General features: G+C 71.5%; 102 protein-coding genes and 6 pseudogenes (2 of these 108 cut by a window edge). 51 read left to right on the plus strand and 57 right to left on the minus strand.

Features of this window, described 5'->3' with window-relative positions:
• A protein-coding gene (locus tag FHS29_RS16960; protein ID WP_184691640.1) for a DUF885 domain-containing protein crosses the window boundary here: on the minus strand, positions 1-229 show its beginning. Its footprint begins 1436 nt before the window's first position; only the first 229 of its 1665 coding nucleotides appear in the window; it begins with the start codon at positions 227-229; the stop codon falls past the left edge of the window.
• 297 nt (positions 230-526) lie between these two features.
• On the opposite strand from FHS29_RS16960, the gene FHS29_RS16965 reads away from it, so the two are divergent.
• Positions 527-730, plus strand: coding sequence for an antitoxin (locus tag FHS29_RS16965; protein ID WP_184691641.1), 204 nt, complete (start codon positions 527-529; stop codon positions 728-730).
• Positions 731-1021: 291 nt separating this feature from the next.
• Here the strand turns inward: FHS29_RS16965 and FHS29_RS16970 are convergent, their stop codons facing one another.
• Entirely contained in the window at positions 1022-1249 is a 228-nt protein-coding gene (locus tag FHS29_RS16970; protein ID WP_184691642.1) for a hypothetical protein, read from the minus strand.
• Between the two features lie 164 nt (positions 1250-1413).
• Here FHS29_RS16970 and FHS29_RS16975 point away from each other — a divergent pair, with 164 nt between their 5' ends.
• Positions 1414-2910 carry a trypsin-like serine protease gene (locus FHS29_RS16975; RefSeq protein WP_184691643.1) on the plus strand — a complete coding sequence of 499 codons (1497 nt, stop codon included), beginning with the start codon at positions 1414-1416 and terminating at the stop codon, positions 2908-2910.
• 114 nt (positions 2911-3024) lie between these two features.
• Here the strand turns inward: FHS29_RS16975 and FHS29_RS16980 are convergent, their stop codons facing one another.
• Positions 3025-3450 carry an ATP-binding protein gene (locus tag FHS29_RS16980; RefSeq protein ID WP_221456187.1) on the minus strand — a complete coding sequence of 142 codons (426 nt, stop codon included), beginning with the start codon at positions 3448-3450 and terminating at the stop codon, positions 3025-3027.
• A gap of 95 nt (positions 3451-3545) precedes the next feature.
• Here FHS29_RS16980 and FHS29_RS16985 point away from each other — a divergent pair, with 95 nt between their 5' ends.
• Entirely contained in the window at positions 3546-3872 is a 327-nt protein-coding gene (locus FHS29_RS16985) for an STAS domain-containing protein (protein ID WP_184691645.1), read from the plus strand.
• Positions 3873-3880: 8 nt separating this feature from the next.
• Here the strand turns inward: FHS29_RS16985 and FHS29_RS16990 are convergent, their stop codons facing one another.
• The gene (locus tag FHS29_RS16990) at positions 3881-5272 is read right to left on the minus strand and encodes a PP2C family protein-serine/threonine phosphatase (protein WP_184691646.1); all 1392 of its coding nucleotides are present in this window, start codon (positions 5270-5272) and stop codon (positions 3881-3883) included.
• A gap of 96 nt (positions 5273-5368) precedes the next feature.
• Here FHS29_RS16990 and FHS29_RS16995 point away from each other — a divergent pair, with 96 nt between their 5' ends.
• The 3 genes and pseudogenes from FHS29_RS16995 (at position 5369) to FHS29_RS17005 (ending at position 10508) form a co-directional block, all read left to right on the plus strand.
• Positions 5369-9796 (plus strand): hybrid sensor histidine kinase/response regulator, encoded by a 4428-nt coding sequence (locus tag FHS29_RS16995; protein WP_376774439.1) that lies wholly within the window; start codon positions 5369-5371, stop codon positions 9794-9796.
• Between the two features lie 84 nt (positions 9797-9880).
• Positions 9881-10332: pseudogene (locus tag FHS29_RS17000) on the plus strand (DUF5753 domain-containing protein).
• Positions 10329-10508 carry a DUF397 domain-containing protein gene (locus FHS29_RS17005; protein ID WP_184691648.1) on the plus strand — a complete coding sequence of 60 codons (180 nt, stop codon included), beginning with the start codon at positions 10329-10331 and terminating at the stop codon, positions 10506-10508. Before FHS29_RS17000 ends, FHS29_RS17005 begins: the two are co-directional and overlap by 4 nt.
• Here FHS29_RS17005 and FHS29_RS17010 read toward each other — a convergent pair.
• From FHS29_RS17010 to FHS29_RS17040, 7 genes are all read right to left on the minus strand, one after another.
• Positions 10505-10852, minus strand: coding sequence for an STAS domain-containing protein (locus FHS29_RS17010; RefSeq protein ID WP_184691649.1), 348 nt, complete (start codon positions 10850-10852; stop codon positions 10505-10507). The genes FHS29_RS17005 and FHS29_RS17010 overlap by 4 nt on opposite strands.
• Before the next feature lie 61 nt (positions 10853-10913).
• Entirely contained in the window at positions 10914-11294 is a 381-nt protein-coding gene (locus FHS29_RS17015; protein WP_184691650.1) for a response regulator, read from the minus strand.
• Complete coding sequence (locus FHS29_RS17020) at positions 11291-12361, minus strand: PAS domain-containing sensor histidine kinase (RefSeq protein WP_184691651.1); 1071 nt, start codon at positions 12359-12361, stop codon at positions 11291-11293. Before FHS29_RS17020 ends, FHS29_RS17015 begins: the two co-directional genes overlap by 4 nt.
• Before the next feature lie 35 nt (positions 12362-12396).
• On the minus strand, positions 12397-12816 hold the full coding sequence (locus FHS29_RS17025) for an ATP-binding protein (protein WP_376774448.1): 420 nt from the start codon (positions 12814-12816) through the stop codon (positions 12397-12399).
• Positions 12817-12844: 28 nt separating this feature from the next.
• Positions 12845-13492 (minus strand): response regulator transcription factor, encoded by a 648-nt coding sequence (locus tag FHS29_RS17030; RefSeq protein ID WP_184691653.1) that lies wholly within the window; start codon positions 13490-13492, stop codon positions 12845-12847.
• Positions 13493-13542: 50 nt separating this feature from the next.
• The gene (locus FHS29_RS17035; RefSeq protein WP_184691654.1) at positions 13543-13800 is read right to left on the minus strand and encodes a hypothetical protein; all 258 of its coding nucleotides are present in this window, start codon (positions 13798-13800) and stop codon (positions 13543-13545) included.
• The gene (locus FHS29_RS17040) at positions 13797-13961 is read right to left on the minus strand and encodes a hypothetical protein (protein ID WP_184691655.1); all 165 of its coding nucleotides are present in this window, start codon (positions 13959-13961) and stop codon (positions 13797-13799) included. Before FHS29_RS17040 ends, FHS29_RS17035 begins: the two co-directional genes overlap by 4 nt.
• A 399-nt stretch (positions 13962-14360) precedes the next feature.
• On the opposite strand from FHS29_RS17040, the gene pcaH reads away from it, so the two are divergent.
• The 5 genes and pseudogenes from pcaH to pcaC all read left to right on the plus strand — a co-directional run.
• A complete protein-coding gene (gene pcaH / locus FHS29_RS17045; protein ID WP_184691656.1) occupies positions 14361-15089 on the plus strand; it encodes a protocatechuate 3,4-dioxygenase subunit beta in 729 nt (242 codons plus the stop codon).
• Complete coding sequence (gene pcaG / locus FHS29_RS17050) at positions 15082-15657, plus strand: protocatechuate 3,4-dioxygenase subunit alpha (RefSeq protein ID WP_184691657.1); 576 nt, start codon at positions 15082-15084, stop codon at positions 15655-15657. Before pcaH ends, pcaG begins: the two co-directional genes overlap by 8 nt.
• Positions 15632-16972, plus strand: coding sequence for a 3-carboxy-cis,cis-muconate cycloisomerase (gene pcaB, locus FHS29_RS17055; RefSeq protein WP_184691658.1), 1341 nt, complete (start codon positions 15632-15634; stop codon positions 16970-16972). The genes pcaG and pcaB overlap by 26 nt, the downstream gene beginning before the upstream one ends.
• On the plus strand, positions 16969-17721 hold the full coding sequence (gene pcaD / locus FHS29_RS17060; protein WP_184691659.1) for a 3-oxoadipate enol-lactonase: 753 nt from the start codon (positions 16969-16971) through the stop codon (positions 17719-17721). Before pcaB ends, pcaD begins: the two co-directional genes overlap by 4 nt.
• A pseudogene (pcaC, locus tag FHS29_RS17065) lies at positions 17721-18098 on the plus strand (4-carboxymuconolactone decarboxylase); the annotation flags it as partial. The gene pcaD and the pseudogene pcaC, both read left to right, overlap by 1 nt.
• A 749-nt stretch (positions 18099-18847) precedes the next feature.
• Here the strand turns inward: pcaC and FHS29_RS17070 are convergent.
• Complete coding sequence (locus FHS29_RS17070) at positions 18848-19561, minus strand: SDR family NAD(P)-dependent oxidoreductase (protein WP_184691660.1); 714 nt, start codon at positions 19559-19561, stop codon at positions 18848-18850.
• A gap of 91 nt (positions 19562-19652) precedes the next feature.
• Positions 19653-20174: an MOSC domain-containing protein gene (locus tag FHS29_RS17075; RefSeq protein ID WP_312864959.1), complete on the minus strand. Its 522-nt coding sequence runs from the start codon at positions 20172-20174 to the stop codon at positions 19653-19655.
• A gap of 100 nt (positions 20175-20274) precedes the next feature.
• On the opposite strand from FHS29_RS17075, the gene FHS29_RS17080 reads away from it, so the two are divergent.
• Positions 20275-20511 (plus strand): hypothetical protein, encoded by a 237-nt coding sequence (locus FHS29_RS17080; protein WP_184691662.1) that lies wholly within the window; start codon positions 20275-20277, stop codon positions 20509-20511.
• A 221-nt stretch (positions 20512-20732) separates the two neighbouring features.
• Here the strand turns inward: FHS29_RS17080 and FHS29_RS17085 are convergent, their stop codons facing one another.
• Positions 20733-21365: an MBL fold metallo-hydrolase gene (locus tag FHS29_RS17085; RefSeq protein WP_184691663.1), complete on the minus strand. Its 633-nt coding sequence runs from the start codon at positions 21363-21365 to the stop codon at positions 20733-20735.
• A gap of 551 nt (positions 21366-21916) precedes the next feature.
• Here FHS29_RS17085 and FHS29_RS17090 point away from each other — a divergent pair.
• From FHS29_RS17090 to FHS29_RS17110, 5 genes are all read left to right on the plus strand, one after another.
• Positions 21917-23245: a lysine N(6)-hydroxylase/L-ornithine N(5)-oxygenase family protein gene (locus FHS29_RS17090; RefSeq protein WP_184691664.1), complete on the plus strand. Its 1329-nt coding sequence runs from the start codon at positions 21917-21919 to the stop codon at positions 23243-23245.
• Positions 23246-23515: 270 nt separating this feature from the next.
• Positions 23516-23713, plus strand: coding sequence for an MbtH family protein (locus FHS29_RS17095; protein WP_184691665.1), 198 nt, complete (start codon positions 23516-23518; stop codon positions 23711-23713).
• 598 nt (positions 23714-24311) lie between these two features.
• On the plus strand, positions 24312-24683 hold the full coding sequence (locus FHS29_RS17100; RefSeq protein WP_184691666.1) for a hypothetical protein: 372 nt from the start codon (positions 24312-24314) through the stop codon (positions 24681-24683).
• On the plus strand, positions 24680-25495 hold the full coding sequence (locus tag FHS29_RS17105) for an ABC transporter ATP-binding protein (RefSeq protein ID WP_184691667.1): 816 nt from the start codon (positions 24680-24682) through the stop codon (positions 25493-25495). The genes FHS29_RS17100 and FHS29_RS17105 overlap by 4 nt, the downstream gene beginning before the upstream one ends.
• Before the next feature lie 112 nt (positions 25496-25607).
• Positions 25608-27620: a HelD family protein gene (locus FHS29_RS17110; protein WP_184691668.1), complete on the plus strand. Its 2013-nt coding sequence runs from the start codon at positions 25608-25610 to the stop codon at positions 27618-27620.
• 117 nt (positions 27621-27737) lie between these two features.
• Here FHS29_RS17110 and FHS29_RS17115 read toward each other — a convergent pair whose 3' ends face one another.
• Positions 27738-28724 (minus strand): LLM class flavin-dependent oxidoreductase, encoded by a 987-nt coding sequence (locus FHS29_RS17115; RefSeq protein WP_184691669.1) that lies wholly within the window; start codon positions 28722-28724, stop codon positions 27738-27740.
• A 50-nt stretch (positions 28725-28774) separates the two neighbouring features.
• Here FHS29_RS17115 and FHS29_RS17120 point away from each other — a divergent pair, with 50 nt between their 5' ends.
• Together FHS29_RS17120 and FHS29_RS17125 are read left to right on the plus strand one after the other, a co-directional pair.
• Positions 28775-29110 carry a GNAT family N-acetyltransferase gene (locus FHS29_RS17120; RefSeq protein ID WP_312864960.1) on the plus strand — a complete coding sequence of 112 codons (336 nt, stop codon included), beginning with the start codon at positions 28775-28777 and terminating at the stop codon, positions 29108-29110.
• Between the two features lie 293 nt (positions 29111-29403).
• Positions 29404-30015: a TetR/AcrR family transcriptional regulator gene (locus FHS29_RS17125; protein ID WP_184691670.1), complete on the plus strand. Its 612-nt coding sequence runs from the start codon at positions 29404-29406 to the stop codon at positions 30013-30015.
• A 33-nt stretch (positions 30016-30048) separates the two neighbouring features.
• Here FHS29_RS17125 and FHS29_RS17130 read toward each other — a convergent pair whose 3' ends face one another.
• The 3 genes from FHS29_RS17130 to FHS29_RS17140 are packed head-to-tail and all read right to left on the minus strand — an operon-like array spanning position 30049 to position 33171.
• A complete protein-coding gene (locus tag FHS29_RS17130; RefSeq protein WP_184691671.1) occupies positions 30049-30486 on the minus strand; it encodes a response regulator in 438 nt (145 codons plus the stop codon).
• Positions 30479-31978, minus strand: coding sequence for a sensor histidine kinase (locus FHS29_RS17135; protein WP_184691672.1), 1500 nt, complete (start codon positions 31976-31978; stop codon positions 30479-30481). The genes FHS29_RS17130 and FHS29_RS17135 overlap by 8 nt, the downstream gene beginning before the upstream one ends.
• Entirely contained in the window at positions 31978-33171 is a 1194-nt protein-coding gene (locus FHS29_RS17140; RefSeq protein WP_184691673.1) for a PP2C family protein-serine/threonine phosphatase, read from the minus strand. The genes FHS29_RS17135 and FHS29_RS17140 overlap by 1 nt, the downstream gene beginning before the upstream one ends.
• A gap of 111 nt (positions 33172-33282) precedes the next feature.
• On the opposite strand from FHS29_RS17140, the gene FHS29_RS17145 reads away from it, so the two are divergent.
• Together FHS29_RS17145 and FHS29_RS17150 are read left to right on the plus strand one after the other, a co-directional pair.
• A complete protein-coding gene (locus FHS29_RS17145) occupies positions 33283-33984 on the plus strand; it encodes a lysophospholipid acyltransferase family protein (protein ID WP_184692306.1) in 702 nt (233 codons plus the stop codon).
• Between the two features lie 183 nt (positions 33985-34167).
• Positions 34168-35241, plus strand: coding sequence for a YeiH family protein (locus FHS29_RS17150; RefSeq protein WP_184691674.1), 1074 nt, complete (start codon positions 34168-34170; stop codon positions 35239-35241).
• Here FHS29_RS17150 and FHS29_RS17155 read toward each other — a convergent pair.
• From FHS29_RS17155 to FHS29_RS17185, 7 genes are all read right to left on the minus strand, one after another.
• Positions 35215-35682: a YkvA family protein gene (locus FHS29_RS17155; protein WP_184691675.1), complete on the minus strand. Its 468-nt coding sequence runs from the start codon at positions 35680-35682 to the stop codon at positions 35215-35217. The two genes, FHS29_RS17150 and FHS29_RS17155, sit on opposite strands and share 27 nt — an antisense overlap.
• Before the next feature lie 177 nt (positions 35683-35859).
• Positions 35860-36057, minus strand: coding sequence for a hypothetical protein (locus FHS29_RS17160; RefSeq protein WP_184691676.1), 198 nt, complete (start codon positions 36055-36057; stop codon positions 35860-35862).
• 65 nt (positions 36058-36122) lie between these two features.
• Positions 36123-37343 carry a glycosyltransferase family 2 protein gene (locus FHS29_RS17165; protein ID WP_184691677.1) on the minus strand — a complete coding sequence of 407 codons (1221 nt, stop codon included), beginning with the start codon at positions 37341-37343 and terminating at the stop codon, positions 36123-36125.
• Between the two features lie 54 nt (positions 37344-37397).
• Positions 37398-39002 carry an NAD(P)/FAD-dependent oxidoreductase gene (locus tag FHS29_RS38135; RefSeq protein WP_184691678.1) on the minus strand — a complete coding sequence of 535 codons (1605 nt, stop codon included), beginning with the start codon at positions 39000-39002 and terminating at the stop codon, positions 37398-37400.
• A gap of 49 nt (positions 39003-39051) precedes the next feature.
• A complete protein-coding gene (locus FHS29_RS17175; RefSeq protein WP_184691679.1) occupies positions 39052-39891 on the minus strand; it encodes a ferric reductase-like transmembrane domain-containing protein in 840 nt (279 codons plus the stop codon).
• 171 nt (positions 39892-40062) lie between these two features.
• On the minus strand, positions 40063-40818 hold the full coding sequence (locus FHS29_RS17180) for a DUF4142 domain-containing protein (protein ID WP_184691680.1): 756 nt from the start codon (positions 40816-40818) through the stop codon (positions 40063-40065).
• A gap of 11 nt (positions 40819-40829) precedes the next feature.
• A complete protein-coding gene (locus tag FHS29_RS17185) occupies positions 40830-41402 on the minus strand; it encodes a hypothetical protein (protein WP_184691681.1) in 573 nt (190 codons plus the stop codon).
• Between the two features lie 178 nt (positions 41403-41580).
• Between FHS29_RS17185 and FHS29_RS17190 the strand changes: the two genes are divergently transcribed.
• The 4 genes from FHS29_RS17190 (at position 41581) to FHS29_RS17205 (ending at position 44162) form a co-directional block, all read left to right on the plus strand.
• On the plus strand, positions 41581-42144 hold the full coding sequence (locus FHS29_RS17190; RefSeq protein ID WP_184691682.1) for a sigma-70 family RNA polymerase sigma factor: 564 nt from the start codon (positions 41581-41583) through the stop codon (positions 42142-42144).
• Positions 42145-42148: 4 nt separating this feature from the next.
• Positions 42149-42883, plus strand: a complete 735-nt coding sequence (locus tag FHS29_RS17195) for an anti-sigma factor family protein (protein WP_184691683.1) — start codon at positions 42149-42151, stop codon at positions 42881-42883.
• Between the two features lie 203 nt (positions 42884-43086).
• The gene (locus FHS29_RS17200) at positions 43087-43578 is read left to right on the plus strand and encodes a helix-turn-helix domain-containing protein (protein WP_184691684.1); all 492 of its coding nucleotides are present in this window, start codon (positions 43087-43089) and stop codon (positions 43576-43578) included.
• Between the two features lie 20 nt (positions 43579-43598).
• Positions 43599-44162: a transposase gene (locus tag FHS29_RS17205; RefSeq protein WP_312864993.1), complete on the plus strand. Its 564-nt coding sequence runs from the start codon at positions 43599-43601 to the stop codon at positions 44160-44162.
• A 485-nt stretch (positions 44163-44647) separates the two neighbouring features.
• Here the strand turns inward: FHS29_RS17205 and FHS29_RS37705 are convergent, their stop codons facing one another.
• On the minus strand, positions 44648-45118 hold the full coding sequence (locus FHS29_RS37705) for a DUF742 domain-containing protein (RefSeq protein WP_312864961.1): 471 nt from the start codon (positions 45116-45118) through the stop codon (positions 44648-44650).
• Between the two features lie 376 nt (positions 45119-45494).
• On the opposite strand from FHS29_RS37705, the pseudogene FHS29_RS17215 reads away from it, so the two are divergent.
• Positions 45495-46207, plus strand: a pseudogene (locus FHS29_RS17215) (ABC transporter ATP-binding protein).
• A pseudogene (locus FHS29_RS17220) lies at positions 46207-48261 on the plus strand (ABC transporter permease); the annotation flags it as partial. The pseudogenes FHS29_RS17215 and FHS29_RS17220, both read left to right, overlap by 1 nt.
• Before the next feature lie 132 nt (positions 48262-48393).
• Here FHS29_RS17220 and ispG read toward each other — a convergent pair.
• The 6 genes from ispG to FHS29_RS17250 form a co-directional block, all read right to left on the minus strand.
• The gene (gene ispG, locus FHS29_RS17225; protein WP_184692312.1) at positions 48394-49503 is read right to left on the minus strand and encodes a flavodoxin-dependent (E)-4-hydroxy-3-methylbut-2-enyl-diphosphate synthase; all 1110 of its coding nucleotides are present in this window, start codon (positions 49501-49503) and stop codon (positions 48394-48396) included.
• Complete coding sequence (locus FHS29_RS17230; protein ID WP_184691685.1) at positions 49500-51230, minus strand: 1-deoxy-D-xylulose-5-phosphate synthase; 1731 nt, start codon at positions 51228-51230, stop codon at positions 49500-49502. The genes ispG and FHS29_RS17230 overlap by 4 nt, the downstream gene beginning before the upstream one ends.
• Positions 51227-52153 carry a 4-hydroxy-3-methylbut-2-enyl diphosphate reductase gene (gene ispH, locus FHS29_RS17235; protein WP_184691686.1) on the minus strand — a complete coding sequence of 309 codons (927 nt, stop codon included), beginning with the start codon at positions 52151-52153 and terminating at the stop codon, positions 51227-51229. Before ispH ends, FHS29_RS17230 begins: the two co-directional genes overlap by 4 nt.
• A 31-nt stretch (positions 52154-52184) precedes the next feature.
• Positions 52185-53225: a family 2 encapsulin nanocompartment cargo protein polyprenyl transferase gene (locus tag FHS29_RS17240; protein ID WP_184691687.1), complete on the minus strand. Its 1041-nt coding sequence runs from the start codon at positions 53223-53225 to the stop codon at positions 52185-52187.
• Between the two features lie 98 nt (positions 53226-53323).
• A complete protein-coding gene (locus tag FHS29_RS17245; protein WP_184691688.1) occupies positions 53324-54733 on the minus strand; it encodes a family 2B encapsulin nanocompartment shell protein in 1410 nt (469 codons plus the stop codon).
• 21 nt (positions 54734-54754) lie between these two features.
• Positions 54755-56167, minus strand: coding sequence for a family 2B encapsulin nanocompartment shell protein (locus FHS29_RS17250; RefSeq protein WP_184691689.1), 1413 nt, complete (start codon positions 56165-56167; stop codon positions 54755-54757).
• A 984-nt stretch (positions 56168-57151) separates the two neighbouring features.
• On the opposite strand from FHS29_RS17250, the gene FHS29_RS17255 reads away from it, so the two are divergent.
• From FHS29_RS17255 to FHS29_RS17280, 6 genes are all read left to right on the plus strand, one after another.
• Positions 57152-57373 carry a hypothetical protein gene (locus tag FHS29_RS17255; RefSeq protein WP_184691690.1) on the plus strand — a complete coding sequence of 74 codons (222 nt, stop codon included), beginning with the start codon at positions 57152-57154 and terminating at the stop codon, positions 57371-57373.
• Positions 57374-57557: 184 nt separating this feature from the next.
• On the plus strand, positions 57558-59759 hold the full coding sequence (helR, locus tag FHS29_RS17260) for an RNA polymerase recycling motor ATPase HelR (RefSeq protein WP_184691691.1): 2202 nt from the start codon (positions 57558-57560) through the stop codon (positions 59757-59759).
• 244 nt (positions 59760-60003) lie between these two features.
• Positions 60004-60420, plus strand: coding sequence for an acyl-CoA thioesterase (locus tag FHS29_RS17265; protein ID WP_184691692.1), 417 nt, complete (start codon positions 60004-60006; stop codon positions 60418-60420).
• Entirely contained in the window at positions 60417-61514 is a 1098-nt protein-coding gene (locus FHS29_RS17270; protein ID WP_184691693.1) for a zinc-binding dehydrogenase, read from the plus strand. Before FHS29_RS17265 ends, FHS29_RS17270 begins: the two co-directional genes overlap by 4 nt.
• A 107-nt stretch (positions 61515-61621) precedes the next feature.
• Positions 61622-62377, plus strand: a complete 756-nt coding sequence (locus FHS29_RS17275) for a cyclase family protein (RefSeq protein WP_246440425.1) — start codon at positions 61622-61624, stop codon at positions 62375-62377.
• A complete protein-coding gene (locus tag FHS29_RS17280) occupies positions 62374-63066 on the plus strand; it encodes a SecDF P1 head subdomain-containing protein (protein ID WP_184691694.1) in 693 nt (230 codons plus the stop codon). The genes FHS29_RS17275 and FHS29_RS17280 overlap by 4 nt, the downstream gene beginning before the upstream one ends.
• A gap of 12 nt (positions 63067-63078) precedes the next feature.
• Here FHS29_RS17280 and FHS29_RS17285 read toward each other — a convergent pair whose 3' ends face one another.
• Positions 63079-64584 (minus strand): diguanylate cyclase domain-containing protein, encoded by a 1506-nt coding sequence (locus FHS29_RS17285; RefSeq protein ID WP_312864962.1) that lies wholly within the window; start codon positions 64582-64584, stop codon positions 63079-63081.
• Positions 64585-64643: 59 nt separating this feature from the next.
• On the opposite strand from FHS29_RS17285, the gene FHS29_RS38140 reads away from it, so the two are divergent.
• From FHS29_RS38140 to FHS29_RS17305, 4 genes are all read left to right on the plus strand, one after another.
• Entirely contained in the window at positions 64644-65162 is a 519-nt protein-coding gene (locus FHS29_RS38140) for a MarR family winged helix-turn-helix transcriptional regulator (RefSeq protein ID WP_184691696.1), read from the plus strand.
• Positions 65163-65730: 568 nt separating this feature from the next.
• On the plus strand, positions 65731-66348 hold the full coding sequence (locus FHS29_RS17295) for a DUF4360 domain-containing protein (RefSeq protein WP_184691697.1): 618 nt from the start codon (positions 65731-65733) through the stop codon (positions 66346-66348).
• A 79-nt stretch (positions 66349-66427) separates the two neighbouring features.
• Positions 66428-67063 (plus strand): DUF4360 domain-containing protein, encoded by a 636-nt coding sequence (locus FHS29_RS17300; RefSeq protein ID WP_184691698.1) that lies wholly within the window; start codon positions 66428-66430, stop codon positions 67061-67063.
• Positions 67064-67215: 152 nt separating this feature from the next.
• A complete protein-coding gene (locus FHS29_RS17305) occupies positions 67216-68037 on the plus strand; it encodes a hypothetical protein (RefSeq protein WP_184691699.1) in 822 nt (273 codons plus the stop codon).
• Between the two features lie 112 nt (positions 68038-68149).
• Here the strand turns inward: FHS29_RS17305 and FHS29_RS17310 are convergent, their stop codons facing one another.
• From FHS29_RS17310 to FHS29_RS17335, 6 genes are all read right to left on the minus strand, one after another.
• On the minus strand, positions 68150-69601 hold the full coding sequence (locus FHS29_RS17310; protein WP_184691700.1) for a glutamate synthase subunit beta: 1452 nt from the start codon (positions 69599-69601) through the stop codon (positions 68150-68152).
• A complete protein-coding gene (gene gltB, locus FHS29_RS17315) occupies positions 69594-74075 on the minus strand; it encodes a glutamate synthase large subunit (protein WP_184691701.1) in 4482 nt (1493 codons plus the stop codon). The genes FHS29_RS17310 and gltB overlap by 8 nt, the downstream gene beginning before the upstream one ends.
• A 398-nt stretch (positions 74076-74473) precedes the next feature.
• Positions 74474-74686: a hypothetical protein gene (locus FHS29_RS17320; RefSeq protein ID WP_184691702.1), complete on the minus strand. Its 213-nt coding sequence runs from the start codon at positions 74684-74686 to the stop codon at positions 74474-74476.
• Positions 74687-74903: 217 nt separating this feature from the next.
• The gene (locus tag FHS29_RS17325; RefSeq protein ID WP_184691703.1) at positions 74904-75608 is read right to left on the minus strand and encodes a VIT1/CCC1 transporter family protein; all 705 of its coding nucleotides are present in this window, start codon (positions 75606-75608) and stop codon (positions 74904-74906) included.
• Positions 75609-75802: 194 nt separating this feature from the next.
• Complete coding sequence (locus FHS29_RS17330; protein ID WP_184691704.1) at positions 75803-76345, minus strand: hypothetical protein; 543 nt, start codon at positions 76343-76345, stop codon at positions 75803-75805.
• A 243-nt stretch (positions 76346-76588) separates the two neighbouring features.
• Positions 76589-77896: a cation:proton antiporter gene (locus tag FHS29_RS17335; protein WP_184691705.1), complete on the minus strand. Its 1308-nt coding sequence runs from the start codon at positions 77894-77896 to the stop codon at positions 76589-76591.
• Between the two features lie 202 nt (positions 77897-78098).
• Between FHS29_RS17335 and FHS29_RS17340 the strand changes: the two genes are divergently transcribed.
• The 3 genes from FHS29_RS17340 to FHS29_RS17350 all read left to right on the plus strand — a co-directional run bounded on the left by FHS29_RS17340 (position 78099) and on the right by FHS29_RS17350 (position 80985).
• A complete protein-coding gene (locus FHS29_RS17340; RefSeq protein ID WP_184691706.1) occupies positions 78099-78779 on the plus strand; it encodes a response regulator transcription factor in 681 nt (226 codons plus the stop codon).
• Positions 78776-80062, plus strand: a complete 1287-nt coding sequence (locus tag FHS29_RS17345) for a HAMP domain-containing sensor histidine kinase (RefSeq protein ID WP_184691707.1) — start codon at positions 78776-78778, stop codon at positions 80060-80062. The genes FHS29_RS17340 and FHS29_RS17345 overlap by 4 nt, the downstream gene beginning before the upstream one ends.
• Positions 80063-80316: 254 nt before the next feature.
• Entirely contained in the window at positions 80317-80985 is a 669-nt protein-coding gene (locus tag FHS29_RS17350; protein WP_221456192.1) for a CAP domain-containing protein, read from the plus strand.
• Positions 80986-81013: 28 nt separating this feature from the next.
• Here FHS29_RS17350 and FHS29_RS17355 read toward each other — a convergent pair whose 3' ends face one another.
• Positions 81014-81490, minus strand: a complete 477-nt coding sequence (locus FHS29_RS17355) for an Lrp/AsnC family transcriptional regulator (protein WP_312864963.1) — start codon at positions 81488-81490, stop codon at positions 81014-81016.
• 120 nt (positions 81491-81610) lie between these two features.
• Between FHS29_RS17355 and FHS29_RS17360 the strand changes: the two genes are divergently transcribed.
• The 5 genes from FHS29_RS17360 to FHS29_RS17380 all read left to right on the plus strand — a co-directional run bounded on the left by FHS29_RS17360 (position 81611) and on the right by FHS29_RS17380 (position 86405).
• Positions 81611-82678, plus strand: a complete 1068-nt coding sequence (locus FHS29_RS17360) for a thiamine pyrophosphate-dependent dehydrogenase E1 component subunit alpha (RefSeq protein WP_184691709.1) — start codon at positions 81611-81613, stop codon at positions 82676-82678.
• Positions 82675-83667 (plus strand): alpha-ketoacid dehydrogenase subunit beta, encoded by a 993-nt coding sequence (locus FHS29_RS17365; RefSeq protein WP_184691710.1) that lies wholly within the window; start codon positions 82675-82677, stop codon positions 83665-83667. The genes FHS29_RS17360 and FHS29_RS17365 overlap by 4 nt, the downstream gene beginning before the upstream one ends.
• Complete coding sequence (locus FHS29_RS17370) at positions 83660-85081, plus strand: dihydrolipoamide acetyltransferase family protein (RefSeq protein ID WP_184691711.1); 1422 nt, start codon at positions 83660-83662, stop codon at positions 85079-85081. Before FHS29_RS17365 ends, FHS29_RS17370 begins: the two co-directional genes overlap by 8 nt.
• Positions 85082-85190: 109 nt before the next feature.
• Positions 85191-85745: a GNAT family N-acetyltransferase gene (locus FHS29_RS17375; protein WP_184691712.1), complete on the plus strand. Its 555-nt coding sequence runs from the start codon at positions 85191-85193 to the stop codon at positions 85743-85745.
• A gap of 57 nt (positions 85746-85802) precedes the next feature.
• Complete coding sequence (locus tag FHS29_RS17380) at positions 85803-86405, plus strand: histone deacetylase (protein WP_221456194.1); 603 nt, start codon at positions 85803-85805, stop codon at positions 86403-86405.
• Here the strand turns inward: FHS29_RS17380 and FHS29_RS17385 are convergent.
• The 4 genes from FHS29_RS17385 to FHS29_RS17400 all read right to left on the minus strand — a co-directional run bounded on the left by FHS29_RS17385 (position 86402) and on the right by FHS29_RS17400 (position 91379).
• Entirely contained in the window at positions 86402-87445 is a 1044-nt protein-coding gene (locus tag FHS29_RS17385; protein WP_184691713.1) for a GDSL-type esterase/lipase family protein, read from the minus strand. The genes FHS29_RS17380 and FHS29_RS17385 overlap by 4 nt on opposite strands.
• Positions 87446-87451: 6 nt before the next feature.
• Positions 87452-88108 (minus strand): ABC transporter ATP-binding protein, encoded by a 657-nt coding sequence (locus FHS29_RS17390; RefSeq protein WP_184691714.1) that lies wholly within the window; start codon positions 88106-88108, stop codon positions 87452-87454.
• The gene (locus FHS29_RS17395) at positions 88105-88755 is read right to left on the minus strand and encodes an ABC transporter ATP-binding protein (RefSeq protein ID WP_184692321.1); all 651 of its coding nucleotides are present in this window, start codon (positions 88753-88755) and stop codon (positions 88105-88107) included. Before FHS29_RS17395 ends, FHS29_RS17390 begins: the two co-directional genes overlap by 4 nt.
• 170 nt (positions 88756-88925) lie before the next feature.
• Positions 88926-91379 carry an ABC transporter permease gene (locus FHS29_RS17400; RefSeq protein WP_184691715.1) on the minus strand — a complete coding sequence of 818 codons (2454 nt, stop codon included), beginning with the start codon at positions 91377-91379 and terminating at the stop codon, positions 88926-88928.
• Between the two features lie 213 nt (positions 91380-91592).
• Here FHS29_RS17400 and FHS29_RS17405 point away from each other — a divergent pair, with 213 nt between their 5' ends.
• Positions 91593-93158 (plus strand): chitinase, encoded by a 1566-nt coding sequence (locus tag FHS29_RS17405; protein ID WP_184691716.1) that lies wholly within the window; start codon positions 91593-91595, stop codon positions 93156-93158.
• Positions 93159-93213: 55 nt separating this feature from the next.
• Here FHS29_RS17405 and FHS29_RS17410 read toward each other — a convergent pair whose 3' ends face one another.
• The 5 genes and pseudogenes from FHS29_RS17410 to FHS29_RS17430 form a co-directional block, all read right to left on the minus strand.
• Positions 93214-93660 carry an Imm1 family immunity protein gene (locus tag FHS29_RS17410; RefSeq protein ID WP_184691717.1) on the minus strand — a complete coding sequence of 149 codons (447 nt, stop codon included), beginning with the start codon at positions 93658-93660 and terminating at the stop codon, positions 93214-93216.
• A gap of 72 nt (positions 93661-93732) precedes the next feature.
• On the minus strand, positions 93733-94515 hold the full coding sequence (locus FHS29_RS17415) for a transposase family protein (RefSeq protein WP_184691718.1): 783 nt from the start codon (positions 94513-94515) through the stop codon (positions 93733-93735).
• Between the two features lie 127 nt (positions 94516-94642).
• Complete coding sequence (locus tag FHS29_RS38485) at positions 94643-95251, minus strand: DddA-like double-stranded DNA deaminase toxin (RefSeq protein WP_376774449.1); 609 nt, start codon at positions 95249-95251, stop codon at positions 94643-94645.
• Between the two features lie 804 nt (positions 95252-96055).
• Positions 96056-96964 (minus strand): helix-turn-helix domain-containing protein, encoded by a 909-nt coding sequence (locus tag FHS29_RS17425; RefSeq protein WP_184691720.1) that lies wholly within the window; start codon positions 96962-96964, stop codon positions 96056-96058.
• A gap of 444 nt (positions 96965-97408) precedes the next feature.
• Positions 97409-97800, minus strand: a pseudogene (locus FHS29_RS17430) (transposase family protein); the annotation flags it as partial.
• Between the two features lie 409 nt (positions 97801-98209).
• On the opposite strand from FHS29_RS17430, the pseudogene FHS29_RS17435 reads away from it, so the two are divergent.
• Positions 98210-99170, plus strand: a pseudogene (locus FHS29_RS17435) (eCIS core domain-containing protein).
• 249 nt (positions 99171-99419) lie between these two features.
• On the opposite strand, the gene FHS29_RS17440 reads toward FHS29_RS17435, so the two are convergent.
• On the minus strand, positions 99420-100331 hold the full coding sequence (locus FHS29_RS17440) for an XRE family transcriptional regulator (protein ID WP_184691721.1): 912 nt from the start codon (positions 100329-100331) through the stop codon (positions 99420-99422).
• Positions 100332-100564: 233 nt separating this feature from the next.
• On the opposite strand from FHS29_RS17440, the gene FHS29_RS17445 reads away from it, so the two are divergent.
• Positions 100565-101338: an AfsR/SARP family transcriptional regulator gene (locus tag FHS29_RS17445; RefSeq protein ID WP_184691722.1), complete on the plus strand. Its 774-nt coding sequence runs from the start codon at positions 100565-100567 to the stop codon at positions 101336-101338.
• A 94-nt stretch (positions 101339-101432) separates the two neighbouring features.
• Here FHS29_RS17445 and FHS29_RS17450 read toward each other — a convergent pair whose 3' ends face one another.
• Positions 101433-102497, minus strand: a complete 1065-nt coding sequence (locus FHS29_RS17450; protein WP_184691723.1) for a right-handed parallel beta-helix repeat-containing protein — start codon at positions 102495-102497, stop codon at positions 101433-101435.
• A gap of 834 nt (positions 102498-103331) precedes the next feature.
• Positions 103332-104207, minus strand: coding sequence for an SIS domain-containing protein (locus tag FHS29_RS17455; protein ID WP_184691724.1), 876 nt, complete (start codon positions 104205-104207; stop codon positions 103332-103334).
• 292 nt (positions 104208-104499) lie between these two features.
• On the opposite strand from FHS29_RS17455, the gene FHS29_RS17460 reads away from it, so the two are divergent.
• Positions 104500-105306, plus strand: coding sequence for a hypothetical protein (locus tag FHS29_RS17460; protein WP_184691725.1), 807 nt, complete (start codon positions 104500-104502; stop codon positions 105304-105306).
• Between the two features lie 19 nt (positions 105307-105325).
• On the opposite strand, the gene FHS29_RS17465 is transcribed toward FHS29_RS17460, so the two are convergent.
• The gene (locus tag FHS29_RS17465; protein WP_184691726.1) at positions 105326-105946 is read right to left on the minus strand and encodes an L-threonylcarbamoyladenylate synthase; all 621 of its coding nucleotides are present in this window, start codon (positions 105944-105946) and stop codon (positions 105326-105328) included.
• Positions 105947-106128: 182 nt separating this feature from the next.
• Positions 106129-107115: a helix-turn-helix transcriptional regulator gene (locus FHS29_RS17470; RefSeq protein WP_184691727.1), complete on the minus strand. Its 987-nt coding sequence runs from the start codon at positions 107113-107115 to the stop codon at positions 106129-106131.
• A gap of 290 nt (positions 107116-107405) precedes the next feature.
• On the opposite strand from FHS29_RS17470, the gene FHS29_RS17475 reads away from it, so the two are divergent.
• Positions 107406-109244, plus strand: coding sequence for a S8 family peptidase (locus FHS29_RS17475; protein ID WP_184691728.1), 1839 nt, complete (start codon positions 107406-107408; stop codon positions 109242-109244).
• Positions 109245-109355: 111 nt separating this feature from the next.
• Here the strand turns inward: FHS29_RS17475 and FHS29_RS17480 are convergent, their stop codons facing one another.
• Positions 109356-112019 (minus strand): wHTH domain-containing protein, encoded by a 2664-nt coding sequence (locus FHS29_RS17480; protein ID WP_184691729.1) that lies wholly within the window; start codon positions 112017-112019, stop codon positions 109356-109358.
• 84 nt (positions 112020-112103) lie between these two features.
• Positions 112104-113675 (minus strand): HD domain-containing protein, encoded by a 1572-nt coding sequence (locus FHS29_RS17485; RefSeq protein WP_184691730.1) that lies wholly within the window; start codon positions 113673-113675, stop codon positions 112104-112106.
• A gap of 386 nt (positions 113676-114061) precedes the next feature.
• On the opposite strand from FHS29_RS17485, the gene FHS29_RS17490 reads away from it, so the two are divergent.
• Positions 114062-114280 (plus strand): hypothetical protein, encoded by a 219-nt coding sequence (locus FHS29_RS17490; RefSeq protein WP_184692401.1) that lies wholly within the window; start codon positions 114062-114064, stop codon positions 114278-114280.
• A gap of 152 nt (positions 114281-114432) precedes the next feature.
• On the opposite strand, the gene FHS29_RS17495 is transcribed toward FHS29_RS17490, so the two are convergent.
• On the minus strand, positions 114433-115343 hold the 3' portion of the coding sequence (locus tag FHS29_RS17495) for a glycosyltransferase (RefSeq protein WP_184691731.1). It continues 235 nt past the right edge of the window; the window shows 911 of its 1146 coding nt (coding positions 236-1146); its start codon lies beyond the right edge, outside the window; it ends in the stop codon at positions 114433-114435.

Raw genomic sequence — 115343 nt, forward strand, 5'->3', positions numbered from 1 at the left:
TCGCGTGCGTCACGGTGTCCTGGCCGGTCAGGCCGGTCGGGTCGATCGCGTCGAGCCGGCGCCGGAAGCCCTCCAGCCGGGCGAGCCGGCGCCGGTCGGCGTCGCGGCTCGGGTCGGGCACCTCGCCGTCGTGGCCGGGCACGCCGTACATGGTGGCGGCGAACGGGTCGGTTTCGAGGTGGTCCTGGAAGTACTCCGCCGCCAGTCCCGCGAGCTGCACGTCGGTCACGGTGCTCCTTCCGGGGGTCGGTAGCCCTGTTCGCGAGGGTAGTGGCCACCGTCGTCACCGGAAGCCGCTACAAGTGGTGTCCGCACCGGCCGATGCGGCCCGGCAACGCTCGCTGCCGGCATCGGTGGACACGGACGCGCCGAGAGAGGGTCCGGATGGCCGAGTGGTGGTGCCGCGTCTGCGGCGAGTGAAAAGAACCGTCGCACGTTCGGGTGAGTCCGAGTCGATCGACGCCATACCGGGTACCCCCGGCCCGGAGTGTCCACACGGGAGGCTCCGCGTCAGGAGGGTGTTCAGATGGGCATCGGCGACAAGTTCGACGAGCTGAAGGACAAGGCCAAGGACGCGCTGGGGCAGCACGGCGACAAGGCGGAGCAGGGCGTCGACCGGGCGGGGCAGTTCGTCGACGACAAGACCGGCGGGCAGCACTCCGAGCACATCGGCCAGGGCACCGAGAAGGCCAAGGAAGGCCTGCGCGACCTGGGCGACCAGCAGCGGTGAGCCGGCGGACCGGCGGTGGCCGTCGAGTGCGGCGGTAGGTGAGGGGTGCCAGAGCAGGCCGTCGGGTTCCGCAGCAGGACACCGGGTGCCGCAGCAGGTCGTCGAGACCGCAGCGGGTCATCGGGTGCCGCAGGTCGACAGGTGCCGCGGCAGGGTGTCGACGGCGGGGCGGTAGGGCCGCGCGAATCGCGGTTGCGCCGTCGAGCGCAACGGGGGCCGTCCACCGGACGGCCCCCGTTGTCGCGCGCGTCGGGGGAAGGCCGCCCGGTGAGGGGCGGCCTTCCCGGTCGGCTACTTGAGTCGGGCGGCCAGCAGCTCCTTGCCCTGCTCGGCGCCCTTCCGGCTCTCACCCTGCGCCCGGCGGAAGAAGTCGGCGAGCTGGGTGTCGCCTTCCCGTTCCGCGTCGGCGATGTAGGTCTCCAGGCGCAGCGCGTTGCTCAGGCACGCCTCGACGAACCAGATGATGTTGTAGTCCTTGTCCTTGGTCCCGGTCACCGGACCGGCTTCCGTGCTGGACACGGTTTCCTCCTCGGTCGTGGTCTCCCAGGCAGGGGGATACCCACGAATAAGTGCCGTACCCCTGCGGATCACGTCCCTGATCGTTCCCGTTCCGGTGCCGCCCGACAGTGGGCGTGCCGCTTCACCCCGTGCTGAGGCGGCTGTCCGCCTGGAAGGGAAGCACAGTGAAACGACCACGTCCCAGGGGCCTCGTGGCCCTCGTCGCGGCGGCCGTGCTGCTACCGCTGCTCCCCCTGAGCGGCGCCGCCTCGCCGGGCGACACCCCTGCCGCGAACTTCGAGGGCGACACGGTGCCCACCCGATCGGACGAGGGCGGCCTGTTCCACAACGGCCAGAGCGCGACCGTGGACGAGTTCCCCGCGATCGTCGCGGGCGTCCGCCATGGTGGACGCCGTCCCCGGGGGCAGAGCTGCACCGGTTCGGTCGTCGCGCCCCGCAAGATCCTGATCGCGGCGCACTGCGCCGACGCCCGGGGCGAGAAGGGCTTCGTGTACGGCCTGGACGACCTCAACGCGGGCGGCGGTTTCCGCACCAAGGTGGTCCGGTTCGAGAAGCACCCGAAGTACGTCGACTTCGACCAGGGCTACGACGTCGCGGTGGTCACCGTGGCCGACGACATCCCCGTGCGCGGCGGCCGGTACGCGCAGTTCGCCACCTCCGCCGACTCCGAGCTGGCCGCGCCGGGCGAAGAGGGGCTCGGGTTCGGCTACGGCAAGAAGGACTTCGGCGACGACCAGCGGGACGTGACGCTGGACAAGGCGACCCTGCCGATCGTCGACGGCGACTCGGTGTGCCGGGGCGTCGGCGCGGGCTTCAAGTCCGCCACGATGATCTGCGCCGGGTACGCCGACGGCCGCACCACCATCCTGCCCGGTGACAGCGGCGGGCCGCTGATCGTGGACGGCAAGATCGTCGGCGTCGCTTCCTGGAGCCGCAGCGACTTCAGGTGGTACAGCGTGTACGGCCGGCTGACCAACGACATGGGCGACTGGGTGAAGCAGGAGGTCGGCACGCCGCAGTCCGACTTCACCCTGGGCGCGTCGCCGAGCAGCCTGAAGGTGACGGCGGGCGGGTCCGCGTCGACCACGGTCACGTCGGTGGCCGGCGCCGGTGGTCCCGAGTCGGTGACGTTGTCGGCGTCCGGGCTGCCCAGCGGTGCCAAGGCGGTGTTCCAGCCGACGTCCAACCAGACCGGTTCGAACGCGAAGCTGACCGTGGAGACGGCCGCCACCACACCCGGCGGGACGTACGACGTGACCGTCACGGGCACCGGGGCCGGTGGCAGGACCGCCACCACCACGCTGTCGCTGACCGTGGAGAACGGGACACCGCCCGGCGGCGACGTGTCGGTGAAGGCGGATCCGGGTTCGGCGTCGGTGCAGCAGGGCTTCCTCGCCCGGTTCTCCGTCACGGCCTCGGGCGGCACCGGCAGCCTGACCCTGTCGGCGTCCGGCAACCCGGCGGGCACCCGGGTGCGGTTCGAGCCGCGCACCATCGCCCAGGGCGGCAGCAGCGACGTGTTCCTGAGCACCGGCTTCCAGGCCCCGCCCGGGACGTACCCGATCACCGTCGAGGCGACTTCGGCGGACGGCCGGAGCGGGACCACCACCTTCACCCTCACCGTCACCCGGTGGGGCGCACAAGGGATGGCGGTCTCCTAGCCGGGCACAGGCGGAGTCCCCGGTGAGCGACCCCGACCGGACCCGTCCGGTCGGGGTCCACCTCGTGACAGCCCGACGTGCGACGTCCGGGGGGTCGTCCCGGGCGTGGTGCGGTTACGCCAACTCCGCCCAGACGGTCTTGCCGCGGGTGGTGGGGGTGGTGCCCCAGTCGCGGCTCAGCGCCGCCACGATGATCAAACCGCGCCCGCGCGCCGAGTCGACCTGCACGGGTCTCGGCTGCGGCATGGCGGGGGACTGGTCCGCCACGTCGATGCGGATGCCCTGCACCGTTCTGGACACCGTCAGCTCCAGAGGCCCGGTGGCGTGGTCCACCGCGTTCGACACCAGCTCCGTCACCACCAGCGCCGCGTCCTCGGCCACGTCGGGGGACACCCCCCATGTCGCCACCGCTTCTCCGACAATGCGTCGGGCCTGCGCGGACGCACCGGCGGTTGCGGGCAGCGTCACGGCCACCGGCGTCGCTGGCTCGTTGCGCACAATCCGCTCCCGTTGATCGGCCGTTACCGCATCGTCGCACATCCCGTCCCTTGACCCACCCAGTGGTCGCGTCCTGGAGCGCCTTGCTGCACGATCTGTAGCGGCACGGCACCCGCCGGGCGGAGAGGCGCGACGCGATGGACTTGCAGGTGCGCAGTGAGGTCCGCGGCGGCTGGACGGTCGTCGCGGTGTCGGGCGAGCTGGACGCGGACACCGTGCCCGTGCTGTCCGACCACCTCGAGGAGACGCCGGGCGCCCGGCTGGTGGTCCTGGACCTGAGCGGTGTGCCGTTCATGGACACCACCGGGCTTTCCCTGATGCTGGACTGGCATCGGCGGCTCGACGGCGCGGGCGGCCAGTTCCGGATGGCGTCGTTGCAGCCGTCGGTGCACAAGCTGTTCCGGCTCACCGAGCTGATCGAAGTGATGCACATCCACGATTCGGTGGACGAGGCGACGGCCTGAGGGCCTGGTCACTGCTCCGCCTGCACGACCAGCACCGTCAGGTCGTCGTGCTCGGCGCTGCCCATCCACGAGAAGACCACCCGCCGCAGGTGTTCGGCCACCGCTTCGGCGGGCAGGCCGGCGCACTCCGCCAGCGAAGCCTTGAGCCGGGTGTCGCCGAACAGGTTCTGCCGGTCGCCGTGGGCGCGGGCCTCGGTCACGCCGTCGCTGTAGAGCAGCAGGGTTTCCCCCGGTCCCAGCGCCACGGTGGTCTGCTGGAAGCGGACTTCGGGCAGCACGCCGACGATCCCGCCGTGCACCGCCACCTCGTCCACCCGCCCGTCGGACCGCAGCACGAGTGGCGCGGGGTGGCCGCCGGCGGACAGCGTCACGCGCAGCCCGCCCGCCTGGACGGGGACCAGGTTGCCGACCACCAGCGTGGTGAACAGCCGGCTGCCGGCGGCGCGCAGGGCGGAGTTGAGCAGGCGCAGCAGCTGCGCGGGGCGCTGTTCGACCAGCAGCAGGGTGTGCAGGCTCTGCCGGACGCGGCCGGAGTGCACGGCGGCCTCCAGCCCGTTGCCGGCCACGTCGCCGAGCACGAACGCGGCGCTGCCGTCCTCGCGCGGGTGCACGTCGTAGAAGTCGCCGCCGATCAGGGCACGGCGGTGCGCGGGTTCGTACACCCTGGCCAGCCGTACGCCGGGGACGGTGGGCAGCGGGCTGGGCAGCAGGTTCGCGCGCAGCGCCTCCACGGTGCGCTCGTGCTCGCCGAACCGGGTGCTCACGTCCAGCGCCGCGGCGGCCCGTTCGGCGAACCGGGTGAGCAGTTCGACGTCCCGCGTCCCGCCGAAGCTCACCAGCGCGCCGCCGCCGTTCAGCGCCACCGCCGTGCCCACGCCGGTCGCGCCACCCCACGCTCCATCACCCAGGCGGGTGATCTCGGCGTGTCGGGCGGTGCCGTCCAGGACGTCGGGTAGTCCGGGGGCGGTGTGCGCGGCCTGCCGGGGTGTGCGGGCGGCCGTGACCTCGCCGTCGGCGCCCCGCCGCCACCACTCCAGCCGGCCCCGGCCACCGGGTACGACCAGCACCGGGTGCGGTGCCGGGGCCAGTTCCACCACGGTGCGCAGCGTCTCGGCGCGGTCGGTGAGCGCGGACAGTTGGCGGGAGGCGTTCTCCAGGAAGTCCTCCGCGCCCCGGTACCACGCGGTCCAGCCGCCGCCCAGGTCCTGCGAGCGGCCCTCCACGGTGGCCCGCGAACCCGGTCTGGCCTGGGGGAACAGCACCGCCGCGAGCGGGTTGACCAGACGCACGACACCGCCGGGGTCGAGCACGACCACGGCTTCGTGGAAGCCGTCGACGAGGCGGCGCCACGCATCGAGGTCGAGGCCCGCTTCGGCGCCTTGCCGGTAGCCCTGGGCCATTTCGGCTCCTGTGTGTCGGGTCGTGACCAACCTAGCGGACACGCCTGGTCCAACAGTGGCAGGCTTGGCGCAGATCCGCTGACGTTGGAGGCCCACGTGACGACCGCCCAGGACGACACGGACGTGACCCTGGCCCGGCTGCTGACCGCGATGCGGGAGATGCGGGACGGCAACTTCCGCCGCCGTCTCGTGGTGCCGCAGGGTCCGGCAGGCGAACTCGCCGAGGTGTTCAACGAGATCGCGGAGCGCAACCAGTGGCTGGTCGGCGAGCTGGTGCGGGTGCGCCAGGTGGTGGGCCAGGAGGGCAGGCTCGGCGAACGGCTCGCGCCCGGCGCGGGCCCGCAGGGCTGGGCGATGGCGGCCGAGGCGGTCAACGGCCTGATCGACGACCTGACCCGGCCGACCACCGAGCTGAGCCGGGTGCTCGCGGCGGTGGCCGAGGGCGACCTGTCGCAGGAGATCACCACCACCGGGCGCGGCGAGGTCGCGACGCTGGTGGAGAGCTTCAACTCGATGACCGAGACGCTGCGCACGTTCGCGGGCGAGGTGACCCGGGTGGCGCGCGAGGTGGGCACGGACGGCCGGCTGGGCGGCAAGGCGATCGTGCCGGGCGTGGCGGGCACCTGGAAGGACCTCACCGACTCGGTGAACTTCATGTCCGACAACCTGACCGCGCAGGTCCGCGACATCGCGCAGGTGGCGACGGCGGTGGCGCAGGGCGACCTGTCGCAGAAGATCACCGTCACGGTGGCGGGCGAGATGCTGGAGCTGAAGGACACCGTCAACACGATGGTGGACCAGCTCTCGTCGTTCGCCGACGAGGTGACGCGGGTCGCCCGCGAGGTGGGTACGGACGGTCGGTTGGGTGGTCAGGCGCAGGTGCCCGGCGTCGGCGGCACGTGGCGCGACCTGACCGACAACGTCAACTTCATGGCGAACAACCTGACTTCGCAGGTCCGCAACATCGCCCAGGTGGCGACGGCGGTGGCGCAGGGCGACCTGTCGCAGAAGATCACGGTCGACGCGCGCGGCGAGATCCTGGAGCTCAAGGACACCATCAACACGATGGTGGACCAGCTCTCGTCCTTCGCCGACGAGGTGACCCGGGTCGCCCGCGAGGTGGGCACGGACGGTCGGTTGGGTGGTCAGGCGCAGGTGCCCGGCGTCGCGGGGACGTGGCGCGACCTCACCGACTCGGTGAACTTCATGGCGGGAAACCTGACCTCGCAGGTCCGCAACATCGCCCAGGTCACCACGGCGGTCGCGCAGGGCGACCTGTCCCAGAAGATCGACGTGGACGCGCGCGGCGAGATCCTCCAGCTCAAGACCACGATCAACACGATGGTGGACCAGTTGTCGTCGTTCGCGGCCGAGGTGACGCGCGTGGCCCGTGAGGTCGGCAGCGACGGTCGGCTGGGTGGTCAGGCGCAGGTGCCGGGGGTCGCGGGGACGTGGCGCGACCTGACGGACTCGGTGAACTTCATGGCGGGCAACCTGACTTCGCAGGTCCGCAACATCGCGCAGGTCGCGACGGCGGTCGCGCGGGGCGACCTGTCGCAGAAGATCACGGTGAACGCGCGGGGCGAGATCCTGGAGTTGAAGGACACCGTCAACACGATGGTGGACCAGTTGTCGTCGTTCGCCGACGAGGTGACGCGGGTCGCCCGTGAGGTGGGTACGGACGGCCGGTTGGGTGGTCAGGCGCAGGTGCCGGGCGTCGGCGGCACGTGGCGCGACCTCACCGACTCGGTGAACTTCATGGCCAACAACCTCACCGCCCAGGTGCGCAACATCGCCCAGGTGACCACGGCGGTCGCGGGCGGCGACCTGTCGCAGAAGATCACCGTGGACGCGCGCGGCGAGATCCTGGAGCTGAAGTCGACCATCAACACGATGGTGGACCAGCTGTCCGGCTTCGCCGACGAGGTGACGCGGGTGGCGCGCGAGGTCGGCACGGACGGCCGGCTCGGCGGCCAGGCGCGGGTGCCGGGTGTCGCGGGCACGTGGAAGGACCTCACCGACAACGTCAACGTCATGGCGGACAACCTGTCCACCCAGGTCCGCAGCATCGCGGCGGTGGCGACGGCGGTCGCGGGCGGCGACCTGTCCAAGAAGATCACCGTCGAGGCCAAGGGCGAGATCGCCGCGCTGGCCGACACCATCAACGGGATGGTGGACACGCTGCGGGCGTTCGCCGACGAGGTGACCCGGGTGTCCCGCGAGGTCGGCACCGAGGGCATCCTCGGCGGCCAGGCGCGGGTGCCGAACGTGGCGGGCACCTGGAAGGACCTCACCGAGAACGTCAACTTCATGGCGAACAACCTGACCAACCAGGTGCGCAACATCGCCCAGGTGACCACGGCGGTCGCGCGCGGCGACCTGTCGAAGAAGATCGACGTGGACGCGCGCGGCGAGATCCTGGAGCTCAAGACCACCATCAACACCATGGTCGACCAGCTCTCCTCGTTCGCCGACGAGGTCACCCGGGTCGCGCGCGAGGTCGGCACGGAGGGCAAGCTCGGCGGCCAGGCCGAGGTGGAGGGTGTCTCGGGAACCTGGAAGCGGCTCACCGAGAACGTCAACGAGCTGGCCGGGAACCTCACCCGCCAGGTGCGCGCGATCGCCGTCGTGGCCACCGCGGTCACCGCCGGCGACCTGACCCGGCAGATCACCGTGGACGCGTCCGGCGAGGTCGCCGAGCTCAAGGACAACGTCAACCGGATGATCGGCAACCTGCGCGAGTCGACCCGGGCCAACCAGGAGCAGGACTGGCTCAAGACCAACCTGGCCCGGCTGTCCGGCCTGATGCAGGGCCACCGCGACCTGCACGCCATGGCGTCGCTGGTGATGAGCGAGCTGACCCCGCTGGTGTCCGCGCAGCACGGCGCGTTCTTCCTGGTGGACGGCGACTCGGACGCGCTGGAGCTGACCGCCACCTACGCCTACCAGCCGCGCCGCGGCAGGCCGACCCGGTTCGCCCGCGGCGAGTCGCTGATCGGCCAGGTGGCGGTGGAGAAGAAGACCGCGCTGGTCACCGACGTGCCGCCGGGCTACCTGGAGATCGGGTCCGGGCTGGGGGCCGCGCCGCCGCTGAACCTGGTGATCCTGCCGATCGTGTTCCAGGGCGAGGCGCTGGGCGTGATCGAGCTGGGGTCGTTCAGCGAGTTCACCGAGGTGCACCTGGACCTGCTGGACCAGTTGAAGGAGAACATCGGCGTCAACGTGAACACCATGCTCGCCAACGCCCGCACGGACAGCCTGCTGGTGGAGTCGCAGCGGCTCACCGAGGAGCTGCGGGCCGGTTCGGTGGAGCTGGAGGCGCGGGCGCGGCAGCTCTCGTCGGCGTCGAAGTACAAGTCGGAGTTCATGGCGAACATGTCGCACGAGCTGCGCACGCCGTTGAACTCGCTGCTGATCCTGGCGAAGCTGCTGGCCGACAACCTGGACGGCAACCTCAACCCGAAGCAGGTCGAGTTCGCCAGGACGATCCACTCGTCGGGCACCGACCTGTTGCAGCTCATCGACGACATCCTGGACCTGACCAAGGTCGAGTCCGGCCACATGCAGGTGCAGACCGACCCGGTGCGGGTGTCCGACGTGGTCGGCTACGTGGAGGCGCTGACCCTGCCGCTGGCCGCGGAGAAGGGCCTGGACTTCGACGTCACGGTGGACCCGGACGTGCCGTCCACGCTGCACACCGACGAGCACCGGTTGCAGCAGATCCTGCGCAACCTGCTGTCCAACGCGGTGAAGTTCACCCATGACGGTGAGATCCGGCTGCGCATCCGGCTGGAAGACGGCGCGGTGGCGTTCGACGTGCAGGACACCGGCATCGGCATCCCGGCGGAGAAGCTGTCGGTGATCTTCGAGGCGTTCCAGCAGGCCGACGGCACCACCTCGCGCAAGTACGGCGGCACCGGCCTGGGGCTGTCGATCAGCCGTGAGCTGGCCGCGCTGCTGGACGGGCGGCTGGACGTGCGCAGCGAGCCGGGCGAGGGGTCGACGTTCACGCTGTACCTGCCGTTGAGCGACCAGGGCCTGATGCCGGCCGAAGCCGAGGTGCCGGAGCTGCTGACGCCCGCCGCGGCGCCCGGCCTGCCCGCCGACGCCCCGGCCGAACTGCCACCCGCGCCGATGCGGTTCCACGGCGAGAAGGTGCTGATCGTGGACGACGACCTGCGCAACGTGTTCGCGCTGACCAGCGTGCTGGAGCTGCACGGGCTGGAGGTCATCTACGCGGACAACGGCATCACCGGGGTCCGGGCGCTGGAGCAGTACGACGACGTGTCGCTGGTGCTGATGGACATCATGATGCCGGAGTTGGACGGCAACGCGACCATGGCGGCGATCCGGGCGATGGCGCGCTACGAGGACCTGCCGGTGATCGCGGTGACGGCCAAGGCGATGAAGGGCGACCGGGAGAAGAGCCTGGCCTCGGGGGCCACGGACTACGTGACCAAGCCCGTGGACACCGAGCACCTGCTGCGGCTGATCGCGTTCTACCTGGGGTTGGAGCAGGACTGACGGCCCGCCGGGGGACGCGTGATCGGGCCGGCGGGCCGTCCCGTCCTCAGTGAGCCGCCGGTTCGCGGCTACACGCGGGCGATCATGCGCAGCGGTCGTGTGCCGCACGAGGAGGTCGAGATCCGCGTGGCGACCCGCCTCGGGCGGAGGGATGTCCTCATGCGGGACAACCCGGTGCAGTTCACGGGTTCATCGGCGTGCCCGCCATGCGGAGCAACATCGGCGGGCCGGCCGTGATGGCGGAGCAGTTGAAGCACCTGGGCAAGTTGGCGGAATGGCCGAACATCACGATCCAAGCCATTCCGGAATCGACGGAATGGCATCCGGGCCTGGAAGGTGAATTCCTCGTCATCGACACCGAGGCGATGAGCGTGGTACACGTCGAGAACCGCTTGAGTGGATTGTTCTACCAGGACAAGGCAGACGTCATGGCGTACCGGGAAGCAGTGGAGCAGATGCGGGGCGTCGCGCTGAGCCCGAGCGAGACCATCGGGCTGATCGCTCGTGAGATCGACCGAATCGAGGAGGCCGAATGACCGAATGGCGGAAGTCCAGCCGTAGCACGAACACCGACTCGTGCGTCGAAGTGGCCGGTGGGCTCGCGGCGGTGCGTGATTCGAAGAATCCGGACGGGCCGCGGTTGGCCTTCCGGGGTGCCCGGTCGGTCGCCGCGTTGCTGGCGGCGGTGCGCAGGGGTCGGTTCGACGGTTAGCCGGGGCAGGTCCGGGCAGTCCGCCGGACGTGGTCGAAGGCCGCGTCCGGCGACGGGCACAGCGGCAGGTACCGCGCCAGGTCGGTCACCTCCAGCGCGCGCAGCACCGTACGGCTGGAGGCGACCACGGCGAGGTCGCGGATGTCGTGGTGGGCGTCCAGCAGCAGTTGGATGCCGGTGGAGCCGAAGAACGTCACTTCGCGCAGGTCCAGGACGACGGCGGTGGTGGTTCGCAGGGCGGACCTGACCCGGGGCGCGGTGTCCAGGTCGATCTCCCCGCTGACGGCCACCAGCAGCACGTCGCCGTGCCACGAGGTCCTGACGGTGATCAGCGGCTGCTCCATGCCGGCACTCCCGACGCCGTGGCTGGCTGCGGCACCTGACGCTACGGGACGGTGCGAGCGGTTACAACTTCCCGAACGGTCCTCGCGCCAAGCGGCGGACGGTGGCCACGATGTCGGTGTTCGGCACGCCCTTCACCAGGTACTCGGTGACACCGGCGCGGCGCATCTCGGCGACCGTCGCCGGGTCGGCGTACGCGGAGAACGCCACGACGCGCGTCGTCGGGCAGCGGTCGCGCAGTTCGCGGGCCACCCGGATGCCACCGCCGCCGGGCATCCGGACGTCCAGCACCACGATGTCGGGCAGGTGCCGTTCGGCGAGGTCGATCGCGTCGGACGCGGTGTGCGCGATCGCCACCACCGCCAGGTCGGACTCGGCGGTCAGCACGTCGTGCAGCGCCTCGCCGATCATGATGTCGTCGTCGCAGATGAGCACCCGGGTCATGCGGTGTCCGACGTGGTGGGCAGCCAGAACCGGACCGCCGTGCCCCCTTCGGGCCGGATGCCGAGCGTCCACCAACCGCCGGCGGTCTCGGCGCGTTCGCGCATCTCGATCATGCCGAAGTGCTCCAGCCCCGCCTGGTGGTCGCGGGTCAGGCTGATGCCGATGCCGTCGTCCGCGATCACCACCAGCGTTCCGCGGTCCACCGTGGACAGGGTGATCTCCACCGCGGTCGCCCGCGCGTGCTTGTGCACGTTCGTCAGCGCTTCCTGGCAGATGCGGAAGATGGTGATCGCGGTGTCGACCGGCGGTTCGCGCTCCAGTTCGTCCCGCACGGCGTGCGCCAGGTCCCACATCGGCGCGACGTCGCCGAGGTACTCCTCCAGCGCGGCCACCAGGCCGTTCCGGTCGATCTCCGGCGGGCGCAGCCGGAACACCAGCATCCGCAGGCGTTCGACCGCGCTGCGCACCGCCTGGTCGAGCCTGGTCACGGTGGCCACGTGCTCCTCGGGCACCCGGTCCGCCAGCAGCTGCAGCCGCATCCCCACGGCGACCATCGACTGGATGGAGTCGTCGTGCACGTCCCAGGCGATCCGCCGGCGTTCCAGCTCCTGCGCCTCCACCAGGTGGTGGACCAGCCGGCGCCGTTCCAGCAGGGCCTGCTCGGCCCGCCGCCGCTCGGTCATGTCGCGGGTGACCTTGCCGAAGCCGCGCAGGTCGCCGGTGGCGTCGAACAGGGCGGTGATCACCACGTTGGCCCAGAACCGGCTCCCGTCCTTGCGCAGCCGCCACCCCTCGTCCTCCAGCCGCCCCTCGGCGATGGCGATCTCCAGCTCGCGGTCCGGTTTGCCGGCCGCGATGTCCTCCGGCGGGTAGAACGTGGAGAAGTGCCTGCCGAGGATGTCGTCGGCCCGGTAGCCCTTGATGCGCTCCGCGCCGCTGTTCCAGCTGGCCACGTGGCCGTCCGGGTCGAGCATGAAGATGGCGTAGTCGACCACGCCCTCCACCAGCAGTTGGAAGGCCGATTCCGGCATCCGGTCGACCGGTCGGCGGCGCGGCGGGTTCGGCATGGGGCCACTGTGCACCATCCGCGCACCGGGCGCGGCTAGTCCAGCTCGCACCACACGACCTTGCCGTCACCGCGCGCGGCCACGCCCCAGCGCCGGGCCAGCCGGTCGATGAGCGGCAGCCCCCACCCGCCGTCCGTGCCGCCGGGTCGGATGGAAGGCCACCGCGGACTGCGGTCGGACACCTCTACCCGCACCCGTTCCGCGCAGCCTGCCAACCGGAGCGTCGACGGGCCCAGCGCGTGCCGGTTGGCGTTGGCGACCAGCTCCGAGACGGCCAGCACCACGTCTTCGTGCGTGCCCAGGTAGCCCCACGCCAGCAGCGTTCTGCGGGTGAACTCACGAGCCAGACCGGCACTGCCGGAACCGCCCGGTGAGCTGTGTTCGGCCACCAGAGCAGCCGCCGCGGCATCCACGTCGGCACTGTGCCCCAGCCCACCGGCCACCGCGAGACGCACCCTGGTCAAGCCGGCTGGTGCAGCTGCACTAGTCGACCAGGCCCTCACGACGGGCGATCGACACCGCCTCGAGCTTCGACCGGGCGCCCAGCTTGTCCAGCACCCGCTGCACGTGGTTGCGCACGGTGTTGCGCGCGACGCCCAGCCGGCGGCCGATCTCGTCCGTGCTCGCGCCGTCGGCCAGCAGGGACAGCGTCTGCCGCTCCCGCTCGGTGAGCGACGCGCCGGTGGCCGGCACCCGCCCGGTGAGCCGGTTGAGCACGCCCGCGAGCAGCGACCCGTCGAACACGGCCTCGCCCTCCGCGACCCGCCGCACGGCGTCGACCAGCTGCTCCAGCCCGGACGACTTGAGCACCAGCCCCGCGCCGCCCACGGCCACCACGCGGGCGGCGATGGACGAGGTCGCCTCGCCGGTCAGCACCAGGACCTGCGCGCCCAGCTCGCGCAGCCCGGCGATCGCGGCGATCCCGTCGCCGTCGGGCAGCCGCCGGTCCAGCAGCACCACGTCGGGGCGGTGCCGCCCGGCCGCGTCCATCGCCTGCGCCACCGATCTCGCGGTGGCCACCACCCGCACGTCGCCCGTCCGCTGGAGCGCCAGCCCGATCGCCTCGGCGACCATGTCGTGGTCCTCCACGAGGAGCACGCGGATCGGGGCCGTGCGGGACGGTTCGGACATGCGGTGCGTCCTCTACGGGCGGTGGATGGCCGAGTGGGGGAAATCCCACCCTAGACCGGCAGCGACCGCTGGGTCTGGCTGAGACCGACCACGAGCGCCGGCAGCCCGCTGACCAGGCCCGGCCGGTGCAGCACTGCCGGCACCCGGCAGCGCAGCACCGCCGTCGCCCCGGGCGGCGGCGTCAGGTCCCGGCCGCCCGCGAACGAGGTGGACTCCCCGGTCGCCGCGCTCGGCGGCGACGGGCCGTCGCCGGTCAGGGGAGTGCCGGCGACGGCTTCACCGCTGCCCGGACGGACCCGCAACGTCACCGACCGGACGTCCAGCGGATCCGCGAGCAGGTCCTCCGATACATCCGCAGTTCGCCGCTCACGCTCGCGCCCGGCACGGACGGGTCGACCAGGGCCACGCCGTCGCCGACGGCGGTCATCTCGCGCCACCCGATCCGGTCGTCCCGGTACCCGCCGCGCACTCTTGCACCGCATGACCATCCACTTCGGACGGTCGTTCCTGCGACGTGGGGATTTCCGCCGTGGGTCGGGCCGACCAGCCCGGCGGCAAGTGCGCCGGCACCGATTGCCGCCGGCGCCGCCACCCGAACGGGTGGTGCGGCGACTGGTGAGCGATGTGGACGTGCTCGATCTCTTCACCCCGGTGCGCGAGCGTGCAGACCGAGCGTGCAGACACTGGGCAGTTCGGTCGGGAACCACACCCGGTTCAAGAGGCAGGGGTTTACTTCCGGTCAGTGGAACCGGGCATTGCTCGCCCGAATGGTCCAACCTAGGTTTGCCGGCACCCGGCGGTGGGCTCGTCCCGCCGACCGGCTCTACCGGCTGAACAATTCCCTCGGCGGACGAATCAGGAGGGCGCGGTGCCACTCGACACGACCACGCCGCACTACCGGCGGGACACCGGCTCGCAGCCGCCCGTGCACTGGCCGGACTACGTGTCCAACCGGGCCAGGTCCCCGCACCGGCCGCTGACCCTGCTCCCGCAGCGGCTCGGTGAGATCACCGGCCCGCTGCTCGGCGAGGGCCGGGTCGGCCCGGACGACCACGACCTCACCGTCGGGCACGACGGCGAACCCCAGGGCCAGCGGATCATCGTGTCCGGCCGGGTGCTGGACGGCGACGGCAGGCCCGTCGCGGGCACCCTGCTGGAGGTGTGGCAGGCCAACGCGGCCGGCCGCTACCGGCACGCCGGCGACCGGCACCCCGCGCCGCTGGACCCGAACTTCACCGGCGTCGGCCGCACCCTCACCGACGCCGAAGGGCGCTACTCGTTCACCACGATCCAGCCCGGCGCCTACCCGTGGCGCAACCACGACAACGCGTGGCGTCCCGCGCACATCCACTTCTCGCTGTTCGGCACCGCGTTCACGCAGCGGCTGATCACCCAGATGTACTTCCCCGGCGACCCGCTGTTCTTCCAGGACCCGATCTTCAACTCGGTGCGCGACCCGAAGGCCCGCGAAGCGATGATCGCCCGGTTCGACCTGGACAGCACCGTTCCGGAGTGGGCGCTCGGCTACCAGTGGGACATCGTGCTGCGGGGCAAGAACCCCACGCCGCTGGAAGACGAGGACGACGACGATGACTGAGACGACGAACCAGCTGCAGACCACCCCGTCGCAGACCGTCGGCCCGTTCTTCGCGATCGGTCTGCCCTGGGAGGACGGTTGGCTGGTGGTGCCGGAGAGCACGCCCGGCGCGTTCCGCGTCGAGGGCCGGGTGCTCGACGGCAACGGCGACCCGATCCCGGACGCGATCGTGGAGACCTGGCAGGCCGACCCGGACGGCCGGTTCGACCACCCCGACGACCCGCGCGGCGCGGTGCCCCGGAAGGACTTCCGGGGATTCGGCCGCAGCGCCACCGACGTCGAGGGCCGCTACGGTGTGCTGACCGTGAAGCCCGGTCCGCTGCCGACCGGCGACGGCGGATGGGAGGCGCCCCACCTCAACGTGTCCGTGTTCTGCCGGGGGATGCTCATCCGGCTGGTCACCCGGATCTACTTCCCCGACGAGGAGGCCAACGCGCACGACCCGGTGCTGAACTCGATCGACGACCCGGCCGCGCGCAACACGCTCATCGCCGCGAGCGCCCCGTTCGGCTACCACTTCGACATCTGCCTGCAAGGGGAGCATGAAACCGTCTTCTTCGACGTCTGAGCTGTTCGGAGGGCTGTTCACCGACCCGGCCGTGGAAACCGAGATCTCCGACCGGGCCTGGGTGCGGGCCATGCTGGACTTCGAACGCGCGCTCGCCATCGTCCAGGCCAGGGCGGGCATCGTGTCCGAGGAGGCGGCCAGGATGGTGGTGACCGCGATCGACGTCGGCCGCTACGACCCGGCCGAACTCGGCGAGGGCGCGCTGACCTCCGGCACCCCCGTGGTGCCGCTGGTGCGGGCGATCGGCGCGCACGTGACGGCCGAGGGCCGCACCGCCGTGCACAACGGGGCGACCAGCCAGGACGTGCTGGACACCGCGATGTCCCTGGTGGCGCACCGCGCGCTGGGCCCGATCCTGGACGGGCTGCGCGGCGTGGCGGGCGAGTGCGAACGGCTGGCCCGGCAGCACCGGCAGACGCTGATCGCCGGCCGGACGCTGGCGCAGCACGCGCTGCCCACCACGTTCGGGCTGAAGTGCGCCGGCTGGCTGGTGGCGGTGGACGAGGCGACCGACGCGCTGGAACGGGTGCGCACGCAGCGGCTGGCGGTGCAGTTCGGCGGTGCGGCGGGCACCCTCGCGGCGGTCGACGACCCCGGCCTGACCGACCAGCTGGCCGCGCAGCTCGGCCTGGTCGCACCCCTCATCCCGTGGCACACCGACCGGACCAGGATCGCCGAACTGGCGGGCGCGCTCGGCGTGGCGTCCGGGGTGCTGGCGAAGATCTCCCAGGACGTGGTGCTGCTCGCGCAGACCGAGGTGGCGGAGGTCGCCGAAGCCGAGGGCGGCACGTCGTCGGCCATGCCGCACAAGCACAACCCGGTGCGCGCGGTGCTGGTGACGGCGTGCACGCGACGGGTGCCGGGGCTGGTGTCGACGGCGCTGGCGGCGATGGCGCAGGAGCACGAGCGGGCGGTCGGCGCGTGGCACAGCGAGTGGCCGACGGTGACCGAGCTGCTGCGGCTGGTCGGCGGTGCCGTGCACGGCCTGCGCGAGCTGCTGTCCCGGCTGCGCGTCGACCCGGAGCGGATGCGGCGGAACCTGGAGCTGACCGGCGGGCTGCTGATGGCGGAGAACGTGGCGGTGCGGCTGGCCGCCCGGATCGGCCGCACCGAGGCGCAGGACCTGGTGGCCGAGGTGTGCCGGGTCGCGGTGCTGTCCGGCCGGTCGCTGCGCGACGCGCTGCGGGCGGACCTGCGGATCGACCTGTCGGAACAGGAGATCGACGAGGCGCTGGACCCGGCCGGGTACATCGGCAGCGCGTGCGAGTTCGTGGACCGGGCGCTGGCGGCGCACCGGGGGAAGGCCGACAGATGAAGCTGCACTACGAGTTGAGCGGACCGGAAGACGCGCCGGTCGTCGTGCTCGGCAACTCCCTGGGCACGACCACGGCACTGTGGGAACCGCAATTGCCGGTGCTGCACAAGAGGTTCCGCGTGCTGCGCTACGACCACCGCGGCCACGGCGGCAGTCCGGCGGCGCCGGGTCCTTACCGGATCGACGACCTGGGCGACGACGTGCTGGAGCTGTTGGACAGCCTGGGGTTGACGCGGGTGTCGTACTGCGGGGTGTCGATGGGAGCCATGGTGGGCATGTGGCTCGCGGGACACGCCCCCGAACGCATCGACCGACTCGTTCTTTGTTGCACGGCGGCCACTTACGCCACCGCACAGCCGTGGCTCGACCGCGCGGCAACCGTGCGGCGGTCGGGAACGGCGTCGATCGCCGCGCAGGTCGTGAGCCGATGGTTCACACCGTCGTTCCGTTCCCGGTCGCCCGAGACCGTCGCGGCGTTCGAGGCTGTGCTGTCCTCTGTGGACGATGAAAGTTACGCCGGGTGCTGTGACGCCCTGGCGGCGCTGGACCTGCGGTCGGTCCTGTCCGCGATCGAAGCGCCCACCGCCGTGATCGCCGGCGCGCAGGACGAGGCGACACCGCCGGAGTGCCTGCGGACGATCGCCGAGGCGATCCCCGACTCGGAACTGTTCATCGTCGGGGACGCCGCGCACCTGGCCAACGTCGAAGCGGTCGACGCCGTTTCCGTGATCTTGGACGAGCACCTGTGATGAGCGATTACGACGAGGGGATGAAGGTCCGGCGGGAAGTGCTGGGCGACGAGCACGTGGACCGGGCCGTGGCGCGGACCGACGAGTTCACCGCCGACTTCCAGGAACTGATCACCCGCTACGCGTGGGGCACCATCTGGACCCGTCCGGGGTTGGATCGGCGGACGCGGTCCTGCATCACGCTGGCGATGCTCGCGACGCTCGGGCACGAGGGTGAGCTGGCGATGCACGTGCGCGCCGCGCTGCGCAACGGGCTGAGTCGCGAGGAGATCAAGGAAGTCCTGCTGCAGGTGGCGATCTACGCAGGCGTCCCGGCCGCGAACCGCGCTTTCGCCGTCGCCCAACCGATCCTCGCGGAGGCCAGACCCGAGGCTGGACCGGGTGGTGCGGAGGCCGGACCGGGTGGTGCGGAGGCTGGACCGGGTGGTGCGGAGGCCGGATCAGGGAGCGCGGAGACCGGAACCCAGTAGCATAGATCAGCACCCCGACTTCGCCCGTCGGTCGCAGACCGGCCCACCGTCCTAAGCTGAGCACCGGGCGACGATCGGCCTGGTCGCTCCTCAGCCTTGATCGCTGGATCGGGCGAATGGCAGGGAGTTCGGGCACTATCCAGATACGCATTTCGTTGCCGGAAAAAGGAGCGCGGCACTCCCGGCGAAGCAAATGCGCACGGCCCCCCAGTCGCGGCGCAGCAGGCGCTCGAGCCAAGGGCAAGGCCAAGTTCGACGCCTCGGGTGCCTGGCTGCGGTCCTGGTCGGGCGGGCTGGACGCTAGCGGTGGTCATGGTCACGCGGGCCGGACGCCTGGCGGTGGCCATGGTCGTTCGGGTCGGACGCCTGGCGGTGGTGGTCGCGATGGTGCAGCGCGGCGCTTGGCGGTCAACCGTCGTGCCTACATCACGGTCCGCGGGCAGCACCACCGTCTGGGCGGGCCGCATTACCGTCTGGCGGTGGCGGCACCGTCTGGGGTGGCGCTGTCCCGCAGGCCTGATGGCGCCGCCACCGGGGCGATCCTGCCCGTGGATGGTGACACCCGTGCGTGCTGGCTCAACCGGCCAGTTCAGCTGGCTCCAAACGACCAGTTCCCTGGCCGGCTCGCCGGCTGGCGCGCTGACTGGTTGGCCGGCTCACCAAGTCGGTCGTGCGCCGATGCCGCCGTCCACGACGAGGTCGTGGCCGGTTATCCAGGACGCCATTGGTGACGCCAGGAACACGCACGCGTTGCCGACGTCCTCCGGCGTACCCAGGCGCCCCAGGGGTGCGGCGGCGTGCCAGCGTTCGACGCCCTCCGGCCAGTCCTCGGCCAAGCCGGACCGATCGATGAGCCCCGGCGACACAGTGTTGATGCGGATGCCGAACCGTCCGTACTCCAACGCCGCCGAACGCGCGTGCATGATCAAGGCCGCCTTGGACGCGCTGTAGTGCGCGTGCCCGTGTGCCGGGTGACTGCCCTCGATGGACGCGATGTGCGTGATCGAGCCACCCGTCGACCTCATCACCTCGGCGGCGGCCTGGGTGCACGAGAACGCGCTCAGCACGTTGGTGTCCACGACCTCCCGCCACTCGGCGGCGGTCATCCCGGCCAGGTCCCGCACCGGCTGAACCCCGGCGCAGTTCACCACCGCGTCCAGCCGTCCCCGCCACGCCGCCGCCTCGCGCACCAGCCGGAAGCACTCGTCCTCCGAGGACAGGTCCGCCCGGAGCGACAGCGACCCGGCCGCCTCGCCCCGGAACGAGTGCGCGACCACCGCAGCCCCGGCGTCCGCGAACCGCCGCGCGATGCCTGCCCCGACACCTCCGCTCGCTCCGGTGACGAGTACTACGGTGTCCGTGAGGTTCATGTCCACGGACAGTAGTGCTACGGAGAGTAGCCGTCAGCGGCAGCCCCGCTGACCTCAATCCAGCAGCCGTGCGGCAGCCATTCAGCAGCGGCTACACCGGCTGGAGCGGTGCGTGTGGCTCGGTGGGCAGTTGTACCCGGATCCCGTCGCCCGGCCGCACCACGCCGCCCACGAGCACGACCGACATGATCCCCGCCTTGCGCACGACTCTGCCGTCCTCGTCCCGCCCGACCACCTGCTTGAGCAGCCCTTCCCGGAACGCCTCGATCTGCGGGCACGGGTTGCGCAGCCCGGTCACCTCGACGACCGCCTCCGGCCCGAGGTGCAGCCGGGTGCCGGTGGGCAGGCCGAGCAGGTCGACGCCGCGCGTGGTGATGTTCTCGCCAAGCTGACCTGCGGCGACGGCGAAGCCGAGGGCGTTGAGGTGGTCGTGCAGTTCGGCGTGCATCAAGTGCACTTGGCGCAGGTTCGGTTGCGTAGGGTCACGCCGCACGCGCGATCGGTGCTTCACCAGTTCGCCCGCGTGCACATCGCCCTCGACGCCGAGCCCGGCGAGCAGGCGGATCCCGTCCGCGTTCGGCTTGGTGAACGTGTACTCCGCGCTACGGCTCACAGCCTCGACTGTCCCCATGATTCCGACCCTAACCGGTAAGACTTCGGCCGGTCGCGGCGATGAATGTGGTGTACAACCCTGCGGACAACGGTAGATGATCATGGATGACGAACTGAACCACCGGGCGCGTGCCATGCTGCGGGCGGTCGCGGCCGGCCGCGCCGAAGTGACGCACAGTCAGGAACCCGACCTGCGAGTGGACGGACTGCTGTGCAGTGACCAGATGACCGCACGCCAGTTGGCGCACGCCGGGCTGGTCCGGCCGGCGCAACGTGATTGCGTCGGCCCCTGGGTGCCGGCGGAGATCACTCCGGCCGGTCGCGCGATGCTCGCGTAGCCGACCGCGGCCGACGCAGCCGACCGCGATGCTCGCGTAGCCGACCCCTGACGGCTGCGTGCACCCCTAGCTGTTCGTGCCACATCCGGTCTCAGCGGTAGCGGTCCCGATGTTGTCCTGTTTGGACGGTTCCACGTCCGACACCGGAGTTCGAAGTCGCTGACGGCCGGACGATCGCACGGTCGGGCAACCGAACGGCCGCACGGCCAACGGCCAGAAGGTCAGGCGGAGATCAGCGGATCGCCGTGCCCGACGCAGAGCACCTGCGGGGACAGGTCGGTCAAGCGCTGCACGGAATCCAGCAACCGCGCTCGGTCCAGGTTGAACACGCCGGGGATCGCTTTGCCGTCCACCACGGCGATGGTGTCGCCGGTGAACAGGATCCCTTGCTGTGGCAGGTGGATCGCGATGCTGCCGTCCGTGTGCCCGGGTATGGACAGGACCTTCGCGCCACCGCCGAACGGGAGTTCGGTGCCCTCGTCCACCTCGTGGTCGACCTCGGAACGGGGCGCGAACGGCACGCCAGGTGTGATGCGGTCGAACAGTTCCCGTTCCTCCGGCGGGATCACCGGGGACGGCGGGTCCACGTCACCGCGGATCACCGAGGCGTCCAACGGGTGCGCATACACCGGAGCGCCGGTCAGCTCGCGCAGTTTCGCCAGCGAACCCGTGTGGTCGTGGTGGAAGTGCGTGATCACGATCCGCACCACCTTGCCCAGCGCGGCGATGTTCTGGGCGTACCCGGCCATCCCGGTGTCGATGACGGTCAACTCGTCGCCGTCCTGCCACACGTACGCCTGTCCGATCGGGAACCGCAGCATCCGCAGTCCCGGCACCAGGTCGATGATCTCCACATCCCGACGCTAGGCGCAGGGCCGGCACGAAAACACGGTGTTTCGCCCTGGGCGGACCGAGTCCGACACGCGCCGCACGACGGCGTCGCACCACTACGCGCACGGCCGCACTGCACGGCCACTCGGCCTACGGTGCTACGCAACGACAGTCGGCCGCGGTACTCCGACCCCACTCCGCCGTTCGAGTGGTTTTCCCAGTAGCTAGGCCAAAAAGCGCACGAGCGCTGCGTCCACGGAGACCAGCAGTCAAGTACCACGAAACCGGCGGGAGTACCACGGAAATCTCATGACGCCGCCGAATGCCATGGGCAGTGCCAGGCTGATCGTCCCGATCCGTTCGGCGCCGCTAGCACGGACGCGAGGGTCACGGACCGTTCCGAACGGCCGAGGACGTCCCCGAAGAGCCTTTGTTCAGCGGGTTGCTTCCTCCGACCCGCAGGTGAGGCTAGCCTAAGCAACAGAGAGGTCTGGATCACTCCCATCCGGTAGCGGACTTAGGTTAGGCTCACCGAAGTTCGGTCACGCCCTGTTGTCGCACCGATGGGACAGTCATGCCACAGCCACCTGTCTTCGACGTCCTCGGCGTCGGCTTCGGGCCCTCGAACCTGGCGCTCGCCATCGCGGTCACCGAGTACAACGCCGCCGTCGGCCCCGAAGACGTGGTGACCGCGCACTTCCTCGAACGGCAGGCCGGCTTCGGGTGGCACCGGGGCATGTTGCTGGAGGACGCCACCATGCAGGTGTCGTTCCTCAAGGACCTGGTGACGCTGCGCAACCCCAGCAGTCCGTTCACCTTCCTGAACTACCTGCACGGCCACGGGCGGCTGGTCGACTTCATCAACCACAAGAACCTGTTCCCGCTGCGCGTGGAGTTCCACGACTACTTCGAGTGGGCCGCCGAGAAGGTCGACGACCTGGTGTCCTACGGCCACGACGTGGTGTCGGTGCGCCCGGTGACCGAGGACGGCGTGGTCACCCACTTCGACGTGTCCTCACGGACGTCGGGAGGCGAGGTGGAGGTGCGGCGCGCGCGGAACCTCGTGGTGGCAACGGGCTTACGGGCCAGCCTGCCGGACGGGGTGACGCCGTCCGACCGGGTGTGGCACAACCGGGACTTCCTCCAGCGGGTCGAGGCGCTGGACGACCCCCGGCGGCTGGTCGTCGTGGGTGCGGGGCAGAGCGGCGCGGAGGTGACCGCGTTCCTGCACGAGCGGTTCCGGGACGCCGAGGTCTGCGCGGTGTTCGCGCGCTACGGCTACAGCCCGGCGGACGACAGTTCGTTCGCCAACCGGATCTTCGACCCGGCGGCCGTGGACGACTTCTACGCCGCGCCCGAGCAGGTCAAGCGCCGGCTGATGGACTACCACGCCAACACCAACTACGCGGTGGTCGACAGCGACCTGATCGCCGAGCTGTACCGGCGGGTGTACCGGGAGAAGGTCGTTGGCGCGCAACGTCTTCGGCTGCTCAACCTGTCGCGGGTCGCCGAACTCGCGGAGACCGCGGACGGTGTGCGGGTGACCGTCGAGTCGCTGTCCTCCGGCGCCCGGACGGTGCTGGACGCGGACGCGATCGTGTACGCCACCGGCTACCGCGAGGCCGATCCGACCGGCCTGCTGGGCGACCTGGCCGCGCGGTGCGCGCGTGACGAGCAGGGCCGCCTGCGGGTCGGCCGCGACTACCGGCTGGACACCGACGACGACGTGCTCGGCGGCATCTACCTCCAGGGCGGCACCGAGCACACGCACGGCATCTCGTCGTCGCTGCTGTCCAACACGTCGATCCGGGTGGGGGAGATCCTCCAGTCCGTGCTGGACCGGCGTGCGCCGGCGGTCCCGGTCCAGCCCGCGTACGCGATCAGTGCGTCGCACCCGGGCTAGTCGACCGTCCCGAACGTTCGTCAGGTGCGCGAACCTGACGGGAAAGCCTCCGAAGGAGAACAGCGCGCATGTCCACGAAGTCCGAGGGCCGGCCGGGGAGATGCGGGTGGGGGTGCTCCGGCACCCCCACCCGTGGCACCGGACGCTCGTGGGCGTCTCGCCCGAACCGCAGCGTCACGGCCGTGCTGTCTGTTGTGCGCGGCCGAACTGTTCGATGATGTCACCGCACCGCACCGCACCGCGGCTCGCCGAGCCTGACCGGAGGACCCGATGACCAATCCGTTCGACGACGCCGAAGGCCGTTTCCACGTCCTGGTCAACGACGAGGGGCAGCACTCGCTGTGGCCGTCGTTCGCCGAGATCCCGGCCGGGTGGCGGGCCGTGTTCGGCCCGGATACCCGTGAAGCGGCCACGGCCTACGTGCAGGAGCACTGGACCGACCTGCGTCCGCTGAGCCTGCGCTCCTGATCGGTATGGGCCCGCGCGCGCCGGCGATCGCCTGGGGCGCCGCGTGCCGGAGCCGCGCTCGCGGCTGATCACGGTGACCGGGACGTCGTTCCCGCCGGACTTCCGCGAGTAGATGACGCCGCCCTCGGGCAGCGGGCGGACCTGCTCGACGGTGAGGTCCCGCACGCCCGCGTCCGGGCGGTTCCCCGGGCGGCCAAGGAGGACGTGGTCGCCCGGTAGCAGGCCCAGTTGGCCCTCGGCGTGCATTTCCGCCGATTTGCGGACCGCCGCTCAAGTCGAATCCTCGGCCATTCCGGCCGATGAAGACGCATTCCCACGGGAACGGAATGACGCCGCCCCGAGGGCGACGCAACCGTTGAAGGCGTCCCCTGGGAAATCGTTCAAGGCCCACCGCCTGCGCACCTGAACCGGGTATTGCCGGAATCGTGTCAAGAGGCGTTCAGGTGGCCTGGTCGAGTTCATCCGGCGCTCATCGGCCGACGAATGCCCGGAGCGGACTGTGTGACACGTCACGACTCGGCCTGACGGGCGAACCCGCCCTGCCGCTGACGATCTCCTTCGGTTAGCCTCACCTAAACAGTTGAGCGGGGAGGTGTGAATGGGACGGGGCGGCGCGCGGGCCACCATGCTCGTCGGAACGGTCTGGCTGCCGGGACCGGTCGTCCTGTTCAGCCTCTGGGGCGGCACTGCACTCCTCGCCCGCGTGGCGGCGATCCTGCTTCTCCGCCCGCGCACGTTCGACTCGCTCAGGTCCCGGAACGTCGGGTCGACGGCCGCGCCGTCACCCGCCTGCCGCAACACCGGCAGGCGGTCCGGGCCCGGCGGGCTGACGTCGGTGGCGGGCGATCCCGCGGTGCGACGACTGTTCCCGACGACCCGGGCGCCGGTCGGCATCGCGACCGGGGCGATCGGCGGGCTCTACCCGGTGTGGCCGCCGGCCCCCGGCAGGCGAAGGGGGAGTGGGCGATGAGAACCCGACTGCGTGCGGAGGACCTGACGCTCGCCTACGACGAGCGGCTGGTGGCCGCCGGGCTGGACGTGGAGGTCCCGGACGGGTCGTTCACCGTCATCGTCGGGCCCAACGCGTGCGGCAAGTCCACCGTGCTCAAAGCGCTGGCCCGGATGCTGAAGCCGCGCGCCGGCTCGGTGTACCTGGACGGGGCGCTCATCTCGTCGTACCGGTCGAAGGAGGTCGCGCGCCGGCTCGGGCTGCTGCCGCAGTCGTCCACCGCGCCCGGCGGCATCACGGTGGGGGAGCTGGTCTCGCGCGGTCGCTACCCGCACCAGCGGCTGCTGCGGCAGTGGTCGTTGGACGACGAGGAGATCACCGCGCAGGCCATGCACCTGACCGGCGTGCACGACCTGGCCGACCGGCTGGTGGACGAGCTGTCCGGCGGCCAGCGGCAGCGCGTGTGGCTGGCCATGGTGCTCGCGCAGCAGACGTCGATCCTGCTGCTGGACGAGCCGACCACGTTCCTGGACATCGCGCACCAGATCGAGGTGCTCGACCTGTGCGCGGAACTGCACGAGGACGGCGGGCACACCCTGGTCGCCGTGCTGCACGACCTCAACCAGGCCTGCCGCTACGCCACCCACCTGATCGCGATGAAGCCGGGCGAGGGCATCGTCGCGCAGGGCGACCCGGCCGACATCGTCACCGCCGAACTGGTGGAGCACGTGTTCGGCCTGCCCTGCCGGGTGATCGACGACCCGGAGACCGGCACCCCGCTGATCGTGCCGCTGCGCCGACAGCGCGCGCCGCTCGCCAGCGTGGTCGAATAGTTTCTCACCCGAATGGGATCGCGCGAATAGCGCCGCCCGTGGTATAAATAAGGGTTACTTCACCCTGGAACGGGGTGTGACGTGATAACCCAGTGTATCACAGGGGGCAAGCGTGGCAACAGGGGAATTGTCCACGGAACAGCAGAGGATCTCTTTTCTCTATTCACGGCTCGACCTGGAGCGGGCCGCCGTGAAAGCGGAGCTGGACGCGGCGCTGCTCGACCGGGACGAGCAGCGCTGGCACCGCGAGGTGGCCGTGCGGACGCTGTCCGAGCGGCTCGGCAGGTTGCGGGTGGCGGACGAAGGGCTGTGCTTCGGCCGCACCGACCACGCCGACGGCAGCCGCACCTACATCGGCCGGATCGGGTTGTTCGACCCGGCCGACGACTACCGGCCGTTGCTCACCGACTGGCGGGCGCCGGTGGCCCGGCCGTTCTACACGGCCACCGGGGCACACCCGGAGGGCCTCACCCGCCGGCGCCACTACCGCACTCGCGGCCGTCGCCTGGACGGGTTCTACGACGACGAGCTCCAGCTGGCCGGCACCGGCCTGCTGGAGGCGGTGAACGCGCCGCGCGCCGACACCATGCGCGACATCGTGGCCACCATCCAGGCCGAGCAGGACGAGGTGATCCGGCTCGACCACCGGGGCGTGCTGGTCATCGAAGGCGGCCCCGGCACCGGCAAGACCGCCGTCGCCCTGCACCGCGTCGCGTACCTGCTGTACACGCAGCGGGAACGCCTCTCCCGGCAGGGCGTGCTGGTGGTCGGGCCGAACCCGGGGTTCCTGCGCTACATCGGGCAGGTGCTGCCGTCCCTGGGTGAGACCGACGTGGTGTTCGCGACCCCCGGCGAGCTGTTCCCCGGCGTCCGCGCCACGCGGGAGGACGTGCCGGAGGTGCAGGGCCTCAAAGGCGGCCTGTCCGCCGTCGAGCTGCTCGGCGAGGCCATCGCCGACCGGCAGGAACTGCCGGAGCACCCCATGCCGGTCGAACTGGAGGACGTGACCGTGCACGTGGACGCCTCGGCGGCGCTCGCGGCGCGGGACCGGGCGCGGGCGTGCGGGCTGCGGCACAACGAGGCACGGCAGGTGTTCCACGACGCCCTCGCGGACGCGCTCGTCGCACCCGCGATGGCGCTGATCGGCAAGGACTGGTCGGACCTGGCCGGCGACGTGCGGCGGGAACTGGGCGACAGTCCCGACCTGCGCGAGGCGGTCGACGCGCTGTGGCCCGCGCTGACCGCGCGGCGGCTGCTGGCCGACCTCTACGAGGGCCGGTGCTTCGCGCTGGGCTACCCCGAGCTGTACCGCTCCGACGGCCGCGCGTGGACCGTGTCCGACGTGCCGCTGCTGGACGAGGCGGCCGAACAGCTCGGCACGTCCGGGGAGGCCGAGCGGCTCGCGGAACGGGAACGCGCCGAGGCCGTCGAGTACGCGCGGGGCGTGCTGGAGGTCATCGACACCGACCAGGCCATGCACGAGGACGAGCTGCGGGCCGTCGACCTGGTCCACGCGGAGTGGCTGGCCGACCGCCACGCGTTCCGCGACGACCGGACGGTGGCCGAGCGCGCCGCCGCCGACCGCGAGTGGACCTACGGGCACGTGGTGGTGGACGAGGCGCAGGAGCTGTCCCCGATGGAGTGGCGGGTCCTGATGCGCCGCAGCCCCAACCGCTCCATGACCGTCGTCGGCGACCTGCACCAGCGGCAGGCCGAGGCGGGGGTGAGGTCCTGGGGCGACCTGCTGTCGCCCTACGTCCGCGACCGCTGGGTGTACCGGCGGCTGACCGTGAACTACCGGACCCCGGCGGCGATCATGGAGTACGCCGCGCCGGCGCTGGCCGAGCTCGACCCGGCGGCGGTGCTGCCCGCGTCCGTGCGGCGGGGGGAGCCCCCGGTGGAGATGGTGGTGGAGGACCTGGAGGTGGTCTGGCGGCTGCGCGCGGAGTCGGGGACGTCGGCGGTGATCGGGTTCGTCGAGGGCGCCCTGACTCCCCGGGACGCCAAGGGGCTGGAGTTCGACACCGTCGTGGTGGTCGAGCCTGAGCGGTTCACCGCGGCGGAGCGCTACGTCGCCCTGACGCGCGCCACGCAGCGGTTGGTCGTGGTGCGGCTCAAGTCCTGAGGCCGCGGACCCGGCCGTCCGTCGTGGCGGCCGGGTCCGACCCGGGTCCGATCCGGGGCACACGCGGGTCCGACCCGGGTCCGGCGATCGGGCGCCGGCACCGTTTCCGCTCGCCGGCTACGGCTTGAGGTTCGGCAGCACCTCCGCCCCGAACAACCGGATCGTGTCCAGCACCGCCGAGTGCGGCAGACCCCCGATGTCGACCATCACCAACTGCGCGTCGAGCCCGAGCAGCTCGCCCAGGTGGTTGAGCCGGTCGGTGACCTCCACCGGGTCACCGCACACCGCCGCGCCGTCCATCAGCGCGGCCACGTCCGCGTCGCCGTCACCGCGCCAGGGGTCGGCGAACCGCGCGTACGCCTCCAGGTGCGGCCGCCACGTCCCGCGCGCCTCGGACGCCGTGGGCGCGACGAAGACGTGACTCGGCAACGCGACCCGCCCCCGGCCGTCCATGGCGGTCCGGTACCGCTCCACGACGGCCCGGTGGGTGCTCGGGTCGCGCAGGGTGCTCGGCAGCATGAGGGGCAGCCCCAGCTCGACCGCCAGGTCCGCCGACACGGCCGAACCGCTGCCGATCCACACCGGCGGCCGGGGCCGCTGGAGCGGGCGCGGCGTGGTGGTGACGTCGACCAGCGGACTGCGGAACCGGCCGGTCCAGGTGACGTGCGGGTCCGCCAGCAGGCGCAGCAGCAGCCGGAGGTTCTCGTCGAACCGTTCGCGCAGGTCGTCCCGCACCCCGAACGCCAGGTCGGTGCGCTGCGACACCCCGCGCGCGACGATCATCTCCGCCCGGCCCCCGGACAGCACGTCCAGCATCGCGAGCTCCTCGGCCACCCGCACCGGGTCGTGGTGGGCGAGCAGGGTGACACCGGTGGACAGGCGCAGCGTGGTGGTGCGTTCCGCGATGGTCGCGAGGAGCAGTTCGGGGGCGCTGACGATGTACTTCGTGAAGTGGTGCTCGCCGATCGCCACCCCGGTGAACCCCGCCTCCTCGGCGACCACCGCCTGTTCCACGATGGCGCGCAGGCGTTCGGCCTCGCTGACCACCCGGCCGGAGTTCGGGTCCGGCAGGTGGTCGCCCAGGATCAGCAGGTAGACGTCCATCCGGCAATCTTGCACCGGGCTGTTCCGGCGGGTGCGGTTACGGTGGACGGGTGCGGAGTCCCGGGCCCGCCCGGAGCACACCGCTCCACCACGAGAAGGAGAGCCGCGCCGTGGCCGTGACCGTGTCCGACAACGCCGAGAAGTCGCGCTACGAGGTCCTCCTCGACGGGGAGCCGGCCGGGTTCGCCGAGTACACCCTGGAACCGGGCCGGATCACGTTCACCCACACCGAGGTCGCCGTCGAGGGCAAGGGGTTGGGCAGCGCGCTGGTCGGGCAGGCGCTGGAGGACGCCGGGAGGCGCGGGCTCGCGGTGGTGCCCGAGTGCCCCTTCGTGCGCGGCTACCTGGAGAAGCACCCCGAGCTCGGCGAGGCTACCGAGAAATAGATCCGGGGGTGGAGTGGACGGAGCCCGGGGTCTTCGAGGTCGCGCCCGGTGTGCACCGCATCCCGTTGCCGCTGCCCGACGGTTCGGCACGAAGGTGGCGCTCGGGCTGGGTGAGCCGCCCTCGCTGCGCCAGGTGATCAGCCGCACCACCGACCACCAACTCGCCAACCTCGTCACCCCCCGGATCGTGGTGCCGTCCTGCGATGTCGTGACCGCCATGGCCGCCTCCTCGGCGGGAACCGGACGATGCAGTACCCGGATCGGTGCTGGTCCGTCCAGTACGGTCCCGGGCCATGGAGGAGACGAGATCCGCCCGCAAGCGCCGCGCGATCCTGGACGCCGCCCGCGCGGTCTTCCTTCGCAACGGCTACCAGGGCACCAGCATGGACGAGGTCGCCGCCCTCGCCGAGGTGTCCAAGCAGACCGTCTACAAGCACTTCGCGGACAAGGAACGGCTGTTCACCGAGATCATCACGAACGACATCCGGGAGGGCGGGCAGCGCTCCGACGTCGTCCTGGACCAGCTGCCGGACAGCGCCGACCTCGAACACGACCTGCGGGAGATCGCCCGCCGACTGGTCACCGCGGTCACCCAACCGCACCTGATCCGGATGCGCCGGGTCGTCATCGGCGAGGCCGACCGGTTCCCCGACCTCGCCCGCACCTGGTACTCCTCCGGTCCGGAGCGCGGCTACGAGCGGCTGGCACACCGGTTCGCGCAGCTCACCGACCAGGGACGGCTGAACACGCCGGACCCGCTGCCGGCCGCGCAGCAGTTCGTCTGGCTGGCGCTGTCCGTGCCGCTGAACAAGGCCATGTTCGACCCCGAGCCGTACCCCGTCGACGAACTCCACCGGTTCGCCGACGAGGGCGTGCGCACGTTCCTGGCCGCGTACCGCGGCTGACCGGTCCGGCCGTCCCGCGGTGGGCCGGACGGGCTAGCGGGGCAGCTTCACCACGGTCACGAAGAAGTCGTCGATCTGCCGCACGACCTCGATGAACCGGTCGAAGTCCACCGGCTTGGTGACGTAGGCGTTGGCGTGCAGGTTGTAGCTGCGCAGGATGTCCTCCTCCGCCTCCGACGTGGTGAGCACGACCACCGGGATGCTGCGCAGGCTCTGGTCGGCCTTCACCTCCGCCAGCACCTCCCGCCCGTCCATCTTCGGCAGGTTCAGGTCGAGCAGGATCAGCCCCGGCCGCGGCGCGTCGGCGTGCTCGCCCTCGCGCCGCAGGAACTCCAGGGCCTCCACGCCGTCGCGCACCACGTGCAGCTGGTTGCGGATCTTGTGGTGCTCGAACGCCTCCTGGGTCATCAGGGCGTCGCCGGGGTCGTCCTCCACCAGCAGCACGTCGACCACGCTCATCGAGTCATTCATCGGAGTCCTCGGTGTCCTCTACTGCCGGCAGGGTGAACTTGAAGGTGGTGCCGACGTCCTGACCGGTTTCCAACCAGATCGTGCCGCCGTGGTACTCGATGATCTTCCGGCACATCGCCAGGCCGATACCCGTGCCGGGGTAGTCGTCCTTGTGATGCAGCCGCTGGAAGATCACGAAGATCCGCTCAGCGTACTCGGGCTCGATGCCGATGCCGTTGTCGCTGATGGTGAACGTCCAGGATTCACCGGTCCGCTCCACCCCGACCTTCACCAACGGCGGATCCTCGCCGTGGAACTTCAGCGCGTTGCTGATCAGGTTGCCGAACACCCCGCCCAGCAGCGACGCCTCGCCGCGCACCGTGGGCAGCTCGGCCACCTCGACGGTCGCGCCGGTCCGCTCGATCGCCTCGGAGTAGCTGTCCAGCACCTGCTCGACCGTCTCGTCCAGGTCGACCAGCACGTGCTCGCGGGTGAGCCTGCCGACGCGGGAGAACGCCAGCAGGTCGTTGATCAGCACCTGCATCCGCTTGGCGCCGTCCACCGCGAACCGCAGGTACTGCTCGCCCCGGTCGTCGAGCTGGCCCGAGTAGCGGCGCTCCAGCAGCTGGCAGAAGCTCGCCACCTTGCGCAGCGGCTCCTGGAGGTCGTGCGAGGCGACGTAGGCGAACTGCTCCAGCTCCGAGTTCGAGCGGCGCAGCTCCTCCACGTCGTTCAGGATGCGGGCGCGCATGGCGTCCACGTCCTGCGCCAGCATCACCGTCTCGCGCGGCCCGCTGGTCTCCACGGCGTGCACGAAGTCCCCGGACGACACCCGGCGCACCTGCGCGGCCAGCCCGGTCAGCGGGCGGATCAGGATGCGGTGCAGCACCACGGCCACCCCCGCGATGATCACCACCAGCAGCACGCCCAGCCCGATGACCAGGACCAGCACCTGGCCCGCCACCGCGTCCAACCTGGCGCGGGCCGTGCGGGTCTCCTCCTCCAGCGACTGCTGGAGCCGGCCGACCGCCCGGCGGACGTTGTCGAACAGCTCCTTGCCGCGCTCGGCGTCGGCCCGGTCGGCGCGCGGCGCGTTCGCCGCCCGGACCTCGGCGATGACCACCTCGGCGTAGCCCGCCCGCCAGCCGACCGCGAGGCTGCCGATCGCGTCCAGGTCCTCGGCCAGCTCCGGCCGGATCCGTCCGATCGCCGACCGGGCGGCGTCCAGCGCGGTGCGCTCGGTCCGCTGCCCGTCCTGGTAGGGGCCCAGGAAGTCGTCGCTCGCGGTGAGCGCGAAGCCGCGCACCCCGTTCTCCTGGTCGATCAGCGCGGTGTCCAGCTCCAGCACGTGCTGGCGGGCCGGGGCGGCCTGGTTGAGCAGCAGCGAGCGGGCGTCGGTGAGGTTCACCAGCGCCACCGTGACACCCCCGATCGCGCCGGCGCACACGATGAGCAGGATGGCCACGGAGGCGGTCAGCAGCCGGCTCGCCGGCCAGCGGGTCCGGTAGTCCATCAGCCCTGGTCCGAGATGAGCAGCACGGCCATGTCGTCGTCCAGTTCCCCGCCGTTGAGTTCCTTGACCCGGGAGATCAGCTCGTCCAGCAGCCCGGCTGGGTGGCTCGCCCAGTCCGGCCGCGTCCTGGTGATCCGGCCGATCAGCTCGATCAGCCGCTCCGAGCCCAGCCGTTCGGTGTCGCCCGCGACCCGGCCCTCCACCAGCCCGTCGGTGTAGAGCATCAGCGACCAGCCCGCGGGCAGCGGCACGTCCAGCCCGCTCCACGTGCTGTCCGGCAGCACGCCAAGCGGCAGGCCCGCCCGGTCCCGGGGCAGCTCCACCACCCGGTCGCCCACCAGCAGCATCGGCTCGGGGTGGCCGGCCAGGTAGATCCGCGCCCAGCGGCGGTCCGGCGCCACCGTCACCATGCACGCCGTGGTGAACAGGCCCGGCTGGTGGCGTTCGTGCTCCAGGATCTCGTGCAGCGTGCGCAGCACCCGCGACGGCTCCTGGTCGGCCAGCACCAGCGCCCGCCACGCGATGCGCAGGAACACGCCCAGCGCGGCCTCGTCCGGGCCGTGCCCGCACACGTCGCCGACGATCACCTGGAGCGTGCCGTCCGGCGTGCGCACCGCGTCGTAGAAGTCGCCGCCCAGCAGCATCCGGCTGCCGCCCGGCTGGTAGCGGACCTCCAGCCCCAGCCCCTGGCCGTGCAGGATCGGGGACGGCAGCAGGCCGCGTTCCAGGCGGGTCTTCTCGGCGGCGTGCAGCTGCTCGTCGCGCAGCTGCCGCTGGGTCTCCTCCACGTGCTTGCGGCCGACCGCGTACCTGATGCCGCGCACCAGGGTCTGACCGTCCACCTGACCCTTGACCAGGTAGTCCTCCGCGCCGGCGGCCACCGCGCGCTCGCCCTGGCGCTCGTCGGTGAGTCCGGTGAGGACGATGATCGCGGCGGGCGCGGGCTCGGCGAGCAGCCTGGTCAGCCCGTCCAGCCCGGTGGTGTCGGGCAGTCCGAGGTCGAGCAGCACGCAGTCCACTTTCGGCACCAGCGGCACCGCTTCGCGCAGGGTGCGCACCCGGCGCACGTCGATGTCCGCGCCGACTTCGTCGAGCAGCGCTTCGACCAGCACGGCGTCGCCCTCGTCGTCCTCGACGAGCAGCACGGTGATGCGGTCGACCGTCGCCGCACGCGTTGCGCTGATCCCGGTCACGGGGAAGGACCCTAGCCGAACGGAGATCACCGCCGGCCGACGGCGGTTCGGCGGGTCGGGAGAACCCGCCGCGGGTGGTGGGACGAAGATCCCGGGGTGAGCTTCTCCCGGATGGTGGTGCTGACCGCGCGGTTGCCCAGGCGCGGCAGGGGTTTCTGGTACTCGGTGGCGATCGACCTGCTGTGGCCGTTCGTGGTGCTGTTCGTGCGGATGCGGATGGCGGGCCGGTCGAACATCCCACGCGAAGGTGCGGTGCTGCTGGCGTCGAACCACCTGTCGTTCGTGGACCCGGTGACGCTGACCGCGTTCACCCTCGCCTCCGGCCGGGTGCCCCGGTACCTGGCGAAGGCGAGCCTGTGGAAGGCGCCGGTCATCGGATGGGTGATGTCGTCGGGGCGGCACATCCCGGTGGACCGGGGCAGCGCGCGGGCCGGGCGGGCGCTGGACGCCGCGCGGTCGTCGCTGGACGACGGCCAGTGCGTGATCGTCTACCCCGAGGGCACGTTCAGCAGTGACCCGGACGGGTGGCCGATGCGCGGCAAGAACGGCGTGGCGCGGCTGGCGCTGGCGAGCCGGACGCCGGTCGTGCCGGTGGCGCAGTGGGGTACCCGGGAGCTGCTGCGGCCGGGCCGGTTCGTGCCCCGGCCGTGGACGAAGGTGCACGTGGTGGCGGGCGCGCCGGTCGACCTGTCCGACCTGTACGGTCTGGAACCGACCAGACAGGTGCTCGACGTGGCGACCGAACGGATCATGGCCGCCATCACCACGCTGCTGGTCGGCGTCCGGGAGCTTCCACATCCTGGGAGCCGGTGACGCTGTCCGTTGCCGTCGCTAGCGTTGGGTCCTCGTTGCCGTCCCGCATCGTGGAGCGTGAGCGATGAGCGATCAGCCGCCGCGAGGTTTCCGGCTCACCGAGGACTGGTTGGCGGTCGTCGTCGGCCTGCTGCTGTTCGGGTTGGCCCTGGCCGGTGTGATCACGCCGGGGCTGGTGCCCTGATGGCCACCTCGGAGCAGACCCGGAAACCGTTGCTGTACGCGGCTTCGGGCGTGGTGGCGGTGGTCGCGCTGTCCTGGGTGGCGCGGTACCTGTCGACCACCGTCCCGAAGGCCACCAAGGGCACCTGGCTGGAGGGGATCGGGGCGTCGGTCGAGTTCCCGATCTACGCGATCCTGCTGGGGCTGCTGGGCAACGCGGTGCTCAGCGCCACCGGCCTGCGGGACCGGCTGGCCGGCGGGTTCCGCACCGAGTTCTTCATCAAGACGGGTCTGGTGCTGCTCGGCGCGTCGATCAACCTGACCGTCATCGTGTCCGCCGCCGGGCCCGCGATCATCCAGTCGGTGGTCCTGATCAGCGTGGTGTTCGGGTTCTCCTGGTGGCTGGGCGGGAAGCTGGGCCTGGACGACAAGCTGCGCGCGCTGCTGTCGGCGGCGGTGGCGATCTGCGGGGTCAGCGCGGCCATCGCGGCGGCGGGCGCGGTGCAGGCCAAGCGCGAGCAGTTGGCGTACAGCGCCAGCCTGGTGATCGTCTTCGCGCTGCCGTCGATCTTCATCCTGCCGCTGGCCGCGACGGCGCTGGGCCTGGACCCCCGGGTGACCGGCGCCTGGATCGGCGGGAACATCGACACGACGGCGGCGGTGACCGCCGCGGGCACGTTGGCGGGCGAGGAGTCGTTGCAGATCGCCACCATCGTGAAGGTGACGCAGAACGCGCTGCTGGGCGTGGTGGCGGTGGCGTTGACCGCGTACTTCGCGTTCAAGGTGGAGCGGAAGCCGGCCGGCGTGTCGGCCGGTCGGCAGCTGTGGGACCGGTTCCCCAAGTTCGTGCTGGGGTTCCTGGCCACGTCGGTCCTCGCGACGGTCTACCTGGCGAACGTGCCGTCCGGGAAGGCGGCCATCGGGGTGGTCAACGACCTGCGGACGTGGTTCCTGATCCTGGCGTTCGTCAGCATCGGGCTGGAGTTCCGGGCGGGCGCGCTCAAGCAGGCGGGCTGGCGGCCGGTGGGCGTGTTCGCCGCGTCGACCGGGGTGAACGTGCTGGTCGCGCTAGGGCTCGCGGTGCTGCTGTTCTGAGTTCGACCGCCTGGACCGCTCCCAGTTCAGGTACTGGCCGGCGGCGGTGGACAGGCTGGTGAGCAGCCACACCGCCACGCCCGCGTCGTCGGTGATGCCGATCACCGGCAGCAGTTCGGGCAGGACGTCGATCGGCGACACGAGGTAGACGACCGCGAAGCCCCACTGCGCCAGCCGGGACGTGGGCAGCCCGTACGCCTTGCGCTCGCGCAGCAGCCTGGGCAGCGCCTTGGCCCGGTCGAGGACGGAACCGACCGGTTCGGGCTCGCCCCGTTCCACCCGCTTGCGCTTGCGACGGGCGACGCCGAACACGATCGAGCCCGCGGCCAGCACGAGCAGTGCGATGCCGACCGCGACCGGAGGCAGTCCGACCACGTCGGCATCGCGCCACAGCAGGGTCGACACCCCGATCGCGGCGAGCATGATGCCGAAGAAGATCACCGGCTCATGGTATCGACTTTCCGCTGATCAGATACCGCCCGATCAGCTGTCGCCGGGCGAGGCCGACCGGAACCGGCTGCTCCGGCGGTCGACGTGGGTCTGGTCACCCCACCCGGGCAACCGGGTCCGAGGAGCCGTTGCACCCGTGGTCGCGGGCCTGCCCGCCCGACAGGGGGCCTATCGTCGGCACTCGGTCGCCGCCGCGTAGAGCAGCCCGACCGACACGACCGCGCACCCGGCGGCCGTCGCGCCCCGCCACACCACCTCGTCGGACACGGCCAGCACGCCGTTCCACAGCGCGACCGCCAGGAAGACGGCGGCCAACGCCACCAGCGGTCTCGACCACGTCCGACGCCGGGTGTCGTGCGTTCTCATGCCCTGAACAGCGCTCGCCACCGGCCGGTCGTTACTCGGCAGACACGATCGGGCGCATTGTGGCGCTAAGCGGGCACGCTCACCGCCGGCTCGTCGTTGAACCCGGCCCAGTGCCGCACGTCGAACCTGTCCGGCCCGGTCGCGCCGCCCAGCGCGATCCCCCTGCCCCGGACCGCCCGCACGGTCCGCGCCGCCTGGCGGTCGAGCAACTCGTCGATCTCGCCGTCGCCGAGCCCGTCGATCTCCTCCCAGAACGTCAGCACCCGGTTCACGTACAGCGCCACCAGGTGGTCGCGGGCCGGCTCGAACCGACCCCCGGACACCGCCGCCAGCGCGTCGGCCAGGATGTGCGGCCAGTCGTCCGCGGTCACCCGCAGCCCCCACGGCGCGGGCCCGACCTCCCGCGCCGACGGGAACAGCGCCCGCACGTCCCCCCGGTGCGCGTCCAGGTACCTGGCCACCGACGCCGACACCCGGGAGACCACCGCCGGGTCCTGCCGCACCGCGGCCCCGTCCACCGCCGCCCGCGTCCTCGGCGCGTCCGGTCCGGGTGGACGGACCCCGTCGGTGCGCAGCACGACGTGGAACAGCGAGTCCAGCACCTGCTGCGGCAGCCGCAGGATCTTCGGGAACGGCGAGTTGTGCAGCTTCCGCCCCAGCGGCACCTCCACCACCCGCACGTGCTCGCGCAGGGCGTTCGCGGTCAGCCACACGTCGATGCCGTACAGGTAGGCGCTGTCCGGCCGCGGCCAGGTGCGGGCCCGCCGGAGGAAGGCCCGGTTGAACGCGAACTCGCCGCCGATGGGCTGCTGCACGTGCACCCCGTACACCGCCGCCAGCAGCGGGCTCGCCAGGTGGTTGGTGGTGTTGGCCTCGAACCGGTTGCGCCGGTACGCGGGCACGGCCAGCACCGGCTCGTCGCCGTCCACCGCCTCCGCGAGCCGGCCGATCCACTCCGGCTCGGTGGACCGGACGTCCGCGTCCAGCAGCAGCACCCGGTCGGCGTCCAGCGCCGCCGCCCGGTCCATGACCGCGAACACGTTGGTGCCCTTGCCGGTGCCCGGCCCGGCCGAGCCGACCACCACCTTGCGCGACCTCAGCGGCACCTCGGCGAACCGCTGCACGGTCCCGTCGGTGCTGCCGTTCTCGGCCAGCACGACCACGTTCGAGCCCTGCGGGAAGGCGCGGTGCAGGCCGGCGTCGGCGGCCAGGGCCACCGCGCCGACCGTGCGCGCCTCGTCGCGGGCCGGGATGCCGACGACGGTGACCTGACTCCGGTTCGCCATGGGTCCGAGTGCTCGATGTCGCGGGTTACGGGGACGGAGTCGCCAGGTTACAGCTCACCGGGGCCTGGCCCGAGGTCCGGTGCGGACCAGCGACCGGGGGTGCGCCCTGGTGCGGACCACCGGGGCGTGCGGCGGGACCGGCAGCGGCTGCGACTCCTGCTGCTGGCGCGGCAGCTCGTACCGGGTGGGCTCCGGCCGTTCGACCCGGGTCGGGTCCGGCTCGTACCGGTCGGGTTGCCGGTCCGGTCGCGGCGGGGCCTCGAAGTGCGTCCGAGGTGCCTCGAACCGGTGCGGTGCGGGCTCGGGGGGAGCCGCGGACCGGTGCGGTGCCGGTCCCGGGGAAGCCGGCCCGGCCGGGGCAGCCTCGAACCTGGTCGGGGGAGCCTCGTAGGGCGCCGGCTGCGGCGTCCGCTTCGGCTCGGCGAGCTGGTCGGGCGGTGCGAGGTGCTGCGGTCGGCGCTGCGGGCCGGACGCGGTGACCCGGTTCTGCCGCCACAGCTCGGTCGACAGCTTGATCATCGCGGTCGGCGCGTCCAGCCCGACCATGCCGACCAGCCGGCCGTCGTCGACGAAACCGGTGATCGTGCGGTGGTCCTTCCGCGACCCGGCCAGGGTGGTGGTGTCCTTGCCCAGCGCGGGCAGCCCGGAGCCCTGGATGCGCATCCCGTACTGCTCGGTCCAGAACCGGGGGACCGGGGTGAACGGCCGCGAACTCTCCCTGCCCGCCAACAGGTTCTCCGCGGCCGCCCGCCCCATCTCCACCGCGTTGAGCCAGTGCTCGACCCGCCGCGGTCGCCCTCCGAAGCGGAGGTTGGGCCACTGCGCGACGTCGCCCGCGGCCACGACGTCGGTCCCGCCGACCACGTGGCACGTGGGGTCGCACAGCACCCCGTCCTCCAGCACCAGCCCGGACCCGCGCAGCCAGGCCACCGACGGCGAGGCCCCCACGGCGATCACCACGACCGCCGCGAAGAAGACCTGCCCGTCCGAGAGGTGGATCGCCACCCCGCCCGCCTGCGGCATCCAGTGCCGGATCTTCACACCCATGGCCATCCGCACACCCCGCGCGCGGTGCGCCGCCGTGACGGTGTCCGCGATGTTCTTGCCGACCGCGCTGCCCAGCAGCGTGTTCGACCGGCTGACGATCGCCACGTCCCGCCCCATCGTCTTGACCGAGGCCGCCATCTCGCACCCGATCAGGCCGCCGCCGACCACCACCACCAGGCCCTGGGTGGAGTCGATGGCCCGCTTGATGGCGATCGCGTCGTCCACCGTGCGCAACACGTGGATGCGCTGGTCCTGGCGCGGCGCGCCCTGGAGGTGCCGGGGCTCGACGCCGGTCGCGATGACCAGCCCGTCGTAGGGCAGCTCCTCGCCGCCGGGCAGCCCGACGATCCGCCGGTCCGGCTCCAGGTGGGTGGCCGCGGTGCCCAGCCGCCAGATCGCGTTGAGCTCGCGGCTGATGGTCAGCCGGAGGTCCGCCGCGTGCAGCTCGCCGTTGATGGCCTCCTTGGACAGCGCCGGCCGGTGGTAGGGCAGGTGGCGCTCCGCGCTGACGATGACGATCTCGCCCCGGAAGCCCAGCTCGCGCAGGCGTTCCCCGGCGCGCAGCCCGGCCAGCCCGCCGCCCGCGATGACGACCCGTTCCTCGTTCTTCACCGGACACGCTCCAGCGGCTCGCCGGAACGCGGGTGGTCGGCGGGGGTGCTCATCGGACACGCTCCCGCAGCTCGATGGCGCGCATGGGGCACGCCCGCGCGGCGGCCCGCGCCTTGGCGAACAGCTCGGGCGGCGGTCTGCGCTCGTAGCGCAGGCGTTCGTCGTCGACGAGTTGGAACAGGCCCGGCGCCTCGGCCTGGCAGATGCCGTAGCGGTGGCAGCGCTCGTTGTCCACGCTGACGTCCAGGGCGCTGCCGCCCGCGCCGTCCGGCTCGGGCTCGAATCCCGGTTCCGGCTCCAGCATGCCCAGCCGCACCAGCACGTGCGGCGGTAGGAAGCGGGCCAGGCCGATGGTCACCGTCGGGATCAGGATGGTCAGGCCGGCCAGCCACAGCGTGGCCAGGGTGCCGTTGGCGACCGCGCCGAACCACGAGTGCACCACGGTCGCGCCGACCGCGACGTACGCGAGTTGGTGCAGCCGCAGCCACTTGCGGTAGTAGACCTTCTTGCGCAGGCCCGCGGTGAACGCGATGACCAGCATCAGTTCGAGGCCGACGATGCCCAGCGCGTGCCGGAACAGGCCGCCGTTCACGAGCGGCAGGGTGAGCTGCACGAAGCTGAACGGGCCGAGCCGCAGCAGGGTGAACGCGAACGCGTGCAGGGTGCCGAACGCCAGGGCCAGCGTCGCCAGCACCATGTGGCTGTTGCGCAGGCCCTGTCGGCCGGTGATCTTGTTGGCCCAGCCGGTGGCGATCAGCACGCCCCAGCACAGGGTCGCGCACGTGGACGCGTAGGCCAGGCGCGCCGAGATCTGCGCGACGTGGCGCACACCGGCGTCGTGGTCGCCGCCGGTCGCCTGGGCGATCAGCAGCGGAACCTGGGAGAACACGGTGGGACCTCCGAGATGGCGGGAGAGAACTCGCAGGTGGTGGGAGGGGACGGCCCGCCCGGTGGGGCCGTGCAGGAGTGGTCGCGACCGCACCGGGCGGGTGAGGGGGTGCGCAGTCGCCTCCGTCGTCGGAGTCGCTGCGGTGTCGGGACGTCCGGCCACCACCTCCTTTCACTTGACGTTGGCCTTGGGCCGCAACAGGCGCAGGATTCCGATCGTGACCACCGCGCCTGCCAGGCACATGAGGAGGACGAGCAGGGGACTCGGGCCGGTCGGTCCGACCACCTGCGCGGTGGGCAGCGGGTCGGCGTCCACCGCGCCCCGCACCGGCTGCGCGCCGGCGGCGACGGGTTTGGACAGGCCCTTGTCGTCGACCAGGTTGGTGCTCTCCAACAAGGTCATGTGCTTGAGCACGATCTGGTTGCACACCTGGGCGAACTGCCGGATGGCCTCGTTGCGGGTGTTCGCGCGGACCGTGCCGACGACCGGGAAGATCGAGCCGTGCGCGGCGCGCAGCCGGTTGGCGAACGAGTCGTCGAACGCCGGGCCGGTGCGGGACCGCATCTCCGCCATCCAGGACTGCTGGTCGGCGTTGGCGTCGTCGGGCAGCGCGACGCCCATCTGCCCGGCCAGCCGGACGACCCGTTCGTCCAGGAACATGTGGTCGCTCGCGAGCTGCGCGCCGACGTCCTTCACCCGCTGGCTGGCCGCGCGGGTCTTCGCCTCCTCGCCCATGGGCATCTCCCACAGGCCCGCGAGCCGCACCTTGACCAGCAGTTCCCGGTCCAGCGCGGTGATCGGGCCGAGCGGTGTCTGCTCCACCGGGCCGGCGTCGACCGGGTCGTCGGCCCGGGCGGTGCCCGCGAAGGTGGGGCCGAACAGCACCAGCACGCCGAGCACGAAGGCGGTGAAGCGCTTGGCTGACATGGGGGAGTTCCTCAGTAGCCGTCGCCGGTGGACCCTGGCGCCGCGCCGTCGTCGGCCTGGGCCTTCTTGCCCTCCGGCGTGACGGCGAACCACGTGCCGCCCTTGCCCTGCCCGGTCAGCTCGCCCGCCTTCTTGTCGCCGGTGTACCGGTACAGGGGCCAGCCGGCGAGGGTGACCTGCTTCCTGCCGTCGGCCCGGTCCACCGAACCGACCAGCGTCGGGTCCACACCGGACGTCATGGTGTGCTCGCCGACCAGCACCGGGGGCCAGGTCTTGAGGCACTCGCCGTCGCAAGTGGACTTCGGCGGTTTCGCGGTGTCCTTGTCGTACCGGTACAGCGCGAAACCGCCCGCGTCGGCGACGAACCAGCCGACCTGCCCGGACTCGGTGGCCGACAGCATCTGGTGCGGTTCCTTGCCGATTTCCGGCTGCTGCTGGAGAGTCGTCGTGCCGGAGTCGACGCCACCAGCGCCGTTCTGGCCGCCCGCGGCACCGCCGCCGGTCGCGCCACAGGCGCCGACCAGCGACAACGCCGCAGCGGCAGACACGAGCAGCAACGCCTTTCGGGAACGTCGACCGCGCATCATTGGTCCTTTCTCCTGCTGGCGGGATCCGCCGAAGGGAGTAGCGACCGGGGGATCCCGGTCCGGCCATCGGGGCGGATACCGGGAAGTACGGACACGATGCGGTGACGGTTCACCAACAAATCGGGGACTTTTTCTGCCGCGAAACTCTCGACTTGGCACCCGTTCGCGCGCTTGGATGCACGGCGTGGCGCGGCACAGACGCAGCACTCAACCCCGAAGAGATCACGCTTGGCCGGAACTCAGCCTGGAAGACGAGCTGATCCGCAGGCTCTACCAGGAGTTCGGCAGTGCGCTGCTCGGGCATGCCATGCGATTGACGGGCAGTGACCGGCAGTGGGCAGAGGACATCGTGCAGGAGACGCTGGTGCGGGCGTGGCGCAACGCCGAGAAGCTGGAACGGGATCCCGTCCTGCTCCGCTCCTGGCTGTTCACCGTCGCCCGGCGACTGGTCATCGACGACCGTCGGAAGCGCAGCGTCCGACCGCAGGAGTCGGAGTTGACACCGTCCGACGAGGCCCCCTCGCGGGACGAAGCCGACCGCACCCTCGCGGCGATAGTCGTGGCGGAGGCGATGAACGGACTGACGGAGGAGCACCGGGAGGCTATTCTCGAGACGTACCTGAGAGATCGAACCGTCGGGGAAGCGGCAGCGGTGCTCGGTGTACCGCCGGGCACGGTCAAGTCCAGGGTTTACTACGCTCTTCGCGCCCTGCGGCGGGCACTGCAGGATCGGGGCTGACAGGGTGAACGCGCGGCCGGACCACGTCGACGTGGCGGCGTACGTCCTCGGGATCCTGGACGAGGACGAGGTGGACGCCTTCGAGAACCACCTGGCCCAATGCCGGCGCTGCGCGCTGGACCTCCGCGACTTCGCCGTACTGCCGGACCTGCTGGACGAGGCCGACGCGAACGGCATGCTGCGCGCCAACGCAGGCGAGCGACCCGACGGCCGCTCGGTGCGCGCCATGCTCGATTCCGTTTCACAGGACCGATCCCGACGACGACGCAACACGGTGCTCCTGGCCGCCGCCGCGGCCGTGCTGCTCGTCGTGCTGACCGCGATCGTCTCGGTCGGCTTGTCGTCCTCGCCGGACGACGACGTGGCGACAGCGACTTCCTCGACGGTGCCGGGGCCGACGGCCGTGGCGAAGAACGCCCCCGACGTCTCCGGCACCGTCACCCGCACCGACTCCGCAACCGGTGTGTGGGCGAGGATCAACGCAACCCCCGAACCGTGGGGCACTTCGGTGGCCCTGGAAGTCAAGGGCGCCAAAGGTCCCACGCGCTGCGAACTGGTGGCACGCTCCCAATCCGGCGAGACCGTCGTCGTCGCCTCGTGGCTGGTGGGATCGTCCACTCCGGACAAGGATCCGGTACAACTCAACTCGTCCGTCGGCATGAGATGGCACGAGATCGCCGAGTTCTCGGTCCGAGACACCAAGGAAGGCAACACCTTGGTCCGCCTACCAACCACCTAGCGACCATCCCCGTCCACTACGGACCCACACTCCCTACCCCCGCACGCCTTCACCACTCGCGCGCCGCGCCGCACGATCCGCCGTGCGCGCGCCGCACAGACCCGTCGCCTCGTGTTCTCCCCGTACTGAGGTTGAACTGTTGGGTTTGGTGGTGGGTGGGGCGGGGTTGACGGTGGCCGGTGGGGCGGGTAGGTCCGGTGGTCATGAGGTATGCCGATGGTGGTGGTCTGAGTCCGGCGGAGCGTGTCCGGCGTGAGGAGGTCCGGATGCTGGCGGCGGACTGGTTGGAGCAGGGCCGCAGGCCGCCGGGGATCGCCCGGGAGCTGCGGGTGTCGGAGGTCTCGGTCTACCGGTGGCGGCGGATCCTGCGTACCGAGGGCCGGCGGGGCCTGGTGTCGAGGGGGCCCAGCGGCCCGGATTGCCTGTTGTCGCAGGGCGAGGTGGATCGGTTGGGGCGGGCGTTGGACGCCGGCCCGGAGACGTGGGGCTGGGACGAGGACAGGCGCTGGACCCTGGCGCGGGTGGCGGAGCTGATCCGCCGGTTGTCCGGGCACGAGTACACGTTGCGCGGGGTGTCGAAGCTGTTGCACCGCATGGGTTACAGTCCGCAGGTCCCCGCCCGCCGGGCCGACCGCCGCGACGAGCGGGCGATCGCCGACTGGAGGCAGGAGAGCTGGACCCGGGTAAAAGGGTAGCCGCGGATCTGGGGGCGTGGATCTGTTTCGAGGACGAGACCGGCTACCACACCCGCCCGCACAAGGCCCGCACCTGGGCCCGGCGCGGCCACACCCCCGTGATCCGCTCCTGGTCGGGTACTCCCGGCCGGGTCTCCCTCGCCGGACTGCTCTGCACCCGGCCCGGTGAACGCACCCGCCTGTTCCTGCGGATGCTGGTGCACCACCGGCACCGCCGCCCGCCGGTGCCGCGCAGCCTGTCCGAACCGGACTACATCGCCCTGCTCGACACCGCCCACCGCAGACTCGGCGCACCGATCGTGCTGGTCTGGGACAACCTCGGCGGCCACACCAGCGCCCGCATGCGCGCCCTGGTCGACCAACGCGACTGGCTGCACGTGGTCCAACTCCCCGCCTACGCCCCCGACCTCAACCCCGTCGAAGCGGCCTGGTCCCACCTCAAACGCGGCCTGTCCAACCTCGCCCCGCTCTCGCTGACCGACATGCTGCCCGTCCTACGCCGACGATTACACCGACTCCAACGCCGACCCGACCTCCTGGACAGCTTCCTCGCCCACACCGGACTCACACCCGACACCACCTAAACCCAACAATTCAACCTCAGTATGGCCTGCCCGCAGGGCAACCGCGCTTGTCCGGGTAGTGCAAGCACGCTTCACCGCTTGCACTACCCGGACAAGGGTGGTGGTCTTTGACAGGCCATGCGGGGAGAACACGACCGCCCTTTCTTTGCTTTTCCTCCCCGGAGGTCTGCCAAGCGGCGAGCGTCGCTTTTGGTTTTACTTGGATTTGTGCGGATCATTCGTAGCAAGAGCCTTAAAAAGAGTCCTCGCCGGACGGGCAGACCACCAAGGATGAGGGCAAAGCTCTTCGAGCTTTGCGGGCGTGGTGCTGTGTGTCACCCCCGTACGGCCTGGTCAAAAGACAACCATGCTTCTTTTGGGGGTGCAAGCGGTAAAGCGTGCTTGCACCCCCAAAAGAAGCATGGTCCGCTGCGCGCAGGCCGTACGGGGATGACACACAGCAAGGCAGGGGTGTGCGCTGCGCGCGACTGAAGAAAGGAAAGGCGTCAGATGCGGCGCAGGCCGGTGAGGACGCGTTCCATCAGTTCCATCGTGGGGCGGCCGTCCCCGCTTGTGCCGGCTTGGGCGTGCACGTTGATCAGTGCCATGTCCGACATGTCGGCGAGTAATACGCGTACCACCCCCAGCGGTAGTCGCAGCCTGGCCGCCACTTCCGCCACGGAATGGGGGTGTCGGCAAAGATCGCTGATGATCCGGTGTTCGGCGGTCGAGGTCAGCGCGTCGCGTTCTGCCCGTTCGTTCGTCGTCACGATCGTCTCGATGGCGAGCGTCGTGGTCGAGCGAGTCCGCCCGCCGGTCATGGTGTAGGGGCGCACCCGGAAGGTTGACACCACCAGCTCCTCAAGCGGTCGGATGATCTTCGCGGCCGAGTGGTCATGGTCGCTGACGACGCCAGACCCTACGGTCGGCAGGGCCTCCTGTCTCGGGTTTCCCGGAATTCGGGAAAGATCGTCCACTGCTCGCCACGGTACGTGGTCTGTTGCTTCCGGTGGGTGTCTGAACCGCACGCTAACGGTCGGATGATCCGCCTGGTAACGCTCCCGGATTGGTTCCCGGGCCATTCCGGAACTTCTGTCCCTCCCATTCCCGGAAGCCTCCGATGGTGTTCGGTAGCGATTCACCTACTCCCGTCGCGTTTGGTGGAAAGCCCTCACCTGCGTCGACGCCTTTCGGATTCGCCGACACCGGGGAATTCCCCTGAGGAGGAATCAGGGTGGATACCGGACGTGCTGACGGCTTTCCCCGTGGGCCATTGCCCGGGGGACGGCGACGGCCGGCCACGAGGCACTGGAGGAACTGGTGACGGGCGATACGGAGTCCGCGGCGAGAGCGATGGACGTGAGGAAGTCCTACGGGACCGGCGAGGCCGCGGTCACCGCGCTGGACGGGGTGAGCGTCGACTTCGCGCGCGGCCGGTTCACCGCGATCATGGGGCCGTCCGGCTCGGGCAAGTCGACCCTGATGCCGGGTTGGACACCATCGACTCCGGCGACGTGTGGATCGGCGGCACCAAGGTCAACGGGTTGCGCGACAAGGGGTTGACCGACCTGCGACGGTCCAGGGTCGGGTTCGTCTTCCAGTAGTTCAACCTGCTGCCCACGCTCACCGCCGAGGAGAACATCACGCTGCCGCTCGCCATCGGCGGCCGGAAGGTCGACCGGGCCTGGTTCGACACCGTGGTCGACACCGTGGGCCTGCGCGACCGGCTCAGCCACCGCCCGACCCAGCTCTCCGGCGGCCGGCAGCAGCGCGTCGCGTGCGCCCGCGCCCTGGTGGCACGCCCGGAGGTGGTGTTCGCCGACGAGCCGACCGGCAACCTGGACTCCCGCTCCGGCGCGGAGGTCCTCGGGTTCCTCCAGCGGTCGGCGCGCGAGTTCGGGCAGACGGTCGTGATGGTGACGCACGACCCGAACGCCGCGTCCTACGCGGACCGCGTCATCTTCCTGGCGGACGGCCGGATCGTGCGCGAGCTGCACCAGCCGACGGCGGAAGCGGTGCTGGACACGATGAAGCACCTCGACGGTGACGAACTGGTCGTGGTGTGATGCTGAAGGCGACGCTCAAGAGCGTGCTGTCGCGCAAGCTGCGGCTGGTCCTGTCCGGACTGTCCGTGGTGCTGGGCGTGATGTTCGTGTCCGGCTCCTTCGTGCTGACCGACACGCTGGACCGCTCGTTCAAGAGCCTGTTCACCACGATCTACTCCGACGTGGACGTCCAGGTCGCGCTCAAGCCGAAGGTCCGGGACGACGACCAGGACGGCGGCGCCTCCGGGGGCACGCTCACCGCGGACGACCTCAAGGCCGTGCAGTCGGTGGAGGGCGTCGGGTCCGCGGCGGGCGACGTGGTGGACTCGGCGCGCGCGATCGGCGGGAACGGCAAGGTGATCACCGCCTCCGGCGCGCCGCGGCTGGGCACGGCCTGGCGCGACGGCGGACAGGAGGAGTTCCGCGAAGGCCGCGCACCGCAACGCGACGACGAGGTCGCCATCAGCGCCTACCTGGCCAAGACCGGCGGCTTCCGGGTCGGGGAGCCGATCTCCCTGATCACCCTGGAGCCGAAGAAGACGTTCACCGTCGCCGGAGTCTTCGGCTACCCCGGCAACCGCGACTCGCTGGGCGGCGAGTTCACCACCGCGTTCACCGAACCCGCCGCCCAGCGACTCCTGCTCGGACAACCCGGCGCCTACACCGGCATCACCGTGAAAGCCGCCGACGGCGTGCCCGAAGACGTGCTGCGCCAGCGCATCCAGCAGAAGCTGGGCGACGAGTACCAGGTGAAGACCGGTGCGCAGCTGGCCAAGGAGCAGTCCGACGCGGTCGGCGAAGGCCTGGCGTTCTTCAACTACGTCCTGCTCGGCTTCGCGGGCATCGCGCTGTTCGTCGGCATCTTCATCATCCTCAACACGTGCTCCATCATCGTCGCGCAGCGCACCCGCGAACTGGCGCTGCTGCGCGCCATGGGTGCCAGTCGCAAGCAGATGATCGGCTCGGTGGTGCTGGAGGCCGTGGTCATCGGTCTGGTCGCCTCGGTGGTGGGCCTGGGCGCGGGCATCGGCGTGGGCGCGTCGCCGGCCAACGTCTTCAGCGCGATCGGCGGTGGCGGTGTGCGGCTCGCCGGTATCGCGGTGCCGGCCGGCGCGGTCGTCTCGGCGTTCGCGGTGGGCGTCGTCGTGACCGTGCTCGCGGCCGTGCTGCCCGCCCTGCGCGCCTCGCGCATCGCGCCGGTCGCGGCGATGCGGGAAGCCGCCACCCCGGACCGCCCGCTCACCAGGCCGACCGTCGCGGGCGCCGCGCTGTCCGCCGCCGCCGGCGCCGTGCTCTGGTACGGGTTCTCCGAGGCCTCGCTGTGGTCCGTCATGGCCGGCCTGCTCGTCGGATTCGTCGGGGTGGCCCTGCTGACCCCGCTGATCAGCCGGCCGGCGGTGTCGGTGATCGGCAAGCTGCCGGCCTGGTCTATGCCGGGCACGCTGGGCCGCCGCAACTCCGCGCGCAACCCGCGCCGCACCGCCATCACGGCCGCCGCGCTGATGGTCGGCATCGCGCTGATCACCGGCGTTAGCGTCATCCTGACCTCGGCCACCACCAGCATCACCAAGGTGGCCGAGGGACAGGTCAAGTCCGACCTGATCATCTCCGGCGAGGCGCAGGGGCCGGGCGGCGACGCCACCTTCGCGCCGGACCGGGTGGACCGGCTCGGCGAGCTGCCCGGGGTGGACTCGGCGTTCGGCTGGTACGCCGACCGGATCATGGTCGACGGCAAGCGGCAGTTCGCGGTCGCGGTCACCGACGTGCCGGTGATGCAGCGGCAGTTCGGCCTGGAGAGCAGGAGCGGCACGTTCACCGACCTGCCCGCCGGTCAGCTCGCCCTGGACGACGACATGGCGGCCACGCTGAACCTCGAGCACGGCAGCACGGTCACCGTGCAGACCGCCAAGGGCGAACCCGCCACCTACACGGTCGGCCTGGTGTTCGCGAAGAACAACGTGCTCACCAACGCCGTCGTGCTGCCGGAGAGCGCGGCCGAGAACTTCCGGGTCCGGCAGATGGGCAACGCGTTCGTGCAGGTCGAGCCCGGTGCCGACGTGGCGGAGGTGCAGCGGCGGGTCGAGCCGCTGTTCGCGGACAACCCGGAGATCACCGTCCAGGACCGCAGCGCGTTCGTCCGGCAGCAGGCGGCCCAGCTGGACACCGTGCTGGTGATGATCCAGATCCTGCTGGCGCTGGCGAGTTCCTCAGGCGGGCTCCGACTCGACCGCTTCCGCCAGCTTCATCGCCTCCTCCAGGAGTGCTCCCACGATCCGCGACTCGGGGACGGTGCGCACCACCTCCCCCCGCACGAAGATCTGCCCCTTGCCGTTGCCCGACGAGACGCCCAGGTCCGCTTCCCTGGCCTCACCGGGACCGTTGACCACACACCCCATGACGGCGACCCGCAGCGGCAGGGGGAAGCCCTCGAACGCGGCGGTGACCTGCTCCGCCAGCTTGTAGACGTCGACCTGCGCCCGCCCGCACGACGGGCACGACACGATCTCCAGCTTGCGCGGCCGAAGACCCAGCGACGCCAGGATCTGCGCGCCCACCTTGACCTCCTCCACCGGCGGCGCGGACAGCGACACCCGGATCGTGTCGCCGATGCCCTCCGACAGCAGCACGCCGAACGCGACCGACGACTTCACCGTGCCCTGCACCAGCGGCCCGGCCTCGGTGACGCCGAGGTGCAGCGGGTAGTCGCAGGAACGGGCCAGCTGCCGGTAGGCGGCGACCATCACCACCGGGTCGTGGTGCTTCACCGAGATCTTGAGGTCGGTGAACCCGTGCTCCTCGAACAGCGAGCACTCCCACAGCGCCGACTCGACCAGCGCGTCCGGCGAGGCCTTGCCGTACTTGCGGTACAGCCGCTGGTCCAGCGAGCCGGCGTTCACCCCGATCCGGATCGGCACGCCCGCGCCGCCCGCCGCACGCGCGATCTCGCCCACCTTGTCGTCGAACTTCCTGATGTTGCCCGGGTTCACCCGCACCGCCGCGCACCCGGCGTCGATCGCGGCGAACACGTACCGGGGCTGGAAGTGGATGTCGGCCACCACCGGGATCGGCGACTTGCGCGCGATGGCGGGCAGCGCGTCGGCGTCGTCCTGCGACGGCACGGCGACCCGCACGATCTCGCAGCCGGCGGCGGTCAGCTCGGCGATCTGCCGCAGCGTCGCCTCGACGTCGGCGGTGGGCGTGGTGGTCATGGACTGCACGGTGACCGGCGCGTCGCCGCCGACCTCGACGCCGCCGACGGACAGCTTGCGGGACGGCCGGCGTCGCCGCACCGGCGGTGCCAGTTGCAGTGCGGTCAACTGTGCTCCTTCAGTCGTTTCAGGACGGTCGTGGTGATGCCGGCCGCGTCGAGCCCGTGCGCCCGCAGGATCTCCGCCCGCGTTCCGTGCGGGAGGAAGCTCGGGGGCAGCGCGAACGTGCCCGCCCGGGTCGGCGCGCCGACCACCGCGAGCGCTTGCGCGAGCCGTCCGCCCAGCGCCCCGGTGGACGTGGTGTCCTCCACGGCGAGCACCAGCCGGTGCGACGCGGCGATCTTGACCAGCGCGGGGTCCAGCGGCGCGATCCAGCGCGGGTCGACCACGCTCACCGGCACGCCGTGCCCGGCCAGCTCCTCGGCGGCCTCCAGGCACGCCTGCGCCATCGGCCCGACGGCCACCAGCAGCCCCACCGCGTCCGGCTCGTCGCGCAGCACGTCGCACCGCCCCACCCGGCGCAGCGCCGGGATGTCCGGCCCGGCGGACGACTTCGGGTAGCGGACCGCGGTCGGCCCGTCCGCCACCGCCACCGCCTCCCGCAGCAGCTCGCGCAGCTGTGCCGGGTCGCGCGGCGCGGCCAGCCGCAACCCCGGCACCACCGGCAGCACGGACGCGTCCCACATGCCGTGGTGGCTGGGGCCGTCCGGCCCGGTCACCCCGGCGCGGTCCAGCACGAACGTCACCGGCAGCCGGTGCAGCGCCACGTCCAGCAGAACCTGGTCGAACGCCCGGCTCAGGAACGTCGCGTACACCGCCACCACGGGGTGCAGCCCGGCCAGCGCCAGCCCGGCCGCCGACGTCACGGCGTGCTGCTCCGCGATGCCCACGTCGAACACCCGGTCCGGGAACCTGGCGGCGAACGGGTCCAGGCCGGTCGGCCCGCGCATGGCGGCGGTCAGGCACACCACGTCCGACCGGTCCGCGCCGATCTCCGCGATCTCGGCGCCGAACACGTCGGTCCACGTGCGACCGCCGGCGGACCCGGCCGCCGACACCGAGTGCAGGCGGTCCGCGTCGTCCCGCTCGGCGGGCGGGTGGCCCTCACCCTTGCGGGTCACGCAGTGCACGACCACGGGCCGGCCGAGCGCCGACGCCTCCCGCAGCGCGTCCTCCACGGCCAGCGGGTCGTGCCCGTCCACCGGCCCCAGGTAGGCCAGCCCCAGGTCCTCGAACAGCGTCCGCCGCCGGCCCCCGCGCAGCGCCGCCAGGTGCGCGGCCAGCCCGCCCGCGGTCGGCGCGTACGAGCGACCGTTGTCGTTCAGCACGACCACCACCGGGTGCGCGGTGCCGGCGAGGTTGTTCAACGCCTCCCACGCCATGCCGCCGGTCAGCGCGCCGTCGCCCACGACCGCCACCACCCGGCGGTCCGAACCCCGCAGCCGCAACCCCTTCGCCACCCCGTCCGCGTAGGACAGCGCGGTGGACGCGTGCGAGTTCTCGATCACGTCGTGCGGCGACTCGGCCGCCGACGGGTACCCGGACAGCCCGCCCGCCCGGCGCAGCGTCTCGAACTCCGCCGCCCGCCCGGTGAGCACCTTGTGCACGTACGCCTGGTGCCCGGTGTCCCACAGCAGCACGTCGTGCGGCGAGTCGAACACCCGGTGCAGCGCGATGGTCAGCTCCACGGTGCCCAGGTTCGGCCCGAGGTGCCCGCCCGCGCGGGACACCCGTTCCACCAGGAACCGGCGGATCTCCGCCGCCAGCGCCGGCAGCGCCGACGGGGGCAGCGCCCGCACGTCGCGCGGGCCCGCGATGGCCTCCAGCAGCGTCATCGCCGCCTCACCGCGGCCGGCAGGGTGAACTGGATGGTCTCCCGGGTCGTCTCGCGCACCTGCACGTCCCACGCGCCGAGCGCGGTGATCACCTCGTCCACCAGGCGCGGCGGCGCGGACGCCCCGGCGCTGAGCCCGATCACCCGCACGCCCGCCAGCCACTCGGGCCGGATGTCGGACACGTCGTCGATCAGGTGGGCGGGCGTGCCCTGGCGGCGGGCCAGTTCCACCAGCCGCACCGAGTTGGACGAGTTGGCCGACCCCACCACCAGCACCAGGTCCGCGTCCGCCGCGACCTCGCGCACCGCGTCCTGCCGGTTGGTCGTGGCGTAGCAGATGTCGTCCGACGCGGGGCCCCGCAACGCCGGGAACCTGGCCTTGAGCGCGGCCACCACCTCGGTGGTCTCGTCCACCGCCAGCGTCGTCTGCGTCAGGTAGGAGACCTTCGTCGGATCGGGCACCTCCAGCGCCCGCACGTCCGCGACGGAGTCCACCAGCACGATCCGGTCCGGGGCCTCGCCGAGCGTGCCCTCCACCTCCTCGTGCCCGGCGTGCCCGATCAGCACCACCGTGTCGCCGCGCGCCACGAACCGCCGCGCCTCCGCGTGCACCTTCGTCACCAGCGGACAGGTCGCGTCCACCACGTCCAGCCCGCGCCGCGCCGCCTCCCGGCGCACGGCCGGGGACACCCCGTGGGCGGAGAACACCACGGTCGCGCCGTCGGGCACGGCGTCCAGCTCGTCCACGAACACCGCGCCGCGCTCCTCCAGCTCGGCGACCACGTGCGTGTTGTGCACGATCTGCTTGCGGACGTGGATCGGTCCGCCGCGCTGCTCCAGCAGCTGTTCGACGATCTCCACGGCCCGCTCGACGCCGGCGCAGAACGACCGGGGCGACGCGAGCAGCACAACGGGAAGGACCATGCCGGGCTCCTGACTGGAGGGGACGCGGGACTCAGTGGTCGCGGTGGATGGCGAGGCGGGCGAGGGCGCCCAGTTCCCGCTCGGCGCCTTCGGCCGGCTCGGCGGACCGCAGGTGGACCAGCGCCTGCGCCAGCAGGTCGTCGGCCCGGCCCTGGCTCCACGCGCGGGCGCCGGAGGCCTCGATCAGCTCCGCCGCGCGCACCAGCTCGACCCCGGACAGCCGGCCGTCGGTGTGGTAGAGCGCGTCCAGCTCCCGGCCCGCCGGCGTGCCCGAGGTCAGCGCGGCCACCACGGGCAGCGACTTCTTGCGGTTGTGCAGGTCCGAGTACACCGGCTTGCCGGTCACCTCCGGGTCGCCCCAGATGCCCAGCACGTCGTCGGCGAACTGGAACGCCAGCCCGGTGTGCTCGCCGAACTGCCGCAGCTGCTCGACCTGGTCGGGCCGGCCGTCGCCGAACAGCCCGCCCAGCGCGCACGCCACCCCGATCAGCCCGGCCGTCTTGTTCTCCGCCATCCGCACGCACTCGTCGAGCCGCACGTCCGTGCGCTCCTCGAAGGACAGGTCGGCCGCCTGCCCGTCGTTCAGCCGCTGCGTCGCCTCGGCCAGCAGCCGGATCGAGCGGGCCGCCGCCGGGTGGCCGCTGCCCGCCAGCAGGTCCAGCGCCAGCGTCAGCAGCGCGTCGCCGGCCAGGATCGCCGCGTTCACCCCGAACACGCTCCACGCGGTCGGCCGGTGCCGCCGGGTGGTGTCGCCGTCCATCACGTCGTCGTGCAGCAGCGAGAAGTTGTGCACCAGCTCCACCGCCACGGCCGCCGGCAGCGCGCCCTGCGCGGTGCCGCCCACCGCCTGCGCGCCGAGCAGCACCAGCGCCGGCCGGATGGCCTTGCCGGCGTCCGCGCCGGTCGGGCGGCCGTGCTCGTCCCACCACCCGAAGTGGTAGCCCGCGATCGCCCGCATCGACTCCGGCAGCCGGTCCACCGCCGTGCGCAGCGCCGGGTCCACGCCGGCACGGCTCCAGCTCAGCACCTCGCGCGCGGACCGGTGCGCGGGGGTGACGTCGAGGTCGGTCATCGGCTGACTCCTGTTCGGGGGGTGCGCCCGGAGAGCCGCGCGCAGGAGTGGTCGGACGGCCGGGCGCCCACGCCCGGCCGCCGTTCACCGGTGTGCCGCTAGTAGCGGCCGATCTCCACGTGCTCCAGCACGCCGAGGGCGTCGGGCACCATGACCGCCACCGAGTAGTAGGCGCTGACGAGGTAGGAGATGATCGCCTTCTCGTCGATGCCCATGAACCGCACGTTCAGACCCGGCTGGTACTCGTCGGGGATGCCGGTCTGGTGCAGGCCGATCACGCCGTTGTCCTGCTCGCCGACGCGCATGGCGAGGATCGAGCTGGTGCCGTGGTCGCTGATCGGGATCTTGTTCGACGGCAGGATCGGCACGCCGCGCCAGGTGATCACCTTCGTGCCGTCCACGTCGGCCGTGCCGGGGTACAGGCCGCGCTTGGACGCCTCCCGGCCGAACGCGGCGATCGCCCTCGGGTGGGCCAGCATGAACGCCGTCTTGCGCCGCCTGCTGAGCAGGTCGTCCAGGTCGTCGGGGGTGGGCGGGCCGGTGCGGGTGTGGATGCGCTGCTTGAGGTCGGCGTTGTGCAGCAGCCCGATCTCGCGGTTGTTGATCATCTCGTACTCCTGCCGCTCGCGCAGGGCCTCGACGGTCAACCGCAGCTGCTGCTCGGTCTGGTTCATCGGGTGGTTGTAGAGGTCGGCGACCCGGGAGTGCACCCGCAGCACGGTCTGCGCCACGCTCAGCTCGTACTCGCGCGGCGACAGCTCGTAGTCCACGAACGTGGCCGGCAGGTCCGGCTCGCCGTCGTGGCCCGAGGCGATCTCGATCGCCGCCTCGCCGTGCTTGTTCTGCGGCTTGAGCCGGCTGCGGGTCAGCCGGTCGAGGTGCGCGCGCAGCCCGTCGGCCCGGCCGTCGAGCTGCTGCAGCGAGCGCCGGGACAGCACCAGCACGACGACCGGCGTGACGGCCTTGACGCTGAACTCCCACTCGGCCTCCTGGCCGGTGAGCACCTCGTCGCCGAAGTGGTCGCCGTCGGCGAGCGTGTCCAGCACGGTCTGGTCGCCGTACTCGCCCTGGCCGACCTTGTTCACCTTGCCGTGCGCGACGAGGTGGACCTCCTCGGCGGGCCGGCCCTGCTGCACCAGCACGTCGCCGGGGGCGAACTCGCGCTGCTCGAACCGGTCGGCGAGGGCGGCCAGCACCTCGTCGTCCGGGAAGTCGCGCAGCGCGGGCAGCTCCCGCAGCTCCTGCGGGATGACCCGGATGTCGGCGCCGGTGCTGGTGAAGGTCACCCGGCCGTCGCCCACCGCGTAGGTGAGCCGGCGGTTGACCCGGTAGGTGCCCGCCTGGGTCTGCACCCAGGGCAGCTTGCGCAGCAGCCACCTGGGGGAGATGCCCTGCATCTGCGGGACGGACTTGGTCGTGGTCGCCAGGTTCCGCGCGCTCGCGGTGCTCAGGCTCTGCCGCCGCTGCTCGGCCTCTTCGGCGTCGAGGACGGGGTCGGTCACGGTCACGTCAGGTTCCCAATCTCGTTGTCAGGACTGGTCTTCGCGGCCGAGTTCCACGTTCTCCAGCACGCCGAGCGCGTCGGGCACCAGGATCGCGGCCGAGTAGTAGGCGCTGACGAGGTAGGAGATGATCGCCTTCTCGTCGATGCCCATGAACCGCACGCTCAGGCCCGGCTGGTACTCGTCGGGGATGCCGGTCTGGTGCAGGCCGATCACGCCCTGGTTCTGCTCGCCGGCGCGGAGCAGCATGACGGAGCTGGTGCGGGTCTTGCTGATGCCGATCTTGCTGCACGGCAGGATCGGCACGCCGCGCCAGGCGGGCACCTGGTGGCCGCCGAGGTCCACGCTGCTCGGGTAGATGCCCCGCTTGTTGAACTCGCGCCCGATCGCGGCGATCACCCGCGGGTGGGCCAGGAACGCGGTCGGCTCCTTCCACACCACGCCGAGCAGCTCGTCCAGGTCGTCGGGCGTGGGCGGGCCGTTGCGGGTGTGGATGCGGTGCTTGAGGTCGGCGTTGTGCAGCAGGCCGAACTCCCGGTTGTTCACCATCTCGTGCTCCTGGCGCTCCCGCAGCGCCTCGATGGTCAGCCGCAGCTGCTGCTCGACCTGGTCCATCGGGTGGTTGTAGAGGTCGGCGACCCGGCTGTGCACCCGCAGCACGGTCTGCGCGACGCTGAGCTCCAGCTCGCGCGGGCTGGTCTCGTAGTCCACGAACGTGCCGGGCAGGTCGGGCTCGCCCTCGTGGCCGGACGCGATGTCGATCTCGGCCTCGCCGTGCGCGTTCTGCCGCTGCGCGCCGGGCGCGGACAGCCGCTGGATGTGCGCGCGCAGGCCGCCCGCGTTGCCGTTGAGCTGCTCGAACTCCTCCCAGCCCAGGATGAGCGCGATGACCGGGGTGACCGCCTTGGCGGTGAACTCCCACTCGCCCTGCGGACCGGACAGCACCTTCTCGCCGAGGTACTCGCCGCTGGCCAGCACGCCGAGCACGGTGTGGTCGCCGTACTCGCCCCGGCCGATCTTGTTCACCTTGCCGTGCGCGATGAGCACGACCTGGTCCTGGGGACGGCCGGTCTCCACGATCACGTCGCCGGGCTGGTACTCGCGCTGCCGGAACCGGTCCGCCAGGGCGCCCAGCGCCTGCGCGTCCTCGAAGCCGCGCAGCAGCGGCAGCTCGGTCAGCTCCTGCGGGATGACCCGGACGTCCGCGCCGGTGTTGGTGAAGGTCAACCGCCCGTCGCCGACCGCGTAGCTGAGCCTGCGGTTGACCCGGTAGGCGCCACCGGTGGCCTGCACCCAGGGGAGCACCTTGAGCAGCCACCGGGAGGTGATGCCCTGCATCTGCGGGACGGACTTGGTGGTCGTGGCCAGGTTCCGGGCCGCCGCTGTGCCGAGGCTCAGCCGGGGCCGTTCGATGTCCACGTCCGAATCGGTCACAGTCACCAGTACACCGCCAATCGGATTTCGTTCATTGGGCCGGATTGACGGTAGTGAGGCCGAATGGGCATACGGAAGCGGCCGATACGGGGACGCCCCGTAGAGCTATCCGTCGCCTTTTTGGGCACGCGCCGTGCAGGTCGTGCCTCGTGCAAGCAATTATGGGTGATTTTAGTCGGCGTTAGGGGGGATATTCGATACGACCTGGAATCTGTAACTCTTTCGTACTACCAAAATTCACTCGAAAGGGCCGTTGACTCGTGGGTCGCGTATGGTTGGAGTCCTCATGCCGCAGATGTGCGGTGCAAAGATCAGCCATCGGCATGTACGGGGTCGCGCGACTTGCGGGGTGATCTTCCGCGGAACCACCGTCCGAGTGGTAGCGCGCACTCGGGTGATCGGTGCGGAGGGTGCGGAGCTTGGTCCGTCCGGTCACGCAGCGATACCCCGGCGGGCGGACGCCGTGCCGGCCGCGGAGGGGCCGTGGTGACGGTTGGTGTGGTGGTCTGCCCGGATGCACGAGTCGCGGCCACCCCTCGGGGAGCACGTCTCCGCCACCGAACGGTCCACCGAGGAGGTCGCGCGCACCAGTCGGGAGTGTGAATGTCGACACCAACCGCTGCCGCCGGCGGCCGGTGGGCGGGCCGCTCGACTCTCGGCGGTCAGCCGCGATCCCGGGGACAACGGTGGGCGTGGGTCGCGGCGGTGGCAGCCGACGGGTCGCTCGCCGTTGCCTCCGACCTGCTCGCGGAGGTCGGGCGACTGGATTTTCCACTGCGACGGGGAGCCCGGCCATGAGTGCCGTGACACGGGAAAGGGGAGGACCCACCTCTTTCCACTCTCAATTTATAGCGGACCCCGGGGCTTGCGGCAAGGCCCGGGTGGTGCCGCAGAATCACCGGCCGAAGCTGAAAACCTGCGGAAATAGGGGTCGTGCGGTGCGCGTGTTGTTCGTCGACGTACGGGTCGCGCGGCGACGTCGAACCGCTGGTGGCCGACGTCCGCGTGCCGCTGGTGCCGTTCGGCGCGGCGCAGGACGGTCCGACCACGAGGCTCGACCCGCTGTCCGTCGCGCCGGGAACGGCCCTGACGTCCGAGACCCGAGCGCGAGGGAGGGTGGTGGCCGGCACAATCCGCACCGGCGGGACGGCGATGGCCGCGACGCCGCAGCTCGGCGTGACCAGCCGTGGGAAGTCGCCCCTGTCCGCGTGAACCGCGCAGGATCATCGAGTCGGGCAACCCGCCGCAACCGGACGAGGTCCCTCGTGGGCCGGCGACCTCGATCGGACGCCGGGCCTCGTCCGGCCCCGAGGTGGACGAAAGAAATCGGCGTGCCGTCCATGACCCGATGGAGAACCCGCCGAACGCAACATCGGTCAGCCGCAGTGAGGGGCATGTGTCAACTCAGGGGTACGAAGAGGAAGTGCGGTCCGAGCGCAGCTACGTGGCCGGGCTCTACGCACGGCTCGACGCCGAGCGCGCGCGAGTGAAGGGCGAGTACAACGCGGCGCTGCGCGGAAATGGCGGCACAGCCATGGAACGGGATGACGAGGTGCGCGCGCTGGCCAAAGAGGCGAAGCGGTTGGACGTGGCGGACAACGGGCTGTGCTTCGGTCGGTTGGACACCCTTTCCGGCGAGCACTCGTACATCGGCCGGATCGGTCTTTTCGACGAGGAGGACGAGTACGAACCGGTGCTGCTCGACTGGCGGGCACCGGCGTCGCGCGCGTTCTACGTCGCCACCGCCGCGAACCCGGAGAACATGCGCCGGCGCCGCCAGTTCCACACCCGCGGGCGTCAGGTGGTCGATTTCACCGACGAGGTGCTCGGCCGCCCCCGTGGTGGCGAGCAGGGCGACGCGGCCCTGCTCGCGGCGGTCAACGCGCCGCGCGGTGACGGGATGCGCGACATCGTGGCCACGATCCAGGCCGAGCAGGACGAGATCATCCGGCTCGACCACCCCGGGGTGCTGGTGATCGAGGGTGGTCCGGGCACCGGGAAGACCGTGGTGGCGCTGCACCGCGTCGCGTACCTGCTCTACACCCAGCGGGAGCGGATGGAGCGCCACGGTGTGCTCGTGGTCGGGCCGAACCCGGCGTTCCTGAACCACATCGGCCGTGTCCTGCCGTCGCTGGGCGAGTCCGACGTGGTGTTCATGACCACCGGCGACTTCGTGCCCGGTCTGCGCGTCACCGCCGAGGACACCCCGGAAGCCGCGCGGCTCAAGGGGTCGCTGAAGATCCTGGACGTGCTCGCGGCGGCGATCGCCGACCGGCAGCGGCTGCCGGAGCACCCGCTGTTCCTCGAACTGGCGGGCCTCGCGGTGCGGATCGACGCCGAGACCGCGGAATGGGCGCGAGAGGAGGCGCGCGCGAGCGGGCAGCCGCACAACGAGGCCCGCGCGGTGTTCCGCGAGATCGTCACGTACGTGCTCACCGAACGGGCGATCGCCCGGATCGGCCGGAACTGGCTGACCCGGTCGGACCGGGAGACCTGGGAGCGCCTGCGGGCGGACCTGGTCAAGGAACTCGCGGGCGACGACGGGTTCACCGCCGCGCTGGACGAGCTCTGGCCGGTGCTGACGCCGGAAGACGTGTTGGCAACGCTGTACTCCTCTCCTGAGCGGTTGCGAGCGGCAGGTGCCGACCAGGCGCTGTTCCGCGCCGACGGCGACGCGTGGACGGTGTCGGACGCGCCGCTGCTGGACGAACTGGTCGACCTGCTGGGCCGGGACGAGGCGGTCGACCGGACCGCCGAGCGGCAGCGGAAGGCCGAGGCGGAGTACGCCGCCGGCGTGCTGGACGGCCTCGTCGGACGTCAGGACTCGATGGACGACGAGGACCACCTGTTCGCCACGGACCTGCTCTACGCCGAGGACCTGGCGGACCGCTTCGTCGAGCGGGACACCCGTGAACTCGTGGAACGCGCCGCCGCGGACCGGAACTGGACCTACCGGCACGTCGTGGTGGACGAGGCGCAGGAACTGTCCGAGATGGACTGGCGGGTGCTGATGCGGCGCTGTCCCGGCCGGTCCTTCACGGTGGTCGGCGACCTCGCCCAACGCCGGTCGGCGGCCGGGGCGACGTCGTGGGCCGCGATGCTGGAGCCGTACGTGCCCGGCCGCTGGGTCTACCGGTCGCTGACGGTGAACTACCGCACCCCGGCGGAGGTCATGGCCGTCGCCGCCGCGCTGCTCGCCGAGTTCGCCCCCGAGGTCCAGCCGCCGGAGTCGGTCCGCGCGTGCGGCGTCCGGCCGTGGTCCAGGCGGGTCACCGAGGACGAACTGCCCGCTGCCGTCGACGAGTTCGTCCGGGACGAGGCCGGTCGCGAGGGGACCAGCGTCGTGATCGGGCCGCCGGGCGTGCCGGGCGCGGTGGCGGCCTCGGAGACGAAGGGCCTGGAGTTCGACGCCGTCCTGGTCGTGGAACCGGAGAGGATCCTCGCCGACGGCCCGCGCGGCGCGGCCGAGCTCTACGTCGCCCTCACCCGCGCCACGCAACGCCTGGGCGTCCTGCACCGGGGCCCCTTGCCGCGGGCCCTGACCGGTCTCGTCGAGACCGGGACACCCACCCGGGCCGGGACTCGGCGGTCGGGGTAGCGGCTCGCGCCCGGCCGGCCCTGAGCCGGAGCGCGGCCCGGGCGCGGGATCCGCTCGTCCGACCGGGCGGGCCTGTCGGGAAACCGACAGGCCCGCCCGGACACAACTCGTTGAGGCCACTTGACGTGCGGTGCGCGGGCGGGCCGGAAACCAACACTGGTGGATAGGCTCGCCCGGAGGTCTTCGGCCGACCGACCTCGCCCTGCCGTGCACGGCGGGGGTGCTCGACCGACGAGGAGGTCGCGTGCGCGAGGACTACCGGCACTGGCAGCGGATTCCCACCCGCTGGGCGGACAACGACGTGTACGGGCACGTGAACAACGTCGTCCACTACGCGTTCATGGACACCGTGATCAACACCTGGCTGATCACGGTGGCGGGGTTGGACATCCACGACGGCCTGGCGATCGGGCTGTGCGTGGAGTCGCACTGCGACTACCGCGCCTCCATCGCGTTCCCGGAAGCCGTGGACGCGGGACTGCGCGTCGGGAAGCTCGGCCGGTCCAGCGTGCGCTACGAGGTCGGGTTCTATCCCGAGCACCGGGACGCCGTGGTGGCGGAAGGGCATTTCGTGCACGTCTTCGTGGACCGCGCGACCCGTGAGCCGGTGGAGATCCCGGCCGGGCTGCGGACCGCGATGGAGGGGCTGGTGGTCGCGTGAAGGTCCGGGGCGCCGTGCTGGCGTCCGTCGGCGGTCCGCTGGAGGTGCTGGACCTGGAACTGGACCCGCCGGGACCGGGTGAGCTGCTGGTGCGGGTGGGCGCGACCGGGCTGTGCCACTCCGACCTGTCGGTGATCGACGGCTCCCGGCTCCGGCCGCTGCCGGTGGTGCTCGGCCACGAGGCCGCCGGCGAGGTCGTGGCGACCGGGGCCGGCGCGGAGTTCTCGGTGGGCGACCACGTGGCGCTGTCGTTCGTGCCTGCCTGCGGGTCGTGCCGCGGGTGCGTCGGCGGGCGGCCCGCGCTGTGCGAGCCGGGCGCGGCGGCGAACCGGGACGGCACGCTGCTCGGCGGCGGGCGGCGGTGGCGGCTGCCCGACGGCACCCGGCCCCACCACCACCTCGGGGTGTCCGGGTTCGCCGAGCACACCGTCGTGTCGGCGAAGTCGGCCACCCGGATCCCGGCGGACCTGCCGTTCGACGTGGCCGCGCTGTTCGGCTGCGCGGTGCTCACCGGGGCCGGGGCGGCTTTCTACAGCGCGGCGGTCGTGCCGGGGGACCGGGTCGCGGTGTTCGGGCTCGGGGGAGTGGGCCTGGCCGCGCTGCTCGCCGCGCGGGCCGCCGGGGCGTCGCAGGTCGTCGCGGTGGACGTGGTGGAGCACAAGCGGGCACTGGCGCGGCGGCTGGGCGCCACCCACGACGTGGCGGGTGGGCCGGACGCGGTGGCGGCCGTGCGGGAGCTGACCGGCGGCGGCGCGGACAAGGTCATCGACACCACGGGCGTCGTGGCGGTGCTGGAACAGGCCTACCTGGCCACGGCGGCGGGCGGGACCACCGTGGCGGTCGGCCTGCCGCACCCCGCGCGGACCGTGGCGCTGCCCGCGCTCGGCCTGGTCACCGAGGAGCGGACGCTGAAGGGCAGCTACCTCGGGTCGTGCGTGCCGCGCCGGGACGTGCCCCGGTTCGTCGAGCTGTACCGGGCCGGGCAGCTGCCGGTCCACGAGTTGCTGTCCGGGCGGTTGGGAATCTCGGACGTGAACGACGGCTTCACCCGTCTGGCGGCGGGTGGGGCCGTCCGGCAGGTCGTCGTCTGGTGATCGGCCGGCCGTTATGGTTGCCCGGATCGGGTGACGGCTAGCTGGAGGAGTGGTCGGCGGTGCGCAGACGGTCGATGCTCGCGGGTGTGGTTTCGACAGTGGGTGGGATGGCGGTGACGGGCGCGGGGACCGCAAGCGCTGCGCCGCCGGGGTTGCGGGACTACCGGCTGGTGAACCTGGCGCACGTCAACGACCCGGACCGGACCAACGTCTACCCGGGCGACCCGGAGTTCACCATGACCACCGTGACGACCGTGCCCGAGGACGGCTTCTACCTCCAGTACGTGCGGCAGGGCGAGCACACCGGCACCCACTGGGGCGCTCCCTCGCACTTCAACGAGGGCCAGCCGCACGCCGACGAGCTCGACACCGAGGACCTGTTCCTGCCCGCGGTGAAGATCGACGTGCGGGACCGCGCCCGGCGTGACGCCGACTACGAGGTGAGCGTCGCCGACCTCCAGCGGTGGGAACGCGAGCACGGCCGCATCCCCAAGGAGGCGGCGGTCGTGCTGTGGACCGGGTGGGAGGACCGCTGGGGCACCCCGGCGTTCTACAACTTCGACGCGGCCGGGCAGATGCACCAGCCGGGTTTCTCGCTGGCGGCCGTGCAGTGGCTGGTCCGCACCGGACGCCTCGGCCGGCGCGGCGCGCTGGGCACCGACACCTTCAGCCCGGAGTCCGCGCTGGACACCACCTACGCGGTGTCCAGGCTCCTGTACCGGGAGCACCGGATCAGCCTGGAGGTCCTGGCGAACCTGGCCCGGCTGCCGGAGACCGGCGCGCACATCCTGGTCGGCGGCACGGTCAACCGGCGCGGGTCCGGCTCGCCCGCCAGCATCTACGCGTTCGTGCCCAAGCGATGAGGGCGCTCCTGGTGGTGGCCCTGCTGGCGGTCGCGGCCTCGGGCTGCACCTCGTCGGGCGGCACGACGGGCACGCCGAAGGCCTCCCCGCCGGACGGCCCCTCGGTGCTGCTGATCCGCCCGGTGCTGACCGCGTCGCAGAGCACCGCACCCACCCCGCCCACCGCGTCCACCAGCGAGGCCGGTGGCCCGCCGCGCGCCGTCGAGCCGTCCACGGCCGAGCAGCAGCAGGCGATCGAAGCCGAGCGCAAGGTGCGACAGGACCCGGCACTCGCCGTGCCCGCCAACCAGGCGGCGGCGCTCTCCGCGTTCCGGTGCCCCGAGAACGACCCGCTGGCCGGACAGGACGACCCGGCCGAGCCACTGCTCACCTGCGACCACAAGACCGGCGAACGGCTCGTCCTCGGCCCGGCCGCCCTCGGCAACGACGACATCGAGAGCGCCGCCGCGCGTGCCGACGAGCACAGCGGGGGGTTCGTGGTCGAGGTCCGGTTCACCGAGGACGGCGGGAAGACCTGGGGAAAGCTCACCGCGGAGCTGGTGGGGCAGCGGGTCGCGCTGGTGCTCAACACGTCCGTGCTGTCCGCGCCCACCATCAACGAGGCGATCACCGGTGGTGCCACGGTGATCTCCGGGAAGTTCACCCGGTCCGAGGCGGAGGAACTGGCCGCCCGGCTGGGCTCGCGCTAGCGCACGTCCCGGTCAGGGGTGGATGACCAGCCCCCGGCCACCGCCGCGCTTGGCCTGGTACATGGCTTTGTCGGCGCGTCGCAGCACGGACTGCGCGGTCTCCTCCGGGTCCGGGTCGGCGCACACCACGACGCCCACGCTGGCGCTGATCTCCTCGCCGAGCGAGTCCAGGATCCGGAACGCGACCTTCTCCGGCTCGTCCACGCCCTCCACCAGGACGCCGAACTCGTCGCCGCCGAGCCGGGCCACCACGTCGGTGTCGCGGACGCACTCCCGCAGCCGGCGGGCGACCCGCTCCAGGACCGCGTCGCCGTGCGCGTGCCCGGAGACGTCGTTGACCGCCTTGAAGTCGTCCAGGTCCACGAACAGCAGGCCGAACGGCCTGCCCCCGTGGTGGGAGGCCATCGCCTCGTCCAGGCGCCGTTCGAACAGGGCCCGGTTCGCCAGGCCGGTCAGCGCGTCGTGCTGCGCCTGGTGCACCAGCCAGTGTTCGGACTCCCGCAGCATCGCGGCCAGCTTCGCGTTGTCCACAATGGTCGCGAGCTGGCGCAGGATGACGGCGACGAACACGGTGAAGCCGCAGCCGATCTCCACCGCGTCCAGCGGTGCCAGGTCGCCGATCGCGGTCCGGCGCAGCACTAGGACGGTGCTCACCAGCAGCGGCACGTACGGCATCAGCAGGTACGCCCACTGCCGGGAGCGGGCCGCGCGGGCGCCCGCGGTGTGCGGCGTGGACGGGACGAGCGCGGCCAGGGCGATCAGCACCGGGCCGATCACGAAGCCCGCGTTGGCCAGTGGCGGCACCTCGGGGGCCTGGACGCTCACCAGGTAGGCGAACGCGCTGTCGGACGCGGCCAGCCCCACCAGGCCCAGGCCGAGCAGCCGCAACTGGGGCCGCAGCACGACCTTCCGGTCCGCGCCGAGCACCACCACGATCACCAGCAGCACCAGGTCGGTCAGCGGGTAGGCGATGGCGACCAGGAACGCGGCCGTGCTCGGGTTGCCCGCCTGCACCAGGCTGCCCAGCGACGTCGTCCAGGTGAGCAGGAACAGCGAGCCGACCACGATCAGGCCGTCCAGCAGCAGCACCAGGCGCGCGCTGCGGGAACGGCGGTCCAGCAGGGCGTCCGGGGTGTCCGACCGGCGGTGGCTGCCGATCACCAGCAGGGCCACGAACGCGAACGGCACGATGCTCAGGTACCCGGCGTCGGCGGGCGACGGCGAGGGCACCGCGCGTTGTTCGACCAGCTGGTACCAGGTCCACAGGCTCTGCCCGACCGACCAGCCGAACATGCCCAGGCCCATCACGATCCGCCACACCCGGTCCGGACCCTGCCGTCGGCGCGCCGTCCACCAGCAGGAACCCGTCGCGAACAGACCGGTGGCGAGCTGCGCGAGGTCGTCCAACGCCACCGCGGCGGCACCGGTGACCAGGTCGAAGCCGGCGGCGACCGAGGCGGCGGTGGCGATCGCGAGCGCCAGCGCCGCCGTGATCCCGAACCGCCTCGTCCCGAGCACGCCGGTAAGTGTGCCCCATTCGCGTTCCACGGACCGGCCGGCCCTGGGAGGATGCGCAGGTGGCAGAGCAGGAGGTTCCCGTCGCGGACGACGTGGTGACGGAGCAGGGTTACGAGCGGTTCGCGAGGCACCGCATCGCGGAGTCCGGCGGTGACGCGGAGGCGTTCGGCCTCTCGTACAACGTGCTGCACCTGGCGTACATGATGATCACCGACTACGAGGCGCTGGTGCACCGCGAGCAGGGGTGGACCATGCCGGGGTTCCGGCTGATGTTCAAGCTGTGGATCCTGGGGCCGACCCAGCCGGCGCGGCTGGCCGACCTGTCGGGCACCACCCGGTCGGCGATGTCGAACCTGATCAACACGCTGGAGCGGGCCGGGCTGGTCGAGCGGACCCGCGACGACCAGGACCGGCGGGTGGTGTTCGTGGCGCTGACCGACGAGGGGCGGCAGTCGGTGTCCCGGGTGTTCCCGCGCCAGAACGCGCGCGAGGCGCGGTGGTTCGAGGTGCTGGACCCGGCGGAGTGCACCCAGATGGTGGAGTTGATCCGCCGCGTGGTCGCGGCGCGTCCCGACTGAGCGTCCGTTCGGGGGAGAGCGGGTCCGTCGGCCACGTTCCGCAGCGTGATCGGCGGTCACCGCAGATCTTCGACGGGGGGACACGGGGAGGCGTGTGCTCCCGTGCCGCGGTGCGCCCGGGACGTGGATGCTTCGGGGTGCCGGGTGCGGCGCGGAGCGCGCGGATGGTGTAATCGAGCCGGCGGTGGCGGTGGCCACCCGGGAATGAGCGCCGCGAACCCGGGGTGACGGGTGTTCCGCGTGGGCTACGACGGTCGCGACCGTTCGCACCCGATCTGCTCCGGCGCTCGGTCGTCAGTCGCCCGAACGATTCCGGTGCTTTTTCGTGCGTGCCACGATCCAGTGCGCGCGGACCGGTTCCAACCGGTTGGACAGTATTACCGGAAACTGTGGTTGAAAACCGGAGCACTTTTCCGAGATGTGGTCATCCGACCTTGTCGGAAAATTCCGCCAGACCGGGTGGAACGTTTGAAAAATCCTCGCCACCCAGTTGGCGGAACGGGCCCGAAGTATTCTGCGCTACATTTCCACCGCGCCGCCGCGTCACCACGCAGCAGAAAGGCCTCCCATGCTGACCACTTTGGCAGCGGCCGCCCTCGCCATGTCGTCGTTAGTGCCCACCGGGGGCGTGGCGGAGCTGAGCCCACCGGACTACGTGCGGGTGGACGTGCTCACCGTCAACGGCTCCGGTTGCCCGGCGGGCACGGCCGCCGTCGCCCCCTCGGAGGACCGCACCACGTTCACCGTGACCTACAGCCAGTTCCTCGCCCAGGCGGGCGCGGGATCCGAACCGACCGACTTCCGGAAGAACTGCCAGCTGACCCTCCAGCTCAGCTACCCGCAGGGCTTCACGTTCGGCATCACGCAGGCCGACTACCGGGGGTTCGCGCACCTCCAGGCCGGTGCCACCGGACTGGAGCAGGGCAATTACTACTTCTCCGGCATGTCGCCCACCGCGCGCAAGCCGCACACCTACCACGGCCCGCTCAGCGACAACTGGCAGGCCACCGACAGCACGCAGTGGGACGCCATCGTGTACGCCCCGTGCGGGGAGCGCCGGCTGTTCAACGTGAACACCGAACTGCGCGTCACGGCGGGTAGCTCGCGGGGCAACAGCTTCATGGTGATGGATTCCACCGACAGCAACGTGAGCACCCGCTACCACTTCTCCTGGAAGCGTTGCTGACAATTTTCTGACAGCCGCCGCCGCAGGCTCCGGATTAATTCTGCCGCCGCCGCGCCGAAACTAGTCGGAAGGTGCTTCCATGCTGAACTTCGCGGCCGCGGCCGCATTGGCGACGTCGGTGATCATCTTTCCTCCGGGCGGGGCACCGGGCACAGTGCCACCGCCCGACCACATCACCATCGACGTGGTGACGGTCAACGGTTCGGGCTGCCCGGCGGGCACCGCCGCCGTGGCGGTCTCGCCGGACAACAAGGCGTTCACCGTCACGTACAGCGATTTCCTGGCACAGGTCGGGGTCGGTGCTTCGCCCACCGACTTCCGGAAGAACTGCCAGCTGAACCTGAGAGTCAACGTGCCGCAGGGCTTCACCTACGGCATCGCGCAGGCCGACTACCGCGGGTTCGCCCACCTGGAACGCGGTGCCTCCGGGGTCGAGCGGGCCAACTACTACTTCCAGGGGATGTCGCCGACGGCCTACAAGACCCACACCTTCAACGGTGCGCTCAGCGACGACTGGCAGGCGACCGACACCACCGAGATCGCCGCCATCGTCTACCACCCGTGCGGTGAGCGCCGGAACTTCAACATCAACACCGAGCTCCGGGTGAACGTCGGAACGTCCAACCCGAACACCACGACGAGCTTCATGTCGATGGACTCCACGGACGGCAGCTTCGACACGCTCTACCACTTCGCCTGGAAGGTCTGCCGCTAGTCGCGTCGGGCCGGGCAGGCGCGCGGCTGCCCGGCCCGCCTCCCACGTCCGAGTGATTTCCGGGTGTCCGGTCCGGCCGATTCGATCATCGGACCGCACGCTGGTGGGGGCGCCGTTCACGGGCGCGGTGCCGGACGAGGGGTGGAGCACGGATGGGTACTTCCCCGGACCGGGTCGGCCGGGGGCGTCGCGCGGCGCACCGGGAGCCGCGCCGCGCGCCCGTGCGGCGCACCGGCCCGCCTCCCCGGCGGGGCAGGCGGCTCCTGACGCCGCTGCGGGTCCTGCTGTGCGTGCTGACCGCGCTGGTCGTGACGGCGGTGGTGAAGCTGGTGCAGCCGACCACGACCCCGCCGGCGACGGCGGGCCTGGCGCTCGCGCTGGGCGCGCTGCCGCTGGTCGTGGACCTGCTGCGGGAACTGCCGGAGGTGCGGGCGCGCGGCACCGGGCCGGGTCCGCTGGTGGGTGCGGCGCTCGTGCTGCTCGTGCTCGGTGGCGGGGTGGCGTACGGGATCGCGGCCCTCGTCGACCGGATCACCGCGCACGAGTCCGTGCTCGCCGAACGGCTGGCCACCCTGGCGTCGGGCGAGGTGGGTCCGCTGACCGCGACCGTGGAGCAGGTGGCCGTGACGGAGAACTTCACCAAGGTCACCGTCGCCGCGGTGAACCGGAGTTCGCTGGCGGCGAAGGTCAGCGTGGTGGACTCGTGCCGGCTGATCCGCGCGGACGGCACGGAACTGCGGCTCAACGGCTTGTTCGAGGTCGTGCGGGAGCGGTTCTTCCTGGACGTGCCCGGCGGTGGTGCGGTGGTGCGGGCGACGTTGTCGTTCCCCGGGACGCTGCCCGACGGGGAGACGACCGCGACGCTCGGGTGCGGGTCGGTGTCGTGGAACGGCGACGACCCGGCGTGGCGCGGCCGCGACTTCGTCGGTCGTTCGCTGCGGGTGCCGGACCTGCGGCTGACCGCCGTGCGCTGAGCGTGCGTGGAGAAGCCCCCGGCGGGTGGACGACGCTGTCCGCCCACCGAGGGCCGGTCCGGGGTACCCCGCGGCGGGCGGACAGCCCTGGCCGTCCGCCGCGGGGTCGTCTCTACGCGATCGGCCGGTCCGTCGGCTCGATCGGCCGGGGCAGCACGTCGCGGCCCGTCAGGTAGGCGTCCACGCCGGCCGCCGCCGACCGGCCCTCCGCGATCGCCCACACGATCAGCGACTGGCCGCGGCCCATGTCGCCGGCCACGAACACGCCGTCCACGGAGGTCGCGAAGGACTGGTCGCGGGCCACGTTGCCGCGCGCGTCCAGCTCGACGCCCAGCTCCTGCACCAGCCCGGCCTTCTCCGGCCCGACGAAGCCCATGGCCAGCGTCACCAGCTGCGCCGGGATCTCCCGCTCGGTGCCCGGCACCGGCTCGAACCGGCCGCCCGAAGCCGCCACCTCCACCAGCTTCAGCGCCCGCACCGCGCCGTCGGAGTCGCCGAGGAACTCCACCGTGGACACCGCGTAGAGCCGTTCGCCGCCCTCCTCGTGCGCCGAGGTGACCCGGTACAGCATCGGGTACGTCGGCCACGGGTGGACCTCGGCGCGCCGCTCCGGCGGCCGGGGCATGATCTCCAGCTGGGTCACCGACAGCGCGCCCTGGCGGTGCGCGGTGCCGACGCAGTCGGCGCCGGTGTCACCGCCGCCGATCACCACGACGTGCTTGCCCTCGGCGCTGATCGGGGGCGCGTCCAGTTCGCCGCGCGCCACCCGGTTCGCCCACGGCAGGTACTCCATCGCCTGGTGCACGCCGGACAGCTCGCGGCCGGGCACGGGCAGGTCCCGCCACGCCGTCGCGCCGCCCGCCAGCACGACCGCGTCGTAGGACGCCCGCAGTTCCGCCACCGTGACGTCCACGCCGACGTCCACGCCGGTCCGGAACTCGGTGCCCTCGGCCCGCATCTGGTCCAGCCGGCGGTCCAGCCGCCACTTCTCCATCTTGAACTCGGGGATGCCGTAGCGGAGCAGCCCGCCGATCGCGTCCGCCCGCTCCAGCACCACCACGTCGTGCCCGGCCCGGGTCAGCTGCTGCGCGGCGGCCAGTCCCGCGGGCCCCGAACCCACCACGGCGACGCGCTTGCCGGTGCGGGTGCGGGGCTCCTGGGGCGTGACCCAGCCCTCGTCCCAGGCGCGGTCGATGATCGAGATCTCGACCCGCTTGATGGTGACCGGATCGCCGTTGATCCCCACCACGCAAGCCGCCTCGCACGGTGCTGGGCACAGCGTCCCGGTGAACTCCGGGAAGTTGTTCGTGGCGTGCAGGCGTTCCGACGCGTCGCGCCAGTCCTGCTTCCACACCAGGTTGTTCCACTCCGGGATCAGGTTGCCCAGCGGGCAGCCCTGGTGGCAGAACGGGATGCCGCAGTCCATGCAGCGCCCGGCCTGCTTCTCCAGCCGGGGCCGCTCGAACTCCTCGTACACCTCGCGCCAGTCGCGCAGGCGCAGGAACACCGGACGGCTGCGGGGGGTCTCCCGCCCGGTGGTCAGAAAGCCCCTCGGGTCAGCCATGAGCGGCCTCCATGATCGCCTCGTCGACGTCGCGGCCTTCCAGTTCGGCCCGCGCCTGTGCCGCCAACACCCGCTTGTAGTCCTTGGGCATGACCTTGGTGAACCGGTCGACCGCCAGGTCCCAGTCCGCCAGCAGGCCGTGCGCCACTGCGGAGTCCGTTTCGGTGTAGTGCTTCTCCACCGCCGCGCGGAGGAACTCGCGGTCCGCCTCGTCCAGCGGGTCCAGGTCCACCATCTCCGGGTTGACCCGCTGCGCCGCCGCGTCCAGCAGGTAGGCGACGCCGCCGGACATGCCCGCCGCGAAGTTGCGCCCGGTCGGCCCGAGCACGACCACGCGGCCACCGGTCATGTACTCGCAGCCGTGGTCGCCCACGCCCTCCACCACGGCCAGCGCGCCCGAGTTGCGCACGCAGAACCGCTCGCCGACCTTGCCGCGCAGGAAGATCTCGCCGCCGGTCGCGCCGTAGCCGATCACGTTGCCCGCGATGACGTGCTGCTCGGCCGCGAACTGCGCGTCGGGCACCGGCCGGACGGTGATCCGCCCGCCGGACAGGCCCTTGGCCACGTAGTCGTTGCCGTCGCCGATGAGCCGCAACGTGATGCCGCGCGGCAGGAACGCGCCGAACGACTGCCCGGCGGTGCCGGTGAAGGTGATGTCGATGGTGTCGTCCGGCAGTCCCGCACCGCCCCAGCGCTTGGTCACCTCGGAGCCGAGCATGGTGCCGACGGTCCGGTTCACGTTGCGCACCGGCAGTTCCAGCCGCACCCGATCACCGGACGCGATCGCGCCTTCGGCGAGCTGGATCAGCGTGTTGTCCAACGCCTTCGCCAGCCCGTGGTCCTGGGTCGCGGTGCGGTGCCGCGACGCGCCCTCGGGCAGCTCCGGCACGTGGAAGATCGGCGACAGGTCGAGCCCGGCCGCCTTCCAGTGGTCCACGGCCGCCCGGGTGTCCAGCAGCTCCGCGTGGCCCACGGCCTCGGCCAGCGTCCGGAAACCCAGCCGGGCCAGCAGTTCCCGGACTTCCTGCGCCACGAACTCGAAGAAGTTCACCACGTGCTCGGCCTTGCCCGCGAACTTCGCGCGCAGCACCGGGTTCTGCGTGGCCACGCCCACCGGACAGGTGTCCAGGTGGCAGACCCGCATCATGACGCAGCCCGACACCACCAGGGGAGCGGTGGCGAAGCCGAACTCCTCCGCACCCAGCAGGGCCGCGATCACCACGTCCCGGCCGGTCTTGAGCTGACCGTCGGTCTGCACCACGATCCGGTCGCGCAACCGGTTGGCCAGCAGCGTCTGCTGCGTCTCGGCCAGGCCGAGCTCCCACGGCCCGCCCGCGTGCTTGATGGACGACAGCGGGGACGCGCCGGTGCCGCCGTCGTGGCCGGAGATCAGCACGACGTCCGCGTGCGCCTTGGACACGCCCGCCGCGACCGTGCCGACGCCGACCTCGGAGACGAGCTTCACGTGGATGCGCGCCGCCGGGTTGGCGTTCTTCAGGTCGTGGATGAGCTGCGCCAGGTCCTCGATGGAGTAGATGTCGTGGTGCGGCGGCGGGGAGATCAGGCCCACGCCGGGCGTGGAGTGCCGGGTCTTGGCGATCCACGGGTACACCTTCGCGCCGGGCAGCTGCCCGCCCTCGCCGGGCTTCGCGCCCTGCGCCATCTTGATCTGGATGTCGTCGGCGTTGACCAGGTACTCGCTGGTGACCCCGAACCGGCCGGACGCCACCTGCTTGATCGCGGAGCGGCGCAGGTCGCCGTCGGCGTCCCGGACGAACCGCTCGGCGTCCTCGCCGCCCTCGCCGGTGTTGGACTTCGCGCCCAGCCGGTTCATCGCGATGGCGAGGACCTCGTGCATCTCCTTGGAGATCGAGCCGTAGGAGATCGCCCCGGTGGCGAACCGCTTCACGATCTCCGAGACCGGCTCCACCTCCTCGATGGGGATGGGCGTGGTGTCCTTGAACGCGAACAGCCCGCGCAGCGTCATCAGCCGCCGCGACTGGTCGTCCACCGCCTTGGTGTACTCCTTGAAGACGTCGTAGCGCCCGGCCCGGGTGGAGTGCTGGAGCTTGAACACCGTCTGCGGGTTGAACAGGTGAGCCTCGCCCTCGCGGCGCCACTGGTAGTCGCCGCCGGTCTCCAGCTCGCGGTGGTGCGCCCGCACGCCGTCGGGCGGGAACGCGACCCGGTGCCGCCGCGCGACCTCCTCGGCGATGACGTCGAACCCGACGCCGCCGAGCCGGGAGGTCGTCCCGGTGAAGCAGGAGTCGACGACCTCCGTGCCGAGGCCGATGGCCTCGAAGATCTGCGCGCCGGTGTAGGAGGCGACGGTCGAGACGCCCATCTTGGACATCGTCTTGCGCACGCCCTTGCCGAGCGCCTTGATGAGGTTCCGGGTCGCGGTCCTGGCGTCCACTTCGGACAGCTCCTCGACCGACGCCATGGCCAGGTACGGGTTGACCGCCTTGGCCCCGTAGCCGATGAGCAACGCGACGTGGTGCACCTCGCGGGCGTCGCCCGCCTCCACGATGAGGTCGACCTGGGTCCGGGTCTTCTCCCGCACCAGGTGGTGGTGCACCGCGCCGGTCAGCAGCAGCGACGGGATGGGCGCGTGCCCGGCGTCCACGCCCCGGTCGGACAGCACGATCAGCCGTGCGCCGTCCCGGATGGCCGCCGACACCTCGACCTTGATCTCGGCCAGCCGGCCGACCAGCGCCGCGCCGCCGCCGTGCACGTCGTAGGTGCCGCGCACGCTGTGGGTGCGGAACTCGGGCAGGGTGCCGTCGTCGTCGACGTGCACCAGCTTGGCCAGCTCGTCGTTGTCCAGCACGGGGAACGGCAGCGAGATGCGCCGGCACGAGTCCCCGTCCACGTCCAGCAGGTTGGGCTCGGCGCCGAGCGTGGCGTGCAGGCTGGTCACCAGCTCCTCGCGGATCGCGTCCAGCGGCGGGTTGGTCACCTGGGCGAACAGCTGGGAGAAGTAGTCGAACAGCTGCCGGGGCCGGTCGGACAGCGGCGCGAACGGGGCGTCGTTGCCCATCGAGCCGATCGGCTCCGCGCCGGTCCGGGCCATCGGGTGCAGCAGGAGCGCCAGCTCCTCCTCCGTGTAGCCGAACACCTGCTGGCGGCGCACCAGGGACGCGTGCGTCGGCACCTCGCGCTCCCGCGCGGGCAGGTCGGCCAGGTGCAGGATGCCGTCGGCCACCCACTCCTGGTACGGGTGCTCGGCGGCCAGCTCGCCCTTGATCTCCTCGTCGTCGATGATCCGGCCCTGCGCGGTGTCCACCAGGAACATCCGGCCCGGCTCCAGCCGCCCCTTGCGCACGATGGTCGCCGGGTCCAGCTCCAGCACGCCCGCCTCGGAGCCCAGCACCACCAGGCCGTCCTCGGTGACCCAGTAGCGGGCCGGGCGCAGGCCGTTGCGGTCCAGCACCGCGCCGATCAGCGTGCCGTCGGTGAACGCCACCAGCGCCGGGCCGTCCCACGGCTCCATCAGCGTGGAGTGGAACTCGTAGAACGCGCGCCGCTGCGGGTCCATCTCGGCGTGGTTCTCCCACGCCTCCGGGATCATCATCAGCACGGCGTGCGGCAGCGACCGGCCGCCCAGGTGCAGCAGCTCCAGCACCTCGTCGAAGGTGGCCGAGTCGCTCGCGCCGCGCGTGATGACCGGGAAGATCCGCTCCAGGTCGCCCGGGATCAGGTCGGTGGCCAGCACCGACTCGCGGGCGTCCATCCAGTTCCGGTTGCCGCGCAGGGTGTTGATCTCGCCGTTGTGCGCGACGTACCGGTACGGGTGGGCCAGCGGCCACGACGGGAACGTGTTGGTGGAGAACCGGGAGTGCACCAGGCCGACGGAGCTGGTCACCCGCTCGTCGGTGAGGTCCGGGAAGAACTTCTCCACCTGCGGCTCGGTGAGCATGCCCTTGTAGACGATGGTCCGGCCGGACAGGCTGGGGAAGTACACGTCGGTGGCGTGCTCGACCCGCTTGCGCACCACGAACGCCAGGCGTTCCAGCTCCAGGCCCTCCTCCCCGCCGAGGAAGAGCTGGCTGAACGCGGGCATGGTGGTCCGCGCGGTGGGCCCGACGTGCTCGGCGTCCACCGGCAGGTCGCGCCAGCCCAGGACGGTCGCGCCCTCCTCGCCGGCGATGCGCTCGATCTCGGCCCTGACCTCGGCGTTGTCGTGCGGGAGGAACGCGGTGCCGACCGCGTAGCAGCCCGGTTCGGGCAGCGGGAAGTCGACGACCTCGCGGAAGAACGCGTCGGGCACCTGGATCAGGATGCCCGCGCCGTCGCCGGTCTCCGGCTCGGCGCCGCGGGCACCCCGGTGCTCCAGGTTGCGCAACGCGACCAGCGCTTTCGCCACGATCGCGTGGTTTCGCCGACCGGCCAGGTCGGCGACGAACGCGACACCGCAGGCGTCGTGCTCGAACTGGGGGTCGTAAAGGCCTTGCGGCTTGTGGTGGTGGGTCACGACGGGCCCTCCCGTGGCATCGCCCGAAGAAGCTTCTTCTGGGCAAACGGAGACGGCCGGACGTCCGCGCGCATCTTCGACGCGCGGCAGCACGGCCTGCGTAGCTGGCTGTGGATCCACGCCGGGAGGTCGTCGACGTGGGACCGCACTCCGTTGTGCGGGAAACTGCACTTCCTTGTGCGCGCGGTCCGCGCGGCCGGATGGGGCCGCTCGGTCACGCGGGGCGGTGCACCGGGATTGCCGGGGTCTTGTGACGATAGTGTGAATTCGCGGTTATGGCTCTAGTCCGACAGGGCGTCGTGGGGAATCCCACGCCTGGTTGACATCCTTCGGACCAGCGGGTTACACCCGGTAGAACCAGTACTCGCTCGCTGGTGGGCGCCGGTGCGGTGGCGAAGTCAGTTCCGGATGAGCCGGGCGAACCGGGCGCAGCCCGCGGCGGCCAGGATGAACAGCCCGGCGACAGCCCCCTGCCACCACTGGGCCTCGCTCAGGGCGAGCACGCTGTTGACCCCCGCGACCAGGACGAACAGTGCGGTGAGCACGGTCCAGAGCCGTCGCTCGGCTCTCCCGGTGCGCGGGACGAAGAAGGTGGTGGGGGACTGGATCACGGCTGGCACCTTCCGCTCCGGGCTCGGCGCGCCCTACGGCACCGAGCCCGTCGCGGTTACCCGCTCGGAGCGGACTTCACACCTCGATCGCACGACTTTTTCGGCGCTCGTACGCGGTCCGCGCGCGGTGCGACGGGAGTGACCGACCGGTCACGGAGGGTGGAAATCCTGACGGAACACCGGAGCCACCGGGTCGGGCACCACGTTCCGGCCGCACCTAGCCGAACGTCACCCCGAACAGCAGGCCCACGTAGTAGGTGACGACCATGGTCAGCGACCCGACCACGACGTTGCGCCGCACCGCCCGCCACGCCGGGCTCGACCCGAGCCGCGAGCTGATCACCCCGGTCAGCACCAGCCCCACCAGCGCCGCCAGCGCGCACGCCCACACCCGCCAGCTGGTGGGCGGCAGCACGATCGCCACCAGCGGGATCACCGCGCCCGCCGCGAACGACAGCAGCGAGGCCCACGCCGCCTGCCAGGGACTGGTCAGGTTGTCCGGGTCGATCTGCAACTCGGCCTCGGCGTGCGCCCGCAGCGCGTCCCGCTCGGTCAGCTCGCGGGCCACCAGGACGGCCAGGTCGGGCGACAGACCCTTGTCCCGGTAGATGTCCGCGAGTTCGCGTTCCTCCTGCTCGGGCATCTCCCGCAGCTCGCGCTCCTCCAGCTTCAGCGCGGCCCGCTCGGTGTCCCGCTGCGTGCTCACCGACACGTACTCGCCGCCCGCCATGGACAGCGCGCCGGCCACCAGTCCCGCGACCCCGGCGGCCAGGATGGCGGTGCGGTCGGTGGTCGCCCCGGCCACGCCGACCACCAGGCCGGCGGTGGAGACGATGCCGTCGTTGGCCCCGAGCACGCCGGCGCGCAGCCAGTTGAGGCGTTCGGAGAGGTCTTCGTGGTGCGCTTCGCCGGCGTGAGTCATGGCGATGATGGAACCATCGAATTCCGGGTGACGCGTACCTACGCCAGGCCGGAATTCCGGGGAGCGCGGAGCGACCCGAGCCGGCCCGGCGAGCGGAACGTCCGCCGAGCCGGAGCCGCCGAATCCGGAGCCCGCCGCGCCGGGAGCCCGCCGAGTCGGAGCCGCTGAGGGGAAGCGCGCCGAGTCGGAGCGGCTCAGCTGGATTCGAGGATCCGCCACTGCGGTCCGCCGATCCAGCTCGCTTCGAGCCGGGAGCGGTGGCCGGCGCCGACGAAGTCGACCACGACGGCGTGGGCGGGCTGTTCGATGCTGGCCGCGAAGCCCTGGCGCGGAGTGGCCGAGATCGGTTCCATGTCGCTCTCGGAGAACCGGATCGCGGCGACGCCGCCGTGGAGCCGGAAGCTGCGCAGGTAGACCCGCTCGCCGTTCTGCTCGATCCAGGTGCCCTGTTCGGACGGCAGCGGCGGCGTCGTGGTCGTGACCGGTGCCGTGGTGGCGGCCGGTGGCGGTGTCGTCACGACCACCGGCTGCGTGGTGGTCGTGGTGGTGGTCGTGACGACGGTGGTCGTGGTGGTGGTCGTGGGGATCACCGTCGACTGCTGGACAGGTCCGGCGACCATGCGCGGGCGTTCCGGGACGCCCGCGTCCAGCACGAAGCGGATGCCGAGCCAGGACAGCACCACCGCGACGGCGGTCGACGCCGACCACGCCGCGAAGTACTGGAGTCCCCTGGTCACGCCGCCATCCTGCCGGCGGAGCCGCCGCGGTGGACCCCTGACCGCCCACCGCGCCGCTGACCTGCGCGGAATCACCGTCGCCGAGTCGCCGTCCCGAGTCGCCGTCCCGAGTCGCCGACCCGAGTCGCCGACCCGGGTCGCCGACCCGGGTCGCCGAGTCGCTGTCCCGGGTTGCCGTCGCCGGGTCGCCGGCGCGGAACGGTGTCCGAGCCGGCTACCGCCCGGCCACGCCCCTGCCCGCCCTCATCCCGCGAAGGTCCGCTCGCGCTCGCGTTCCTCGTCGGTGACCTCGATCCGGCGCACCGCGTACCGCAGCATCGGCGGAGCCATCAGCGACGTGACGACCGCGACCAGGACGATGATCGTGTAGCCCGCCGTGGTCAGCACGCCCAGCCGCAGACCCACCATCGCGACGATCACCTCGATCACGCCCCGGGCGTTCAGCCCCGCGCCCAGCGCCAGGCCCTCCCAGTGCGTCAGCCTGCTCAGCCGCGCGCCCAGGTAGGCCCCGACGAACTTGCCGCCGATGGCGATCGCCAGCACGGCCAGCGCCGCCAGCAGCACGGCCGGCTCCGCCAGCAGGGTCAGGTCCATCCGCAGCCCGGCCGTGGCGAAGAAGATCGGCGCCAGCACCGCCATCACGAACGTGCGCAGCGGCGCGAGCTTGGTGCGGTTGAGCAGGCCCGACGTGCCGAGCAGGATGCCGCACAGGAACGTGCCGAGGATCGGCTCCAGGCCCAGCGCGTGGGTGCCGGCCGCCGACGCGAGCAGCAGCAGGACGACCACCGCGACCGTGACGCCGGCGTCCTCCGACTTGTTGGCGACGGTGAGACCCGCCTTCACCAGCGGCCGGCCGACCAGCACCGCGACCAGCAGGACGGCGACCAGGCTGCCGACGGTGAGGGCGACGTGCCCGGCGCGCAGGCCGGTGGTCGCCATCGCGGAGACCACCGAGAGCAGGGACCACCCGACGATGTCGTCCACCGCCGCCGCGCTGATGGTCAGCTGGCCGATGTTGCGGTGCAGCAACTTGAGCTCCAGCAGGGTCTTCGCGATCACCGGGATGGCGCTGACGCACATCGCCACCCCCAGGAACAGCGCGAACACCAGGTGTTCGCCGCGCTCGCCACCGAGCAGGTCGGCCGGCAGCACCAGGCCGACGCCCACGCCCAGCGCCAGCGGGATGAACAGCCCGCCCGCACTCACCCAGGCCGCGGTGCGGCCCTTGCGGCGCACCAGTTTCATGTCGATGTGCATCCCGGTGAAGCCGACCAGCAGCAGCACGCCCAGCTGACCCACGGCGTCGAGCAGGTGGATCTGGTTCGGGTCGGCCGGGAACAGCCAGTCGGACAGCGGCGGGATCGCGTGGGCCAGCAGGGACGGACCCAGCAGGACTCCCGCGGCCAGCTCGCCGACCACGGCGGGCAGGTTGAACCGGGCGGCCAGCTTGCCCAGCGCGAACGCCACGCCCAGCAGCACGGTCAGCTGGAGCAGGAAGATCAGCATCTGGTGGGCGGCTATCGGACTCGGTGGCGCGGCGATGATCGTCATGTCCGAGCGGTCCCCTCGATCGCGTGACGGATGAGTCATGAGAGTTACGCGGTGGGCATCTGCACCGAAAGGCAGAAGAGCTGCGGAGAGCCGTAGTGGCGGTGATGCGTCGACCGCCGGTCATCGGTCGGTCGGAGTGGCGACGGCTGCCGGACACCGGGCCGTTCACCCGTTCGTGGCGGCCGGCGTTACGGTTCGCGACATGGTCTCGGTGCTGCTCGTCGAAGACGATCCGGTGGTCCGGTCGGCGGTGACGCGCGCGTTGACCGGCCTGGGTCACGCCGTGCTGCCGGTGGGCACCGCGTTGGAAGCGCTGCGGGAGATCACCGGCGGCCGGTTCGACCTGGTCGTGCTCGACCTCGGGCTGCCCGACATGGACGGCGCGGACGCCCTGCGGATGATGCGGGGGGTGTGCGACGTGCCGGTCATCGTGGCGACCGCGCGGGACGACGAGGCGGAGATCGTCCGGCTGCTCAACGCCGGGGCGGACGACTACCTGGTCAAGCCGTTCTCCAGCGACCACCTGGCCGCGCGGCTGTCGGCGGTGCTGCGGCGGGCGCGCAAGGAAGACGCGGCGGAGCCGATCCGGATCGGCGGGCTGACCGTGGACCTGGACCGGCGGGAGGCCCGGCTTGAAGGCCGTGAGCTGAGCCTGACCCGCAAGGAGTTCGACCTGCTGGCCTACCTCGCGGCCCGGGAGGGCAAGGTCGTGCCGCGCGCGGAGCTGCTGGCGAACCTGTGGAACCTGCCCGGCCGGCAGGACGACCAGACGCTGGACGTCCACCTGTCCTGGTTGCGGCGCAAGATGGGGGAGCGCGCCGCCCGACCCCGCTACCTGCACACCGTGCGCGGTGTCGGCTTCAAGCTCACGGCGGCCGAGTGAGGAAGTCGCTCGCGCTGGTGTCGCTGGCCGTCACGTCGATGGTGGCCCTGGCGTTCCTGATCCCGCTCGCGCTGGTGGTCCGGCAGCTCGCCGAGAACCGGGCGCTGGCCGACGCCGAGCGGCAGGCCGGTGCGCTCACGCCGGTCCTGGTGATCACGGCCGACCCGGCGACGGTGGAGCAGGCGGTGGCGTCCACCGGCGGGCGGGTCGCCGTTCACCTGGCCGAGGGCGGGGTGGTCGGCTCGGAGGTCAAGTCCACCGCCGCCCAGCTCCGGACGGCGCGGGAGGACGGGCGGGCGTTCAGCGAGGCGGTGCCGGACGGGTGGGTGCACATGCAGCCCGTCGTGCTGGACCGGGGGCGCGTCGCGGTGGTCGAGGCGTTCGTGCCCGAGGACGAGCTGTCGCGCGGGGTGACCGCCGCCTGGCTGGCGCTCAGCGGGGTGGCGCTGTCGCTGGTGCTGGCGTCGGTGCTGGTCGCCGACCGGCTCGGCGCGCGGGTGGTGAAGGCGGCCAAGGCGCTGGCCGACGGCGCCCGGCGGATGGAGCAGGGGGAGCTGGCGTCCCGGGTCACGCCCACCGGCCCGCCGGAATTGCTCGACGCGGCCGGCGCGTTCAACCGGATGGCTGACCGGATCGGGCAGCTGATGGCCGCCGAACGGGAAGTGCTGGCCGATCTCTCGCACCGTTTGCGCACCCCGCTCACCGCATTGCGGCTGGATTCCGAAACCCTCGGCGCGGACAACAACGCCAATCGCGTCCGGCAGGCCGTGCACGCGCTGGAGCGCGAGGTCAACGAGTTGATCCGGGCCGCCCGCCGGGAACTGGACGACCCGGCCGGCGGGCGGTGCGACGCCGCGCAGGTCGTGCACGACCGGCTGGTGTTCTGGTCCGCGCTGGCCGACGACCAGCAGCGGCGGTGGAACATGCGCGGCACCGAGCGCAGCGCGTTCGTCCCGCTGACCCGGACCGACCTGGCCGCCGCGATGGACGTGGTGCTGGGCAACATCTTCCGGCACACCCCGGAGGGCGTCGGCTTCGTCGTGGCGCTGTTCCACCAGCCCGACCGGGTGGTGATCGTGATCGAGGACGCCGGACCCGGCATCGCGGACCTGGAGGCGGCGCTGCGCCGTGGAAGCAGCAGCGCCGGCTCCACCGGCCTCGGACTCGACATCGCCCGCCGCGCGGCCGAGTCCACCGGGGGCTCGCTGGTCGTGGACCGCGGGCCGCTCGGCGGCACCAGGGTCCAACTGCGCCTGACCCGGGTACCGGAGCCGCCAGGTTAGCCGGGCTTTTCTTTGCGCCACCTCATGCGACCTTTAAATGTTCCTTAAATAAATCACGTGTTGACAATGGGCCGGCGGCGGATAGGGTCATTTTCGGAATTGGGGCCGATCGCAGCGCTCTCCCCCTTGCCCGATCCGCCCGGTTCCCCCTTCGGTGCGGCGACCGCAGCGCGCTTTCCCTGCGAAGAAGCGCTCGCGCGGTCGCCGTGCCGGAAAAGCCGTCGAATGCAGATGAGGTCTTCCGCGTGTCGCGCATGAGCAGTGCACTGCCCGTCGTCGTGCTGGCCGGACTCACGCTGGCCGGCTGCGCCGGACAACCGGACATCGGCCTGGTGACCGCCACGGCGACCACCACGGTCCGCACCACGTCGCACTCCAACGTCCCGCCCGCCTCCGCCTCCCCGTCGGGCGAGCCGTCGGAGGCTGCCCCGACCACCACCACGACCACGAGCACGAGCACCCCGCCGGCCGAGCAGCCGCAGCCCGAGCCCGCACCGGAGCCCGTGCCGCGGCCCGAGCCCGTCGCGCCCGCCAGGACCGAGGTCGAGCTCGCCGAGGCCAAGGTGTTCAACCTGACCAACGCCGAGCGCGCGGTCAACGGCTGCCCGGCGCTGGCCGTGGACGAACGGCTGGACAAGGCCGCCCGCGGCCACAGCGCCGACATGGCCGCGCAGAACTACTTCGACCACAAGTCCAAGGACGGCCGCACGTTCGTGGACCGGGTCAAGGCCGCCGGCTACCCCTCGCCCGGCGCGGAGAACATCGCCGCGGGCCAGCGCACCCCCGAAGCCGTGGTCAAGGGCTGGATGGAGTCGCCCGGCCACCGCGCCAACATGCTGAACTGCAAGCTCAAGACCCTGGGCGTCGGCATGGCGCGCGGCGGGGCCTACGGCATCTACTGGACCCAGAACTTCGGCTGGTGACGGGACGCGCGGCGGGTGGTCGCCGGCCTCAGAACTTCGGCTGGTGACCATCCGTCGGCAGTTCGTCCAGGATCAGCACGGTGTGGCTGGACGTCACGTCGGGCATGGTCTGGAGCCTGGACAGCACCAGGTCGCGCAGGCTGTGCGCGTCCGGCGCCCGCACCAGCAGCACCAGGTCGTAGTCGCCGGACACCAGCGCGCCGTGCCACACCTCCGGGATCTCCAGCACCCGCTGCCGCACCGCTTTCCACGAGTGCTGGCTGATCTTGAGGTACACGTAGGCCGAGATGCCGAAGCCGTACCGCTCCGGGTCGACCACCGCCGTGTACCCGGTGATCACGCCGTCCCGGTGCAGCCGTTCCACCCGTGAGTAGGCGCTCGCGCGCGAGATGTGCAGCTTGTCCGCGAGCGCCCGCATGGACAGCCGGCCGTCCGCGCGCAGCTCCTCCACCAACCGCCGGTCGGTCTCGTCGAGAGGAGCCGAATGTCCAGTTCTGGGCGTCACATGGCCGAGGATAACCCCCTTGCGCGGCCATTCGTCCAGAATTCCGCGTCAGAACTGGAAGATTGGTCAGTGTGACCTGGACCATGCCCTCTACTCGCCACATGAGCGTCTGGAGGAGCGATGGTGCACACCAGGGAGCGGTCCTTGCTGCCCACCGAGGAGCCGCTGTCGCTGTTGCGCAAGGACGGCTCGCCGGTCGAGGACTCGCCGCTGACCATGCCGGACGACGACGTGCTGCTCGAACTGCACCGCCGGATGGTCGTCGGCCGGCGCTTCGACACCCAGGCCACCGCGCTGACCAAGCAGGGCCGGCTGGCGGTGTACCCGTCGTCGCGCGGGCAGGAGGCGTGCGAGGTCGGCTCGGTGCTGGCGATGCGCGCGGAAGACTGGCTGTTCCCCACCTACCGCGACTCGGTCGCCCTGGTCACCAGGGGAGTGGACCCGGCGGAGACGCTGACGCTGCTCCAAGGCGGCTGGCACCTGGGTTACGACCCCTATGAGCACCGGGTCGGGCCGCAGTGCACCCCGCTGGCCACCAACACCCTGCACGCCGTCGGGTTCGCGCACGCCGCGCGGCTCAAGGGCGAGGACACCGCGGCGTTGGTGCTGCTGGGCGACGGAGCCACGTCGGAAGGCGACACGCACGAGGCGCTGAACTTCGCCGGCGTGTGGCGCGCTCCCGTCGTGTTCCTCGTGCAGAACAACGGATATGCCATCAGCGTGCCGCTGTCGAAGCAGAACGCCGCGCCCACGTTGGCGCACAAGGGCGTCGGCTACGGCGTGCCGTCCGTCCTGGTGGACGGCAACGACGTCGCGGCCGTGTACGCGGTGGTCCGCGAAGCGCTGGAGTCCGGCGGGCCGACGCTGGTCGAGGCGCTGACCTACCGCATCGAGGCGCACACGAACGCCGACGACGCCACCCGCTACCGGACCTCCGACGAGGTCGCCGCGTGGCTGGACCGCGACCCCGTGGACCGGATCGAGGCCTACCTGACCTCGCGCGGCCTGCTGGACCCCGCCCGCCGGTCGGCCGTCGCGGCGGAGGCCGAGGAGTTCGCCGCCTCCGTGCGGGACAAGATGAACGTCGACCGGACCTACGACCCCGCAGCGCTGTTCGAGCACGTCTACGCGACACCCACCAGGCACCTGCGGGAGCAGGCCGCCGCGCTGGCGGAGGAACTGGCATGACCGTGTCGATGGGCCGCGCGCTGAACCAGGCGCTGGCCGACGCGCTGTCCGAGGACCCCGGCGTGCTGGTGTTCGGCGAGGACGTCGGACCGCTGGGCGGTGTGTTCCGGGTGACGGACGGCCTGACCGCCCGGTTCGGCGAGTCCCGGGTCTTCGACACCCCGCTGGCCGAGTCCGGCATCGTCGGCACGGCGATCGGCATGGCGATGAACGGCCTGCGCCCGGTGGTGGAGATGCAGTTCGACGCGTTCGCCTACCCGGCGTTCGAGCAGATCACCAGCCACCTGGCGAAGATGCGCAACCGCACCCGCGGCCGGGTGTCGCTGCCGGTCGTGATCCGGGTGCCCTACGGCGGCGGGATCGGCGGCGTCGAGCACCACTGCGACTCGTCCGAGGCGTACTACACGCACACGCCGGGGCTGACCGTCGTCACGCCGGGCACGCCGGACGACGCCTACCGGCTGCTGCGGGACTCCATCGCCTCGCCGGACCCGGTGATCTTCCTGGAACCCAAGCGGCGGTACTGGGCCAAGGGCGAGCTGTCGGGCGCGGCCGTGCCGATGGACCGCGCGCTGGTGCGCCGGACCGGGCGGGACGTGACGCTGATCGCCTACGGGCCGATGGTGGCCACCGCACTGGAGACCGCCGAGGCCGCGGTCGAGGAAGGCTGGGACGTCGAGGTCGTGGACCTGCGGTCGCTGTCGCCGTTCGACGACGAGACCGTGTGCGCGTCGGTCCGCAAGACCGGCCGGGCCGTCGTGGTGCACGAGGCCGCCGGTTTCGGCGGGTACGGGGCCGAGGTCGTCGCCCGGGTGACCGAGCGGTGCTTCCACCACCTGCACGCGCCGGTGCTGCGGGTGACCGGGTTCGACATCCCCTACCCGCCGCCGAAGCTGGAGGAACACCACCTGCCGAACGTGGACCGGATCCTGGACGCCGTCGCGCGGCTCCAGTGGGACGACGAGGTCGTGGGGGGCTACCGTGCCTGACTTCCGGCTGCCCGACCTGGGCGAAGGCCTGACCGAGGGCGAGATCGTCAACTGGCTGGTGTCCGTGGGCGACCACGTGTCCGTCGACCAGCCCGTGGTGGAGGTCGAGACGGCGAAAGCCGTGGTCGAGGTGCCCTGCCCGTTCGAGGGCGTGGTGAGCGCGCGGTTCGGCGAGCCGGGGGAGAAGCTGGCGGTCGGTTCCGTGCTGCTGTCCGTGGGTGCGCCGGCCGTCGGTGTGCCGTCGGTGAGCGTGCCGGCCGCACGCGCCGACGAGCCCGTCATGTCCTCGGGGTCGGGCAACGTGCTGATCGGCTACGGCACCTCCGACTCGCCGCGCCGCCGTCGCGCCAACCGCCGCGGACCGGGCCGGGGAGCCGCGTCTCCGGCCACGCCCGCACCGGCTCCGCCCGCTCCTGCCTCCGCCGCGTCTGCTCCGGCCGTGCCGGTACCCGTCGCGTCTGTGCCGGCCCGGGGGAACGCTCCGGCGGTCATCTCACCTCTCGTGCGGCGGATGGCCCGGGACAACGGCCTGGCCCTGGACCGCATCGCCGGCACCGGCCCGGGCGGCGTGATCCGCCGGGCGGACGTCGAGCGCGAACTCGCCGCCGCGACCGCGACCACCAGGACCGCGACCACCAGGACCGCGACCACCAGGACCGCGGCCGGTTCTTCTACGACCGCCCACCCCGTCGAACCCCCATCGGCGGCAGCGGCACCGACCGCACCAGCGGCATCGGCACCGGCGTCCGGCAGGCGCATCCCCCTGCGCGGCCTGCGCGGTGCCGTCGCGCAGAAGCTGGCCACCTCCCGCCGCGAGATCCCCGAGGCGACGGTCTGGGTGGACGTGGACGCGACCGACTTCCTGGCCGCCCGAGCCGCGATGCCGTCCGTGTCGCTGCTCGCGCTGCTGGCCCGCTTCACCGTGCTGGGCCTGAAGAAGTTCCCCGAACTCAACTCCCGGGTCGAAGGCGACGAGATCGCGGTGCTAGACGAGGTCCACCTCGGCTTCGCCGCGCAGACCGACCGCGGCCTGGTGGTCCCGGTGGTCCGCGACGCGCACACCCTCACCACGTCCGCCCTCGCCGCCGCCGTCACCGACCTGGCCGCGGCCGCCCGGGAAGGCCGGATCGCGCCGGCTTCGCTGACCGGCGGCACCTTCACGGTCAACAACTACGGCGTCTTCGGCGTGGACGGCTCGGCCGCGATCATCAACCACCCGGAAGCGGCGATCCTCGGCATCGGCCGCATCATCGACCGGCCGTGGGTGGTCGACGGGCAGCTCGCCGTCCGCAAGGTCACCCAGCTGACCCTGGCCTTCGACCACCGGGTGTGCGACGGCGGCACGGCGGGCGGGTTCCTGCGGTTCGTGGCGGACTGCGTGGAGTCCCCGGTCACGGCCCTCGCGGAACTCTGACCGGACGGTCACCCGGCCCTGGCGCGGGCCGTTGCCGCCCGCCGTATCGCGACTTCGCCCGGTTCGTTGATCCCAACAGCCCACCGGGGACGCTCGTAGATTGGAAGACGTGATCAAGCCCGCCTACCCAGTCCGCACCGAACGCCTGCTCCTGCGCCCGTTCACGCCGGCCGACCACGCCGCGCTGCACTCGTGGCAGTCCAGGCCGGACGTGGTGCGCTACCTGTACGGAGAGCCGAAGACCCCGGAGGAGACCGCCGAGAGCCTGGCGATGAAAGCCGCCGTGACCTGGCCTTCGAAGGAGGGCGAACACCTGTCGCTGGCCGTGGAGCGGGAGGGCGAGGTGATCGGCGAAGCGGTCCTCAAGTGGCTCAACGAACAGCACCGCCAAGGGGAGATCGGCTACATCCTCCACCCCGACCACCACGGCCACGGCTACGCCACCGAAGCCTCCCGGGCCATGCTCGACCTCGGCTTCGACCACCTCGACCTGCACCGCATCGTGGCGTCCTGCGACGCGTCCAACGAAGCGTCGTGGCGGGTCATGGAACGGCTCGGCATGCGCCGCGAGGCCCACTTCCGCCACGGCGAGGTGTTCAAGGGCTCGTGGGGCGAAGAGTTCGTCTACGCGATCCTCGAAGACGAGTGGCGCGCCACCCGGTGACCTCCGGAACCCGTCATCGGCGTGGTTCCGCGCTCCCTCCCGGTGCATGATCGGCCGATGGCGGTGAACCTCGTCTGGTACGTCAGCTACGGGTCGAACATGTATGCCGATCGGTTCGCCTGTTACCTCGCCGGAGGAAGACCCGAAGGCGCGGCGCGGGAGTACCCGGGTTGCCGGGACACCAGCCCGCCGTCGGCCGTGCGGGCGTTCGAGGTCGCGGGCGGGGTGTACTTCGCCACCGAGTCGCCGGTGTGGGGCGGCGGGCGGGCCTTCTACGACCCGGCGCTGCCGGGCAAGGCTGCCGTGCGCGGGTACCTGATCACCGCGGCGCAGTTCGCCGACGTCGCCGAGCAGGAGATGTACCGCGAGCCCGGCACGGACTTCGACTTCGCCGAAGTGCTGGCCAACGGGCGGCACGTGCGGGGGACCGGTCGGTACGAGACCCTGCTGCACCTCGGGGACGTGACCGGACATCCGGCGCTGACCTTCACCGCGCCCTGGTCCTCCGCCGACGTGGAGCACGTCGCACCCTCGGGCGGCTACCTGAGGATGCTGCGCGACGGCCTGCGGGAAGCCCACGGCTGGGACGTCGCGCGAGCCGCCGCCTACCTGGCCCGGTGCACGGAGTTCTGGACGCCGCCCCAGGTCGAAGCGCTCTAGTCCTTGTCCGACACCGGGTCCAGGTTGCCGGATCGGTCGGGCACGCAGGACGCCGTGCGGGCCGTGGTGCTCAGGAACGCGGACATGCACCGGCCGAACTGCTCGTGACCCCGGGCGTTGGGGTGGAACGACTCCTGGAGCGCGTGCCGGGCCCGTGCCTCGTCGCGCAGGCCGTCGAAGTCGACCGTGAGCCGGGTGAACCACTCGCTGTCCGGGTTCCCGCCGCCCGCGCACGCCTCGTGCTTGTCGCCCGCCCGGGACAGGTCCAGGAAGCGCGTCCCGACCGCGGCGGCGGCCTTGCGCAGGCCGGACGACAGCTCGCCCACCGCGTTGTCGCGGACCCAGCGCAGGTCACCGGTCCGGAGCGGGCAACCGGCCAGGTTCTGCAGGTCGAACGGCAGATCCGGGCTCACCGGGGACGCGTAGGACTGCAGCACCAGCGTGTACGAACGGGGCGTGTAGCCCTCGTCGCGCAGCACCTGGCGGATGTCGCGCAGGGCGCTCTCGACCTTCGGCACCATCCGGTCGACGCGACCGCGCCAGTCCTCGGTCAGCGCCTGCGAGCAGTCCGTCCGGCGCTGGAACCACGCCTGGAGGCAGGTGCCGAGCACGTCGGAGAAGCGCGGGTCGTCGTTCGCGCCCACCGCGACCACGATGGTCGTCACGCGGTACTCGCGGGCGATGCGGGCCAGTTGCCGCGCCTGCGACCCCTCGGTGTTGCGGACCTGGTCGGTGAGGCCGACCTGTTCCGCGTTCGCGCCCGAGCACGCCAGGTTGAACACCTTGTCGATGCCGGCGACCCTGGTGTGGTGGATCGACGCGTTCCGCGACCGGTGGCACCAGTTGTCGTTCTCACCGTCCGTGCCGGGCTCGTAGCTGCCGGCGCCTTCGCCCGACATGGTGCTGTCACCCATCGCCACCATCGCGGTCGGGGCGTCCGGCCCCGGTCCGGGCGGATCCGGGAACGGGCTGTCGGCCACCATCAGCAGCAGTGCCACCAAGGGCAGCACGAGGGCGAGAGCGACGAGTCGACGGAACATCGCGCCCTAGTCTACGGAAACCCGGCCGGCGGAGAGCACGACCGTGCGGTCGGCCGCCCGGTGCACCTCGTCGTGGTGCGTGGCGATGAGCACGGCCGCGCCCTCGTCCGCCGCCCGCCGCAGCACCCGCACCGCCGTGGGCGCGCTGACCCGGTCCAGGTGCGCGGTCGGTTCGTCGGCCAGCAGCACCTTGGGCGACCCGACCACGGCCCGGGCCAGCGCGGCGCGCTGCTGCTGCCCGAACGACACCTCGCCGGGGTAGCGGTCGGCCAGCTCGCCGATGCCCAGCTCCGCCAGCAGCTCGGCGACCCGGCTGACGTCGACCGGACCGGACCCGGCGGCCGTGCCGAGCCGCAGCGGCAGCGCCACGTTCTCCGCCAGCGTCAACTCGCCCGCCAGGCTCAGCGCCTGGGGGAGCAGCGCGCACCGCTGCCAGGTGGGCGGCGTGGTCATCACCTCGCCGCACAGCTCGACCGTGCCCTCGTCGGCCCGGTCGAACCCGGACAGCACGGTCAGCAGCGCGCTCTTGCCCGACCCGGACGGCCCGGACAGCGTCACCAGCTCGCCCGCCGCCACCTCCAGGTCGACCCCGCGCAGCACGTGCACCGGTCCGCCGGCGTGCTCGAACGACCGCCGGACACCCACCACCCGCAACGCCGTCATGCCGCCAACGCCCCGTTCCGCAGCTCGTAACTGGTGTCCGCCAACGCGATCAGCCGGGGGTCGTGCGACGCGACGACCACCGGCACGCCCTGCCGCGCGAGGTCGACCAGCGTCTCCAGCACGAGGTCCGCCGACGTCGAGTCCAGCTGGGACGTCGGCTCGTCGGCCAGCACCACGGAAGCGCCACGGGCCAGCGCGCACCCGAACGCCAACCGCTGCTGCTGGCCGCCGGACATCGCCGACACCTTCCACCCGGCCGTGTCCGGCAGCCCCAGCCGGGCCAGCAGTTCGTCCACCCGCACGGCGCGCCCCGCCGCCTGGGCGGCTGCCCGGAGGTTGTCGCCGACGGTCAGGTGGCCGATCAGGTTGTCGGCGGGGTTCTGGAACACCAGCGCGATCTCGGTGCGCCGCAACGCCCGCCGCGCCCTGGACGACAGCTGCGCGGTGCCCGCGCCGCGCAGCTCCACAGCGCCCAGCGTGGGGCGCTCCACCAGGCTCAGCACCCGCAGCAGGGTCGACTTGCCCGACCCGGACGGCCCGGCGAGCACGGTGATCCCGCTCGACGGCACGTCGAGCGACACCTCCGACACCGCGGTCACCGACCCGGCGGGGGTCCGGTACTCGACGCCCACCTCGCGCAGGCGCATCACGTGCTCGGCCACCGGCCGCTCGTCGTGCGCGTCGGCCAGGACCGCACCCCGGTCGAAGTCGTCGGCCACGACCGGCCTCCCGTCGAACCCGTCAGCCACGGATCAGCTCCTCTCGGTCGAGCCGGACGACCACGGCCGCGCCGCGGGCACGTGTCCACCACATCCGGTCAGTCACGGATCAGCTCTCCGATCCGCGCCGAGCGGACCGCGCGCACCGCGATCCACGCCGCCACCAGCACTACCGCCGCACTGCCCGCGACCGTGGTCACCAGCAGCGGGAACACGTCGGGCAGCTCCGGTGTCGGGGTCAGCCTCGGCGCCGGGTCCAGCTTCGGCACGGCGAAGCCGCTGCTCACCATGCTCGCGGTGAGCCCGACCGCGAGCGCCGCGACGGCGAGCGCGCCCAGTTCCAGCAGGTGGCTCGACAGCAGCGCCGCCGGGCGCAGGCCCATCCGGGTGCTGAACGCCCCGGACACCGCGTTCTGCCGCCGCCGCACCTCGATCGCCAGCAGCAGCGCGATCGCCGCGACGACCGCCAGCACCGCGCCGATGGCGGTGACGAAACCGAACGTCCACTGGATGGTCAGGAACGGCAGACCCGACACCGCCTTCTTCTTCTCACCCACGTTCCGGTACTTGATCCCGGCGTCCGCCAGCGCCTCGGTCAGCTCGCCCAGCGGCTTGGCGGACCACACGTACCAGGAGCCCACGTCGTCCGCCGACGTGACCTTGTCGCGCGGCACCACCCACCCGGACGTGCCGAGCTTCGGGAACGACGGCAGGTGCTCCTCGGGGTTGATCGCGGGCAGACCGGGCAGCGTCACCTCGCGGCGCGGCGCGCTGCCGATCCGCAGCGGCCGGGACAGCAGCGCCGGGTCGACGTCGTGGCCGAACGCCCCGTCGTTGAACGTCTTCGGGTCGACGACCAGCACCACCTGCTCGTTCTTCTCGCTGAGCCCCACGATGGTCGAGTTGCCGCGCAGCACGTCGGGCAGCACGGTGTCGTCGGCGACCTGGGCGAAGCTCTCCGCGCCCGTGTAGGTGCCGGACTTGAACTCCAGCGCGGTCTTCTGCGAGCCCGCGATGCTGGAGCCCACCGCGATGGTGCCGATCGCCAGCACACCCACCAGCAGCACGCCGGTCACCGGTCCGGCGGCGGCGGCGAGGCGGCGGATCGCCAGCTGCGCGGGCGGCTTGGACCACAGCGACGCGCGGTGCGAGGCCTTGAGCGCCCACCGCGCCACGCGGGCCGCGAGCAGGGCCGTGGTCAGCACGACCAGCAGCGGGAACGCCAGCGCGGCGGCGTCGATCCGGGGCAGGCCGCCGATCTTGAGCGGGGTGGCCAGACCGCTGTGCTGCACCCGGTTCCACGCCCACACCGCGAGGCCGGCGGTGGCCAGCTCCCAAGGGACGGCGGCCAGCACGCGGCGGACGCGGGTGCCGGTGGTGGCTGCCTGGAACATCCGGTGCGTGCGCACGGCGGCGGTCGCCCAGGTGGTCGCGACGCTGAGCGCGATGACCACCAGGACGGCCGCCGAGGCGGTGGTCGACGTGCCCGGTGGCAGCGCGGTCGACGGCGCGTAGACGGGTACCAGCAGCCGGCCGACGCCGAGCCCGAGCGCGCCGCCCACGACGAGCGGCAGCCCCAGTTCGAGCAGCGCCCGGCCGCCCAGCGCCGCCGGGCCGGAGCCGCGCACCCACAGCAGCCGCAGCTCGGTGTGCCGGCGCTGCGCCCACTGGACGGTCACCGTGGCCACCCCGGCCAGGCCGATGAGGAGGCTGATCAGGGTCAGCGGGAGGATCGCGGAACGGACGTTGCCCACGGTCTGGTGGGCGTTCTCCACCGGCAGGACCAGCTGGGAGACCACCCGGACGCCCTGGTCCGCGATCGGCTTGACGCGTGCGGTGCCGGTGGCCAGCAAGTCCTCGGCCTCGTCCACGGTCCGCGGCACGGCGCTGGGGAACCGGACGGTCACGTCGACGGTGCCGGCCAGCTCGCGCGGGAGGTCGGCGAACGAAGCGGCGCTCGGCATCCACACCACGGACGTCGCGAGGTCGTACTTCGCGTACGTGTTCGGGATGACCCACGACCGTTCGGAGCACCACCACGCGTCGAGCGGGTCGCGCAGGTCGGCGTAGATGGCGGTGACCGGGGGCAGCCTCCCGCCCATGCCGCGCTTGCCCAGTTGCAGATCTGTGGTCATGGCGATGCTCTTGGGCACCCAGAGCCCGTCCTTGGAGCCGCCTTCGAGGACGGTCAGGCGGTCCGTGGCGCCGGGCCGGAAGCCGAACTTGGCGTAGGTCTGCTTGCCGCCGAAGTCGGCGCGCGCTTCACGCGTGTAGGTGGCGGGCAGCATCGGCTGGTCGCCGACGGTCTGGCGCACGGCGTCCAGCAGCGGCGTCACCTGCTCGGGAGGCGAGCGCATCTCCAGCGACGGGTGCAGCGACTCGGTGCAGAGCCGGTCCTGCTGGTAGTCCACGGCGGCACTGCCGGACGCCGCCGAGTGCATCACCGCGGCGGCCACGACGAAACTCAACAGGAGCGCGGTGACCAGGCTGACGATCAGGGTCAGCGGGCTCGACAGCGCGGCGCGCGGTGCGGCTCTCCACGGTATCTGCACCTCGTGAACGGTAATCGGTAAAGGCTGGTCAGCGGTCGGGTTTCGGTACCTTGGCGGGGGCCGTCGCCGCTGGTGGACGCACCGTAGCCGGACGAGCACGCCGATGTGGGGTCGGCAGACGGGGGAACCGCACGCCGCCGCTTGACAGGCCGACTGTGGTCTAGTCCAATTTTCACCACCTGGAGGCCGCCCACCGCTAGGAGGCAACGACCGATGTCACGCAGAGTCCTGTTGGCGAGGGTGGCGGCGGTGGGGGCGCTGGTGCTGGGCGCCGTCGCGGTCGGCTTCGCCCCGGCGCACGCCGCCTCGGCCACCGCGACGTTCACCAAGACCGCGTCCTGGGATTCCGGCTACACCGCCCAGTTCGTCGTGAAGAACGAGACCAGCGCCGCGATCGCCGGGTGGAAGGTGGAGTTCGACCTGCCCTCCGGCACCAGTGTCGCCGCGTACTGGGACGCGCTCCAGACCAACGCGAGCGGCCACTACACGTTCACCAACCGGGACTACAACCGGACCGTCGCGCCCGGTGCCACGGTCACCTTCGGCTTCAACGCGACCGGGCCCGGCGTGCCCGTCAACTGCAAGCTCAACGGAGCGGCGTGCACGGGCGCGCCCACGGTCACCACGACCACGACCACGACGACGTCACCGACCACGACGACCTCGCCGACCACCACGACGACGTCGCCCACGACGACCACCACCACGTCGAGCACCACGACCACCACCAGCACGACGACCACCACCACGACGACCCCGCCCGTCGGGCTGCCCAAGCGGGTCCTGGTCGGGTACCTGCACGCCAGCTTCGCCAACGGTTCCGGCTACATCCGGATGAAGGACGTCTCGCCGGACTGGGACATCATCAACCTGTCCTTCGCCGAGCCCACGTCGGTGACCTCAGGGGATCTGCGCTTCCAGCAGTGCCCGGTGGCCGAGTGCCCGAACGTCGAGTCCGAGGCCGAGTTCATCGCCGGCATCAAGGAGAAGCAGGCGCAGGGCAAGAAGGTGCTGATCTCCATCGGTGGCCAGAACGGGCAGGTCCAGCTGACCACGGCGGGCGCGCGGGACGCGTTCGTGCGCAGCGTGAGCGCCATCATCGACCGTTACGGCCTGGACGGTCTCGACGTCGACTTCGAGGGCCACTCGCTGTCCCTCAACTCCGGCGACACCGACTTCCGCAGCCCGACCACGCCGGTGGTGGTCAACCTGATCTCCGCGCTCAAGTCGCTGAAGGCGCGCTACGGAGCCAAGTTCGTGCTCACCATGGCCCCGGAGACGTTCTTCGTCCAGCTCGGCTACCAGTTCTACGGCGGCGGCAGCGGCCAGGACCCGCGTGCGGGCGCGTACCTGCCGGTCATCCACGCCATGCGGGACGACCTCACCCTGCTGCACGTCCAGCACTACAACTCCGGCCCGATCATGGGTCTGGACAACCAGTACCACTTCATGGGCGGCGCGGACTTCCACGTCGCGATGGCCGACATGGTGCTCGCCGGCTTCCCGGTGCGCGGCGACGCGACGAAGGTCTTCACCGGCCTGCGCCAGGACCAGGTCGCCATCGGCCTGCCCGCAAGCGTCAACGCGGGCAACGGCCACACCTCGGTCGCCGAGACGCACAAGGCGCTGGACTGCCTGATGAAGGGCACGAACTGCGGCCCGTACAAGCCCAAGGCGACCTACCCGAACCTGCGCGGCCTGATGACGTGGTCGATCAACTGGGACAAGTACAACGGCTTCGAATTCTCCAAGTCCCACCGCGCCTACTTGCCCCGGTAGCACCTGGCGAGTACCGGCCGGGCTCCCGACCACTCGGCAGGCCCGGCCGGTGCCGTCATCCGGCCGTGGGGTACCACGCGGGCGGTGTCTGCCAGGTTGCGGCGGTGGGTCGTTGCCCGCCTGTGGTCAGGTATTCGTGGGCGGCTCGGCGTACCACGTCCAGCGGGATTTCCGAGTCTGCCGGGTATTCGGTGTCGGAGTTCATGTAGTAGTACAGGATTCGTCCGTCCGCGTTGGCGTCGCTGCCGGACGTGGCTCTGCTGAACCACCGGCCGTCCGGTGAGGTGTAGACGAGTGCGCCCTGGCCGGTGTTGCCGTGCACGCCTACGTCCAACGTCTTCCGCCGGGTGTTCGTGTCCGCCGGTCGAGCCGGTTTCAGGTGCACGACAATCCGGCCGTCCCATGCGATCACGGCGTCCAACACGGCGTCTAGTTCGGCCGAGGTGCGGACGGTCACGGCTTCGTCCTGTTCCTCGTCGTACCAAGCCTCTAGCTCCACCACGGTTGGGCTCCTCCTGTGTACCGGGTGCGGGTTCGAGCGCCGCCGGCGGTTTGTCCGTGCACTGAACCCTTTTCATCGTGGTTGGCACCCGGTCTCGATGTGGTGCAGGACGAGGATGGCTGCGGTGATCGCGGTGGCTCGGCGTGGGCAGCAGCGCAGCTTGGTCAGGATCTTCCAGCCCTTGAGCAGTGCCACGGCGCGTTCGCCGAGGGCGCGGATGCGGGCGTGTGCCCGGTTGACCGCCTTCTGACCTCGTGACAGCCGAGGCCGCTTGGCGTTGCGCTTGAACGGGGTGCGCACCGTGCCGCCCGCGCCTTGGTACGCCTTGTCGGCGAACGTGGTGACGCTGTGGCCGGTCAGCACGTCGACGAGGCCGTGGGTGCGGGCCGCGGTCAGGTCGTGGACCGCGCCGGGCAGAGCCGGCGAGACCCACACCAGCCGGCCCGCCGGGTCGGCGAGGACTTGGACGTTGACGCCGTGGCGACGGTGTTTGCCCGAGTAGTAGGGCTTCTGGTCGGCGATGCGGTCGATGGGGACCAGGGTGCCGTCCAGGATCGCGTAGGCGAGTCGGGCGGCGCGTTCACCGGCGGCGTGAAGGTCGTCGGCCAGGACGGCGAGCAGGTCCACCGCTTCCCGGACGTAGCGCCAGGCGGTGCTGCGGGAGATGCCGAACCCTGCGGCCAGGCGGGCGTGGGTATCGCCGTTGCGCAGGTGAGCGAGCGCGAGCAGTGCTTGACGACCGGGCTCCAGGCGCCGCCATCGGGACCGGCGCCGCACCCGCTCCGCGCGGATGAGATCGCCCAAGCGGACGAGGGTGTGGTTGGACAGCGGAATCGCGGCAGGGTAAGACAGCACGGCGAGGCTCCCGGTTGGGGCATCGGATCTTGGTCGACTGCTGTCCTACCTGGAGCCTCGCCCATCGCGCTCCCCACTGCTCAACCTGCACCGTGACCTGCACCGTCACGTTGAAAATGCCTCACTGTCAACGTGGACCCTTCGGGAGAAGGATCGGCACAAGGGTGTCACAGGAATCGTCGCGCCCACGACACGGCCGATAACTGATGATCAGTGTCGCGTGCATGATTCCGTTCGCCACCATGTACGCGGCCAACTTCTGTTCCACGTCGCCGGAACGGCCTGAGCCATCCGGAAGACCCATTCGCGCTAGCTGGCTCTGCACCAGTGCGGAGCGCTGATCGAATCCGCTTTGAATCGGCTGAGCAGTGCCGTCCGGGCCGATCCAACGGCCCACCGTCTTCTGCCTGCTGTTGGGCACTACGGGTGGGGTAGTTCGCGCCGTAGTTCTTCGATCCGTTCCGGCGGGGAGTACGGGCGGTTCGGCCGGGTCGGGCCGGAGCCGTTGCTCTGGTTGCGCCGGGGGCTGTGCGGGCGGCTGTTGAGGGGGAGGGGCCGGGGTTGCGGTGGTCTCGGTCGCCAGGCGGTCCGCGTAGCTCTCGGCGTTTTTCGCGGCCTCGTTCAGCAGGGACCACAGGTAGCCCTTACACGCATCCACCACGCCCGTGAATGTGGCCAACACCTGTGCTCCGTCCGCTTCGAGGTGGTGCGCACCTTTCATTGCGCGGGCCAACATGTCATGTGCCTCTTGGGCCAGGTCTTCCGCCTGTTCCAACGCCGTGCGAGACTGCGCGGCCTTCCCGCACGCGGCCTGGACCCCTGCGACCACGTCCCCGAGTGACGCCACCGCGGCCTCCCCTCCCCGCGTCAGCGTGGCACAGGGGTACAACAGTTACCGGGCGACACGGCCAGTGGCGGACTTGCCTACTTGTCCACTTGCCTCGGCAGCACCCTCCCGCGCCTCGGCGCAGACCTGTGTCTGCGTGTTCTCCCCGTATGGCCTGCGCGCAGCGAACCGCGCTTGTCCTTGGGGCGCAAGCACGCTTTTCGCTTGTGCCCCAAGGACAAGGGTGGTTGTCTTGACCAGGCCATGCGGGGAGAACACGACCGCTCTTGCTTGTTCTTCCTCCCCGGAGGCCTGCCCAGCGGCGAGCGTCGCTTTTCTCTTTGACCGGCAGCGATCGAGATCCAGGTCGCCGACCGCTCCGGGCCCGGAAGATCGAACCAGTCGGTGGCCGCTCTGCGGCCCGGAAGATCGAACCAGTCGGTGACCGCTGTGGGTCGAAGGACTTGAAAGAGTCCTCGCCGGACAGGCAGGCCCCCAAGGAGTGGGGAAGTGCTTCGTGCCCTCCCTGTACGGCCTGCCGGAGGCAACCACCCTTGGGTTGGTGGTGCAAGCGGTGAAGCGTGCTTGCACCACCAACCCAAGCGCGGTCGGGCTTCGCCCAGGCCGTACGGGGAGAACACGAAGCACACGTGTGCGCCGAAGCGCAGCGGAGTGGCTGGGAGCGCCGCCGCATGACGACCGCGCCCATAGCGGTCAGCGCCAGCTCCACTGGATGCCGTACTGGCCGGGCGCCGGGTCCAGGGTGATGAACTGGAACGTGCTCGCCGCCTGGTTGAACGTCACCTCGCCGCGCTTCTCCACCGGCGATGCGTTGCGCTGCTGGAAGTAGCCGTTGCAGCTGCGCGGCAAGTGGTCCGGGTCGAACGCGATCTGGAGCACGAGGTCCCGTGCCGGCCGGTAGATGGCCAGTTGCGCGTGCTGGTCGGTCTGCCCCGGAGGGAACCGCACGCCGAACTCCACGGCGGCCAGCTCCCCGGAGTCCAGCGGCCGGTCGAGCACGAACTCGAACGCGCACGTGGAGGACGGCACGTCCGCCCGGAACCGGGCCGGGCGGCAGCCCTCCGTGTGCGTCACGACCGGGGGCTGGTTGAGGCTGGAGCAGCGGGTGACGAAGATGAACCGGGACGTGCCGTCGTGGTCGGCCCGGAGCAGTCGGCGCACCCTCATCGACTCCTCGTGGCCGCGCCCGTCGACCCGGTAGGACACGTGCTGCGACAGCCGGTGCGGGGAGTCCAGCTGGTCCGGCGTCGCGTCCACCTTGGCCAGCGCGCGGGCCACCGACTCCGGTCGGTCCCACACCTGGTCGTAGGCGACGGCCCGGCCGGTGCGGTTGGTCCACCGGCCGCGCGGTCTGCGCGGGCCGAGCAGGGCGGTCAGCGCCTGCGGGGGCTGACCGAGGATCACCTCCAGCGCCGTGACGGCCGCCAGCGAACTGGCCCGCTCCGGTCGGTTCTCGCCGTTCTGCCAGTAGCTCAACGCGCTGACGCTGACCGGGGTCGACCGCTCGCGCAGCCGCCGGCTGATCTCGTTGAGGCTGAGCCCGCTGCGCTGGATCGCGGCGCGCAGCGCGGTGCTGAAGTCGGCGGGGATCGTGGTGGTCATGACGGCCCCTTCGTCAACGCTGCAGGGTGCGTTCAGGGATTGGCTGCCGGCGGCAGCGTACCTCTCCGTCCGGTCCGAAGGAATTCGCAGAACGATTCCGGCCATTTGTCGACGTGGTCGGTGCACGTACTTGGTATGCCCGTTCACGGCCGCAGCGTTCGGCAGGCGTCCGGAGCGGTTCGCGGGGAGAGCGCTGACGACAGCGCCGCCATCGGTCCGGAGACCTGTGACGGCCGACGTGGCCACCACCAGGCAGTTCGGGGCACGTCCAGAGTTATCCAGCCAGACGGCGAGCTTTTCGTTGACGGGCGTTCACTTCGCATTAGGGTTGACTCGTCCCCCTCGCCGGAGGTCCACCCGACGGGTCTTTTCCACCCTGCCCGCGTTATCGGAAAAGACCGCGAGCTTATTTCGACGAATCGCAACCCTGAGCCGTTTCCAACCTCATCCGGCGTTGAGTTGAAGTACGAGGACGGCTCGGGTCAGGTCGGTGATGCGGGTGGTGGAGCAGCGGAGTCTGCGCAGTAGTCGCCAGGTCTTGAGGGTGGAGGCGGCGCGTTCGCCCGGTGCGCGGATGCGGGCGTGGGAGCGGTTGACCGCCTGCTGTCCGGGCGAGAGGTTGTGCCGCTTGCCGCGGTAGGGGACGCGGACCGGGCCGCCGGCACCCCGGTAGGCCTTGTCCGCCCAGCACGGGATGTCCGCTCCGGTCAGGGCGTCGACGATGCCGTGGGTGCGGGCCGCGGTCAGGTCGTGGGTCGAGCCGGGCAACGCGGGCGAGTCCACGGCAGGCGTCCGGCCGGGTCGGCGAGGACTTGGACCTTCATGCCGTGGCGAGGAGCTTCGCCGTTTCTCCACCACGAACCGCAGCTCACGCCACCAGGCTGGACAGGGCTCAATGCACTTTTGGACACCTGCGTTGCCCTGCGTCCAGTACCGAGGAACATCCCGGGGCCGACGGTCAACAGGGACCATGTCCGTGAGCGCCACGAGGAGGATCAATGCGAGATCGCGCGACGAATCCCAAGGACCCGGAGCGGCGTGGCACCCCGGCTGGTCCGGCACCGTCAACATCCGGCGCCAATGCCGCACTGTCGAGGAGCGGCAGCCTCACAGATCCTGGCCTTGCAACGCCTTATCGGAAACACCGCCGTGACGCAGCGGCTCCAGGGCGACGTACAACGCGACGCGGTCCACAAGGGGCTGCGTTCACCCGGGCAGCCGCTTGGTGACAGTACTCGTGCCGAGATGGAAGATCGACTGGGCGCGGATTTTTCCGATGTACGGGTGCACACCGATGATGCGGCGCATGTCGCCGCCGAGTCAGTGCAGGCGCACGCTTACCTCTGGCTCGCACATCGCGTTCCAACGAGGCCAGTTCGATACGGGATCCCTGGAGGGAAAACGGACTTTGGCGCACGAGTTGACCCACGTGCTCCAGCAACGGTCCGGCCCGGTGGCGGGCAATGAAACCGGAAACGGGTTGAGTATTTCCGATCCATCGGACGCGTTCGAACGCGCCGTCGAGGCCAACGCGGAACGGGCCATGACGAAGCCCGTCCAGGCATCGAGCGAGGTGGCGCCCGCGGGGTCCAATGCCCCGGCGCAACCCGTCAATGGTTCGGTGCAACGTGTTATAAATGCCACCGGACTCGCGGGAACCGCTTATCAGGCGGAATTGACTGCCATACGAGATCACAGCTCGACCGCGCGAATAAGGCAGTTCTTGGCCGAGTGCGCGGCCAGTAACAACACATTCCTCAGATTCACGGCCGTACCCATGACAGGCCACGGGCTCACTGAGGGGTTCATCTACGACGGTGCAAACCGATACGATCTCGATGACCCGGACAATATCGATTGGTCTGTCGTCAAGCCCAGGACGTCGAATATTGACATTGTGGTATCTTTGAACGCTGCGCAGACCAACCCGGTGGTCAGAATCGAAACACTCCTTCATGAGCTGGCGATCCATGCGGTACACATGTGGGATGTCGTTAAAAGGCTCCGCGAAAGCAGTGCCGGCGCAGCGGCCAATTCAATCCTTCATAGCCACCTCGACGGATCGAACTCCTGCGAGTGGCAACACAACAGACTCGGCATGGGGAGAAACCGGGTGATCTCGGCAGAAGTGGCAAACCTTGGGAGGGTCCTCGGTATCAATCTGCAATCAGAGTACGATGTCGATGTGCTCGACCACGAGCCCTGATTCTCGGGTGATCGTCGACGAGAACGGCTCGATCAGGACCGCGCACCCGACCAGTGGTGACGGCGTGGTGCCGAAGAACCTGGTGGAGCCGTTGGCCGATCGCCTGCCGGACGCGGACCCGGATCGAGTGCCGCCGGATGAGGTTGGGAAGGGCTCCCTGTCCGCCCGATTCGAACCTGGGGACGGCCGGTGCCTTCTCCCGCCCGGCCGTCCCCGTCCTGCCCACGGAGGATCGCCGGCGGTGAATGCCTACCTCGGGGCCGGGTCGACCAGGAACTCCTGGTCGGCCTTGCCCGAGCAGGTGGTCTGCATGATCTCCGCGCCCACCTCCACGTCGGCCGGACCACCGAGCACGCCGACGCACTTGCCGCTGTGCACCGGCCGCAGCACGAAACCCCGTGGCTCGGGCGCGGACACCGGCTCCAGCAGGAACCGCTGGTGTGCCGCGCTGGTGCACTGGTCCGGCGCGATCAGCGCCTCGTCGTCCAGGAACGCGCCGTCCACGGACAGGCACCCCCAGCCCTCCTTGGGATGCCGCCACTTGATCAGGTACACGCCCTCGCCCACGGCCTCCAGGTACGTGTCGGGAACCAGCCCCTCGCACGGCCGCTGCACGGCCAGCACCCGATCGGTGCGCTGGTTCCGCTCCTTGCCCTCGCCGATGCACAGGTCCTTGTCCGCCACGTGCGCCGGCCGCAGCAGGTACCGGCCGTCGGCGGGCAGCTTCTCCAGCGAACCCGGCCGGATGACCAGCGCGGTGACGGTGGCCGCGACGGCGGCGAGCGCGGCGACCCCCGCCACCAGCGGCCACCAGTTGCGTCGGGGCTTGGCCGACGGCTCCTCGGCGGGCTCCCCGGCCGGGTTGGTCTCCGGGTCCATGGCCAGCCTGCGCCGCGCCGCGACCCACCGTTCGGCGTCCTCGTCACCGAGCCCGCACGCCCGCGCGTAGGCGGTCACCAGCTGCTCGCGCGGCAGCGTGGTCCGTCCCAGCATGGTCGCGGTGGTGCTGGACGGCAGCACGTACCCGGCCGCCTGCGCTTTCCCCTCCAGTTGTCGGTAGGTCAACCCGGACCACAGCCGCAGTTGCCGCATCGCGGTGACGAACTCGGCGGCGGTGGTCGCGTCCTCGGGCCCCGGCGGCCCCGCCCGGTGATCTTCCACGCCCCCAGCTTGCTCTAGCCGGCTGCCGCCCTCCATCGGCGGTTCGGTCCACGGCACTGGTGCGAGTGTCGGCAGGGCGATGCCGATTTCGGGTGTCCCGCCGGCCGGCCCGGAACCGGAGCGGTCCCCGGCGGCGTTTCGGACAGACCGGTGACCAGTACGTACAGGCTCGTACAAGGTCGAACGTCGGCGAACGCCCGGAGCACCGCTATACCGGGATCGGGAGGTGCGGCATGGCGGTGGAGATCCGGTTGCTGGGCACGGTCGACGCGGTGGTGGACGGACGACGGACGGACCTGGGGCACGCGAGACAGCGGTGCGTCCTGGTGGCGCTCGCGGCGGAGGCGAACCAGCCGGTGAGCTTCGACCAGCTCGTCACGCGGGTGTGGGCGGACCGGCCGCCACGCCGGCCGCGTGCCGCGCTGTACGGCTACCTGTACCGGCTGCGGCAGCTGCTCGCGGACGCCCACGACGTGGCCCTGGTCCGCCGGACCGGCTGCTACGAACTGGTGGTGGACCCGGACGCGGTGGACCTGCGCCGGTTCGAACGCCTGCTGGCCGCCGCGCGCCGAGCCGGCACGGACGGGGAGCGGCTGGCGCTGTTCGACACCGCGTTGGGGCTGTGGCGGGGCGAGCCGTTCGCCGGACTGGACACGCCGTGGCTGGGTGCGCTGCGGGTGATGGCCGAGCAGCAGCGGTTCCTCGCCGAGACCGACCGCACGGACGTGGTGCTGCGGTCGGGCCGGTGCGACGAGGAACTGGCCAGGCTCGCCGCCCGCGCGGCGGTGCACCCGCTGGACGAACGGGTGGCGGCCCAACTCGTGCTGGCCCTGCACCGGACCGGGCGGACGGCCGAGGCGCTGGGCCACTACCAGCGGGTGCGCCGACTGCTGGCGGACGAGCTGGGCACCGATCCGGGCACCGCCCTGCGCGCGGTCCACCGCGAAGTGCTCCGGACCTCGACGGACGACCGGCTCGCCGGCCACCGACGGGTGCTGCACGCTTAGCGGTTCGTCGGCGGGTGGTGCGCCGTCAGGGCTGGGCGGGCGAGCCGTCCACCGGCGTCACCCTCGGCTCACTCCCTGGCCTCATACCCCGGCCTCACACCCCGGCCGACACCGACACGCCCGCGCCGATCCGGCGCGGCACGGTGACCCCGGTGACCAGGTTGCCGGTGGAGGCGACCACCAAGTTCGGCCCCTGGAGGTCCAGGCCGACACCGGCGCCGTTGCCCCGGATCGTGTTGCCGGTGACGACGAGGTTGCCCACGCCGTAGTTGACGCGGGTCTCCAGGAACGTGCCGGCGCCCCCGTTCGCCTTGAACACCCGGTTACCGCTGATCGTGGACGCCGCCTCACCCTGCACCGACACCCGGATGCCGGCAGCGGTGAAGTCCTCCAGGTAGTTGTCCGTGATCGACGACCCGAACAGCCGTTCCGCCCACAGCGCCACCCCGCCGACGCCGTACACGTGGTTGCCGCGGATCAGCCAGCCGGCCGCGTTGTCCAGGCCGATGCCGTCGGTGCCGGAGCCCTCCACCCAGTTGTCCAGCAGCTGCCAGTCCGTCACCGAGTTGCGGGTGTCCTCCACGTGCACGCCGCGCCCGCCGGACCCGGCGATGTGGCTGCCCGTGATGCGCCCGTTGACCTGGGTGTTGGTCAGCTCGGTGCGGTTGGCGGACAGGTTGGTGACCCGGATGCCGTGCCGGGTGGCGCCCCGCACCGCGATGTCGTCCACCACCGACTGCCACGACCGCAGCACGAGCCCGTCACGGCCACCCGGGTTCCGGTCGCGGTCGGCTTCCAGGGTCAGCGACCGGACGGTGACCGGGCCGCCGGTCCACGGCACGTCGTCCAGGTAGGAGTCACTGGCCAGCATGGCGTCCAGGTTCGCGCCGGGTGCCTGCCGGATGACCGTGCCGCTGCGGGACAGCCCCCGGTACGTGCGGTCGCTCGCGAGCCGGATGGTGCCGTCGATCAGGCACGTCCCCTGGAGCACGATCTCGTCGCCGGGTGCGCTGGCCGCGGTGGCCGCGTTGATCCGCTCGTCGTCACCGGTGTCGTCGGCGCACAACAGGTCCGTCCGCCCGCTCGCCTGCGCCTGGCCGCTCACCAGCACGGCCCCGAGCACCGCCACCAACGCGACCCACGCCGTTCGTCCGGCCATGATCCCCTCCTCCGCCTGAAGATCCACTGTCGCGGGAGCCGCTGGACGGAAACTTGAAAGGGTCTCGAATCCCTGCCGTCACACTTCCGCGTGGCTCGCGTCGCGCGGATAGCCTGAACGGCCTAACGTCGGAGGTGTCCGCACGACGAGGGGAAGCGCATGACCGGGACTACCGGCTGGATCGCGAGGACCTCGTTCCGCCCGTCACCGGACACGACATGTCCGGCTTAACGCTCGGGGGTGTCGCCTTGGCCGGCTTAAGACTTCGGGGGGTGCGCCGGGCCGCGGCGCACCCCCGGCACGTTTGCGGGAGTAGCCGGCGCTGAGTCGTCGCGCCGGTTCCGGTCGTCCGAACGACCGCTGCCGGCCGTCGCGCTCGACCGGGCGGACGCCAGGCCGCTGAGCCTGGTCTCGACCGTCCCTTCGGGTTCGAGCGTCCACCGCCGGTCGGGTGTTCCGGTGCGGGAGTGCCGGAGCGCGGCGGCTTCGGGCGAGGCCGAGCTGTGGTCCACGTCGGCGCACAGTCCGTTCCCGGGGTCGCGTGGCCGGAAGCCGCCGTCGGTCCGCGGCAAGAGCTGCCGGCGCTGGTGCGCGCCGCCGTTCGCGGCGGCCTGGACCGGCCGAGTCTTCACTGCCGTGCCGGGCGCGTCGGCCACGTGCCCGGTGCCGGCGGCGAGCACCGAGGACTTCGTTCCAGCGGGCCGATTCCCGCCGCTGAGGTTGCACCCCGCTGTTCACGCGCCGCCGTCGACCTGTCCGGTGGAGTACCGGCAACCGGGCCCGAGGCCGGCCGTGGGCAGGCGAGGTCCGCTCACGGCCGGGCGCACGAGGGGTTCAGGACAGGATCACCGAGCGGGTCAGGTGGCGGGGCTGGTCGGGGTTCAGGCCGGCCGCCTCGGCGATGTGCACGGCCAGCCGCTGCGCCAGCACGAGCGTCGCCATCGGATCGTGGGAGCTGGTCACGAACGTCCCACCGGTCGCGGCCACGTCGTCGGCCAGGCCGGCGGGCGCGGGACCGAACATCCACGCCAGCCGCCCCGGCGCGGTGATGCTGATCGGCCCGTGCCGGTAGTCCATGGCCGGGTACGACTCGGTCCACGCGCCGGCCGCCTCGCGCATCTTCAGCGCCGCCTCGTGCGCCAGCCCGCACGTCCACCCCCGCCCGAGGAACGTGAACTGCGCGGCCCCGGTCCACTCCGGGCGCAGCGGGGCCGTCAGCGCCGTGCTCGCGTCGGCGATCGCGCCGGCCAGGTCCTCGCCCAGGGACGCCCGGAGCAGGGCCAGGGTGCTGGTCGCGAACCGGGTCTGGACGACCGACGCCTCGTCGGCGAAGTCCAGCACCACCAGCTCGTCGGCCGCGTCCACCACGGGCGTCCCGCCGTCCGCGGTGATGGCCAGCGTCGGCACGGACACGTTGTCGAGCAGCTCCAGCACCTCCGACGTGGTGCCGGAGCGGGTGATGGCGACGATGCGGTCGTAGTCGCGCACGCCGGGGAACTCGGACGCGGCGAACGCGTCGGTGTGGCCGAGCCCGCGCGCCTCGCGCAGCCACGCGTAGGACTGGGCGATGAACCAGGACGTGCCGCAGCCGACCACGGCCACCCGCTCACCGGGTCGGGGCAGGCGGGGCGCGACCTCCTTGGCCAGCGTGGACGCCCGGTGCCAGCAGTCCGGTTGGGTGGCGATCTCGACAGCGACGTGGGTGCTCACGGGCTCTCCTCCAGGTGGTGCGCATTTCTGCACTCAAGGCACGAACATACTGCATGATTTTGCAACGCAACCACCCCGTTCCGGCTGGAAGCCATGCTCAAACGCTGGTGACAGGCTGCTGACCGGTGACTTCTCTGGGGGAAGTATGTGCACAATTGCTCACCGGTCGCCTCGGTGTGGAGTGCACCACACAACCCGAGCAGTGCACCGTGCACTGCTCGGGTGTCAGTCTCGCGCCGTGGCTAACGGGGTGACGGGCGCAGCCGATCCTGCGGGTGACAGGAGGTGGACCTTGACCACCACTACCCGCAGTTCGCCAGGTCTGTTGCGCTCGTTGCCCCTCCTGGTACCGGGATTGCTGTTGCTCGTGGCCATCGCGCTCATCCCGGTCTCGGCCGGCGGGGACAGCCTCTACCGCGTCACGACACCGCAGTTCACCGTCATGAAGCCCGACTGCGCCGAGGACGGCACGGTTGTCACGTGCGCCATGCCGGTCGGCGACAAGACCCTGACCGTCGTCATCGACGTCGACAGGGCACAGCTGAATTCCGGCTGCACCGCCACCTACGGCTCCCGACCGACCGCGTGCACCCGCGACCGCACGCTGGGCAACGTGTTCACGCCGGCGGTCGTCCTGGACGGCTTCACGGTCTCCGACGAGGCGGCCGAAGCCGTGCGCGCCGGCCAACCCTGGTGGTCCGGCATCGGCGAAAGCGGGCTCACCCGCGGTCTTTTCGGGGTTCTGGTGGGAATGTCGCTGGCCGCCGCCCTGGTGAGCTGGTTGCTCTCCAAGCGGCCACGGGCGGCGGATCCGAACGGTGCGCGGACGACCGTGACGACGGCAGCGGCCGTGTTGGTGCCCTTCGCGGGCATCGTGCTGCTCGTGCCGCCGGACCAGGTGGCCGACAAGCTGCCGATGTTGCTGCTGCCGTGCTTCGCGCTCACGCTGGTGCTGCCGTGGCAGCTGCTGGTGCATCGTGCGATCAGCGGGAAGATCGGTTCACGGCTGGGTCTGACCGCCGCGGCCTTGGTGGCGACGGCGGTCTACGGGTCCGCGACGCTGCTGGTGCTGTCCCTGGCGACAGGGCTGGTGGACTGACCGCCGGCGGTCCGGGCGGCTATTCGAACCGGCTCGGGTCGCCCGCACCCCGGCGCACGATCTCCGGCTCGCCGTTGGAGAAGTCGATGACGGTGGTCGGCTCGGTGCCGCAGTCGCCCGAGTCGAGCACCGCGTCCACCACGTTGTCCAGCCGGTCCTTGATCTCCCAGCCGTGCACCAGCGGCTCCTCCTGGTCGGGCAGCAGCAGGGTGCTGGACAGCAGCGGCTCGCCCAGCTCCTGGAGCAGGGCCTGCGCCACGGCGTGCTCGGGGATGCGCGCGCCCACCGTCTTCTTCTTCGGGTGCAGCAGCCGGCGCGGCACCTCGCGCGTCGCCGGGAGGATGAACGTGTAGCTGCCCGGTGTCGCCGCCTTGATCGCCCGGAACACCGTGTTGTCCACGTGCACGAACTGACCGAGCTGCGCGAAGTCCCGGCACATCAGGGTGAAGTGGTGCCGGTCGTCCAGGTGTCGGATCTGCCGGATGCGGTCCAGGCCGTCCTTGTTGCCCAACCGGCAGCCCAGCGCGTAGCAGGAGTCGGTGGGGTAGGCGATGAGACCGTCCGACCTGATCAGCTCCACCGCTTGGTCGATGCTGCGGCGCTGGGGGTTGACCGGGTGCACGTCGTAGTACCTCGCCATGCGCGGAGCCTAGTAGGGCCTGATTCGCGACGCGCGGGGACGTCGGCCGGCCGGCTGCACCCCGCACGGAGTCGACCATTCCGGATGGTCGACTCCCGCCGGACGTCGAGCACCCCGGATAGCGGGCACGAACCACCCCGGACGTTTCCCACCCGCCTCGGTCCGGTATTCCGCAGAAAACGCTAGATCCAGCCTTTCCGGGCGGCCAACAACCCCGCCTGGAATCGCGACTGCGCACCCAGTTCGGCCATCAGTTCGGTGACCCGCCGACCGACCGTCCGCTCCGTCACGCCCAGCGCCCGCGCGATGGAGCGGTCCTTCATCCCGGACGCGAGCAGCGACAGGAGTTCGCCGTCGCGCACGGACAGGCCCGGCTTGTCGGCGGCCCGCTCCGGCACGTCGTCCGGCGCCGCGCCCGGCACGACCGGGGTGGCGCGCGACCACATGGCCTCGAAGCAGAACACCAGCACGTCGATCAGCGCCGACTCGCGCACCAGCAGCCGCACCGCCGGATCCGGGTTCTGGTAGGACGCGGGCATCAGCGCGGTGTGGCGGTCGACGATGACCATCTTCATCGACGCGTTCGGCAGCACCCTGGCCTGCTCGCCCGCCTCCACGCAGCGCCGCATGTTCGCCACGTGCAGCGGGGTGGACAGCGAGTCCGCCGAGTAGACGAACCGGTACTCGACACCGCCGGCCAGCTGGGTGATCTCGAAGTCGTTGGGGTTCCACTGCCCGCCCAGGTACGGCGGCGCGTCCACGGCCAGCACTTCCTTGCGGGCGTGCGCCTGCAACCGGGTCACCGACGCGATCACCGCGTCCTCGCCCTCCACCAGCTCCACCGCCGACCCGGTGCGCGGCGGCCCGGACCGCAGCCGCTGCGCCAGCTCCTCCACCCGCACCTGCATCCGGGCCAGGTCGCCGCGCCGCCGCTGGATCAGCGCGGCCAACGCCTCGTCCGGCGCGACCAGCAGGTACACCGCGGGCGCGAAACCGAGCTGGTGCACCAGGCCCGCACCGAGCAGCACGGCCAGCGCGGCGCGGACGTCGGCCTGCGACCCGCCCACGTGCTCGGCCAGCTGTGCCACGGTGGCGCGGCGCAGCTCCAGCAGGGCGAGGTAGACGTCGTTGTCCCGCTGACCCAGGCCGACCGGTTCCAGCAGGAACATCTGCACCTCGCAGGGCGAACGTCCGGCGACGGTAAGTCGATCTCCGAGTGTCGTCAAGGGGCCGATCGTCGCGAAACGGTGAACCCGGACATTGTCCTGAACCGGACACCCGGTCAATCCCAATTCGCCGGAAACCGTACGAAAGTCGCTTGTCGGGCCCGTCCGCACCGGCAAATACTCGCCAGGTCCGATCGGACACCGCTCATTCACCGCCCGGAACCACGGAACCACCGGAACCACACGGCCGTCGAGGGCCGGCCGATCCGGGCGCCCTGCACCGAGGAGCAGTGATGCGACACCGAACCCTGCCCGGACGGATCGCCGGCCTGGGACTGGCGGCCACCGCCGCCGTCGCCGCCGCGGTCGTCCTGCCGAGCGCGGCCACCGCCGCCGCTCAGGAAGGCCCGATCGTCGCGGAGAGCGCGCCGAACGCGGTCAAGGACAGCTACATCGTGGTGCTGAAGAACGACGGGCTCGCGCAGTCGGCGGTGAGCGGGGAGGTCGACAACCTGGTCGCCCGCTACGGCGGCAAGGTCGGCTTCACCTACCGCGCGGCCTTCAAGGGCTACTCCGTCACCATGTCGGCCAAGCAGGCCAAGCGCCTGGCCGCCGACCCGGCCGTGTCGTTCGTGGAGCAGGACCGCACGGTCGGGCTGCTGACCGACCAGAACAACCCGCCGTCCTGGGGCCTGGACCGGATCGACCAGGACTCCCTGCCGCTGAACCAGAAGTACAGCTACTCCACCGGCGCGTCGAACGTCACCGCGTACGTCATCGACACCGGCATCAACTACAACCACAACGACTTCGGCGGGCGCGCCTCGTTCGGCTTCGACGCGTTCTCCGACGGCCAGAACGGCAAGGACTGCCAGGGCCACGGCACGCACGTGTCGGGCACCGTCGGCGGCGCCACGTACGGCGTGGCCAAGCAGGTCAAGCTGAAGGCCGTGCGGGTGCTCAACTGCGCGGGCAGCGGCTCGGTGTCCACCGAGGCGGCGGGCGTCGACTGGGTGACCAAGAACGCGGTGCTCCCGGCCGTGGCCAACATGAGCCTCTACACCGGCACGGCCAACGAGCCCAGCCGCGTGCTGGACAACGCGGTGAAGGCGTCCATCGCCAAGGGCATCTCCTACGTCGTGGCGGCGGGCAACTTCAACGACGACTCGTGCAAGTACTCGCCGCAGCGGGTGACCGAGACGATCAACGTCGCCGCGTCGGCCCGGACCGACGCGCGGGCGTCGTTCTCCAGCTACGGCACGTGCAGCGACCTGTTCGCACCGGGCCAGGACATCGTCTCCGCGTCCTACTCGAACAACTCCGGCTCGGCGTCGATGAGCGGCACGTCGATGGCCTCGCCGCACGTGGCGGGCGCGGTCGCGCTGTACCTGGCGGACAACCCCTCGAAGACCCCGGCCGAGGTGCACAGCGCGATCACCGCGGCGGCGACGCCCGGCAAGATCACCAACCCGGGCAGCGGCACCCCGAACCGCCTGCTGCGCGTCAACAAGGGCGGCACCGGCACGGTGACCGTGGCCAACCCCGGCAGCCAGACGACGACCGTCGGCGGCTCCGCCAACCTGCAGCTGACGGCGACCGGCGGCACGGCCCCGTACACCTGGTCGGCCACCGGCCTGCCCCCCGGCCTGTCCATCGGCTCGTCGACCGGCCTGATCACCGGCACGGCGACCACCGCGGGCACCTACACGGTGACCGCGACCGCCACCGCTTCGGCCGGCGGTTCCGGCAGCACCACGTTCACCTGGACGGTCGGCGCGGCGGACTGCTCGCCGCAGACCAACGGGACCGACGTGGCGATCCCGGACGTCGGCGCGGCGGTGACCAGCTCCGTCACGTTCTCCGGCTGCACCGGCAACGCGTCGGCGACCAGCAAGGTGGAGGTGCACATCAAGCACACCTACCGCGGTGACGTGGTGGTCGACCTGCTCGCGCCGGACGGCACGGCGTACCGGTTGAAGGACTCCAGCGGCAGCGACAGCGCGGACAACATCGACGCCACCTACACGGCGGACCTGTCGCCCGAGGTGCGCAACGGCACGTGGAAGCTCAGCGTGCGGGACGTCGTGGCGAACGACATCGGCACCATCGACAGCTGGGGCTTGACGCTCTAGCGGTGTCGCGAGCCGGCGCCTGACCCTCCGGTCGGCCGAGGACCGCCGTTCCCCTGCGGGCGGTCCTCGGCCGTGCTGTCGGCTCACGCTTCGGCGTTCACGCTGTGCGTTTCACGCTGTCGGGTTCACCGTGCCGGGGTGCTCCTCCTGCCACGGCACCAGTTCCAGGACGGCGGGCAGCGCGGCGGCCAGATCGGGCACCGACAGGCCCATGCCCTCGATCCGCCGGGCCACGTCGATCAGCTTCATCTCGTACCGCAACGCGATGCGGATGACGTCCCGCACGGACACCGGCCGTTCCAACTCCAGCGCCCGCAGGATGTGGAGGTCGTCGGAGTCGAACCCGTCGACGTGGTCGTCCCCGGCGAAGGCCACCGAGTAGCCCAATGCGACGAGCCTGGTCGTGGCCGCTGCGACCGTCTCGCCCGCCAGGTCCGCCGCAGCGGCCACCAACGCGACCGGCACTCGACTGCCGGGCGGAAGCTTCGCGACCGCGTGGCCCGCGACGGTCAACAGGCGGAAATCCAGCTGGGACAGCGGTTCCGTGAGGTGGGCGAGTCCAGGGGTCGGTACGCCCAATCGCCGCAACCGGCGCGAAACCTCCGACACCGGGCGGCCGACCTGTCGAGCGGTCTCCAGCAGGGAATGGACGAGCCGGTCGTCCTCGCTGTGGTTGCGTCCGGTTGCCAGGCCCATGTCCACCAGTCGGCGGTCCAGGTTGTCCAGTCGGTTCACGTCCTCGGTGCTCACCCGGACGTCGAACGCCCACTCGGTCAGGCGTTCGACGATGTCGGTCAGATCGCGCCCGGTCCGGTCCGCGATGAAGAACAGCGTCGCGGCCGAAACGGTGACCCGCCCGACGGACATGTCGGCTTCCAGCCAGTCGCGGGGGAGGAGTTCGAGGTCTGCTCCGTCCAACGCCGGGGGAACAACCTCCTCGTCGGGAACGGGCCGACCCAGCTCCCCGATCCGGCGTGCCGCTTCCCGCGGCGGCACTCCCCACAGCACGGCGGTCCGCACGATCTGGGACAGGGCGACGGTACCGCCGTCCTGGATCTCGTCCAGCCGCAGGAAGATCCTCCTCAGGGCCGGCACAACCTGCGGGAGCCAGTCGGGAACCGGTACTCCGGGCGGCGTCGGGAAGTTCAGGTCGTCGTACCGCCGGGCCACCTCGGCCGGGCTGAGTTCGAGCAGGTGCGCGGCGAACAGGATGCGTCCGAGGTCGACCGGTTCAGCCGGTGGGAGCCAAGGTGGTAGCCCGTCGAGCAGCGCGCCGGCGAGTGTCACGTCGTGATCGGACAGGCGCTTCGGCAGGTCGCTCGATCCGCTCACGTCGAACGCGTACCAGCGCAGGCGGTCGACGATCAGGTCCGGCTTGATGCCGGTGTGGAAGTGGGCGGAGATGACGTGCCCGGGCGGCACCGGGTGTCGCTGATCGATTCCCGGTGCCAAGCCGTCGAGATCCCTGCTCAAGATGATCGGGTCCGTCGCCTGCCGGGTCGTGTCGTCGCCTGCCGGGTCGGCTCCTGCTATCCGGTAGCCGAGTGTCCGGTAGCGGTGGGCGACCGCGCCGACGCTCTTTCCCGCCGACATCGCGACCCTCGCCAGGGTCCGCGGTGCGACTGCGCCTGGCAGCGAACCCTCGTCGAGGAAGTCCCCCTGGTCGAGGTCGAACAGCACGGAGTCGGAGGGCCTGGCCGGTGCTGGTGTCCGCGTCCCCGTGGCGAGCCCGTCCAGCACCCGGGTACCGCAGTGGGCGATGAGCCGCCACAGCAGGATGTGCTCCGGGAATCGCCGTCCGCTCATGGGTTCGTCCACCCCGCGCGCCCGCAGGGACAGCCGGTGGATGAGGACCGTGTCCGACGGGAAGCAGCCGATGCTCGCCATGTCCGTCAGACCGTCCGTCGTGGGCAACGGGATGTTCCAGTCCGCCATGACGGCGGCGATCGCGTCGGCGACCGAGGGAACCGTGCCCGCCAGGTTCAACAGCCACAACCGGGTGAGGAATGTCGGCATGGCTTCGAGGAGGACCGGAATCGCGTCGGTGAGCAGTCGCTCGACCCGGGGTGAGACGTCTTCGAGCACCGACGCGCGGTCCACGGTCAACTGCGGCGACCAGTTCCTGGTCAGGTTGACCACGGCGCCCATCGGCGCGAGCGAGTCGGCGGACGCGGGATCGGCTCCGCGCGGGATCGGCGGGGCGGCGTGGATGCCGTCCACCAGGAGCCCGCCGCCGCCGGCGCACCACACGACCTGACCGTTGTCGCCCGGCGTGCTGTGCACGAGACCGCCGGAGACGTCGATCCCGGGGCTCCGAGGACCTGGGCTGGAGCGCTGCCTCAACCCGAACGGCCGCCACGTGTGCGTGAAGTCCTCGTGCTCCGCCGTGGTCTCGAACTCGGCGATGCCGAGCAGGCGCCGCAGCACCTCCACGCACGACGGGGCGTTCTCACCGTCCCTCAGGTAGAGGGTGACCGTGGTCCCGGTGGGCCGGTCGTCGTGCTCCTCCTCGATCCGGAACAGGTGGCCGGGGCCGGCGATCATCACCTTCAACGTCGGTGCGTGCTCGTGGCCCCGGCGGCTCATGCGGCGGGTGACCACCTCGATCTCGTCGGCCAGCATGAAGTAGCTCAGCACCCCGATGCCGAAGCGGCTGTTCGGGTACAGGTGGACGTCCTTGGTCGCCCAGTCGGCCCGCTCCTCCAGGTACTCCGGCCGGTCCGTGAACTTGGCACCGGCCTGGGAGAAGACCTCGCGCAGTTCGGACTGCCCCATGCCGACGCCGTTGTCCGCGCACCTGAGGTAGTGCCGCCCGTCCTCCTCGCCCTGGGTGAACCGGATCCACCCGGCCCAGTCGATCTAGGTGTCCTCCAGCGCCGCCCGGTACCGGTGCCGCGCCTGCTTGTAGCGGCACGCGTCCAACGCGTTCTGGTACAGCTCGCGGATCGCCAGGGACCTGTCGCTGTAGAGCTGCTCGCCCATCAGCAGCTCGCGCACCCGCGTCTCGTCGATGCGGAACCTGGTCACCGGGACCACGAACGCCGGACGGGTGTGGTTGTCCGGGTGGGGCGCCGGGGTGACGAAGTCGGCCGACGCGCGCGGCGGGAGCCGGAGGAGGGGCTCCAGGTGGACGCGGTCGGTGGCCACGTCGCGGACGGAGCCGAGGACGGCGTCGGTCTGGCGGACGTGGGCGAGCAGCGCCTCCAGGACCGCTTCGTGGTGGCACTGCGCGTACAGGCCGATGCCGATGACCTCCAGCGGCTGCCACGTCATCCCGGTGAGCAGCGCGCGCAAGCGCCCCAGGTCGACCGGGTTCGGGATGCCGAGGTGTTCCACGATCGTGGACGGCAGCGCGGTCAGCTCGACGGCCAGCTTGTGCGCGGTCACCAGGAGCAGGCCGACCAGGAGTTCCCGGACGTCCTGGAGCGCCGGCGTGATGCTCGGGTGGCTCACCTTGTGCACCAGGTTGCGGCGTTCCTTGTTCCGCAGGCCGTCCGGGGACAGGTGGAAGAGCTTGACCAGGCGGTCCAGCGTGCCCGCCAGCACGGTCCGGAGCGGCTCCTCGGCGATCGGCAGGTCGTGCGGGGCGGTCGCGGTGGGGACGGGGTCCTGGCGCCGCATCACCCACTGGTGGAACAGCCACCAGCCGATCTCGTTCTTCGCGCCGGTGCGGCCGGGGACTCCGGTCAACTCCGTGCGGGCGACCAGTCGGCTCTGCTCCGAGCCGGCGAGGAACCGCTCGTAGTCCGACCTCAACGGCCCGGCCGAAGCCGAGGGCCGCAACTCGATCGGGCGCACCCCGATCAACGCCGCGGCTGATTCGGCCACCCGGACCTGGTGCAGCAAGGGCGCCAGCACGATCAGCGACGCCTCCACCCCGCCGAAGCGGATGGCAGGCGACGCCAGTCGGCCGGTCAGCAAGTCGCCCATCCGGTCGGTCATCCGCTGGGCCAGCGTCTCGTCCAGCCAGTCGTCCCCGGCCAGCACGGTCGCGGCGCGGCGCCGGCGGTCGAACAGGTGGGCGGCGGCCTTGACCACCCGCGGGCGGAAGAACTCGCGGTCGGTGGTCGACTCCCAGACCGGGTGCGTGCCGGCCAGGTCCCGCCACGGGTTGCCGGCTGGTCCCGGCTCGGAGTGGTTCGACCGCGCCCGGGTCAAGCTGCCCAGGCGTCCTTTCCAGTAGTCGAACTCGGCGTTGGCCGGTGGTTCCAGGCCTTTCGCGCGGGCGTTGGCGAGGCAGGCCTTGAGGATCGCCGCGACGTTGTCGATGTCCGGCACGGTGGTGATGTCGCCGTTGAGGATGGTCGACACCTGGCTCTTCTTGGGCCCGCCGTACTTCTCGACGCTGGTGAGCACCGGTGGCCCGCAAGCCTCCCACATCGCCTTCAGCTCCGCGCAGAAGCGCTCGAGGTCGGCGTGCGTCGGGTCCATCCGGTGTTCCCCTCCTGCTCGACACGTCCGGAGCGGACGCCACCGGACGGCGCTGACCAGCGTCGACGTCCCGGCGCGCGGCGGTGTTCTCCGGTCGTTCCGCAATCGCGGACGGTGGCGGGACGTGCTGGGCAGCGTTGTCCCCGTCCTGATCGGCACGACACGAGGAGAACGCACCATGACCCAGTGGCTCACCGTCGCCACGGCGATGTTCGAAGCGGTGGCCGCCGCCTGCGCGCTGGCCTGCGCCATCGCCCACAACCGGAAACGACGGGATGACGAGTGATCAAGTCCCGGGCAGACTAGTCGCGGCAGCGGTCGCTGTCTCCGCAATCCGTGTGGCGGCCTTCGGGTCTCACCGCTATAGACCGTCCACAGGAAGTTCGGTGCGCAGTGCCTCGGTGGCGAGGGTGACCGCGAACGACGGCCGGAATTTCGTCGCGTCCCGCTCCGCCCCCTCGAACAGCTCCGACATCGTCGCGGCCAAGGGCAACCCGGTGCGGTCCGTGCTGGACTTCCTCGGCACGCCGCTCGTCGCGCTGCTGGCGACGCTGATCTCGGTGGTCGGCTTGGTGCTGGTGCTGGTGGCCGGCCCGGTGGTGTGACCCCGTGGCCGGAGCCGGGCCGTCGGCAACGACCGGTGCCGGTGAAGACGGGACGCGGGCATGAGAGCTCATGCCCGCCCCCGAAGCATTCGAAGCATCCGTACGACCGCGGCGAGAACGAGACACCCCAGGAGCCGCGGCGACCCACTCGACTAGCGCGCGTACTCCGGCAGCCGTGCGGCCACCTCGGCCGGTGACGGCATGGCCGCGACCTCCGCCGCGATCGCCTTGGCGGCGTCCCGGACCACCGTGTCGGCCAGCAGGTGGCGAGCCCGGTCGGCCACCGCTTCCGCGGTCACCTGGTCACCCAGCAGCCGGTCGCCCAGCCCGTGCGCGACCACGGCGTCCGCGTTGCTGAACTGGTCCGCGCCCTGCGGCAGGACCAGCTGCGGCACGCCCGCGCCGAACGTGCCCAACGTCGTGCCGCTGCCGCCGTGGTGCACGACGAGGTCAGTGTGCGGCAACAGGTCCGCCTGCGGCACCCACGGCAGCGCGACGACGTGCTCGGGGACCTCGCCCAGCGCGTCCAGCTCGACCGTCGGTCCGGCCGCGACCAGCAACCGCGTGCCCTCCAGCGTGGCCAGGCCGTCGATCGCGGCGCGCAGCACGCCCGGGTCGCCGAACGCCGTGCCCAGCGTCAGGTACACCAGCGGCTGCTCGTGCTCGGCCACCCACGCCGGCAGCCCGCCCGGCTCGGCGAACGGCACCGGCCGCAGCGGGATGGTGTCGTTCGCCGCCAGGAACCGCTTGTCCTGCACCGAAGGCGGGCACACGTCCAGGTACCGGTTGCCGAGCAGCATCGGGTCTTCCTCGGGCACCTCGACGCCGAGTTCGCCGGCGAACTCCAGGACGTGCGGTCCGATCGGCGGCATGTCGTCGGTGTCCCACATCCGGCCGAAGCCGTGGCACAGCCCGGGAACCCCCGCGACGCGGGCGGCGAGGCCGGCGCCGGGGTTGCCGACCTCGTGCACCACCAGGTCCGGCCGCCACTCGGCCAGGAACGGCGTCAGGTCGGCGTGGTTGCGGCGCGGCATCACCGAGCCGAACGTCTTCGCGATCAGTC

Origin of the sequence: Saccharothrix tamanrassetensis, from assembly GCF_014203665.1 — a bacterium.
Taxonomy (GTDB): domain Bacteria; phylum Actinomycetota; class Actinomycetes; order Mycobacteriales; family Pseudonocardiaceae; genus Actinosynnema; species Actinosynnema tamanrassetense.

Coding starts and splice junctions, on each gene's coding strand:
- FHS29_RS16965 (WP_184691641.1), top strand. CDS start 527: ATGGGCATCGGCGACAAGTTCGACGAGCTGAAGGACAAGGCCAAGGAC.
- FHS29_RS16980 (WP_221456187.1), bottom strand. CDS start 3,450: ATGTGCGACGATGCGGTAACGGCCGATCAACGGGAGCGGATTGTGCGC.
- FHS29_RS16985 (WP_184691645.1), top strand. CDS start 3,546: ATGGACTTGCAGGTGCGCAGTGAGGTCCGCGGCGGCTGGACGGTCGTC.
- FHS29_RS16990 (WP_184691646.1), bottom strand. CDS start 5,272: ATGGCCCAGGGCTACCGGCAAGGCGCCGAAGCGGGCCTCGACCTCGAT.
- FHS29_RS17005 (WP_184691648.1), top strand. CDS start 10,329: ATGACCGAATGGCGGAAGTCCAGCCGTAGCACGAACACCGACTCGTGC.
- FHS29_RS17010 (WP_184691649.1), bottom strand. CDS start 10,852: ATGGAGCAGCCGCTGATCACCGTCAGGACCTCGTGGCACGGCGACGTG.
- FHS29_RS17015 (WP_184691650.1), bottom strand. CDS start 11,294: ATGACCCGGGTGCTCATCTGCGACGACGACATCATGATCGGCGAGGCG.
- FHS29_RS17020 (WP_184691651.1), bottom strand. CDS start 12,361: ATGCCGAACCCGCCGCGCCGCCGACCGGTCGACCGGATGCCGGAATCG.
- FHS29_RS17030 (WP_184691653.1), bottom strand. CDS start 13,492: ATGTCCGAACCGTCCCGCACGGCCCCGATCCGCGTGCTCCTCGTGGAG.
- pcaG (WP_184691657.1), top strand. CDS start 15,082: ATGACTGAGACGACGAACCAGCTGCAGACCACCCCGTCGCAGACCGTC.
- pcaB (WP_184691658.1), top strand. CDS start 15,632: ATGAAACCGTCTTCTTCGACGTCTGAGCTGTTCGGAGGGCTGTTCACC.
- pcaD (WP_184691659.1), top strand. CDS start 16,969: ATGAAGCTGCACTACGAGTTGAGCGGACCGGAAGACGCGCCGGTCGTC.
- FHS29_RS17070 (WP_184691660.1), bottom strand. CDS start 19,561: ATGAACCTCACGGACACCGTAGTACTCGTCACCGGAGCGAGCGGAGGT.
- FHS29_RS17080 (WP_184691662.1), top strand. CDS start 20,275: ATGGATGACGAACTGAACCACCGGGCGCGTGCCATGCTGCGGGCGGTC.
- FHS29_RS17090 (WP_184691664.1), top strand. CDS start 21,917: ATGCCACAGCCACCTGTCTTCGACGTCCTCGGCGTCGGCTTCGGGCCC.
- FHS29_RS17095 (WP_184691665.1), top strand. CDS start 23,516: ATGACCAATCCGTTCGACGACGCCGAAGGCCGTTTCCACGTCCTGGTC.
- FHS29_RS17100 (WP_184691666.1), top strand. CDS start 24,312: ATGGGACGGGGCGGCGCGCGGGCCACCATGCTCGTCGGAACGGTCTGG.
- FHS29_RS17105 (WP_184691667.1), top strand. CDS start 24,680: ATGAGAACCCGACTGCGTGCGGAGGACCTGACGCTCGCCTACGACGAG.
- FHS29_RS17115 (WP_184691669.1), bottom strand. CDS start 28,724: ATGGACGTCTACCTGCTGATCCTGGGCGACCACCTGCCGGACCCGAAC.
- FHS29_RS17125 (WP_184691670.1), top strand. CDS start 29,404: ATGGAGGAGACGAGATCCGCCCGCAAGCGCCGCGCGATCCTGGACGCC.
- FHS29_RS17130 (WP_184691671.1), bottom strand. CDS start 30,486: ATGAATGACTCGATGAGCGTGGTCGACGTGCTGCTGGTGGAGGACGAC.
- FHS29_RS17135 (WP_184691672.1), bottom strand. CDS start 31,978: ATGGACTACCGGACCCGCTGGCCGGCGAGCCGGCTGCTGACCGCCTCC.
- FHS29_RS17145 (WP_184692306.1), top strand. CDS start 33,283: ATGGTGGTGCTGACCGCGCGGTTGCCCAGGCGCGGCAGGGGTTTCTGG.
- FHS29_RS17150 (WP_184691674.1), top strand. CDS start 34,168: ATGGCCACCTCGGAGCAGACCCGGAAACCGTTGCTGTACGCGGCTTCG.
- FHS29_RS17160 (WP_184691676.1), bottom strand. CDS start 36,057: ATGAGAACGCACGACACCCGGCGTCGGACGTGGTCGAGACCGCTGGTG.
- FHS29_RS17165 (WP_184691677.1), bottom strand. CDS start 37,343: ATGGCGAACCGGAGTCAGGTCACCGTCGTCGGCATCCCGGCCCGCGAC.
- FHS29_RS17180 (WP_184691680.1), bottom strand. CDS start 40,818: ATGTCAGCCAAGCGCTTCACCGCCTTCGTGCTCGGCGTGCTGGTGCTG.
- FHS29_RS17185 (WP_184691681.1), bottom strand. CDS start 41,402: ATGCGCGGTCGACGTTCCCGAAAGGCGTTGCTGCTCGTGTCTGCCGCT.
- FHS29_RS17190 (WP_184691682.1), top strand. CDS start 41,581: ATGCACGGCGTGGCGCGGCACAGACGCAGCACTCAACCCCGAAGAGAT.
- FHS29_RS17200 (WP_184691684.1), top strand. CDS start 43,087: ATGAGGTATGCCGATGGTGGTGGTCTGAGTCCGGCGGAGCGTGTCCGG.
- FHS29_RS17230 (WP_184691685.1), bottom strand. CDS start 51,230: ATGACGCTGCTGGAGGCCATCGCGGGCCCGCGCGACGTGCGGGCGCTG.
- ispH (WP_184691686.1), bottom strand. CDS start 52,153: ATGGTCCTTCCCGTTGTGCTGCTCGCGTCGCCCCGGTCGTTCTGCGCC.
- FHS29_RS17240 (WP_184691687.1), bottom strand. CDS start 53,225: ATGACCGACCTCGACGTCACCCCCGCGCACCGGTCCGCGCGCGAGGTG.
- FHS29_RS17275 (WP_246440425.1), top strand. CDS start 61,622: ATGGCGGTGACGGGCGCGGGGACCGCAAGCGCTGCGCCGCCGGGGTTG.
- FHS29_RS17280 (WP_184691694.1), top strand. CDS start 62,374: ATGAGGGCGCTCCTGGTGGTGGCCCTGCTGGCGGTCGCGGCCTCGGGC.
- FHS29_RS17295 (WP_184691697.1), top strand. CDS start 65,731: ATGCTGACCACTTTGGCAGCGGCCGCCCTCGCCATGTCGTCGTTAGTG.
- FHS29_RS17300 (WP_184691698.1), top strand. CDS start 66,428: ATGCTGAACTTCGCGGCCGCGGCCGCATTGGCGACGTCGGTGATCATC.
- FHS29_RS17305 (WP_184691699.1), top strand. CDS start 67,216: ATGGGTACTTCCCCGGACCGGGTCGGCCGGGGGCGTCGCGCGGCGCAC.
- FHS29_RS17310 (WP_184691700.1), bottom strand. CDS start 69,601: ATGGCTGACCCGAGGGGCTTTCTGACCACCGGGCGGGAGACCCCCCGC.
- FHS29_RS17325 (WP_184691703.1), bottom strand. CDS start 75,608: ATGACTCACGCCGGCGAAGCGCACCACGAAGACCTCTCCGAACGCCTC.
- FHS29_RS17335 (WP_184691705.1), bottom strand. CDS start 77,896: ATGACGATCATCGCCGCGCCACCGAGTCCGATAGCCGCCCACCAGATG.
- FHS29_RS17340 (WP_184691706.1), top strand. CDS start 78,099: ATGGTCTCGGTGCTGCTCGTCGAAGACGATCCGGTGGTCCGGTCGGCG.
- FHS29_RS17350 (WP_221456192.1), top strand. CDS start 80,317: ATGAGCAGTGCACTGCCCGTCGTCGTGCTGGCCGGACTCACGCTGGCC.
- FHS29_RS17360 (WP_184691709.1), top strand. CDS start 81,611: ATGGTGCACACCAGGGAGCGGTCCTTGCTGCCCACCGAGGAGCCGCTG.
- FHS29_RS17365 (WP_184691710.1), top strand. CDS start 82,675: ATGACCGTGTCGATGGGCCGCGCGCTGAACCAGGCGCTGGCCGACGCG.
- FHS29_RS17380 (WP_221456194.1), top strand. CDS start 85,803: ATGGCGGTGAACCTCGTCTGGTACGTCAGCTACGGGTCGAACATGTAT.
- FHS29_RS17385 (WP_184691713.1), bottom strand. CDS start 87,445: ATGTTCCGTCGACTCGTCGCTCTCGCCCTCGTGCTGCCCTTGGTGGCA.
- FHS29_RS17390 (WP_184691714.1), bottom strand. CDS start 88,108: ATGACGGCGTTGCGGGTGGTGGGTGTCCGGCGGTCGTTCGAGCACGCC.
- FHS29_RS17395 (WP_184692321.1), bottom strand. CDS start 88,755: ATGCGCCTGCGCGAGGTGGGCGTCGAGTACCGGACCCCCGCCGGGTCG.
- FHS29_RS17405 (WP_184691716.1), top strand. CDS start 91,593: ATGTCACGCAGAGTCCTGTTGGCGAGGGTGGCGGCGGTGGGGGCGCTG.
- FHS29_RS38485 (WP_376774449.1), bottom strand. CDS start 95,251: ATGTTGGCCCGCGCAATGAAAGGTGCGCACCACCTCGAAGCGGACGGA.
- FHS29_RS17425 (WP_184691720.1), bottom strand. CDS start 96,964: ATGACCACCACGATCCCCGCCGACTTCAGCACCGCGCTGCGCGCCGCG.
- FHS29_RS17445 (WP_184691722.1), top strand. CDS start 100,565: ATGGCGGTGGAGATCCGGTTGCTGGGCACGGTCGACGCGGTGGTGGAC.
- FHS29_RS17450 (WP_184691723.1), bottom strand. CDS start 102,497: ATGGCCGGACGAACGGCGTGGGTCGCGTTGGTGGCGGTGCTCGGGGCC.
- FHS29_RS17465 (WP_184691726.1), bottom strand. CDS start 105,946: ATGGCGAGGTACTACGACGTGCACCCGGTCAACCCCCAGCGCCGCAGC.
- FHS29_RS17470 (WP_184691727.1), bottom strand. CDS start 107,115: ATGTTCCTGCTGGAACCGGTCGGCCTGGGTCAGCGGGACAACGACGTC.
- FHS29_RS17475 (WP_184691728.1), top strand. CDS start 107,406: ATGCGACACCGAACCCTGCCCGGACGGATCGCCGGCCTGGGACTGGCG.
- FHS29_RS17480 (WP_184691729.1), bottom strand. CDS start 112,019: ATGGGGCAGTCCGAACTGCGCGAGGTCTTCTCCCAGGCCGGTGCCAAG.
- FHS29_RS17485 (WP_184691730.1), bottom strand. CDS start 113,675: ATGGACCCGACGCACGCCGACCTCGAGCGCTTCTGCGCGGAGCTGAAG.